The 115,343-nt window shown below is 33.8% G+C and carries 86 protein-coding genes and 1 tRNA gene (2 of these 87 only partly in view); 31 read left to right on the forward strand and 56 right to left on the reverse strand.

All coding sequences use genetic code 11. The features are described 5' to 3' along the window. The 8 genes from FGM02_RS02540 to FGM02_RS02575 all read right to left on the reverse strand — a co-directional run. Nucleotides 1–1,801, reverse strand: partial view of a metallophosphoesterase family protein gene (locus tag FGM02_RS02540; RefSeq protein ID WP_139956634.1) — the 5' portion only. It extends 65 nt beyond the left edge of the window; only the first 1,801 of its 1,866 coding nucleotides appear in the window; the start codon lies at nucleotides 1,799–1,801; the stop codon falls past the left edge of the window. A gap of 116 nt (nucleotides 1,802–1,917) precedes the next feature. Further along, complete coding sequence (locus FGM02_RS02545; RefSeq protein ID WP_139956636.1) at nucleotides 1,918–3,003, reverse strand: phosphatidylinositol-specific phospholipase C1-like protein; 1,086 nt, start codon at nucleotides 3,001–3,003, stop codon at nucleotides 1,918–1,920. Between the two features lie 15 nt (nucleotides 3,004–3,018). Further along, nucleotides 3,019–4,425 carry an alpha-L-fucosidase gene (locus FGM02_RS02550; RefSeq protein WP_139956638.1) on the reverse strand — a complete coding sequence of 469 codons (1,407 nt, stop codon included), beginning with the start codon at nucleotides 4,423–4,425 and terminating at the stop codon, nucleotides 3,019–3,021. A 7-nt stretch (nucleotides 4,426–4,432) separates the two neighbouring features. Continuing rightward, nucleotides 4,433–5,740, reverse strand: coding sequence for an alpha-L-fucosidase (locus tag FGM02_RS02555; protein WP_139956640.1), 1,308 nt, complete (start codon nucleotides 5,738–5,740; stop codon nucleotides 4,433–4,435). Nucleotides 5,741–5,746: 6 nt separating this feature from the next. Continuing rightward, on the reverse strand, nucleotides 5,747–8,059 hold the full coding sequence (locus tag FGM02_RS02560; RefSeq protein ID WP_139956642.1) for a GH92 family glycosyl hydrolase: 2,313 nt from the start codon (nucleotides 8,057–8,059) through the stop codon (nucleotides 5,747–5,749). Between the two features lie 9 nt (nucleotides 8,060–8,068). After that, on the reverse strand, nucleotides 8,069–10,126 hold the full coding sequence (locus tag FGM02_RS02565; RefSeq protein WP_139956644.1) for a glycosyl hydrolase 115 family protein: 2,058 nt from the start codon (nucleotides 10,124–10,126) through the stop codon (nucleotides 8,069–8,071). Nucleotides 10,127–10,316: 190 nt separating this feature from the next. Next, nucleotides 10,317–11,960 (reverse strand): RagB/SusD family nutrient uptake outer membrane protein, encoded by a 1,644-nt coding sequence (locus tag FGM02_RS02570; protein ID WP_139956646.1) that lies wholly within the window; start codon nucleotides 11,958–11,960, stop codon nucleotides 10,317–10,319. A gap of 20 nt (nucleotides 11,961–11,980) precedes the next feature. Further along, nucleotides 11,981–15,046 (reverse strand): SusC/RagA family TonB-linked outer membrane protein, encoded by a 3,066-nt coding sequence (locus FGM02_RS02575; RefSeq protein ID WP_139956648.1) that lies wholly within the window; start codon nucleotides 15,044–15,046, stop codon nucleotides 11,981–11,983. Between the two features lie 329 nt (nucleotides 15,047–15,375). Here FGM02_RS02575 and FGM02_RS02580 point away from each other — a divergent pair, with 329 nt between their 5' ends. Both FGM02_RS02580 and FGM02_RS02585 read left to right on the forward strand, forming a co-directional pair. Then, a complete protein-coding gene (locus tag FGM02_RS02580) occupies nucleotides 15,376–16,254 on the forward strand; it encodes an inositol oxygenase family protein (RefSeq protein ID WP_139956650.1) in 879 nt (292 codons plus the stop codon). A 32-nt stretch (nucleotides 16,255–16,286) separates the two neighbouring features. Then, nucleotides 16,287–17,861, forward strand: coding sequence for a solute:sodium symporter family transporter (locus FGM02_RS02585; RefSeq protein ID WP_139956652.1), 1,575 nt, complete (start codon nucleotides 16,287–16,289; stop codon nucleotides 17,859–17,861). 109 nt (nucleotides 17,862–17,970) lie between these two features. Here the strand turns inward: FGM02_RS02585 and FGM02_RS02590 are convergent, their stop codons facing one another. The 18 genes from FGM02_RS02590 to mraZ all read right to left on the reverse strand — a co-directional run bounded on the left by FGM02_RS02590 (nucleotide 17,971) and on the right by mraZ (nucleotide 39,763). After that, nucleotides 17,971–20,196: a family 78 glycoside hydrolase catalytic domain gene (locus FGM02_RS02590; protein ID WP_166461123.1), complete on the reverse strand. Its 2,226-nt coding sequence runs from the start codon at nucleotides 20,194–20,196 to the stop codon at nucleotides 17,971–17,973. A gap of 81 nt (nucleotides 20,197–20,277) precedes the next feature. Next, complete coding sequence (locus tag FGM02_RS02595; protein ID WP_139956657.1) at nucleotides 20,278–21,630, reverse strand: Gfo/Idh/MocA family oxidoreductase; 1,353 nt, start codon at nucleotides 21,628–21,630, stop codon at nucleotides 20,278–20,280. A gap of 1 nt (nucleotide 21,631) precedes the next feature. Then, nucleotides 21,632–23,011, reverse strand: a complete 1,380-nt coding sequence (locus FGM02_RS02600; RefSeq protein ID WP_139956659.1) for a 3-keto-disaccharide hydrolase — start codon at nucleotides 23,009–23,011, stop codon at nucleotides 21,632–21,634. 492 nt (nucleotides 23,012–23,503) lie between these two features. Continuing rightward, a tRNA-Arg gene (locus tag FGM02_RS02605) sits at nucleotides 23,504–23,577 on the reverse strand. A gap of 19 nt (nucleotides 23,578–23,596) precedes the next feature. Next, nucleotides 23,597–24,046, reverse strand: coding sequence for a GatB/YqeY domain-containing protein (locus tag FGM02_RS02610; protein ID WP_139956661.1), 450 nt, complete (start codon nucleotides 24,044–24,046; stop codon nucleotides 23,597–23,599). A gap of 117 nt (nucleotides 24,047–24,163) precedes the next feature. Then, on the reverse strand, nucleotides 24,164–26,239 hold the full coding sequence (ftsZ, locus tag FGM02_RS02615; protein WP_139956663.1) for a cell division protein FtsZ: 2,076 nt from the start codon (nucleotides 26,237–26,239) through the stop codon (nucleotides 24,164–24,166). 44 nt (nucleotides 26,240–26,283) lie between these two features. After that, entirely contained in the window at nucleotides 26,284–27,633 is a 1,350-nt protein-coding gene (ftsA, locus tag FGM02_RS02620) for a cell division protein FtsA (RefSeq protein ID WP_139956665.1), read from the reverse strand. Nucleotides 27,634–27,636: 3 nt separating this feature from the next. Beyond that, a complete protein-coding gene (locus tag FGM02_RS02625; protein WP_139956667.1) occupies nucleotides 27,637–28,359 on the reverse strand; it encodes a cell division protein FtsQ/DivIB in 723 nt (240 codons plus the stop codon). After that, on the reverse strand, nucleotides 28,356–29,711 hold the full coding sequence (murC, locus tag FGM02_RS02630) for a UDP-N-acetylmuramate--L-alanine ligase (protein ID WP_139956669.1): 1,356 nt from the start codon (nucleotides 29,709–29,711) through the stop codon (nucleotides 28,356–28,358). Before murC ends, FGM02_RS02625 begins: the two co-directional genes overlap by 4 nt. Beyond that, on the reverse strand, nucleotides 29,708–30,808 hold the full coding sequence (gene murG / locus FGM02_RS02635; RefSeq protein ID WP_139956671.1) for an undecaprenyldiphospho-muramoylpentapeptide beta-N-acetylglucosaminyltransferase: 1,101 nt from the start codon (nucleotides 30,806–30,808) through the stop codon (nucleotides 29,708–29,710). The genes murC and murG overlap by 4 nt, the downstream gene beginning before the upstream one ends. Before the next feature lie 11 nt (nucleotides 30,809–30,819). Next, nucleotides 30,820–32,019: an FtsW/RodA/SpoVE family cell cycle protein gene (locus FGM02_RS02640; RefSeq protein WP_139956673.1), complete on the reverse strand. Its 1,200-nt coding sequence runs from the start codon at nucleotides 32,017–32,019 to the stop codon at nucleotides 30,820–30,822. 24 nt (nucleotides 32,020–32,043) lie between these two features. Beyond that, nucleotides 32,044–33,378, reverse strand: coding sequence for a UDP-N-acetylmuramoyl-L-alanine--D-glutamate ligase (gene murD / locus FGM02_RS02645; protein WP_139956675.1), 1,335 nt, complete (start codon nucleotides 33,376–33,378; stop codon nucleotides 32,044–32,046). A 7-nt stretch (nucleotides 33,379–33,385) separates the two neighbouring features. Then, a complete protein-coding gene (mraY, locus tag FGM02_RS02650; RefSeq protein WP_139956677.1) occupies nucleotides 33,386–34,615 on the reverse strand; it encodes a phospho-N-acetylmuramoyl-pentapeptide-transferase in 1,230 nt (409 codons plus the stop codon). A 22-nt stretch (nucleotides 34,616–34,637) separates the two neighbouring features. Further along, on the reverse strand, nucleotides 34,638–36,101 hold the full coding sequence (locus FGM02_RS02655; protein ID WP_139956679.1) for a UDP-N-acetylmuramoyl-L-alanyl-D-glutamate--2,6-diaminopimelate ligase: 1,464 nt from the start codon (nucleotides 36,099–36,101) through the stop codon (nucleotides 34,638–34,640). Then, complete coding sequence (locus tag FGM02_RS02660; RefSeq protein ID WP_139957742.1) at nucleotides 36,101–38,020, reverse strand: penicillin-binding protein; 1,920 nt, start codon at nucleotides 38,018–38,020, stop codon at nucleotides 36,101–36,103. The genes FGM02_RS02655 and FGM02_RS02660 overlap by 1 nt, the downstream gene beginning before the upstream one ends. Nucleotides 38,021–38,075: 55 nt before the next feature. Then, on the reverse strand, nucleotides 38,076–38,390 hold the full coding sequence (locus FGM02_RS02665) for an FtsL-like putative cell division protein (protein ID WP_139956681.1): 315 nt from the start codon (nucleotides 38,388–38,390) through the stop codon (nucleotides 38,076–38,078). A 4-nt stretch (nucleotides 38,391–38,394) separates the two neighbouring features. Next, nucleotides 38,395–39,303 (reverse strand): 16S rRNA (cytosine(1402)-N(4))-methyltransferase RsmH, encoded by a 909-nt coding sequence (gene rsmH, locus FGM02_RS02670; RefSeq protein ID WP_139956683.1) that lies wholly within the window; start codon nucleotides 39,301–39,303, stop codon nucleotides 38,395–38,397. Beyond that, complete coding sequence (mraZ, locus tag FGM02_RS02675) at nucleotides 39,287–39,763, reverse strand: division/cell wall cluster transcriptional repressor MraZ (RefSeq protein WP_139956685.1); 477 nt, start codon at nucleotides 39,761–39,763, stop codon at nucleotides 39,287–39,289. The genes rsmH and mraZ overlap by 17 nt, the downstream gene beginning before the upstream one ends. 224 nt (nucleotides 39,764–39,987) lie before the next feature. Between mraZ and FGM02_RS02680 the strand changes: the two genes are divergently transcribed. The 3 genes from FGM02_RS02680 to FGM02_RS02690 all read left to right on the forward strand — a co-directional run bounded on the left by FGM02_RS02680 (nucleotide 39,988) and on the right by FGM02_RS02690 (nucleotide 42,378). Beyond that, on the forward strand, nucleotides 39,988–40,752 hold the full coding sequence (locus tag FGM02_RS02680) for an alpha/beta fold hydrolase (RefSeq protein ID WP_139956687.1): 765 nt from the start codon (nucleotides 39,988–39,990) through the stop codon (nucleotides 40,750–40,752). 68 nt (nucleotides 40,753–40,820) lie between these two features. After that, a complete protein-coding gene (yihA, locus tag FGM02_RS02685; RefSeq protein ID WP_139956689.1) occupies nucleotides 40,821–41,438 on the forward strand; it encodes a ribosome biogenesis GTP-binding protein YihA/YsxC in 618 nt (205 codons plus the stop codon). Between the two features lie 256 nt (nucleotides 41,439–41,694). Continuing rightward, the gene (locus FGM02_RS02690) at nucleotides 41,695–42,378 is read left to right on the forward strand and encodes an RluA family pseudouridine synthase (RefSeq protein ID WP_139956691.1); all 684 of its coding nucleotides are present in this window, start codon (nucleotides 41,695–41,697) and stop codon (nucleotides 42,376–42,378) included. On the opposite strand, the gene FGM02_RS02695 is transcribed toward FGM02_RS02690, so the two are convergent. The 7 genes from FGM02_RS02695 to ilvD all read right to left on the reverse strand — a co-directional run bounded on the left by FGM02_RS02695 (nucleotide 42,375) and on the right by ilvD (nucleotide 50,754). Continuing rightward, entirely contained in the window at nucleotides 42,375–43,073 is a 699-nt protein-coding gene (locus tag FGM02_RS02695) for a DUF2490 domain-containing protein (protein ID WP_139956693.1), read from the reverse strand. The two genes, FGM02_RS02690 and FGM02_RS02695, sit on opposite strands and share 4 nt — an antisense overlap. 323 nt (nucleotides 43,074–43,396) lie before the next feature. Beyond that, nucleotides 43,397–44,638, reverse strand: coding sequence for a threonine ammonia-lyase IlvA (gene ilvA / locus FGM02_RS02700; protein ID WP_139956695.1), 1,242 nt, complete (start codon nucleotides 44,636–44,638; stop codon nucleotides 43,397–43,399). After that, nucleotides 44,635–44,937 (reverse strand): DUF1330 domain-containing protein, encoded by a 303-nt coding sequence (locus FGM02_RS02705; protein WP_139956697.1) that lies wholly within the window; start codon nucleotides 44,935–44,937, stop codon nucleotides 44,635–44,637. Before FGM02_RS02705 ends, ilvA begins: the two co-directional genes overlap by 4 nt. A gap of 86 nt (nucleotides 44,938–45,023) precedes the next feature. Continuing rightward, nucleotides 45,024–46,496, reverse strand: coding sequence for a ketol-acid reductoisomerase (gene ilvC, locus FGM02_RS02710; RefSeq protein WP_139956699.1), 1,473 nt, complete (start codon nucleotides 46,494–46,496; stop codon nucleotides 45,024–45,026). 202 nt (nucleotides 46,497–46,698) lie between these two features. Then, nucleotides 46,699–47,214 carry an acetolactate synthase small subunit gene (gene ilvN, locus FGM02_RS02715; protein WP_139956701.1) on the reverse strand — a complete coding sequence of 172 codons (516 nt, stop codon included), beginning with the start codon at nucleotides 47,212–47,214 and terminating at the stop codon, nucleotides 46,699–46,701. 87 nt (nucleotides 47,215–47,301) lie between these two features. Continuing rightward, nucleotides 47,302–49,002 carry a biosynthetic-type acetolactate synthase large subunit gene (gene ilvB, locus FGM02_RS02720; RefSeq protein ID WP_139956703.1) on the reverse strand — a complete coding sequence of 567 codons (1,701 nt, stop codon included), beginning with the start codon at nucleotides 49,000–49,002 and terminating at the stop codon, nucleotides 47,302–47,304. A 72-nt stretch (nucleotides 49,003–49,074) separates the two neighbouring features. Then, entirely contained in the window at nucleotides 49,075–50,754 is a 1,680-nt protein-coding gene (gene ilvD / locus FGM02_RS02725; protein ID WP_139956705.1) for a dihydroxy-acid dehydratase, read from the reverse strand. A gap of 723 nt (nucleotides 50,755–51,477) precedes the next feature. Between ilvD and FGM02_RS02730 the strand changes: the two genes are divergently transcribed. Further along, nucleotides 51,478–52,239, forward strand: a complete 762-nt coding sequence (locus FGM02_RS02730; RefSeq protein ID WP_243739339.1) for an alkane 1-monooxygenase — start codon at nucleotides 51,478–51,480, stop codon at nucleotides 52,237–52,239. Here the strand turns inward: FGM02_RS02730 and truA are convergent. Then, complete coding sequence (gene truA / locus FGM02_RS02735) at nucleotides 52,236–53,015, reverse strand: tRNA pseudouridine(38-40) synthase TruA (protein ID WP_139956709.1); 780 nt, start codon at nucleotides 53,013–53,015, stop codon at nucleotides 52,236–52,238. The two genes, FGM02_RS02730 and truA, sit on opposite strands and share 4 nt — an antisense overlap. A gap of 73 nt (nucleotides 53,016–53,088) precedes the next feature. Continuing rightward, nucleotides 53,089–54,630: a hypothetical protein gene (locus FGM02_RS02740; protein WP_139956712.1), complete on the reverse strand. Its 1,542-nt coding sequence runs from the start codon at nucleotides 54,628–54,630 to the stop codon at nucleotides 53,089–53,091. 290 nt (nucleotides 54,631–54,920) lie between these two features. On the opposite strand from FGM02_RS02740, the gene FGM02_RS02745 reads away from it, so the two are divergent. From FGM02_RS02745 to cysM, 3 genes are all read left to right on the forward strand, one after another. Then, a complete protein-coding gene (locus FGM02_RS02745; RefSeq protein WP_139956714.1) occupies nucleotides 54,921–56,081 on the forward strand; it encodes a 2-isopropylmalate synthase in 1,161 nt (386 codons plus the stop codon). Between the two features lie 260 nt (nucleotides 56,082–56,341). Then, nucleotides 56,342–57,133 carry a serine O-acetyltransferase EpsC gene (gene epsC / locus FGM02_RS02750; protein ID WP_139956716.1) on the forward strand — a complete coding sequence of 264 codons (792 nt, stop codon included), beginning with the start codon at nucleotides 56,342–56,344 and terminating at the stop codon, nucleotides 57,131–57,133. Nucleotides 57,134–57,214: 81 nt separating this feature from the next. Further along, a complete protein-coding gene (gene cysM, locus FGM02_RS02755) occupies nucleotides 57,215–58,102 on the forward strand; it encodes a cysteine synthase CysM (RefSeq protein ID WP_139956718.1) in 888 nt (295 codons plus the stop codon). Nucleotides 58,103–58,461: 359 nt separating this feature from the next. Here the strand turns inward: cysM and FGM02_RS02760 are convergent, their stop codons facing one another. The 13 genes from FGM02_RS02760 to FGM02_RS02820 all read right to left on the reverse strand — a co-directional run bounded on the left by FGM02_RS02760 (nucleotide 58,462) and on the right by FGM02_RS02820 (nucleotide 81,411). Continuing rightward, a complete protein-coding gene (locus tag FGM02_RS02760; RefSeq protein ID WP_139956720.1) occupies nucleotides 58,462–59,898 on the reverse strand; it encodes an SGNH/GDSL hydrolase family protein in 1,437 nt (478 codons plus the stop codon). Nucleotides 59,899–59,908: 10 nt separating this feature from the next. Then, a complete protein-coding gene (locus tag FGM02_RS02765; protein ID WP_139956722.1) occupies nucleotides 59,909–62,179 on the reverse strand; it encodes a GH92 family glycosyl hydrolase in 2,271 nt (756 codons plus the stop codon). Between the two features lie 235 nt (nucleotides 62,180–62,414). After that, complete coding sequence (locus FGM02_RS02770) at nucleotides 62,415–64,202, reverse strand: hypothetical protein (protein WP_208021466.1); 1,788 nt, start codon at nucleotides 64,200–64,202, stop codon at nucleotides 62,415–62,417. A gap of 93 nt (nucleotides 64,203–64,295) precedes the next feature. Continuing rightward, a complete protein-coding gene (locus tag FGM02_RS02775) occupies nucleotides 64,296–65,744 on the reverse strand; it encodes an alpha-L-fucosidase (protein WP_139956724.1) in 1,449 nt (482 codons plus the stop codon). An 8-nt stretch (nucleotides 65,745–65,752) separates the two neighbouring features. Continuing rightward, complete coding sequence (locus tag FGM02_RS02780) at nucleotides 65,753–67,201, reverse strand: carbon starvation CstA family protein (protein ID WP_139956726.1); 1,449 nt, start codon at nucleotides 67,199–67,201, stop codon at nucleotides 65,753–65,755. A 214-nt stretch (nucleotides 67,202–67,415) separates the two neighbouring features. Continuing rightward, complete coding sequence (locus FGM02_RS02785; RefSeq protein ID WP_139956728.1) at nucleotides 67,416–69,890, reverse strand: discoidin domain-containing protein; 2,475 nt, start codon at nucleotides 69,888–69,890, stop codon at nucleotides 67,416–67,418. 63 nt (nucleotides 69,891–69,953) lie between these two features. After that, nucleotides 69,954–71,210 (reverse strand): polysaccharide pyruvyl transferase family protein, encoded by a 1,257-nt coding sequence (locus tag FGM02_RS02790; RefSeq protein WP_139956730.1) that lies wholly within the window; start codon nucleotides 71,208–71,210, stop codon nucleotides 69,954–69,956. Between the two features lie 232 nt (nucleotides 71,211–71,442). After that, entirely contained in the window at nucleotides 71,443–73,137 is a 1,695-nt protein-coding gene (locus FGM02_RS02795) for a RagB/SusD family nutrient uptake outer membrane protein (protein ID WP_139956732.1), read from the reverse strand. Between the two features lie 23 nt (nucleotides 73,138–73,160). Beyond that, the gene (locus FGM02_RS02800) at nucleotides 73,161–76,454 is read right to left on the reverse strand and encodes a SusC/RagA family TonB-linked outer membrane protein (RefSeq protein WP_139956734.1); all 3,294 of its coding nucleotides are present in this window, start codon (nucleotides 76,452–76,454) and stop codon (nucleotides 73,161–73,163) included. Nucleotides 76,455–76,609: 155 nt separating this feature from the next. Beyond that, a complete protein-coding gene (locus FGM02_RS02805) occupies nucleotides 76,610–77,785 on the reverse strand; it encodes a FecR family protein (RefSeq protein ID WP_139956736.1) in 1,176 nt (391 codons plus the stop codon). Between the two features lie 199 nt (nucleotides 77,786–77,984). Further along, entirely contained in the window at nucleotides 77,985–78,509 is a 525-nt protein-coding gene (locus tag FGM02_RS02810; protein WP_139956738.1) for a sigma-70 family RNA polymerase sigma factor, read from the reverse strand. Nucleotides 78,510–78,865: 356 nt separating this feature from the next. Beyond that, nucleotides 78,866–79,045, reverse strand: a complete 180-nt coding sequence (locus FGM02_RS18390) for a UxaA family hydrolase (protein ID WP_139957744.1) — start codon at nucleotides 79,043–79,045, stop codon at nucleotides 78,866–78,868. Next, nucleotides 79,009–81,411 (reverse strand): penicillin acylase family protein, encoded by a 2,403-nt coding sequence (locus FGM02_RS02820; RefSeq protein WP_139956740.1) that lies wholly within the window; start codon nucleotides 81,409–81,411, stop codon nucleotides 79,009–79,011. The genes FGM02_RS18390 and FGM02_RS02820 overlap by 37 nt, the downstream gene beginning before the upstream one ends. A gap of 119 nt (nucleotides 81,412–81,530) precedes the next feature. On the opposite strand from FGM02_RS02820, the gene FGM02_RS02825 reads away from it, so the two are divergent. Together FGM02_RS02825 and galE are read left to right on the forward strand one after the other, a co-directional pair. Continuing rightward, nucleotides 81,531–82,658, forward strand: a complete 1,128-nt coding sequence (locus FGM02_RS02825) for a DegT/DnrJ/EryC1/StrS family aminotransferase (protein WP_139956742.1) — start codon at nucleotides 81,531–81,533, stop codon at nucleotides 82,656–82,658. Nucleotides 82,659–82,662: 4 nt separating this feature from the next. Continuing rightward, nucleotides 82,663–83,673 (forward strand): UDP-glucose 4-epimerase GalE, encoded by a 1,011-nt coding sequence (gene galE / locus FGM02_RS02830; RefSeq protein WP_139956744.1) that lies wholly within the window; start codon nucleotides 82,663–82,665, stop codon nucleotides 83,671–83,673. 99 nt (nucleotides 83,674–83,772) lie between these two features. Here galE and fabD read toward each other — a convergent pair whose 3' ends face one another. The 4 genes from fabD to FGM02_RS02850 all read right to left on the reverse strand — a co-directional run bounded on the left by fabD (nucleotide 83,773) and on the right by FGM02_RS02850 (nucleotide 91,358). Further along, nucleotides 83,773–84,654, reverse strand: a complete 882-nt coding sequence (fabD, locus tag FGM02_RS02835) for an ACP S-malonyltransferase (protein ID WP_139956746.1) — start codon at nucleotides 84,652–84,654, stop codon at nucleotides 83,773–83,775. Between the two features lie 384 nt (nucleotides 84,655–85,038). After that, nucleotides 85,039–86,301 carry a T9SS type A sorting domain-containing protein gene (locus FGM02_RS02840; RefSeq protein WP_139956748.1) on the reverse strand — a complete coding sequence of 421 codons (1,263 nt, stop codon included), beginning with the start codon at nucleotides 86,299–86,301 and terminating at the stop codon, nucleotides 85,039–85,041. Nucleotides 86,302–86,311: 10 nt separating this feature from the next. Then, complete coding sequence (lnt, locus tag FGM02_RS02845) at nucleotides 86,312–87,880, reverse strand: apolipoprotein N-acyltransferase (protein ID WP_139956750.1); 1,569 nt, start codon at nucleotides 87,878–87,880, stop codon at nucleotides 86,312–86,314. A gap of 175 nt (nucleotides 87,881–88,055) precedes the next feature. Beyond that, nucleotides 88,056–91,358, reverse strand: coding sequence for a reprolysin-like metallopeptidase (locus tag FGM02_RS02850; RefSeq protein WP_139956752.1), 3,303 nt, complete (start codon nucleotides 91,356–91,358; stop codon nucleotides 88,056–88,058). Nucleotides 91,359–91,606: 248 nt separating this feature from the next. On the opposite strand from FGM02_RS02850, the gene FGM02_RS02855 reads away from it, so the two are divergent. The 11 genes from FGM02_RS02855 (at nucleotide 91,607) to arsM (ending at nucleotide 101,390) form a co-directional block, all read left to right on the forward strand. Further along, nucleotides 91,607–92,926 carry a 7TM diverse intracellular signaling domain-containing protein gene (locus FGM02_RS02855; protein WP_139956754.1) on the forward strand — a complete coding sequence of 440 codons (1,320 nt, stop codon included), beginning with the start codon at nucleotides 91,607–91,609 and terminating at the stop codon, nucleotides 92,924–92,926. Nucleotides 92,927–92,981: 55 nt separating this feature from the next. Continuing rightward, nucleotides 92,982–93,671: a queuosine precursor transporter gene (locus FGM02_RS02860; RefSeq protein ID WP_139956756.1), complete on the forward strand. Its 690-nt coding sequence runs from the start codon at nucleotides 92,982–92,984 to the stop codon at nucleotides 93,669–93,671. Between the two features lie 67 nt (nucleotides 93,672–93,738). Next, complete coding sequence (locus FGM02_RS02865) at nucleotides 93,739–94,446, forward strand: DUF547 domain-containing protein (protein ID WP_139956758.1); 708 nt, start codon at nucleotides 93,739–93,741, stop codon at nucleotides 94,444–94,446. Between the two features lie 65 nt (nucleotides 94,447–94,511). Further along, nucleotides 94,512–95,609: an arsenosugar biosynthesis radical SAM (seleno)protein ArsS gene (arsS, locus tag FGM02_RS02870; RefSeq protein WP_139956760.1), complete on the forward strand. Its 1,098-nt coding sequence runs from the start codon at nucleotides 94,512–94,514 to the stop codon at nucleotides 95,607–95,609. Nucleotides 95,610–95,612: 3 nt separating this feature from the next. Continuing rightward, nucleotides 95,613–96,947, forward strand: a complete 1,335-nt coding sequence (locus tag FGM02_RS02875) for a sodium:solute symporter family transporter (protein WP_139956762.1) — start codon at nucleotides 95,613–95,615, stop codon at nucleotides 96,945–96,947. Further along, nucleotides 96,932–97,759 (forward strand): metallophosphoesterase family protein, encoded by an 828-nt coding sequence (locus FGM02_RS02880; protein ID WP_139956764.1) that lies wholly within the window; start codon nucleotides 96,932–96,934, stop codon nucleotides 97,757–97,759. The genes FGM02_RS02875 and FGM02_RS02880 overlap by 16 nt, the downstream gene beginning before the upstream one ends. A 4-nt stretch (nucleotides 97,760–97,763) precedes the next feature. Then, the gene (locus FGM02_RS02885; protein ID WP_139956766.1) at nucleotides 97,764–98,267 is read left to right on the forward strand and encodes a rhodanese-like domain-containing protein; all 504 of its coding nucleotides are present in this window, start codon (nucleotides 97,764–97,766) and stop codon (nucleotides 98,265–98,267) included. Then, entirely contained in the window at nucleotides 98,257–98,862 is a 606-nt protein-coding gene (locus tag FGM02_RS02890; RefSeq protein WP_139956768.1) for a TIGR04282 family arsenosugar biosynthesis glycosyltransferase, read from the forward strand. Before FGM02_RS02885 ends, FGM02_RS02890 begins: the two co-directional genes overlap by 11 nt. Before the next feature lies 1 nt (nucleotide 98,863). Further along, nucleotides 98,864–99,562, forward strand: a complete 699-nt coding sequence (locus FGM02_RS02895) for a DM13 domain-containing protein (protein WP_139956770.1) — start codon at nucleotides 98,864–98,866, stop codon at nucleotides 99,560–99,562. A 2-nt stretch (nucleotides 99,563–99,564) separates the two neighbouring features. Further along, entirely contained in the window at nucleotides 99,565–100,377 is an 813-nt protein-coding gene (locus FGM02_RS02900) for a purine-nucleoside phosphorylase (protein ID WP_139956772.1), read from the forward strand. A 44-nt stretch (nucleotides 100,378–100,421) separates the two neighbouring features. Then, a complete protein-coding gene (gene arsM, locus FGM02_RS02905; protein ID WP_139956774.1) occupies nucleotides 100,422–101,390 on the forward strand; it encodes an arsenosugar biosynthesis arsenite methyltransferase ArsM in 969 nt (322 codons plus the stop codon). Here the strand turns inward: arsM and FGM02_RS02910 are convergent, their stop codons facing one another. From FGM02_RS02910 to FGM02_RS02920, 3 genes are read right to left on the reverse strand one after another with little or no spacing between them, the layout of a single operon-like run. Continuing rightward, nucleotides 101,391–102,668: a POTRA domain-containing protein gene (locus FGM02_RS02910; RefSeq protein WP_139956776.1), complete on the reverse strand. Its 1,278-nt coding sequence runs from the start codon at nucleotides 102,666–102,668 to the stop codon at nucleotides 101,391–101,393. 2 nt (nucleotides 102,669–102,670) lie between these two features. Next, complete coding sequence (locus tag FGM02_RS02915; RefSeq protein WP_243739340.1) at nucleotides 102,671–103,690, reverse strand: glycoside hydrolase family 113; 1,020 nt, start codon at nucleotides 103,688–103,690, stop codon at nucleotides 102,671–102,673. A gap of 11 nt (nucleotides 103,691–103,701) precedes the next feature. Then, complete coding sequence (locus FGM02_RS02920; RefSeq protein WP_139956778.1) at nucleotides 103,702–104,559, reverse strand: hypothetical protein; 858 nt, start codon at nucleotides 104,557–104,559, stop codon at nucleotides 103,702–103,704. Nucleotides 104,560–104,764: 205 nt separating this feature from the next. Between FGM02_RS02920 and FGM02_RS02925 the strand changes: the two genes are divergently transcribed. The 8 genes from FGM02_RS02925 (at nucleotide 104,765) to FGM02_RS02960 (ending at nucleotide 113,733) form a co-directional block, all read left to right on the forward strand. After that, nucleotides 104,765–106,096: an NAD(P)/FAD-dependent oxidoreductase gene (locus tag FGM02_RS02925; RefSeq protein WP_139956780.1), complete on the forward strand. Its 1,332-nt coding sequence runs from the start codon at nucleotides 104,765–104,767 to the stop codon at nucleotides 106,094–106,096. A gap of 9 nt (nucleotides 106,097–106,105) precedes the next feature. Then, nucleotides 106,106–107,809: a 4Fe-4S binding protein gene (locus FGM02_RS02930; RefSeq protein WP_139956782.1), complete on the forward strand. Its 1,704-nt coding sequence runs from the start codon at nucleotides 106,106–106,108 to the stop codon at nucleotides 107,807–107,809. Between the two features lie 3 nt (nucleotides 107,810–107,812). Next, nucleotides 107,813–108,295 carry a toxin-antitoxin system YwqK family antitoxin gene (locus tag FGM02_RS02935; RefSeq protein ID WP_139956784.1) on the forward strand — a complete coding sequence of 161 codons (483 nt, stop codon included), beginning with the start codon at nucleotides 107,813–107,815 and terminating at the stop codon, nucleotides 108,293–108,295. Further along, a complete protein-coding gene (locus FGM02_RS02940; RefSeq protein ID WP_139956786.1) occupies nucleotides 108,292–108,981 on the forward strand; it encodes a glycosyltransferase family 2 protein in 690 nt (229 codons plus the stop codon). The genes FGM02_RS02935 and FGM02_RS02940 overlap by 4 nt, the downstream gene beginning before the upstream one ends. Next, entirely contained in the window at nucleotides 108,981–110,531 is a 1,551-nt protein-coding gene (locus tag FGM02_RS02945; protein ID WP_139956788.1) for a cellulose synthase family protein, read from the forward strand. Before FGM02_RS02940 ends, FGM02_RS02945 begins: the two co-directional genes overlap by 1 nt. Further along, the gene (locus FGM02_RS02950; RefSeq protein WP_139956790.1) at nucleotides 110,531–111,877 is read left to right on the forward strand and encodes a glycosyltransferase 87 family protein; all 1,347 of its coding nucleotides are present in this window, start codon (nucleotides 110,531–110,533) and stop codon (nucleotides 111,875–111,877) included. Before FGM02_RS02945 ends, FGM02_RS02950 begins: the two co-directional genes overlap by 1 nt. A 146-nt stretch (nucleotides 111,878–112,023) precedes the next feature. Further along, complete coding sequence (locus tag FGM02_RS02955; protein WP_139956792.1) at nucleotides 112,024–113,067, forward strand: LacI family DNA-binding transcriptional regulator; 1,044 nt, start codon at nucleotides 112,024–112,026, stop codon at nucleotides 113,065–113,067. Between the two features lie 327 nt (nucleotides 113,068–113,394). Continuing rightward, nucleotides 113,395–113,733, forward strand: a complete 339-nt coding sequence (locus tag FGM02_RS02960) for a GIY-YIG nuclease family protein (protein WP_139956794.1) — start codon at nucleotides 113,395–113,397, stop codon at nucleotides 113,731–113,733. A 423-nt stretch (nucleotides 113,734–114,156) separates the two neighbouring features. Here FGM02_RS02960 and FGM02_RS02965 read toward each other — a convergent pair whose 3' ends face one another. Continuing rightward, the gene (locus FGM02_RS02965; RefSeq protein WP_139956796.1) at nucleotides 114,157–114,954 is read right to left on the reverse strand and encodes a DUF2797 domain-containing protein; all 798 of its coding nucleotides are present in this window, start codon (nucleotides 114,952–114,954) and stop codon (nucleotides 114,157–114,159) included. Nucleotides 114,955–115,113: 159 nt separating this feature from the next. Between FGM02_RS02965 and FGM02_RS02970 the strand changes: the two genes are divergently transcribed. Then, nucleotides 115,114–115,343 carry the beginning of a GH3 auxin-responsive promoter family protein gene (locus FGM02_RS02970; protein ID WP_139956798.1) on the forward strand. 1,282 nt of this gene lie beyond the right edge of the window, so only the first 230 of its 1,512 coding nucleotides appear in the window; it begins with the start codon at nucleotides 115,114–115,116; its stop codon lies beyond the right edge, outside the window.

Here is a 115,343-nt window from a genome sequence, read left to right on the forward strand (position 1 = left end):
AATGATTGGATGGCTGTCCGTTGGCCGTTTTAAAAAAAACAGTTCCCCACAACGACAAATTCAAGTCGGTAGCCATTTTTAATTGCTTGCACACAAAAAGGTATTCAGCCAAACGTTGCTCACCAATATCTGCAATAGCCAATTCATCGGCGCTTCTAAGTTTGTAAAAAGCAAGAATCATTTCTAAGCCTGTCCATTTTTCAAACATTTCCAAACTCAAATTTTCAGCAATTAGGGCTTCAGAAATTTCCTTCTTCTTCTTTTTCAGACTTTCATCTAAAAGTAATTCTTTTCCTGTTGAATTGCTTAATTTCTTAAGAAATTCAGGAGACCAATCATTAATCAAAAAACGTAATCTAACCAATTCGCTTAAATGCAATGCTGTAAAATCTTTATAATTCGTCGCTGTAAGAATTTCTTTATTCCATAAATATTTGGACTCAATTTCTTGCAAGTGTTTGTATTCCTTTTCATACAAAGAAAACAAACGGTTAAAATGAGCTACTGAATCTATGACAATTGTTTCCACCTCAAATTCAGTAGCAGACTGAATGGTCAGCAACTTATATGCCGGTACATAAGCGGCCAATGAAGGGGTTTGAATATTAAATAAAGTATGTTTTTTTTCGGTTGTTCTAACACCGGTATCATTGATATGCATATGACCGCCAAAATGAATTTTTAATCCTGCATCGGCAAAAGTTTTAGCAACATCCTCATTGGGTACACGATGCAATTGCAGCTTACCATCTCCAAAAAGTGTTTTTAATTCTTCGGAAGCATCGTCGTTAAAATCAACCATCGGATAATGACTAAACGCAATCAAAACCTTGCCTTTTTCTTGGGCTTTGCTTGCCACTTTTTTCACCCAATCAATCAAATGACTTTTTTGTAAAAGCACCTTATTGTAACCAATACTTGCTCCAGAAAAATCTTTCGGATTTTCAGAAAACTTCGAAATATTGTTTTGAGGCACATATACATTGGCATCTATGGCCAAAAGCCAAATTCCTTCAACAGGTTCAACCAAATAACTCACATCGGGCAAATGCAATTCTTTATTTTTTAAGGGATAGCTTCTTCTTTCTAAACCAGATTGTTCCAAGGCTTTTTTTAGGGAATAATGCTCATAAGAATAGTTTGAAAACGGTGTTTCCCAATACACATACTCGGCTTTTGGAAAAAAACCGAAATTGTGCATTTCATTTAGTATTTCTTTATAGCCCCAGTTTTTAATTTCTGAAGAAAAAATGGGTTTCAACTCGTATTGGTGACCGTCTTTCTTTAATGCTACAGAACTTAAAATAGCCTGTTCTTTACCTCCTTCTCCTAAAAAATCTGATTTCCCTCCTTCTTTAGAAAAGGGTCTGACAGGATCGTGATTTCCTGTTGTGGCAAAAAAAGACATCCCATGTTTCTTAGAATATGCTTCTAATATTTTTGTCAGACCTTTTACATGAATAGGCTGACCATCGTCACTAAAATCGCCAGGAAGCACCACGTGTTTTATGCCTTTTTTAGAAATATCTTCCAAGGCTGCTAGAAATGCAAAATAATTTTCATTAAAAATTCGTGTCGACTTTAACTGAGCTTTCATGGTCCTAATATTCACGAATTCTCCAGTTTCTTTATTCTTAACCCCTTTATAATTGGCATCCGAAAAAGAAGCATAGATATCCTGAAAATGTACATCTGCCAAAAATGCAATTCGAAAATTTGTCGGAATCGCCTCTTTCTTTTCTGTACAAGAAAACAAACTCGTCCAAATAAAAATAACTAATATGTTTTTTAAAAAATTCATTTTTACGATGGCACTTAACTAATTTTTCGTCCTGTTTCTTAGGAAAACACATTCCATTTCTTGCTTTCCCAAATCTATCAAAACTTAATTTAATAGCAAGCCTCGGAAACCGATGGCTACTTTTTTATTCGTTCAAACGAACCTTTTATGAAATTAACCTCATAGCTCGATGGAAAAAATTCAGAGGGTCTATAATAATCGGTTGAAATAACTTGTGCTCCCGATGCTTTTGCTTTTTCAAGTCTAGTATAAGAATTTATACGTGCTTCCTTGGTATCCGCATCAGCTCGAGTACGCACCATATAGCCTTTAGACACCAATGCTTTTATATAGTCGAAATCTTTTATGGGATTGTTCACAATTCTAAAAGCAGCCTCTGGATTCCCTTCTTTGCTATTCACAAAAAGCACTCGGTTTTGCAAACTTTTATGCCCCTCTAAATACCTATTTATTTTAGCTTCTTTTTCATCTAAAACAAATAAGAACCTACCTTTTACTTCTTTTAATTTTGGCCAACCTTTTGAAAGTATGGCTTCTTCCAGCGTTTTAAATTTACCCCTCACCAAATCTGGAGTGATCAATTTTTCTTCAGAAAAAACTTGTTTAATTTCAACATCAATACAATCCAATGCTTTTGCAGTAAAAGGAAAAGGGTCTCTTGTTCCTGCTACTTTTTGATCTTTGGCGTTGATTAGTATAAAAATGGGACTGTGATTTGGATGTGACATAGACCATTTTTTTAAAGCTTCTAAGCCTTCTTTAAAAAGCAAATAATGACTTCTAAAATCGATATCTTGCACATGAAACATTTTAAGCCCTGGCTGTTCTAGTTTTTTTTCTTTATCGAAAACTAAAGCTTCTTTACCCATATTTCTCACGATTTCCAAACCTTTCGGATTGGAAAAATATCCTCCTAACGGATCATAAAACACATCTAACTCTAAATTACGCAAGCCTAAATTTAATTGATCTTCTAGGGAAACATGACCATATTGCAAAGCTTTTGCTTTTTTTGGATCAACAATGGAGTTCAAATAATTCCAAAGTGGTTTTTCAATGGCAATTTTATACGAATTATGACTACCAATGACTTGGAGCGCATTCAATTTTTTGGATATGCTTTCTTTAACTTTAGTTTGAGCCGATATCCCTAAAGAAATCAGCGAAAAAATTAATACGATTCTAGCTCTCAAAATATTCATTCTCAATATTTGTAATTAGTATTCTATTTTAAAACCAGTTATTGGAATTTCTTTGTCGTGATACACAGGCATTTCAATTAGAATCCCTTCCTTGGTTTGCTTCCAAAGTACTTTTTTATTATTTCCAAGCTGAGTGATCTTTGTTATTTTTTCATCTTTTAAAGATTTTATTTTCACCTTAACTTCATGATAACTACACACATAAGCATAGACAAAATTATTTTTTGAAGTGAATCGTATTTCTGGAAAAACTGCTTTTGATGTTGCATCATTTTCGTTGTCCTTCATCGTATTTTCTTCTGAAGAGCTGTGCTTTTGTTTTGCTTGTTCTGGTCTTTTATCCAGCAGTTCTTTTTGAATTTTCCATGGCTTAGAACCATAAATTCCTTCCGAGTTTTTCTGGATCCAATTCCCCATTTTAGCCAAACGATCTTGTGCCAAATCTGTAATCTCTCCTTTTGCGGTGGGTCCATTATTTAATAATAAATTCCCGCCTTTACTTACAATTTCCAACAATTGTCTGCTCATTAATTCCGACGATTTATAAACGGTATCATATTCAATATAGCCCCAGTTTTTCCCCATAGTAATACAGGCTTCCCAAGGTTCCATTTCTAAACCTTCTACTATTTTTTGTTCAGTCACCTTATAATCACCAAAGCCATGTTTTATACGACTATTAATGATACAATTGGGCTGTATATTTAAAATCAACTCTCTTAATTCTTTACTTTCTTCAGGACTAATCAATTCAGGGGTATCAAACCAAATCACATCAATTTTTCCGTACTGAGTCAACAATTCTTTTAGCTGTGGTTTTACCTTTCTTTTAAAATAACGGCTATATACTTTTAGGTCTTCATTGGGGTAATCTACCAAATTACTTCGACCTCCTTTATAGGGCCAATCGGTGGCCACATCTGGATCTTCCCAGTCTCTACCTAAAGAATAATAAAACCCAAATTTCATATTGAATTTATGACAGGCAGCGACCAACTCCTTCATAGGATCTTTGCCATAAGGGGTTCTATCTACAATATTATAATCGTTTGAAGGAGAATTAAACATGGCAAAACCATCGTGGTGTTTAGCGGTAATAATGATGTATTTCATCCCTGCATTTTTTGCTGTAAGCACCCACTTTTCGGCATCAAAATTTACAGGATTAAAATCGTTGGCGATGGTTCCATATTCTTTTAATGAAATTTTTTCATGAATCATAAAATGTTCATTTCCTTTAGCCATATGTCCATTCCAATACCCAGCAGTTTGCGAATACAAGCCCCAATGCATAAACATTCCAAACTTGGCATCCTTCCACCAGTCCATTTTAGTAGAAGTTTGTGCAATTGTACTAGTTGTTAGCATCGTTCCTAAAAAGAAACAACAATAAAACGTTCTTTTAAAAATTAGATTTTTCATCCTGCTCTTATTTTTTAATAAATTCTACATCTGTAATTTTAACCACAATCGGATTTGGCCAAATTTTATCATTGTACAATCTATGCGCTCTACTTACAGAAATTTCTAACAATTCATCATGCTGTTTATACCTTGTGGTTGGCGTATTTTCTGGCCAATACTCCACCACTAAATCACTTTGCCCTAAAACCGAAACTTTTGTGTTTTTGGTCGCCTTCATGTTTTTCAATAAAAAATTGCGTCTAAAACCTTTAAACCAATTTATTTGCCCTGTTATAAAAATATAAACGGTATTGTCTTTTTTACTTTTTGTAAACCACATATCCCCGTCTTTAACAATCGTAGGAACGGTTCTTACATTTTTTACAGCTTCATTGTTGACAAACATCCAAAGAGCAACTTCTCGTAAGCGTTCTTCTTGTTCTATTGGAATTTCTCCATTTGGTTTGGGGCCAATATTTAACAGGAAATTTCCTCCTTTCGCGCGAATTTCAATCAACTTTTCTATGAGTTCAGTCCCGCTTTTGTAATTTTCATTTGTTGGTTTGTATTGCCACTGTGTTCCCATTGTCATACAAGTTTCCCAAGGCCCTGACAAGGCTCCACCTGGTATTTTTTGCTCAGGTGTTTTCATTTCTCCTCTAGTCACCACAATATTTGGGTCAATTGTATGCACAAATTGCGCCATCGGTTTTGCTTGAAAAGCATCAAAAAACATGACATCAATAGGTCCATAATTTTTTATAAGTTCTTTTACCTGAACTTTATCATAATCAAAAAGTTCTTCGTTTGCCGTAATTTGTGTCATTTTTCCTTTGCGAGAAATTACATGCCCTTGTTTGTGCAAAACGCTAAAATCTTCAGGCGAAAAATACAAACCCACTTTTAAGTTCTGTTTGCGTAAAGCTTTTACCAACTGCCCTACAATATCTTCCCCATAAGGTGTATTCATGATATTGAAATCCGTTGTTTTTGTATCCCACATACAAAAGCCATTGTGATGTTTTGCTGTAAAAACCACATATTCTGCACCGGCTACTTTAAAAAGCCTGGCCCACTCATCTGCATCAAATTTATTTGGGTAAAAGGTCTTTGGAAGTTCGTTGAAATAGCGATTTACATAATCGTCTGACGCTCCTACCAAAGAATGACTGATCACACTACCTAATTGAGAGTCTAAGCTCCAATGCACAAAAATTCCAAAGCCCATATCCATAAACGCTTCGTTCAGTTCGGGTTTGTTTTTTAATTGTGCAAACGCTGTAAAACCCACAGACAATGAAAAAGCGATGAGCAATTTTAATATAGATTTCATGTTTTTTTAATGATTTTCCTTATTGGACATTTCTAGCCATAAGACACCTCCGTTGATTATATCGCTATGAGATACGCTGTAATTCTGAATGGCTTTGTTATTCAGCTCCACTTTATTGACATACACATTGCTTGCACTATTGTTTTTGGTTTTTATGGTAAATGTTTTATTTCCGTAATAGTCTGGATGAAGTTTTATTGTAACCTCATCAAAAATAGGACTTCCGATTTGGTACACAGGATTTTCTTCCGTTCCTCCATTCATTTGAAACAATCCTATTTTCATTAAAACAGACAAACTCCCCATCAAACCCTGATCTTCATCGCCATTATATCCTGTTTTTGGAGTTAAACCACTAAAAGCACTTTGCACTACTTTTCTTGACCAATACTGACTTAAATGATAACTTTCCAAGTCATGAAAGGCAAAAGCCGTTTGTATAGAGGGTTGATTTCCATAATTGATTGGAATCCGTCGAAACTCTGGGTGTAATTCTTGTGAATGAGAATTCCCAGCTGTAAACCCTAATTTTTCCGCAGCTATAAACTGCTTATTTAATTTATCAATCGCCTTTTCTTTTCCTCCCATTAATTCTGCCAATCCTTTCAAATCATGAGGAACAAACCAAGTAGATTGTGCTCCGTTAGATTCTATAAATCCATTTTCTACTTGATACGGATCAAAATCTTTTTTCCAAACACCTTCCACATTTTTTGGACGCATCCAACCTGATATTTGGTCATACACATTTTTGTAGTTTTTGGAACGCTTTGCAAAATAGACATAATCTTCTGTGTGCTTTAACTTTTTAGCCAATTGCGCCAAAGTCCAGTCTTGATAAGCATATTCCATGGTCATACTAGCCCCATCTTGATGCCCACCAAACTTACCGTCTGGAATGGGATAAGGGACATAACCATTATTGATATAATACGACAAACCTCCTCCTAAGTTTGTGGTATGTTCATACCCCGCTTTCCCCATAATTCCTTGTAGCATGTGGTTCTTCTTTAAAGCTTGATAGGTATTTTCTAAATCTTCCTTTACAATTCCTTTTTGAATGGCACTTACTATAAAAGGGGTTGAAGACGCACCCGTCATTACATAAGTATAATTCCCTCCGGAAGGGCCTCTTGGCACCAAACCTCCATCTTTGTAATACTGCAATAATGACTGTACAAATTCTTCCATGATATCAGGATAAGCCAATCCCCACAGTGTATTTAAAGTCCATTGTGCACCCCAAAAAGAATCCGAATTGTACTGATTGAATTTTGGTTTTCCTTCTTCATTTAAGGGTAGCTGTCCTACTTTAAACTGATTTCCTGTATTGTCGGGATAGGCTCCAGAAACATCGCTAATAATTCTTCGTCCTTGCAAGGCATGCCATAAATCGGTGTAAAATCTTTGTTGTTCTTTTTCTGTTCCACCTTTTACTTCTATTCTCCCCAACAAATCGTTCCATTCTTTTTTCGAAGCTGATACCACTTCGTCAAAATTCCAATGTGCTGCTTCTTGCTTTATATTCAGACTTGCATTTTCTACTGATGTATAGGAAACACCAACTTTCATCAAAACTTTTCCATCTGTTTCTGCTAATTGCACCAAATAATTACCAGTAGTTTTATCCTGTTCTATAGCTGTAATTTCTGAATTAAATATCGCTTTAAAATAAACGGTTAGTGGTTTTGGTCTTCTATGTGTAGCTTCCATGACCAATTTTCCCGAAAGTTCTTTTGCTGCATTTTTCACTAAAACTCCTTCTGAATTTTTACAAGGTCCCAACAGGGTATTGACATTAAAAAGGATGGCTGCTTGTTTATTTTCAGGAAATGTATATTGATGAACACCTACACGTTTTGTACTTGTTAACTCTGCTTGAATTTGAAATTTATCTAAAAACAATGAATGGTATCCTGGTTTTATTTTTTCTGTTTGATGACTAAATTTTGAATAAAAATCGGAATACACCGTTTTTTGGTTTTCTTCTGAAACGGTAACAGGCATCACAGAAACTCCAGACATTTGCCATGCATGTATATGACTAAAACCTTTCACTGTATCTGTTTTGTAGCGGTATCCACTTCCCCAAGCACCTCCAATTTGCGTATCTGGACTTAAGTTTACCATTCCAAATGGACGACTAGCCGAGGAAAAGAAAAACCATCTCGAATTTTCAGTATCGAGCAAAGGGTATACTTTATCTACCAATTGTTTCTCTTTTACAGGAACCTTATTGTCAACGCTACAAGCCACCATAAAAACAAGTATAAAACCTATACTCATAATCCCGTTTTTTAGAATTTCTATTAGTTTCATATCTTTGTTTTAAAGTAACTTATTTAAATTTTTTCGTATTGTTTCTAGCATTTCTGGTGTAGGAAAACCATTATTCTGTCGCCGATTTTTTAGCGCATACCAATCTTTCCATTTCTCATCTACATCACCTATTTCTCTTCGTTCATATACAGTTTCCAATTGTTTAGAGGCAAGGGGTATTAGTTCTTTTGCCTCCTCTATAAATTTCTTATTTTTCGTTCTTTCAAATTCTCTCTTTAAAAGCGCCATTTTGTGTAGTGTTCTTTCAAACACTATTAAATCTGAATACAAAACCACAGGTAAATAAATATAGGCATGATAAAAATTATCTGTGGAATTCAGTTTTTCTAAGCCATGTTCTGCTTCCTGTAAAGCCTTGTTCAAATGAAATTCGACCTGTTTGGTGTTTTCTAAATCATTCTCAACACGTTCAAAACTAAAAGGAACAGGTGTTTTTCCTGGTCTTCTAATGGGCGCATTTGATAAATAAGCAATAGCTTCACGAATTTCCCATAAATGCTCTACATATCCCTTTCTGTTTTCTTGTGCTTTGTGTAGCCATTGCATTGATGAAACGGCATATTGAGAAACTTCTTCACCAAAATAGCGCTCCGTCCACGATTTATAAAAAGCAGTCCCGTTGTAGGTTTCAGGATTGTTACACACGGCACTATAGGCTTCAATATTCAACAAAAAAGGCTTAAAGGTTTGCCCATTTACCAAACAGTAGTTTGTTGCCTTATAGTCCTGAAACATTTTTTTCATTTCCGTTTCTACTTTTTCTGGATAGGGGTTATGCACCGTATGATTCAACCAATAACCAGCATGCATATAAGTCCCAAATGGATAGCCCTTTGTTTCCTTTGGCAGGTGTTTAAAATCGCCAAAACCATGATCTGACCAAACAACAATCCAATCTTTTGGAGGGTTAAAACCTTCGTTAAACATTTCCATTCCATCAGAATAACAAATAGCAACTTTGATTCCTTTTGGATTGTATGTAGCTACAAGTTTGCCAAATTCTTTATAAACATCGTTAAATACTTCTATCTTATCTTCTCCACATGAACTTTTATATTCCCAATCCCAAACCTGATTTCTAGGTCTCAAAACAAAAATATCTGTCTTTTTTAGGGGAGTTTCTTCTAAATAATACTTCCAATTGGCAATCCAATCTTCTTTGTAAGTAGACCAGCACTCTGCTTTTTCTTCTGCCATGGGATGAATTTGATAGCCTAGTTCAAAATCGATTTGAATTTTCATGCCTTTTAACTTGGCATAATCAATCATTTTATCCAAATAGGCTAAATCTATTTGATAATCGGGCTTCAACTTTTTATATTCAGGTCTGATAAAAAATTCAGGTCTGCCCAACATATCAAAAAATTGAATGGCATTGTATCGCAATCTTACCAAAGAATTAATTAACGCTGTATAACTCTCCCAATCATATTCTAAAAGTTTTCCTCTGTAATTCGCTAACTCATCTACATCATTTTCAAAATAGGCTAGAATTGGCACTTTGGGTGGGGCAATTGTTTTTTCATCAAAATGATAAACATCTTGTGTATTTTTTTGAGTCGGTAATTTGTTTGTCCAATAACTTAACGGATCTATTCCTAAAACCTCCTTTGAATAATCGTAAACAGCATATTGAAAGCCTTGTACGTCAGAACCCGCAATTACAATTTGTACTGTTCCTGTATTCGATTTTGTTTTTGCCCAAATACCACCTCGCGCTCCTGGTATTTTATTGGAAAGATGAATATTTTTAGTTGTTGCTAATTTTTTCAGGATAGAATTAGACTTTGTTGTTCCTAATATATAAACAATTCCATTTTTAGGAATATTTTCTTTTTCAGAAAGAATGGAAATTTTCATTTCTACAACTTTTTCCAAATCATTTTTTAAATCCTCTATGGTTGCTAGCTCAACATTTGTCGCATTTTCACCATGTATCAAATAAATTACAGCCGTATCTTTTTCTATCGACTTACACGAAAGTAGCAGCGAAAAACATAAAAAGAAGAAACAAACTACACTTGTTATTGGGCTATTATTTGACATTGTTATGGGTGCTATTTTTAATATATGTAAGACCTGCCTTTAACGAAAAGTCTAGAAAATTTAATGCTTACAAGTACTCCGGTTTTAGTTTCAGAGAACTTATTTTTTACTTTTTTAAATTGTTAAAATTATAGGTAGGCAATTAGTTGCCTACCTATACTACTAACTAAAAACTATGAACTACTTACTATTAATATTTAGGATTTTGTGTCATGGTTTCTGGAGATTGTTCCATCTCTTTGATTGGAATAGGACGCAATAAATGTTTTGTTGCATCAAAAGCTCCATGATCCACATAATGAGGGTTGTGTACAAGTCTTTCTTCTAATTTCCCCATACGCTTTAACACAGCCCATCTATTTTCTTCACCAACTAATTCTAGTGCACGTTCAACCAAAATCACATCCAAATCAATGGCAGCATAATGGTTTACAACACCGGTTGCTCTTTCTCTAACTCTATTTAAATGAAACAAAGCTTGTGTGGTATTATTCGCTCCAAGAAAAGCTTCTGCAGCAATTAAATGTGTTTCAGCAATTCTAAAAATAAAACTATCACGAGCACCACTTCCATTTTCTTCAAAAATCTCGTCATCAAATTTTTTCAAAATAGGAAAACTGATAAACTCTGGATTTAGTGAATACTTATAATTGACACCATCAACATCATCAGGTCTTCCAAATAAATATTGATCTGGTTGATACACCCAGTAACGATCTAACTTGTCTTTAAGTTCTGTTTCACCCAAAGCATATTTAGGGTAATAAATTACGGTATCTCCTGCCTTAATCACATCCGCACCCAATCCGCTATCTTCATCTGCAATAATTGTTCTATGAATAGTTACATTTTCTCTAGTATCATTATCTTCAAACAAAGAATAAAAATAGGGGGTTAGCATTGTATTGCTACTTTTTACCCCATATGGATTTTTTCTACTTACACCTGGTAAATTAAATACTTGGTACATAACAAAGGCATGCTTGTCATTTCCTCTATCTGAGGAAAAACCAGTATCTCCCCATTGCCCAGCAAAAAGAATTTCATCGTTTACTTGATTGTCGTAAGCAAAAACCTGCTCAAAAGATTGTGATCTAATATCATATCCATCAATGGCCGTAACAGCCAAGTCTGCTGCTGTTTGAAAATCTGTACTTTCACCATAACTTTTATAAGCTCTAGTTAAATACACTTCAGCTAGTACATGTTGTGCAGCACGTTTTGAAAAACGACCCGTTTCTGGTGCGTCTTTTAAATTAGGAATTGCCGCTTCTAATTCATTAATGATCAAGGTGAAAGTTTCTTCTTCTGTAGAACGTTTGTAATCATTACGAATACTTAATGGTTCTTCTAAATCTAAAACTACACCCCCATATTGCTGTACCAAATTGTAAAAAGCCAAAGCTCTTAACGCTCTTAATTGAGCAATTCCATAGGTCTTATCTGCCAATTTCCCAGGACTCCAACTTATCTGATTTTCAAATCTATTGATGGCTGTATTCGCTTTAGAAATAACCCCGTAATTTCCACTCCAAACACCATTGGTTTGTGGCGCATTAAACCCCACATAATCATTACTACTTGAGTTATTAAATAATTCTAACTGAGTCGTAAAAATATCTGTTCCTGAGAATTTATAATCACCGTTTTTAAATACACCTCTAACATCACCATACACACCGACTACCAATTGGTCGGCATTGCTTTCGTCAAGGAAGTTTTCACTAGCTAATTGATTATAAATTTCTTCTTCTATAAAATCATTACAGGCACTAAACAAAAGTGTAGCTCCTAGCAAGACTAGAATTTGATTTATATTTTTTATTTTTTTCATCTTTAATAAAATTTAAATATTTAGTATGATATCTTAAGTCCAAATAATACTGTTTTTGTCATATACCCAGCATTGTAAGAATTTTGCAAAGCTGTTTCCGGATCTGGACCTTCGTAATTAGTAAACGTAAATGGGTTCTGAATATCCAATGACAATCGTAAACTTGACATTTTAAATTTATCCAATAAAGCATCTGACAATTGATAGCCTACACCAATGTTTCCAACGCGTACAAAACTTAAATCTTCGTAATACCATTCACCAGGGTGACCATATTCTGGAGCTGGATATTTAGCATCTGGATTATTAGGCGTCCAGAAATCCAAATTAATACTGTTAAACTTTGCATCGTCTCCATTATAAGGAGCAAAGTGAGAATAAAACTCAGAGTGACCGAAAGATCCTTGTCTTGTATAAATTTGTACCGACAAATCTAAATTTTTATAAGTGAATGTATTTGTCATCCCTCCAATCCAATCTGGAGAAACTTGTCCTAATACCACTTTGTCTTCAGCTCCAAGAGTCCCGCTATTGTCTTGATCTTTGTATTTGTATTGACCAGGAAAACGACCATAAACAGCAGCTTCTGCAGCTTCATCAATTTGCCAAATACCTTCAACCTCATAGCTGTAAATTGCATCAACAGGTTGTCCTACTTGCAATACTCCATGTGTACCATAAGTTTCTTTATCTAAATCACCGTCTAGTCTTAAAATTTGATTTTTATTCTTTGCAAAATTCAAGCTTGTCGTCCATTTAAAATCATCTGTTTGAACATTTACCGTATTTAAAGTAATTTCAATACCTTTATTCTCAACAGAACCATAGTTACCTACAGCAGATCCATAACCTGTAATGTTTGATAAGGTTTTAGAAAGAATGGCATCTACTGTCTTTTTTCTATACAATTCTAAACCGAAGTTTATTCTATTGTTAAACACTCCAAAATCAACACCAAAGTTTACCTCTTTAGAACGTTCCCATGTCAAATCGAAATTAGCCAAGCCACCAACACGTACACCATTGGTATGTGTATTTCCGAATAAATAATCTGACCCACCTAAAAAAGCCAAAGATTGGTAAGGAGAAACAGGACTATCATTTCCAGATTCACCATAACTTAAACGTAATTTCAAATTCGTTAACCAGCTTGTATCTTGTAAAAAGTCTTCTTCACTAGCTTTCCAAGCAAATGCTGCAGATGGGAAAAATGCCCATTTATTATTTACAGCCAATTTAGACGAACCATCATACCTACCTGTAAAAGTGAACAAATACTTATCTAAAACACTGTAGTTTACACGTCCTGCAAATGAGGCCAATGTTTCTTTTCTATAATTTGTGCTATACGATCTTACATCCAATCCTGCGGATGTGTTGTAGTATAAATAGGCATCTGTATCAAAATTTCTTGTTTCAATATTACTCCATTCATCTTGTCTGTAATACACAGAAGAAATTAAGGTAGCTTTTAAATTTTGTGCTTCCGTGATATCAAAATCAAAATCTACTATATTATCCCAAGTATAGGTTGTTTTATAAGAAGAATCATAATGAGATTGTATTCTTGAAGCATCGTTTCTAGCCGCTTTTGTATACAAGCCTCTGTATTCACCAAATCGTGTATTTTTTAAATTCGGAGCAAACTGGGTTTTAAAACTTACCCATTCTGTTGGCTTATATTGTAAAAACACATTGGCAATTACATCCAATGATCTTGTATTTGTTCTCCAAGCACCCAATGCATCATAATAAGGATTTGTAAAACGACCATCTTGATCGTCCGGAAATAAAATTACATTACCATCAGGATCAAATGAATTGACTGTTGGTGCCAAACGAAGGGTACTTCTAAAAAGTTCTCTACTTCCTTCTTCTCTTTCAGACAATGCTAAATAGGCTTTGATTCCTACCGTAAATTGATCCGATACTTTTTTAGTTAATGAAGTGCTTAAATTGTAACGATCAAAAGCTTCAATCCCCATCACTCCTTCATCACTTAAATAACCAATAGAGGCGTTGTATACTAGTCCGTTTTGACCTCCAGACATGGACAAATTATGACTTGTCTGAATTCCTGCTTCTCTATAATCACCAGCCCAATCGGTATAACGTCCGTTAGCTACATTGTCTTCCTCTTCATTGGTGTTTTTAAATTCTCTTGATAAATCTACAGCAATTGTATTGTAATCTTCCACTGTTCCCACATAGCCATTTTTAAATAGGCCTTTCCAAGCAGAACTTCTTAATACTTTATCTACAAAACCAACATATTCTTCACCATTGTAAAAATCAGGAATATTTGTAGCAGTACGCACACCTAGTGTTGCCTCATAACTAAAAACTGTTTTTCCTTCAATACCATTTTTAGTGGTAATAATAACCACCCCGTTTGCACCTCTTGCACCATAAATTGCCGTTGCAGAAGCATCTTTTAAAACATCCATTTGCTGAATATCCGCAGGGTTTAAAATATTTATATCATCAAAAAACACTCCATCAACTACATATAAAGGTTTTGAAAGATCACTACCTACACTATCACTAATACCATCACGACCCGCTTCTGTATTTTTGATCACCGTGTTTCCTCTAATATCTATAGATAAAGGAGCACCGGGTTTATTACTCAAAGCTCTAACATCAACCCCAGCAATTCTACCTTGAATAGCCTGACCGATATTCGTTTTTTTCTGTTCGGTAATCGTCTCGGCGCTAATAGAAGCAACGGCACCTGTTAAATCGCTTCGCTTAACCGATCCATATCCAATAACTACGACTTCATCTAATTGTGATGAATCTTCAATTAATTGAACATCTAAAGAAGACTGACCTGTAAAAGTTACCTCCTTTGTTTGAAATCCAACAAATGAAAAGACAAGTACACTTCCCTTAGCTACATTCATTTGATACGCACCATCAAAATCTGTTGCTGTTCCTTTTGCGCTTCCTTTAACTAGGACATTTACACCTGGTACGGGAATGTTTTGAGCATCGGTTACCAGTCCTGATAGTTTATTCTGAGACCACATGGTACCGCTAAAGCCTATACATAAGGCAATCAATAAAAGTTTTAATTTCTCCATTCTGTTTTGTTTAGTTAAAATTTAGTTTTGATATTAAAGGTTATTAATATTATGTTAAAACTAGTAAATCAAACTATTGCCTAGATGGACATTTTATTCAAAAACATGGAAATACAAGCCTAAAGCCATAGGCACCTTTACTAGTTTGATTACATTTTAAATTTACCACATTAAAAAAAAACTGAAATCTGTCCATTAAAAAAATGAGGACGCGTCTCAAAAACCCAACTATTTCATCCATTCATTTGAGCGATTTATCCATCTAAAAAAAAACAGTATCTGCTATCTTGTATCAAGAATTTACAATTGAATAGTAAACAAAATACAAGATGCAAGACACAACAAATAAAAACCCAATGGAAAATATAGACGATTGGGAAGAAAACCTAAAGGAACGCTATCCAGAAGAAACAAAGGAAGGGCCAAAAGAAAAAACAGAAGAAGAATTTAGAAATTATATAGATTCGGAACGTTTGGAAACTGTGAGGGAGTTTTATAAAATAAATCATACCTACCAGACTTATGATTTTGTTTGTAAAAAAGAAGCGGAGTTTTTGAAATTCGACAAAAAAGAAATGTCGCTTTGGGAAGCTGTTGATTTTTTAAACACTTTGGTAGATGATAGCGACCCTGATATTGATTTAGATCAATTGCAACATTTACTTCAAACCTCTGAAGCTATCCGTGCTGATGGTCATCCTGACTGGTTTGTCCTTACCGGTTTTATACATGATATCGGCAAAGTTTTATGCTTGTTTGGCGAACCACAATGGGCTGTGGTTGGAGATACTTTTCCGGTGGGCTGTAAATATGCAGAAACAATTGTTTATCCTGACTTCTTTAAAGAAAATCCTGATTATTCAAACCCAAAATTCAATACCAAATACGGAGTTTATTCACCTAACTGTGGATTAGACAAGGTAAAAATGAGCTGGGGACACGACGAATATTTGTACCAAATATTAAAAAATTATTTACCAGAACCAGCCTTGTATATTATAAGGTATCATTCGTTTTATTCGCAACATCGCGAAGAATCATATACACATTTGATGAATGAAAAGGATATAGAAATGTTTGAATGGGTAAAGAAATTTAACCCTTATGATTTGTACACAAAAGCGCCTGTAAAACCTGATGTAAAAGCACTAAAACCCTATTATGAAGATTTGGTGAAAAAATACTTACCAGACACCTTAAAATTTTAAGCTAACACCTACCAACCAAACCAACTTTTGCCATGTTTTATACTTATTTAGGCTTTTTCGGATTTACATTATTCGTCATATTTTACACGACTTATAAACTCCGTAAAGATAGATTTACAACCTCGAAAGGTTATTTTTTAGCGGGTAAAAGTTTAACCGGACCTATTATAGCTGGGTCCATGATTTTAACCAATATTTCTACAGAACATTTAATTGGAATGAACGGTAGTTCCTATAAAAATGGAATTATTGTCATTGCTTGGGAAGTCACCTCCGCAATAGCACTGGTTATTGCGGCCATTTACTTTATTCCTAAATTCATGAAAATGGGTTTGACTACCATTCCTGAATTTTTAGAAAGACGTTTTGATGGTGCCATACGTTCTATAGTAGCCCTTTTACTCATGTCTTCGTTTGTTATTACTTTGCTTCCCATAGTATTGTATACTGGGGCCATTAATATTGAAAGTGTTTTCGATTTCTCGAAAATGTTTCACATTACAAAAGAACAATCACTCATTTATACAGTTTTAGTTATTGGAATTATGGGCTCTTTGTATGCTATATTTGGCGGCTTAAAAGCCGTTGCTTATTCCGATTCTATCAACGGAATTGGACTGATGTTAGGTGGTTTATTAATTCCTGCAATCGCACTTTATCAAATAGGAAATGGAAATATGTTTGAAGGATTAAGCACGGTCTATGATTTTGCTCCTGATAAATTTGACATTATCGGAAAACCAGATTCTGTATTGCCTTTCTCTGTATTATTTACTGGATTAATGATCAACCAATTGTATTTTTGGGGAATGAACCAAGCCATTATACAACGTGCTTTTGGTGCTGAAAATTTAGTTGAAGCACAAAAAGGACTTATTTATACAGGTATCTTAAAATTATTTGTCCCTGCTATTATTGTACTCCCTGGTTTAATTGCCTTCTATTATTTTCAAGATCAATTTTATGAAACGCCTGATTTGATATATCCTATGTTGGTGAAAAAAGTATTGCCAACTTATCTTTATGGTTTCTTTGCGGCCATTATTTTAGGGGCTGTTTTAAGCACATTTAACAGTGTTCTAAACTCGGCAAGTACCATTTTTTGTTTAGACATTTACAAAAAACTCATTGATAGAAATGCTTCTGATAAAAAACTTGTAAAATACGGTAAAATGTCTTCTGTCGTTTTAGCCATCATTGCTATTGCCGTGGCTCCTTTAGTAGCTTATGCACCTGAAGGACTCTACCAATTGTTACAACAATTAAACGGTATCTTTTTTATTCCAATTTCATCCATCATTATTGCAGGTATCTTTTTTAAACAAATTACAACGAAAGGCGCCAAAGCAGGACTTTTCTTCGGTTTTACCTTTTACATTTTAGCGACATTTATTTTAGATATAGACATTCATTTTGTGCATTTATGGGGAATTGAATTTGTGCTCAACTTTATCATTATGTTTTTAGTTTCTAAATATGCCGGACGAGATAGACATCTAAATCCGTATGTTGAAAAAGACATTGAAGAAAAATCTTGGTCGAAAGTAAATATAGCAGGTGCTATACTGGTATTTTTAACCATTTTAATTTACATATTACTGTCCTAGCACAGAAGGAACAAATTGATGTAAGCAGCTAGTTTATATAAAAAAGGTTGCCAATGATTCGATATCATTGGCAACCTTTTTTATGTACTAACCTTTTTCGTTAAAAAAATTAATAGCTCACTTCCAAAATACTTTCACCAGAATTTAATTGAATAATTCCTGAAGTCAACACAACTTCTTGACCATTTAAAAGGACTTTCTTTGCCTTTACGACTTCAAATTCTGCCGTCATATTGGCTGGGATTTCAATAGTATACTTTTCACTTTTAGAATTCTGCAAAACAAAATCCGCCTTGATAGCCCCTTTAATTGTTGGCACCTTTACGCTACTTGTTTTTAAGGTTCCCATTTGAGGTTTGATTGAAGCAATAGAAAAACCTGCTGCTTTCGGCTGTATTCCCCACAAGCCACGTGGAATTGCATTGGCAGGCACCGCACCCCAAGCATGATTCCAATCTGAATTTGGTTTGTATTTCATGTCCCAAGCTTCAAGTGTCATGGTAGATCCTATTCGAATCATATTGTACCAACTTCTGTTTTCTGTGGAAGTCATTAATTGCAAAGCATATGTACTTTCATTTGCATTGTACAAGGCCTCTAGCAAATATTGTGAACCATAAACACTGCAAGCCATACCTCTTGATTTTATAAAATCAGCTACAGATTTCACTTGTGCTTCAGGAACAATGTTAAAGGCTAAGGCCATCATATTGGAATGCAACGAGGCATGCGCTGTAGTTTCTCCATCTGTATAAAAACCTCTGTCAACATCCAGTAGTTTTTCATTGATTGCTTTTTTTACTTTTATAGCCAATTCTTTATAAAACTGTTCATCTTCAGGTTCATTAAGCAGCTGGGCAAAGACTTGCATGATTTCAACATTTCGGTAATACAGGCAGTTGATCACCGTATTGATAGGCGTAAAAACAAAACCATCACGTTCTCCTTCCGCTGTTGCTAATTTCCAACCCGTATCCTTTTGCGCGGGCGGCCAATCTACTATGTCTTTTAATTTAGCTTTCGAACTCTTAAATCCTAATTTTTTCATGAATTCGGGCGTTGCGTTTAGAGAACTTACCAAGCCATCTTCACGTCGTAATTCTACTAGAGTTTTATGTTTTAAATCATCATAATACCGTTCTATCAATTCTGTATTTCCAGTATACATATAATCCGCATAAAACATAAGCGCTACATGCAATTGCCACTCGGTAGGCCATGTAGGATGCTCCATAAAATATTCAATTGTTTGCCGTGCCATCGCATACTCTCTATCGGTTGTATAATGACTTAATTGATTTAAATACGCATCAGCTTCGTAAGGAATTCGCTCTCGATCTCCGTCAACATAAACCCCTGCAAAAGTGGTGGCTTTGATAGAATATTTACACAAATCCCAGACTTGATTTAAAACTGTATCTGAACTTTTAAAATGACTTTCCTCTTCTTCCCAATAACTATGAAAAGCTAACTGTGTAAAATCGCTCTTGTTTATTGAAGTTTTTAAACCTTCCATTTCTACATAGCGAAAAGGCATGAGCACAGGAAACGTATTTGGCAAAAGTACAGCCCCCTTTTTTGTATTCCTTTTATCTGGCTTTATGGCTAAGTTATACACATATTTATCAGGACTTACAGGAACTTTTACTTGTTGGTATCGAATAGTTCCTTGGGGTTTTCTATTTATTTTACCCCCTATTAATTCCTCCCCGATATGAATAATCAGCGTATCCCTAACTTTTGATTTATATTCAAATTGAAGATTTGCAAAAGCAGCTTTTCCTAAATCTACAAAATAAGCACCTTCACCAGTTTTGGCGAGCTTAAGAGGCTTGATACTGTCGGTTTGAAAACTATTTGCTGACGTAATTGTATGTGCAGCTCTTCCCATTTGAAAGGATTGCCTTGCAGAAAAGCCAGTTTCTTCTCCTTTTTGACCCCATATCTTAACCTTCCAAAAATAGGTTTTACCCATTTCTAAAGCCTTACCTGAATAAGATACATTGCTCGAATTATTTGTTAGTACTTTTTTTGAATCCCAAACATCTCCTTTGTTCTTTTTTAGCAATTCTTCAGAAGAAGCCACTATAATTTGATAGGCCGTTTGGGAAATTGCCACACTTGGAACAAGCCAACCGAACTCTGGCTTCTCATCTACAATAAAAACTTTGGAGGGCTCTCGAATGTATTCAACAGTCAATCCACTCGGACAATTTTTAGTCGATTCGATGTTTTCTTTTTTTATTTCACAGCTTGAAAAGCCTAAAATTAAAATCGTAAAAAACGCAAAACGCGCTTTATTAAAAAATAAAACGCGTTGTTGTAAATAGTTCATATTCATATTATAAGCTCTACTATTGATTTTAGTATTCTTTTTTGAGTTGATTTTTTTTTAAGATTCTTGATTCTTAAAAAATTAAACCGGCTTAATTTCCCAACCTGGCTCGTACGACCTAGACCATAAATTCATGGCCTCTCTATTAAAAATTCGTCCAGTTTGCTCATCTACTTCAAAAGCACTATCTGTTCTTGAGGCAATATTTGCATAGTGCGTTAGCATCTGACTTACAACCCCTTGTTCAATTGGAGAAGTTAAAGGTGCTTTTCCTCGTATGGCATCAAAAAAGTTCAAGGTGTGTGCTGTTGAAAGTTTCCCTCCACCTCCAAGCGTATTACCTGATTCTATTCCTTTCACTATATTTTCTTTTAACACTTCTCCTTTTTGGTTAAATAATTTATACCCATCACGGTCTATAAATACACAACCTTTTGATCCATAAATAATGGTCCCTCTTCCTGCTCCAAATTTTCGGTAACCATTTCTACTTTGTCCATCCCATTTAATTCTTCTATTTCCAGAAAACTCAAAATTAGCCTCCATCGTATCATACATCTCCCAGCCATCATCTTTAAAATGAAATTTACCAGAATTTACACTCACACGTTCAGGATATTTTACATCCAAAGCCCAACGTGCAATATCTAATTCATGTGTCGCATTATTTCCCATTTCGGCAGTACCATAATCCCAACCATACCAATGCCAATTGTAATTCCAAGTATCATGCGCATAGGCTTTTCTTGGTGCAGGCCCTTGAAAAAGCTCCCAATCCAATCCTTCTGGTGGGTTTGCAGGTACTGGATTTGGAACACGTCCTCTTTTACTTGTATAAAAAGCTGTTGCTTCAAATACATCCCCAATAATTCCGTTATGAATATCGTTAATTATTTCTTGAGACTGCATAGAAGAACGTTGTTGGTTCCCCATTTGCACCATCTTATTGTATTTTTGTTGATAAGCCACTAACAACTCCCCTTCTTTTGGATTATGACTACATGGTTTTTCTAAATACACATGTTTGCCTGCCTGCATAGCCATACAAGCTCCGGGTGCGTGCCAATGATCTGGTGTTGCCATAAAAATAGCATCCACATCTTTATCATTAATTATTTTGCGAATGTCGTTTTCTAAAACAGGTTTGTTTTTTAAAACTTTAGAAACTACACCTGCTGCATTGTCTCGCTGTTTTTTCATTACATCACACAAATACAACAATTCAACATTGCTTTCTTTTGCCGCTATAGCACCTAAATACGCATTGTACCGTCTTCCTAAACCTTGAATGGCTACATGAATACGATCGTTAGAACCAATAATTTTGGAATAACTTTTTGCACTCATGGCGTTTGTTGAACTTGTTGCACCACCTAAAGCTACTCCAACGGCACCTACGGCTGCTTTTTTAATAAAATGTCTTCTACTGCTCATATTATTCGTTATAAGTTTTAATTTTTATGTTCTTGTAAGAAACTCTATCCCCATGATCTTGTAATAAAATCTGCCCTTTTTCTAGGAGTCCGAAATTTTTCCATTTTTTATATTTACTTTCAGAAACCAATTTCAAAAATTCTTTGCTACCACGCTCGTATTCTAAAACTTTCATGCCATTTAACCAATGTTCAACATGCTTATTTTTCGAAATAATATGTGCAGAATTCCATTCACCAATAGCATTCATGTGTTTCTTAGGATCTGCTTTTATTAAATCATATAAAGAAGAAACAGTTCTACTTCCTTCATGGTTTCCTAATTTGGCATCAGGATGAAGTGCATCGTCTAAGATTTGAAATTCTAAACCAATAGAAGAGCCTGGACCTTTGTTAATTTCAGTATCCACATAATATTTAATTCCACTATTAGCACCAGGGGTTAATTTAAAATCTAATTTCAATTCAAAATCGCCATACAAAGCTTCAGTAACGATATCTCCACCAGCACTAGATTCTGCACCTCCTGACGGCAATACTGTCAATTCTCCATTTTCAATCTCCCAACCTTTTTCAGGAAAATCTTCTAATTTAGCTCCACGCCATCCTTTCGTTGTTTTTCCATCCCAAAGTAATTCCCATCTCTGTTTTTTATCATCGATCGTCAAATTATTTTTTGTGACAATTGGTTCAACAGTAGATTTTATCGAATATTTTGCCAAATCACTCGTAAGAATTTTAACATTCTTCCATTTTATTTCTGTCCCTTCTTTTTGATGTTCTTTGATGCTATGCACCTGTAAACCTATAAATCCTTTTGCTGTTTTATCATCAATTAAATGTGCAGCGGCTACTCCATTTACCCATGTTTTTATCGTATCGCCAATAGCCTCAATGCGGTAATGATTCCATTCATTTTGTTTGAAGGCTTTTTGCGCATTTGGATTATCTGTTAATGGATTTAACCACCCACGTCTACTTTCATCATAAATACCACCACTCCAAGCACGCGCTGAAGGATCTATCTCTACTTGATAACCATGTACACGACCCTTTCTATAATTTGGAAAACTATTGGTCCTTATTTGAATACCAGAATTCATGGTAGGATCTACTTTATAATCTAATTCTAAAATAAAATCGCCATACAATGCATCTGATCTTAAAAAAGTATTGGGAGTATTTCGAACGGTTTCCCCAATGATAGTTGCATCTTCTACTTTGTATTTTGCATCACCTCCAATAATAGACCAACCATTCAATGTCTTCCCGTCAAACATACTAATCCAAGGTGTCTCATCTTTTTTGGTATTAGAACAACTAGACAAAACAATCATAACGAAAAGTAAAACTGCGTTTACTCCTACTAACTTTTTATTCATAATCAGGTATTTATTAATTTATTATTTCATAAAACTAAAACTATTCTCGTTTTACAACATGGACATATTCTTCTAAAACATAGATTTTAGGATTTTTTTTCAGCTCAGCCCTATTTCTAATAGCTTTAAATAAAATCCTGAAAATTTGGATTTAAAGATAGCTTTTTTTCGTTGAATTAGTTGGACCTCCCTCTTTGCAGAGCAAAAACATCAGCGCTTGATTTAGTCCTTGTTTGAAGAAAAATAATATTAGACTGAACTACCATCATTCGGGAATGAATTCAACCTTGAAAACAGGATTGGCTGCGCCTTTCCTGATAAAGCTCCGCTTTGAAAAAACAGGATTGGCTACGCCTTTCCTGAGAAAGCTCCGCTTTGGAAAAACAGGATTGGCTGCGCCTTTCCTGATAAAGCTCCGCTTTTAAAAAGCAAACACTCTATGAAATCAATGAAGCGAGCTTCTTGATTTCATAGAGTGTTTGCTTTTATTCGTGACCCCGACAGGATTCAAACCTGTAACCCTCAGAGCCGAAATCTGATATTCTATTCAGTTGAACTACGGGGCCTTTTGAACTAATTTTAAACTTAGCTCAATAATTGTTTTACGATATTTGATATTGTTTTTCCATCAGCTTTACCTGCCAATTGTTGAGAAGCCAATCCCATTACTTTTCCCATATCTTTCATTCCAGCAGCTCCTACCTGAGCAATAATACTTGAAATAATATCCTTGATCGCTTCTTCGCTCATTTGTTCTGGCAAAAATTGTGCAATCACTTTTGCCTGCGCCAATTCTGGTGCTGCTAAATCCTCTCTTCCTTGTTCTGTAAATAAAACAGCGCTGTCTTTACGTTGCTTTACTAATTTTTGTAAAATTTTTAATTCTTGATCTTCAGAAATTTCTTCTTTTGCTCCAGTTTCTGTTTGTGCTAATAATATAGCCGACTTTACAGCTCTTAACGATTCTAACGCTACAGTATCTTTTGCTTTCATTGCAGCTTTTAACTGCTCCATAATATCTTTCTGTAAACTCATCTTCTAAATTTTAAGAAGCAAATATAATAAAATAGCCCGCTAAAATTTTAATTTAATTGCATAAAAAAATCCCTACCATTACAGCAAGGATTTTCTAAATCAATAGGGGTAAATTCCTTAATCTACGTTATCGTGTAAAAACGAATTGTTAGATCGTAACTGAATTTCATCATTATCATCTACGCTCAATGTTGTTCTAGATTGAGTCGCATCTGAAGCTGGTGCATCTTGTAAATCTATTCCCATTCTTTTATAAGCCGGTTGCTTCTCAATGTCGTCTACATTTTGACTGGCATTGTTCATAAACTTATAGTTGAATTTTTTCATTTTTTCTCTTCGAGAATTTGTTCTTTGTTGCAATTCCGAAATTGTCAGGTCTAATGGAGAAACTTCTTTTGCTTCAAAAACTTCCATATCTTCAACTTTCGTTGCTTTTTTAGTTTTTAATTCAAATGTCATTTCTTCTTTCTCTGCCCTTACCACTTTATGGTCTACTACATTAATTTCATTGATATCAATGGTAGATGCATTTTTAATAGTAGGCTCAACATTTTCAAAATCAGCTAAACTATAACGGATTACTTTCGGAGCTTCTTTTGTCACTTCAATAGCATCCTTTACTTCCATTTCATTAACAGCAACTGTATCTTCTTCTAAAGTGTATCTTGTTATTTTTTCTACTTCAGGAACTTCTTGCTTTACTTCAACAGGATCGACAACCTCAATTGAATTCACAAATTCATCTGCATTGTCTTCCAGGTTAAAATATACTGGTTCTTCTTGTTTTACTTCTGTATGGTCTACTACAGGCATATCAAACAACAAATCCATTTGAACTTGTTCTTCTATTTTCTCTTCTTCTGTAGGCGTCTTTTTTACCGCATCATGAATGACAAAATCATCTTCTAAATCTAAAGAAACTGTTTCTTTCAAAGTAATTTCTTCCGCTTTAACCTCAGGAAGTACTTCTTCGTAAACCACATCTAAATTTTGAATAAAACTAGTTGTCTTTACAATTGCGTTTGGTACTTCTTCTTCTTCATCACCTAACAAGTGTACTATTTTCTTTGGCTCTTTAGGAGCTTCAGGTGTACGCTCTTGAATGACTTGCTGCAATGAATTCTTTTCACCAAAATTATAAGTCGCTTTTTGCTCGTCTTCTAACGTATGAATAATTCGTTTTACTTCTGTATTTGTAATATCACATTGTTGATCGGCAGCAAATCCTGTTGCTACAACAGTTACGGCAATAGCGTCTCCTAGCGATTCATCTTCACCAACACCCATAATAATGTTTGCATCGTAACCTGCTTCAATCTGAATAAAATCATTGATTTCTCCAATTTCATCCAAGGTAACTTCAACTTCACCAGAAACTATTAAAAGCAACACATTTTTAGCTCCTGTAATTTTATTATCGTTTAACAATGGAGAATCTAAAGCCTTTACAATCGCATTTTTAGCTCTATTGGCACCTGCTTCTTTTGAAGATCCCATAATAGCTGTTCCACTGTTAGACAATACCGTTTTGGCATCGTGCAAGTCAATATTTTGCTTGTAGTGATGTGTAATAACTTCTGCAATTCCTCTTGAAGCTGTCGAGAGCACTTCGTCAGCTTTTGAGAATCCTGCTTTAAAACCTAGGTTTCCGTATACTTCTCTTAATTTATTGTTATTGATCACAATTAAAGAATCTACATTTTGCCTTAGCTCATCAATTCCTTTTTGAGCTTGTTGCGTGCGTCTTCTTCCTTCAAACTGAAAAGGCATGGTAACAATACCAACTGTTAAGATATCTAAATCTTTTGCAATTTTTGCAATAATTGGGGCCGCTCCGGTTCCTGTTCCACCTCCCATACCTGCGGTAATAAACACCATTTTGGTTTGAGTGGTCAACATTTCCTGAATTTCTTTTAAACTCTCTTTGGCTGCTTCTTCTCCAATTTCTGGATTGGCACCTGCTCCTAAACCTGAAGTTAAGGAAACACCTAATTGAATTTTGTTTGGGATAGGACTGTTGTCTAATGCTTGTGCATCTGTATTACAGATGACGAAATCTACACCTTTTGTGTTTTGCTGAAACATGTGGTTTACGGCATTGCTACCGCCACCACCAACTCCAATTACTTTTATGGTATTGGATTGTGTTTTAGGCATATCAAATGAAATGTTATCAAACTCTGTGCTGCTCATAATAACTGTATCTTTTTGACTATTTATATTTTTTATTATTTACTTTATTCTGCATTATCTAAAAACTCTCTGAATCGTTCTGAAAACTTTTCAAATATGGATTTTTTAGATACTATTTTCTTTGGCGCTTCTTCCACTACAGGTTCTGGTGTTTCAATAGGGTCAGCATTATCTACCTCTTCTATTATTTCCTCTTCTTGAACCTCTGTAGATTCCAACTTTTCTAACTTCTCTTGCTTCGCCAAACCTTCCATTAACAAACCAACTGCGGTTGCAAAAGAGGGACTGCTTAAACTTTCATCAGAACCACCTGCTAAATGTTCATTTGGATAGCCAATTCGGGTATCCATACCTGTAATATATTCTACCAATTGTTTTAAATGTTTTACCTGAGCTCCTCCTCCGGTTAAAACAATTCCTGCAATTAATTTTCCTTTTTGTGTTTCGTGACCGTAATTTTTAATTTCCAAATAAACTTGCTCTACAATTTCTGTTATTCTGGCATGAATAATTTTAGACAAGTTTTTTAAGGTAATTTCTTTCGGTTCTCTACCTCTTAATCCTGGTATAGAAACAATTTCATTTTCTTTATTTTCTCCTGGCCAAGCCGAACCAAATTTTACTTTTAACAACTCTGCTTGTTTTTCTATAATAGAACAACCTTCTTTGATATCTTCTGTAATGACATTTCCTCCAAAAGGAATTACCGCTGTATGGCGAATAATTCCATCTTTAAAAATGGCCAAATCAGTTGTTCCACCACCAATATCTAACAAAGCAACTCCGGCTTCTTTTTCTTCCTGACTTAAAACCGCAGAAGCAGAAGCTAAAGGTTCCAAAGTGATTTCAGACAAATCTAACCCCGCACTTTTTACGCAACGTCCAATATTTTTAATAGAAGAAACCTGACCTACCACCACATGAAAATTCGCCTCTAAACGACCTCCATACATTCCGATGGTTTCTTTGATGTGTTCTTGACTGTCTACTTTAAAATCTTGTGGCAATACATGAATAATCTCTTCACCAGGCAACATCACTAATTTGTGTACTTGGTTGATCAAATTGTCAATGTCTCCTTCATCAATAACTTTATCAGCATCTTCCCTAGTGATATAATCGCTGTGGTGCAAACTTCTTATATGCTGACCTGCAATTCCTACAACAACCTCTTTAATTTCAAAGCCAGAAACACTTTCGGCTTCTTCTACAGCTTGTTGAATGGATTGTATGGTTTGGGTAATATTATTTACAACTCCGCGCTTAACTCCTAAGCTTTTCGCTTTCCCAATTCCTAAAACTTCAATTTTACCATACTCATTTTTACAACCAATCATGGCTACGATTTTCGTCGTTCCGATGTCTAATCCAACTGAGATATTCCTTGTTTCCATAAGTTAATCCTTTGTGCACACAACTTGGTTGTTGTATTTTAAATTAATCGTTTTATAATTTTCTATATCCTTGTCTTGAATTGCCTTATTATAAAAAGCCTCCAATTTTTTAAATTTTGTATTCAAATCAACAATTTTACCCAATTGTATGTGTTGATCGAACAATCTTGTCTGCAAAACATACTCGCTCGTGGAATATTTATGAATTCCAACAATCAAATTTGTTAAGAACTCATTTCCATTTATTTTTTTCACCAAAGAAAAAACAGCAGGTATATCTTGTTCGGTAACGGCACCAGAAACCAGTAAAACTCTAGCGGAATAATTAGTTGACAAAGGCATTTTAAGTCCTTGCTTGTCAATATAATAAACCTCCGACCCAGTGTTTACTCTAGCTACAGGTGTTCGTTGTGTAATTAGGGCTTTGATAGAACCATCAATAGTCATATAAACCTTGGTATGTTCTACTAGTGAATTTTCATTCACCCTATTTTCAAATTCATGTAAATTTATTAAGGATTTCGGCTCGTTTTCCACACGACCCACTTTTTGTATTAACAATTTATTAACCATTTCATGAGACAAGAATAAATTGTCGCCATTCGAAAATTCGACGATAGGCGCAAGTACTTTTCGCTGATCATTTCGCTTTGTTGTAAATCCATACAAAAAAACGACCAACAGCAGTAAAACGATACTTTTCATAAAGACAATATTCTCTTTCATACCTTATTTTCTACTTTTAGTAATTCTTTAGAAACCTCTTCAATTAAAACACCAATATCACCTGCACCCAGCATTACCACAACTTTCGATTCCGTAGTTTTCACAGCAGCTAACACCTCTTCCTTTAGCAACAATTGTTTCTTTTTAATGGTAATTTTACCGAGTAACCATTCAGAATTCACTCCTGGAATTGGCAATTCTCGTGCGGGATAGATATCCAACAAGAGCACTTCATCAAAACGCGACAAACTGCTTGCAAAATCTTCTATAAAATCTTTTGTCCGACTAAATAAATGGGGTTGAAAAACGACTAATACTTTTTCATTCGGATACATTTCATGCACTGCATCGGCAACTGCATTTATTTCTGTTGGATGATGTGCATAATCATCAATCAATACAAAATTTTCTGATTTAATTTTATATGAAAAACGTCGTTTCACCCCTTTAAAAGTGGCCAATGCATTTCCTATTTCTAGCAAAGAAGCTCCATACTGATCGGCCATTGCAACAGCTGCCAAAGCATTGGCTAAATTATGTTTCCCTGGTAAGTTAAAACGAACACCACTTAATGTTTCTGTAGGTGTTTTTATATCAAACACATAAGCTCCCTTCTGTATTGTAACATTTGAAATTTGATAATCTGCTTCCTCTCCAACCGCATAGGTCAACCCTCTTAACGGAAGTCCTTTAGCTACAATCAAAGTACCTGACACGAGACCTGCAAACTCTTTAAAAGTCGACTCTAAAGCTTCTTTTTCGCCATAAATATCCAAATGATCCGCATCCATAGAAGTCACACACGCAATGTTTGGTGAAAGCCTTAAAAAAGAGCGATCAAACTCATCTGCTTCTACTACGGTAACTTTATCTTCTCCTAAAATCAGATTGGAATTGTAATTTTCTGTAATCCCACCTAAAAAAGAAGTCGCCCCCGTTCCGCACTCCTTCATAATATGCCCTAAAATTGAAGAAGTGGTTGTTTTTCCATGCGTACCTGCAACTCCTAAACAAAAGGTATTGCGTGTAATTTCACCTAAAACCTGTGCTCTTTTTAAGGTTAGAATTTGATTGTCAAAAAAGAAATTTAATTCCTGATGATCTTTAGGAACTGCAGGAGTATACACCACTAAAGTATGCGCTTCCTCTTTAAAAGTAGAAGGAATTTTTGCTACAGAATCTTCAAAATGAATACTTGCTCCTAAAAGAGAAAGCTCCTTGGTAATTTCCGTCGGAACTTTATCATACCCAGCAACTTCTTTTCCATTCTCACAAAAGTAGCGTGCAATAGCAGACATACCGATTCCTCCGATACCAATAAAATAAACCCTATGTATATCCTTTAAATTCAAATCTTCTCTTTTAATAAATTCTCTATTTGGTCCACAATATCTTTAGTTGCATTTGGAAGTGCTAATTTTTTAATATTTTCCGACAACAAACTTTGCTGCTCTTTATCTTTAAGTAAATTCGACATCACCTGATCAAATCCGTCCAATTCCGATTCTTTAAGTAAAACAGCGGCCTTTTCTTTTACAATAGACAAGGCGTTTTTTGTTTGATGATCTTCAGAAACATTTGGCGAAGGAATAAAAACAGTCGGCTTACCAACAATACACAATTCAGAAATTGAACTAGCTCCAGCACGACTGATAATAATATCAGCAGCTGCATAAGCCAAGTCCATTCTGTTAAGATATTCATGCACTTGAACCCCTGCTTCCTGATCAAACTTTTGATACGTATCTATATAGAATTTACCACATTGCCAAACGACTTGTACATTTTGCGATTTTAAAAAATCCAATTCCTTTTCTATCAATTGATTTATTGACCTTGCTCCTAAACTACCACCTAAAACCAAAATTGTTTTCTTGGCACTATCCAAACCAAAAAACTCAAGTGCTTCTACTCTTTTGGAAGCCACATTTAACAAATCTTGACGAACAGGATTTCCTGTTTTTATAATTTTCTCTTTTGGAAAAAACCGTTCCAAATGATCGTAAGCCACACAAATAGCATTTGCTTTTTTTGACAATAATTTGTTGGTAATACCAGGATACGAATTTTGTTCTTGTATAAGGGTAGGAATATTTTTTTGACCTGCGATGTATAAAACCGGACCACTTGCAAATCCACCTGTTCCAATAACAATGTCAGGTTTAAATTCCTTAACGATTTTTCTAGATTTCCAAAGACTGCTTATCAGCTTAAAAGGAAATGACAAATTATCTAAGGTCAATTTTCTTTGCACACCAGAAATCCAAAGTCCGATTATGCGATAGCCAGCACTGGGCACTTTTTCCATTTCCATACGACCTTTTGCCCCCACAAAAAGAAAATTCGCATTTGGAAAACGCGCTTTCAATTCATTAGCTACAGATAAGGCTGGATAGATATGACCACCTGTTCCACCTCCACTTAATAATATGTTTAGTTCCTTTTTGATAATTTAATTTTCTATTCGTTAATTGTTTCGTGTAAAATCGATAATGGATCTTCACTTTCCACTTCTAATTCTTCTTCTGTAACATCATTGGCTGAAGAAACGCTTAACACAATTCCCAAAGCAAAACACGTCATCCATATAGAGGTACCTCCACTACTTATTAAGGGAAGTGTTTGTCCTGTAACAGGCAATATATTGGTGGCAACCGCCATATTTATCAAAGCTTGACAAATAATTGGCAAGCCCACACCTATGACTAATAAAGTCCCGAAAACGGTCCCTGCTTTTTTTGCTGCGACTAAAATTCGGAATAATAACAAGAAATAGAACGACAAGACCACTGAAGCCCCTACCAAACCATACTCCTCTATAATAATGGCAAAAATAAAATCGGAAGACGACTGCGGCAAGAAATTTTTCTGGTTACTTTTTCCAGGACCTCTACCTGTAAGTCCGCCCGTTGCAATGGCTATTTTTGCTTTTTCAACCTGATAACCTTCTTCGGCATCCTTATCAGAAAAGCTTTCAATTCTGCTTTGCCAAGTATTTACCCTATTAGGCATGGCATCAGGAAAGGCTTTCACCATCAATACAAAAATTCCTAAAATCACAATTCCGGAACCTATAATAACGAGGATGTACTTCCAAGGATACCCCCCTATAAAAGTCAGAATTAGAATCATTAAAAAAATCAGGGCAGTGGTAGAAAAGTTAGCAGGCAAAATCAACATTAAGGTAATTGCTATAGGCAACCACAACTGAATCAAACTTTCCTTAAATACAATTACCTGATCTTTTTTACGAGCCAAATACCTAGCAACATAAACCATTAAAACTAAGGAAGCCAAGGTGGACGTTTGAAAACCAACACCTAGCACAGGTACTCGAATCCATCTACTTGCATTTGCACCGCCAATAGTTGAACCTTGAGACAAAGTAAATACCAGCAATACCAACACCACAGGAAACAACAACACCGAACCTCCACTAAAATAGCGGTAAGGAATTTTATGAATCCCAAACATTATGGCAAACCCCATAGCTAACAACACAGCATGCTTCACCAAATGCCCCATTGTAGAACCATTTCCTACAACATACACCAAATTTGTACTTGCGCTATACACAGGCATAAATGAAAACACAGCCAAAATTGCCACGAGGGCCCAAATAGCTCTATCTCCTTGAATATGTTTAAATAGTTCGTTCATTTACTTACTCTAATTTATTGGTGCTTACAAATGTCTAACTGCATTTTTAAACTGTCTACCTCTATCTTCGTAGCTTTCAAACAAATCGAAACTTGCACAGGCTGGCGACAACAGTACTGTATCTCCTTTTGATGATAACTTATAGGCCACTTTAACAGCTTCCTCTGCACCTTGTGTTTCAATAATCGTATCCACAACACCTCCAAAAGATTGAATAATTTTTGAATTATCAACTCCCAAACAAATAATTGCTTTCACTTTCTCTCTAACCAATGGCATTAAATCCAAATAGTCATTTCCTTTATCTACCCCTCCTAAAATCCACACCGTTGGTGCTTCCATACATTCCAAAGCATAAAAAGTTGCATTTACATTGGTTGCCTTTGAATCATTGATATAATCAACACCATTGATGCGCAATACTTTTTCCAAACGATGTTCAGCTCCTTCAAAATCCTCCAAACTTTCTTTAATCACCTGCCTTCTCGCTTTCATCATCTGGGCTGCCAAAGAAGAAGCCATTGCGTTTTTGGTATTGTGCTTTCCTTTTATAGAGATTTTAGAAATATCCATAGTTACAGTTTCTTTATTTAGTTTCATTTGTATTTTATCTTTTACAACACAGGCTCCTTGTTCTATTTCTTTTTCTAAAGAAAAAGGAATCAATTGTGCTTTTACTTTGTTTTTATTTAACCAATTTGTTATTGCGCTATCATCAGCGTCATAAATCAAATAGTCCTTTTCTGTTTGATTTTTTGTAATCAAAAATTTTGATTCAATATAGTTTTCGAATTGATACTCATATCGATCCAAATGATCGGGTGTTATATTCGTAATCATTGCAATATGTGGGGCAAAATTTTCAATTCCATCTAACTGAAAACTACTCAACTCCAACACATAACTATCGTGATTTTCTGTTGCCACTTGTTGCGCAAAACTCTGCCCAATATTCCCTGCCATACTGACGTTAAACCCCGCCTTTTTTAAAATATGATGCGTTAACATTGTGGTCGTGGTCTTGCCATTGGACCCTGTAATTCCAATAATTGTCGCTTTTGTATACGCCGCTGCAAATTCAATTTCTGAAACCACAGAAACCCCTTGTTCTCTTAACTGAACCACCAAAGGCACCGTATCGGGAATACCCGGACTTTTCATCACCACATCGGCATTCAGAATTTTCTCAGCCGTATGTTTGGCAGACTCAAATTGAATGGCATTATTTTCAAGAACTCTTTGGTACTCTTTTTTAATCAATCCTTTATCTGACACAAAAACATCAAAGCCTTGCTGCTTTCCTAAAATGGCCGTACCCACACCACTTTCTCCTCCGCCAAGTATCACTAATCTTTTCATTTGACAACTATCTTAATTTCAATGTAATTACAGATATGGCTGCTAGTAAAATTCCCACAATTAAAAACCTTGCTACAATTTTACTTTCATGGTAACCAGATTTTTGATAATGGTGATGCAAAGGCGCCATTTTAAAAATTCTTCTTCCTTCTCCATACCTTTTGCGGGTATATTTAAAATAAAACACTTGTAACACAACTGATAAATTCTCAATCATAAAAATCCCAGCCAAAACAGGAATCAATAATTCCTTACGTGTAGCCACCGCAATTACAGCTATAATTCCACCAATAGTTAAACTCCCCGTATCTCCCATAAAAACCTGTGCTGGAAATGTATTGTACCATAAAAAACCGACCAAGGCACCCGCAAAAGCACTGATATAGATTACCATTTCACCAGAATTAGGAATATACATGACATCCAAATAATCTGCAAAAATGATATTCCCAGAAACCCAAGCAAAAACACCGAGGGTAGCAACAATAATTACGGAACTACCAGCTGCCAAGCCATCAATTCCGTCGGTAAGATTGGCACCATTTGAAACCGCTGTAACAATAAAAACAACAACCGGAATAAAGATCAACCAAGCCCAACTTCTATAATCTTCACCCAACCAACTAATAGCCTTGAAGTAATCAAATTCATTATTTTTTATAAATGGCATCGTAGTTTTCACTGTTTTATGCGCTTCCCCAAAAAGCTTAGGCACTCCATTTTCCGTATTTCTTTCCACTTGATGCGTAGGCAATTGTTCCTTCATGGTAACCTCAGGATGAAAAAACAACATTCCCCCTACAATTACCCCCAAACCAACTTGACCTAAGACTTTAAATTTCCCTTTTAGTCCCGCCTTGTCTTTTTTAAATACTTTTATATAATCATCAATAAAACCGACGGTTCCCATCCACAGCGTGGTAATCAACAAAATAACGATGTAAATATTATCAAGCTTTGCCAATAACAAAACCGGCAACAAAGTAGCTCCAATAATAATCAGACCTCCCATGGTTGGTGTCCCTTGTTTTTGCACTTGCCCTTCTAATCCCAAATCACGAACTGACTCACCAATTTGCATGCTTCTTAAATAATCGATAATTCTTTTTCCAAAAACTGTAGAAATAGCCAATGCCATAATAAAAGCAACAGATGAGCGAAACGAGATGTATTGAAACAAACCTGCTCCTGCCAAATTGTATTGATTTTCTAAGTAATCAAATAAATAGTACAACATTGTATTCGTTATTATTTTGGGGTTATTTTTCTAATTCTTTTAATACTTCTTCCAACACTTCTTTATCATCAAAGTGTGTTTTTACTCCTTTTGTGTCTTGATAGGTTTCATGCCCTTTTCCAGCAACTAATAAAATATCTCCTGACTCTGCCATTCGACAAGCCGTTTTTATCGCCTGTTTTCTATCAAGAATTGACAAGGTTTTTTTTAAATGCTCTTTTGAAACACCTGATTCTATTTGGTCTATTATAGATTGAGGATCTTCAAATCGTGGATTGTCAGACGTAAAAATCACCTGATCACTCAACGTAGAAGCCACTTGCCCCATTTTAGAACGCTTTACCTTATCTCGATCTCCACCACAACCCATAACAGTAATTACTTTTTCTTTCCCAGTACGAACTCCTTCAATCGTTTCCAAAACATTTTTTATAGCGTCTGGTGTATGCGCATAATCAACTATGGTAACAATTCCTTCGCTAGAGATTTTATATTCAAAACGACCATTTACACTCTCTAACTGACTCATTAGCAACAAAGCCTCATTAGACTCCATTCCTAACAATTCCGCTACTCCAAAAATGGCCAACAAATTATAGGCATTAAAATCACCAATCAATCGACACCAAACTTCTTGAGAATTGATATTTAACAACATTCCCGACAAGCCTTTTTCCAAAATACGCGCTTTATAGTCGGCCATGGTTTTTAAGGCATAGGTCACTTTTTTTGCTTTTGTATTCTGAAGCATAATGCGTCCATTTTTATCATCGCTATTTACCAGGGCAAAAGCCTCTTTTGAAAGCGAATCGAAAAACAGTTTTTTCACATCTCTATACTCTGCAAATGTCTTGTGATAATCTAAATGATCATGTGTTAAATTGGTAAACACACCCCCATCAAAATCTAAGCCTTCTGTCCTTTTTTGATGAATTCCATGCGAACTCACTTCCATAAAACAGTGTGTTACATCTTCTGCTAGCATTTTAGCTAAATAACTATTTATCGTAACTGAATCTGGGGTGGTATGCGTAGCAGGAAAATCATTAGTTCCTACTTTTATTTTAACTGTCGACAACAAGCCCGATTTTAACCCAGATTTCTGAAACAAATCGTATAACAAAGTAGCAACCGTAGTTTTTCCATTGGTTCCGGTTACTCCAACTAATTTTAATTTTGAAGAAGGATTGTCGTAATAATTAGAAGCCATTAAAGCCAAAGCCAAATCGCTATCTACCACTTGCACATAAGCAATTTCTTCCTTTAGTACAGAAGGTAATTCTTGGCAAACAATAACAACAGCACCTAATTCAATTGCTTTTTCAATAAAAGCATGCCCATCAAAAGACACTCCTTTTTGAGCCACAAAAAGACTTCCTTCAGAAATTTTCCTAGAGTCAAAAATAATATCTTTCACCCATTCAGAAGTCCCGTCGCTTAAACTAAGGATGGCTACATTTTTTAGTATGTCTTTTAATTTCTTCATTAGCTCAGCTTCAAAATAATGGTAGCACCTTTTGTAATTCTTTCTCCTTTCCGGATTGATTGTGACTTTACAGTTCCAATTCCTTCATACTGCACTTTCAATCCTAAATTTTCCAAAACAGAAATGGCATCCATACCGGCCATACCTCTAACATTCGGCATAGTTTTAATTTCTGAATTCACTACTTTATAATACTCCTCAACATCTTCGTTTAACAATTTTATTTGCGGTAAGGAATTTGTCACTTGTCTTTTTATCGCCGCCGAAGCATACATTTTTTCCGCAATGGTTTTAAACACCGGTGCCGCCACTGTAGCCCCATAATAGCCTTTCTTTTTATCAGGATTATGCACAACAACTAAACAAGAATATTTCGGTTCATCTGCCGGAAAAAAACCTGCAAAAGAAGCCACATAAGCCTGATTCGAATACACACCATTCACCACCTTTTTAGCCGTTCCTGTTTTTCCTGCCATAGAAAAATTAGGAGTATAAATATTATCTGCAGTTCCTTTGATTACTACATTTTCCAACACTCTTCTTAATTTCTTTATTGTTTCTTGAGAAGCAATTCTTTCTTTTAAAACAACCGGCTCAAAAACTTGATCAATTTTCCCTTCTGTTCGCAAAGCTTTTACAAACTGAGGTTTTACCATTTTCCCATCGTTCGCAATGGCGTTGTAAAAAGTAATAATCTGTAAGGGCGTTAAAGACACTCCATAACCCCAGGCCATCCATTCTAATGAAATACCGTTCCAACGTTTTTTATCTTTTGGGCTAGGTATATAAGGCAAACCTTCTCCTTTTATTCTCAAGCCCAATTTAGAACCTAGTCCCAAATTATTAATTGCATCCACAAACTTTTGCGGATTCTTATCGTAGTGCTCTTGAATTATTTTCACAATTCCAACGTTTGAAGAAACCTCAATTACACGAGCTGCAGAAATTTTCCCATAGCCACCATGATGAGAATCTTCTACTTTTTTTCTATGAATAAAAATTCGACCTTTTTCAGTATCTACAATAGTTCCTGTATCAATCACTTTATCTTCTAAAGCCACTAATAAGCTAGCCACTTTAAAGGTAGAACCAGGCTCATGCGATTCTCCAACCGCATAATTCAACCTTTCGTAATATTTACCGCTTGAAGTGCGACCCAAATTTGAAATCGCTTTTACAGCACCCGTTTTTGTTTCCATAACAATAACACAACCATGATCAGCATCAAAATCTTCTAATTGTTTTAAAAGTGCATGATGTGCAATATCCTGAACATTTATATCCAATGTTGTAATTACATCACTTCCATCCCTTGGCTCAACTTCATTATTATCATTAATAGGTTTCCATTGATTGTTGGCTATTTTCTGCTTCATTCGCCAACCCAAACTCCCTTTCAAATAATCAGCATACGCACCTTCAATCCCAACATTTCCATGCCCTATAGTTCGCTCCGCAATTTTACCTATCGGATGCGCTCTTACAGTTCTTTGCTCCGTAATAAACCCACCTCTATTTGCTCCTAATCTAAAAATTGGAAAACTTTTCACTTTCAAATAATCCATATACCCTAGATTTCTAGCAATAAGAAGGTACCTGTTTTTATTTCGTCGAGCTTTTCTAAAGTAAGCTTGGTATTCAGAGACAGGCTTGCCAAACATTTTTGACATCTCTTCGGAAAGTGCTCGGATATTTTTTTCGAACACCGCATTCTTCACAGTAACAACATCCATACGAATGGTGTATTTTGACATAGAAGTGGCTAATAAATTTCCATCTTCAGAAACCACATTTCCTCGATTAGAAAAAATAGTATCGTTTCTAACGGTTCGGTTTTCAGAAAGACTTCGATATTTCTCTCCTTCTATATATTGAATACGGGTAATTTTAATAAAAATAACTAGCAGAAAAAGCGTCATCAAACCGACAACTACTGACAGTCTGTTTAATATGCTTTTTTGTTCTGTTTTCAATTTAGTTATATTTTGAAGTTACTTTTATTTTTGTTGGTGGTGTTTTTGACGAACCTAAACCCTCACCTTTTACTTTTTCTCTAACACTAGATTCCATTTTCATACGAGTTAAAATAGTACCAGAGTCTATATACAATGCCTTGAGCATCTTCATTTCTTTATTCATTTTTGCTATTTGCATGACTTTCTGATCGGCATTATGCGAACTCGTTATCATACACAACAACAGAAAAACAACGAACAAAATAATCCGCCAGTTTTTAAACGCCCCTTCATCGGTTAAAAAACCACCTTTTAAAAGTTTGTAAAACTTCATTTTTCTATTTTTTCACTTTTAATGTCGCAATTCGAAGCTTTGCACTTCTTGCTCGGTTATTTAATTTTATTTCCTCTCTTGTTGGAATAATCATTTTACCAACACTTTTAAGAGGAACATCTATATTTCCATAAAAATCTTTCTCTGGCTCCCCTTCAAACAATCCATTTTTAATAAATCGCTTCACCAATCTGTCTTCAAGCGAATGGTAAGAAATGACACTTAACCTACCATCCACATCCAACAACTCAGGGGTTTGTAGCAAAAATTCTTTCAAAACCTCGAGCTCTTGATTCACCTCGATTCTTACTGCTTGAAAAATCTGCGCTAATATTTTATGTTCTTTCGCTTTCGGCAAAAACTGCTGCAACACTTCTTTCAACCTAAAACTAGTCACTATCTTTTCTATTTTTCTTTCTTCCCCTATTTTAGCAGCAAGTGCACGAGCATTTCTTAATTCACCATAATGAAACAAAATATCACTCAAACGCTCTTCACTGTAGGTATTTATAACTTGGTAGGCAGACAACTCATCCTTCTTATTCATTCTCATATCCAAGTCTGCATCAAAACGAGTAGAAAAACCACGTTCAGCTTCATTGAATTGATGAGAAGACACCCCTAGATCTCCAAGAATACCATTCACTTTTTTCACACCATAAAAACGTAAAAAACGTGAGATATATCTAAAATTTTCTTGAATCAAAGTAAATCTAGAATCATCAATAATATTTCTTTGCGCATCAGGGTCTTGATCGAAAGCAAACAACCTTCCATTTTCTCCAAGTCGACTCAAAATCTCTTTTGAATGACCTCCACCTCCGAAAGTCACATCTACATACACTCCATCAGGAATGATATTTAATGCATCCACACTTTCTTTTAATAACACCGGATTATGATACTCCTCCATCGCCTTCAATATTTATTGTTCCCATTACCTCTTCAGCCAAATCAGCAAAATCAACTGTAGCTTCATCAATCGCCGCTTCATACTTCTCTTTATCCCAAATTTCCAAAATATTTACCGAAGAAGACAAAACAACCTCCTTGGTAATTCCTGAAAATGCTAGCAAATCTTTAGGAATTAACAAGCGACCGGACGCATCCAACTCGACTAATTTAACTCCAGCAGTAAATCTCCTTATAAAATCATTGTTCTTTTTTACAAATCGATTTAAGCTATTTACTTGCTTCATCATTGCATTCCACTCTTTCATGGGATACAGCTCTAAACACGGTTGAAAAACAGCACGTTTTAAAACGAAACCTTCATGCAGAACAGGATCCAACTGCTTTTTTAAAGCAGATGAAAGCATCATTCTACCTTTAGAATCTGCTTTGCACTCATATGTTCCAATTAATCCTTCCAACTTCTAAACCTGTATTTAAGGGTCAAAAATACTATTTTTTAGCCACTTTTTACCACTTTACCCCACATTGTTGATAAGTTTCACACAATCCCACATAAAACCTAGAGAACTCAAAATCCGACAATTAAAAAAGCTCCTTAACATTATTTTATCTAAATCCTTAGAAATGGTTTTTTACAAAAAAAAGATTACATTTGTCAATTGTTAAAAAACTGATTTTTAAAATGGTCGAAAACCTAATTACTAAAGGAGAATTCACATACAAAGAGGGCGGAGAAGGAAAACCAATGATCTTATTGCATGGATTAATGGGGACTGCTAGTATGTTTGATGACGTCTTTACCTATTTCTCAAGTAACGGATACAAAGTATTTGTACCTGAGTTACCTATATATAGCTTACCATTACTTAAAACTAATGTGAAGCACTTTTCGTTATTTATAAAAAAATTCATAGCGCATAATAACTTAGACAGTGTTGTTTTGATTGGAAATTCACTAGGCGGTCACATCGCTTTGTATTTAGCCAAACACCATCCTGAACTAATAGACTCTTTAGTACTTACCGGAAGTTCTGGTTTGTATGAAAACGCAATGGGTGACAGTTATCCAAAACGTGGCGATAGAGAATATTTACGTCAAAAAACAGAATCTGTGTTTTACGACCCTAAGCACGCAACTCCAGAAATGCTTGACAACTTATACGATATTGTTAACGACAGAGGAAGCGTACTAAGAATTTTATCTCTTGCCAAAAGTGCGATTAGACATAATATGGCGAAGGACCTTCCTGAAATTAACATACCTACTTGTTTGGTATGGGGAAGACAAGACAGTGTTACACCACCCGAGGTTGCTGTTGATTTTGATCGACTAATGCCTAATTCAGAATTATTTTGGATTGAAAAATGCGGTCACTCTCCAATGAAAGAACATCCGGAAACCTTCAACGAAATTGTTCATACTTGGTTTAAAAAGAACAATATTTAAAAACATACCTAACAGGATTTAGATTTTCTAAATCCTGTTGTTTTATAACCTTATTTACACTCAAAATCATGCAAATAAAAAGAGCAGTTTTTGAAATCAGCAATTCAGACGTAAGCAAATGTCCTAAAGAACGTATTCCAGAATATGCCTTTATCGGAAGATCTAACGTCGGAAAATCGTCATTGATTAACATGCTGACCAATCAAAAAAAATTGGCAAAAACCTCGGGAACCCCAGGAAAAACCCAATTAATAAATCATTTTAGAATCAATGACAATTGGTTTTTAGTAGATTTACCTGGTTATGGTTATGCACGAGTTTCGAAAAAAGTAAAACGAACTTTCCAATCGTTTATAAAAAATTATTTCTCACAACGCGAACAACTAATTTGCTCCTTTGTTTTGATTGATTCTCGCCATGAGCCACAAAGAATAGATATGGATTTCATGCAATTTCTAGGAGAGAATCAAATTCCGTTTTGCATTATTTTCACAAAAGCAGACAAACTCTCACCTACTGTTTTAAAAAGAAACATAGCCACTTATAAAGAAAAGTTATTGGCAGATTCATGGGATATTTTCCCTGATTATTTTGTGACTTCTTCTACATCACATGAAGGAAGAGACCAACTACTAGCTTTTATTGGAAAGATAAACGAAGATTTGAGAAAATCAAGTAATGAGTAATTAAATATACTGTTGGAAAAGTGAAAAATGAAAACTGAAAAGTGTAAAGTGAAAAGTGAAAAGTGAAAAGTGAAAAGTGAATATTAAAGAAAATAACAAATAATCTACACCAACACAATTCACGACAAAATACTAGCTACCAAATTATGAAATTCACTGCTAACAAACTGTTCTCGATACATTTTTGTTTCATTGCATTTCACAAAAACACTCGAACTGATATAAATACTCGATACCCGACACCAACTACCATACTATGAGATCCACAGCTAAAAACCTAGACATTCTTTTTGAAGACAATCACCTGATTATCGTCAACAAAAGAACTGGAGATTTGGTTCAAGGAGACAAGACAGGGGATGCGCCTTTAAGCGATTTATTAAAAGCATACATCAAAGAAAAATACAACAAGCCCGGCAATGTTTATTTAGGCGTAGTTCATCGTTTAGACAGACCTACTACCGGCATTGTAATTTTTGCCAAGACATCAAAAGCTCTTGAAAGATTGAACAAAATGCTTCGAGAGAAAACCATTGACAAAACCTACTGGGCTGTGGTTAAAAACAAACCTTCACAAACCGAAGGAACGCTTATTAATTATCTTAGAAAAAACCCTAAAAACAACAAGGCGACCGTTTTTAATAAGGAAACAAACGATACTAAAAAAGCCATATTACATTACAAAACCCTTAAAACTCTAGACAATTATTACTTACTTGAAATAGATTTAGAAACAGGTAGACATCATCAAATTAGAGCACAACTCTCCAACATAAACTGCCCAATTAAAGGCGATTTAAAATACGGATTCAATCGCAGCAACAAAGATGCAGGAATTCATTTACACGCACGTAAAATTAGCTTTATTCATCCTGTTTTAAAAGAAAAATTGACCATTGAAGCTCCTACACCAAAAGATCCTATTTGGGACGCGTGCTAGAAGTTTTGATGTAGACTCACTTGCCATTGACTCTTCGTCCAAGTATTGGTTCTCTGCTTCATAACTCCCAATTGAATTTTCATCCCTTCTCTTAACACATAACCCACTGCGGAATATAGACGATTTCTATCAAAAAATTCTACTGTATATCCATTACCCGTATTTCGTTGCGCATTGATAAATAGCTCATTATAAAAAGATAAATACAGCGTCTTCTCCTCTATTTTAGTTGTATTCAACGGAATATTTAAAAACAAATTGTAGCGATAACGGCTTCTAAAATCCTGTCCTTCTACAAATCTTTGTTCGTATCGAAAACGATGATTCGTATACATGCGATTTCCGAATTTCACTGGAAACAATACTTCCTGATAGATTCTACTTTCTGAACTCTTCGCATTGGAATCTCCATAAGTACCCGATGTTATATTACCATAGCCCAATGTCAACTTCACATTTGCATTTTTAGGTCTGTATGTTACTCCACTTCGAATCAATAATTGTTCTAAATCTCCTCCAAGATCCCAATTACGATATTGAACATCTCCTTGCACCCCCCAGCGACTATCTTCAAACTTAGCATCAAAAAAATACATATACCATGCTCCTAACTTATCCTGATTGACTTGAGCACTTGTTAGCTTTGACCCTACTAAAAAAAACGTACATACTAGTAAAAAAAGACTTCTTTTCATTTATTATTATTTTTGATTGGCTTACAAATTAACGGTTTATGATTCAATTTTCCAACACAAAAAAAAGAAGTTCTGAGTAATACGAGCATCAAATCTTTAGACAACTACCATTTGCCAGAAAAAAATTTAAAAACTGTCAACCTTCACTAAATTAGAGCATAAATAACTCAATAAATGGAAAATTAAAATACGGTTTTAACAGTTGTAATAAAGAAAATGGAATACATTTACACACACGTAATATTAGCTATTCATCCTGTTTTAAAAGAAAACTTGACGATTCAAGCCCCTACAACTAAAGACCTTATTTAGAATACTTGCCACTAAACCAAAAACTGAAACAATTCAGGTTTGTCATTCAAATACTCTCCCAAAAACCCCTTTTCTTTCATTCGCGTAAGCAAAGGCTGAAAATCATTTTTATCTTTTAACTCCACACCAACTACGGCTGGACCTTTATCTCTATTGTTTTTCTTCGTGTATTCGAAATAAGCAATATCATCGTTTGGACCTAAAACATCTACTACAAATTCTTTTAACGCTCCTGCTCTTTGAGGAAAACGGATGATAAAATAATGCTTCAATCCTTCATACAATAAAGAACGCTCCTTCATTTCTTCCATTCGGGTAATATCATTATTACCACCACTAATCACACAAACAACATTTTTCCCTTTAACCTCTTCCTTATACAAATCTAAAGCTGCAACAGACAAGGCACCGGCAGGCTCCACCACCAAAGCATTCTCATTGTACACTTTTAAAATAGTAGAACAAACAGCCCCCTCAGACACCGTATTCGCCGCATAGAGCAACTCTTTGCAAATTTTAAAGGAAGTCTCACCCATTTTCTTAACAGCAGCCCCGTCTACAAATTTTTCAATATGGTCTAAAGCCGTATTAACACCATTTTTTAAAGAAGTATTTAAAGAAGGCGCACCTTCAGGCTCAATTCCTATGATTTTTGTATTGGGACTCAAAACTTGAAAAACACTGGTAACACCTGCTGCCAAACCACCACCACCTACAGGAATAAACAAATAATCTATCGCTTCTTTTGACTGATCGATAATTTCCAAACCAACCGTCCCTTGCCCTGCCATCACATCTAAATCATCAAAAGGATGCACAAAGGTTGCTTTTTTTTCTTGACAGTACAAAGCCGCAGCCTCATAACTAGCATCATACGTATCACCAACCAATACAATTTCAATATATTCTTGACCAAACATACGAACCTGTCCGATTTTTTGTTGCGGTGTTGTTGTTGGCATATAAACCACACCTTTCACCTTTAATTTCTGACAAGCCAAAGCTACTCCTTGAGCGTGATTTCCTGCACTAGCACAAACCACACCATTCTCAAGTTCTTTTTTATTCAGATTTTTAATTCTGTTATAAGCACCTCTTATTTTATAAGAACGAACTACTTGTAGATCTTCACGCTTAAAAGAAATTGTCGCTTGGTATTCCTTCGAATAATTCTCCATAAAATCCAAAGGTGTATTTAAAACCACTCCCTGGATATTCTTTTGTGCTTTTAACACATTTTCTATTTTTATCATAACTGCGTTTCTTTTACCAAAAAGCTTGTTTTTATAGCTTGTATTTTTAACTGCTCGAATGATTTTCTTTCCTCATCATTTACATAGTTTTTAAAATCTATATCTGACGGAAAAGTTAACAAATGAATTTCATAGGGTTTTTCATCGTTACTAAAAATATAGGCTTCCGATTTTGGTCTAACTCTATAAATCAACTCCCCGTTATACTTTTTCAACAATGGCAATACAAGGTTTTCATATTCTTGAAATATATGTTCTTTCCCTTCTTTTACAAATAAAAATGCGGTTATATAAAGCATAGCATACTATTTAATGAATCTAAAACAAAAAAAAGCCTGACAAACGAAAGAGTCTGTCAGGCTTTACTATGTAAAATGTATAAAACTTAAACGATTTTTTTCATTGCAGTCATTGACTCTCTTAAGAATTCACCAATTTCTTCAACTGGATGATTTCTAATTTCAGCATTGATTTCAATCAATTCTTTGTTGTCAACACCATTGTCACCATCGTTAAATGGACGACCTACTAAATTACTTGGTGCGTTTTTCACGTACTCAGCAATTAAAGGTTTTGCAGCATGGTCAAACAAATAACATCCGTACTCAGCAGTATCAGAAATTACTCTGTTCATTTCAAATAATTTCTTTCTTGCAATTGTATTTGCAATAAGTGGAGTTTCGTGTAAAGACTCGTAGTAAGCAGACTCATCAATAATTCCAGAATCAGTCATTGCTTCGAAAGCTAACTCAACACCAGCTTTTACCATAGCAACCATTAACACTCCATTATCAAAGTATTCTTGCTCAGAAATCTCAACATCTCCAGCAGGAGTTTTCTCGAAATTAGTTTCTCCAGTTGCAGCTCTCCAAGTCAATAAGTTTACATCATCATTTGCCCAGTCAGCCATCATTGTAGAAGAAAACTCTCCAGAAATGATATCATCCATATGCTTTTGAAACAAAGGACGCATGATATCTTTTAAATCTTCAGATGCTTTGAATGCAGCAACTTTAGCAGGATTAGACAATCTGTCCATCATGTTTGTGATACCACCATGCTTTAAAGCTTCAGTGATTGTTTCCCATCCGTATTGGATTAATTTAGAAGCATATCCAGCATCAACACCTTCAGCAACCATTTTATCGAAACATAAGATAGAACCTGTTTGTAACAATCCACAAAGAATTGTTTGCTCTCCCATTAAATCAGACTTTACTTCAGCAACAAAAGAAGAACGTAAAACACCAGCAGTATGACCACCAGTACCTACAGCATAAGCCTTTGCGTAATCCCATCCTTTTCCTTCTGGATCATTCTCAGGGTGAACAGCGATTAATGTAGGAACTCCAAATCCTCTTTTGAATTCTTCTCTAACCTCAGAACCCGGAGATTTAGGAGCCACCATAATTACAGTGATATCTTTTCTTACTTGCATTCCTTCTTCAACAATGTTGAATCCATGAGAATAAGACAAAGTAGCACCTTGTTTCATTAATGGCATAACTGCAGTTACAACAGCGGTGTGTTGTTTATCTGGAGTTAAGTTGATTAACAAATCAGCTGCAGGAATCATTTCTTCGTAAGTTCCAACTGCAAATCCATTTTCAACAGCATTTAAATAAGATTGTCTTTTTTCAGTAATTGCAGCTGGTCTTAATGTATAAGACACATCCAATCCTGAATCTTTCATGTTTAACCCTTGGTTTAACCCTTGAGCTCCACATCCAATAATAACTATTTTTTTACCTTTCAATGCTTCTACACCTCCATTGAATTCTGAACTATCCATGAATTCACATTGTCCCAATTGCTCTAATTGCTCACGTAAAGAAAGTGTGTTAAAATAATTTGCCATTTTTCTATTGTTTGTTAATTTATTTTTAAACTGATTTATTTAGTTAACAAGCCTTTAGCTAGACCAAACGCATCAATTCTCTTATTATTTTTTATTGCGTCTGCAAAAATATAAAATCCTTAGCTTATATCTTAATAATCTAAGGATTATCTCATAAAAAAAGCTAACAAGATGCAATATCTGTTAGCTTTTTTAATTGTTTTTACAAATTCTTAAGCTGTTCAGAAATTCTCATTTCTGTTTTAGAAACTGAAATTCTACCTGTTCTTACAAACTGCATAATTCCATAAGGCGCTAGCTCATCATACAATGCTTCTGTTTCTTTTCTAAAGCCTGTTTTTTCAATTACGAAAAACTTTGGGTTTACCGTAACAATTGTTGCATGACTCTTTTTGATAATATTTTGAATCTCTCTTTTCTCAAACAACAAACTTGATGCTATTTTATACAAAGCTGTTTCATGAAAAATAATCTCATCATCTCTATGATAATAGGCTTTAATAACTTCGATTTGTTTTTCAATTTGCCCTACCAATTTCTTTACAGAAACTTCGGTCATTCTAGCTACGATTGTAAATCTATGGACATTTTCAATTTCAGATTTTGAAACATTCAAACTCTCAATATTGATATGTCTTTTTAAGAAAATAGTCGCAATTCTATTCAACAACCCTGGGTTGTTTTCTGTATATACTGATATTGTAAATAATTCTTCCATTCTTTTCTGTTTAATCGTTGAATTGTGTAATTATTGAATTGTTTTATTTTAACTTAAAATTCAATATTAAAAAACTCAAAACCTATACTAGCTTAATCTAACATCTGAAACACTTGCTCCAGTTGGCACCATTGGAAACACATTGTCTTCTTTTTCAATCATTACTTCTAAAAAGTAAGATTTATCTGAAGCTATCATTTCTTTTACAGCACCGGCCAAGTCTTCTCTTTTAGAAACTTTTGTTGCTTGAATATCATAGGCCTCTGCCAGTTTTATAAAATCTGGATTTGTCATAACTGTGGACGCATAACGTTTATCGAAAAACAATTGCTGCCATTGACGTACCATTCCTAAAAACTCGTTATTCAATACCACGATTTTAACCGCAGCACCCGTCTGTAAAATTGTTCCTAGTTCTTGACAAGTCATTTGGTATCCACCATCTCCTATAAAAGCAACTACTTCACGTTTAGGCGCACCCATTTTTGCTCCAATAGCCGCTGGCAATGCAAACCCCATTGTTCCTAAACCACCAGAAGTTACATTACTTCTAGTTGTTGTAAAATCGGCGTAACGCACGGTAAACATTTGGTGTTGACCAACATCAGATACAATAATAGCATCTCCTTTGGTTTCCTTGTTTACTTGATTGATAACTTCTCCCATAGTTAACCCTTCTTTGGTAGGTTTTAACTGTGGATTGATCACCGCTTCGTTTTCAATTTCTCTATATCTCTTAAATTCATTGTGCCATTCTTCATGTTTATTTTCATTAATGAATGGTAAAATTTTTCCAAGCGTATCTTTAGAATCTCCTAAAACAGCTACATCCGTTTTTACATTTTTATCAATCTCAGCTGGATCAATATCAAAATGAATCACTTTTGCTTGTTTTGCATAGGTTTCCAAAGTTCCCGTCACACGGTCGTCAAAACGCATTCCAATTGCAATTAACACATCACATTCGTTGGTTAATTTATTCGGACCGTAATGCCCGTGCATTCCAACCATACCAACATTTAAATAATGATTTGTAGGCAATGCTGACAAACCTAAAACTGTCCAAGCAGAAGGAATTCCTGCTTTTTCAATCAATGCTTTTAATTCTGCTTCCGCTTCCCCTAAAATAACTCCTTGTCCAAAAACAATAAAAGGTTTTTTAGCTCCATTTATCAATTCAGCAGCAGCTTTTAATTGCTCCACATTCGTATCTGGAATTGGCTTATAACTTCTTACAGAAGTACACTTCTCATAAGAATAATCCAATTCTCCTAATTGTGCATCTTTTGTAATATCAATTAAAACAGGTCCTGGTCTACCAGACTTAGCTATAAAAAATGCTTTTGCAATGGCAGCAGGAATATCTTGTGACTTTGTTACTTGCACATTCCATTTTGTTACAGGAGCAGAAATGCTAATTACATCTGTTTCTTGAAAGGCATCTGTACCTAATAAATGAGAAGCAACTTGACCAGTAATACACACTAATGGTGTAGAATCAATTTGTGCATCTGCAATACCTGTAATTAAATTTGTAGCTCCAGGTCCAGAAGTTGCTAAACAAACCCCTACTTTACCTGTAACTCTTGCAAAACCTTGTGCAGCATGTATCGCGCCTTGTTCATGGCGAGTTAATACATGGTGTAATTTGTCTTGGTATTTATATAATTCATCATAGATTGGCATAATAGCACCACCTGGGTAACCATAAGCCAAATCTGCACCTTCTGCCAATAGTGATCTTACTACTGCTTCCGATCCTGAGATTCTTTCTGTTTTTAAGCTCATTTTATTCGCTTGCTTTTGGCTTTTAGCTTTTTGCCTTTAGCTAATGGCTAATGACTAATGGCTAAAAGTTAATTAATATTTATCTGTTACACATCCTTCTGAAGCAGAAGCTACAGATCTTGCGTATTTAAATAAGATTCCTTTATTATGTTTCAATGCTGGTTGTACCCAATTTGATTTACGATTTGCGATTTCTTCTTCAGAAACTTTTAAGGTAATTGAGTTGTCTTCTGCACTAATAGCGATGGTATCTCCAGTTTCTACCAAACCAATTAAACCACCTTCTTGTGCTTCTGGCGTTATGTGACCAACAACAAAACCATGCGTTCCTCCAGAAAAACGTCCGTCAGTAATTAAAGCTACTGATTTCCCTAAACCAGCTCCCATAATTAACGAGGTTGGCTTTAACATTTCTGGCATTCCTGGTCCACCTTTTGGCCCAACATAACGAATGACGACGACATCTCCTCTTTCGACCTCTCCATTAGAAATTCCAGTATTTGCTGCTTGCTCTCCATCATAAACAACTGCTTTTCCTTCAAAAACCAATCCTTCATTACCAGAAATTTTAGCTACCGCTCCTTGTTCTGCAAGGTTACCATATAAAATCTGAAGGTTACCTGATGATTTTAATGCTTTATCCGTTGGGAAAATCACATCTTGATCTTCAAATTCCATTGCTTCTACATCTGCCAAATTCTCTGCCAATGTTTTCCCTGTAATTGTCATACAATCTCCATGTAAATAACCATTCTCTAGCAAATATTTCATAATTGCAGGAGTTCCTCCTACACCATGAACATCTTCCATTAAATATTTACCAGAAGGTTTTAAATCTGCAATCAAAGGTGTTTTATCAGAAACTCTTTGAAAATCTTCTAAAGTAAATTCAATATCAGCAGCATAAGCAATAGCTAAATAATGCAATACTGCATTTGTAGAACCACCCAATGCATTGACCAAAGCAATTGCATTTTCAATCGATTTTTTAGTTACAATATCTTTTGGCTTTAAATCCAATTCTAATAAATTTTTCATGGCTGCAGCAGTACGCTCAGACTCAGATAATTTATTTGGATTTTCAGCAGGAATAGAAGAGTTATATGGCAAAGCCATTCCCATACACTCTATAGAAGAAGCCATTGTGTTTGCAGTATACATACCACCACATGCACCAGCTCCAGGAATAGAAGCTTTGATAATTTCTCTGTATTCTTTTTCATCAATTTCACCTGCTACTTTTTGCCCTAAAGCCTCAAATGCAGATACAATATTTAATTTTCTTCCTTTGTATTTTCCTGAGGCAATACTTCCACCATACACCATAATAGATGGACGATTTAAACGCAACATAGCGATAATTGCTCCCGGCATATTTTTATCACATCCAACTACACCAATCAAACCGTCATAACTTTGAGCATTAACTACAGTCTCCATAGAATCTGCAATAATATCTCTAGAAGCTAATGAATAGTTCATTCCTGATGTTCCCATAGAAATTCCATCACTGACACCAATAGTATTAAAGACTAACCCAACTTGACCTGCTTTGTTTGCTTCTTTCTTAATTTCAGCTGCTAAAGTATTCAAATGCATGTTACATGGATTTCCATCATAACCTGTACTTGCAATACCGATTTGAGGCTTATTCATGTCATCATCAGAAAAACCAACGGCATATAACATTGCCTGTGATGCTGGTTGAGACTCATCTTGTGTTAATCTACTACTGTGTTTATTTAATGCCATTTCTCTTATTTTTTTTATTTTCTAAAACTGCTTACAACTTTACGTCTTGCTATTTCACTAGCAAATGTATTATACTAAGTGGTTTTTTAATTATTAAACTCTATTTGTTCTACGCTATCCAATCACAAAAAAAGAACCTTTAACCACTGAAAAACAAGTTTTTAACTTTTATTTTCTACAATGATAAAGCTCAAAAAAAAACCTTCCAAAACTAGGAAGGAACTTATTTTATTTTCTCAATAATACCTAGCTGACATTTAATTACCACTTGACGAAAATGACAAGGTATTTGCAGAGGATACTATTTTGATTGTTGATTTTCATTTTTTACGCATGCAAAGATGAAATTTATTTTATCAAATTCAAACATAAAAGTCTGTTTTTTAGTCAAAAACTTAATTTTACAACAGAATATTTCCTAATTTTAAAAGCTTAAATTAATTTCAACTACAATTCTATAAAATGAAAAGATTGCGATATTTCACCGTTTACCTCCTTCCTATAGTTGTACACTTGTCTTTTAACCAAAGTTCTTATCAAACTTTTTTAGCACTTTTTATATTCTTTGGAGCTCTACCTTTTATTGAATTATTCCTAAAACCCAATTCTAAAAACTTCAATAGAACTAAAAGCCTACAAGAGAAGAAGAAAGTTATTTACAGCTGGCCTTTATATTTGGCAGTGCCTATTCAATACCTATTATTGTTTTATTTTTTAACAATTATGAAAACTACCGAATTTTTAAGCCTGGCCTATTTTGGAAAAATAACAGCTATGGGACTTTCATGCGGAATAATAGGTTTGAATATAGGTCATGAATTAGGCCACAAAAACAACCGCTTTTACCAACTACTTGGAGAGTTATTATTATTAAGTTCTTTAAACTCACATTTTCTTCCTTACCATAATGCAGGGCATCATTATTTAGTTGCCACACCCGAAGATCCTGCTACCGCAAGAAAAAACGAATCTGTATATCAATTTTGGGTTCGTTCACATTTTTCTAGCTACCTGTTAGCTTGGCAACTTGAAATAAAACGTGTAAGACGTCTTGGCAAAAAAAGCTTATGCCCAGGAAATAGAATGATTTTTTACAGCATAAGCAATATCATTCTTTTGAATGCCATTTACCTCTATTTTGGATTTGAATCTTTTATCGCTTTTTTAGGAGCTGCGCTGTTTGGTATATTGCTTTTGGAAACGGTAAACTACATAGAGCATTACGGCTTACTTCGAAAAAAAATAGGTGAAAATTACGAAAGACCCAACGTGATGCATTCCTGGAATTCAGATCATCCAAGTGGTCAATTATTATTATTTAATTTATCTCGCCATTCCGACCATCATAAAAATGGGAGTAAAAAATACCAAATTTTAAATTCTCATCCTGAAAGTCCACAATTACCTACAGGATACCCTGGCATGATGCTACTGGCCTTAATTCCTCCTTTATGGTTTCGTTACATGAACAAAAAACTTTCTTAAAATTGCAATTTATACAACTGCAAGCCTGAAGATGGTGCTAGTTCTTTTAAAGTCGCTGAAGATGGATTGTTTAAGGTATGTTTTACAAAATCTAAATCTACCTCGCCTTTTCCTAATTGCAATAAAACCCCCATCATTAATCGGACTTGGTAGCGCATAAAACCGTTGCCGTTCACTTTAAATAAATATGTTTTTTTTGGAAAAAAATTCGCCGATAAAATATCATTTTCAACAATTTGACTTGAAAATATTTCTCGTTCGAAAATAGTTTTTTCTGAAGGTCGGTAAGCATATCTCTGAAAATTATGGACTCCTTCAAATAATCTCGCCCCTTCCTTCATCAATGAAATATCTAATTCTTCATGAACACCTAACATAAAAGGAGCGCAAAAAGGATGTGGTTTTTCACCTGAAGAAAACAAATAATGATACTCTTTCTCTTTAGAATCATGGATGATATTAAAATTTGCATCCACTATTTCACAACTTAAAACCCGGATATCATTTGGTAGACTTTTATTCAATTTAAAAAACAACTCCTGAGGATCCACTTCTTCTTTTAAAAACAACTCAAATGCCGATTCGTTTGCAGACACCATCATATCTGTACGACTTGCCCCCAAGACTTTGAAATAGGTCTCTTGCCCCAAAACAAAGGCCACTGTTTTCTCTACCATTTTTTGGACTGTCTTTACCTGTGGTTGTACTTGCCAACCATGGTATCGAAATCCTAAATATTGGATTTTAATAAGGTAATAGTATTTTTTAGGCTTCATTTGAACGGCTAATTTGCATGCTTCTTAATAGAATTCCATTTGGCAATCGGAGCCAAGTAGAAATTTATAAAATTTACATTTTCAATCTCATTTTTCTCTTGACCACCTCTTCCACAGGAACCCCGTCAATATTAGATTCTAGCCAAGAAATAATATCTAAATACAAGAAAGCTCTTTTTTCGTAAGGATGGTGTTCAAATTCTTTTAAATCTGCATACAATTTTTTAAAGGCATCTTTCAATTCATGAGGATATAAGGAGGTCAGGTTTCTTAAAAATTTGATCATTTTTCGCTGTACATCGTACAGGTTATCCATTTTCAATAAAAACTTATAGGTCGATTTGATCAACTCGTCAATATCTTCATCTAAACCAGATTCATAATGCGCCACCAAGTTTAAAACTCGGGTATAACATAGTAAATCTTCTCTTGTTTTTAAATCTTTGTTTTCAATAATTTTATTCAAATAAAGAATGCAATTTTTATAATCTCCAGCCCCAAAATACATACAGCCAATTTTATAATAAAATAGCATGACATGGTGTTGGTCAATTTTTTTCCCAAAGGCTTTGATTTGACCCAATACTTCAGAAACAAACTCCGTTCCCTTGGTAAATTCTCCTTCTAAATAATACAGGTTTATTTTATGTTGGTACAAATAAAGATTTGAAAGCAACTGCGTATTCTCATTTACAAAAAAACGTTGGTACTCAATAGAGTCTTCCAAAGAGATTAAAGTCTCATTGAATTTATAGGTCTGTTGTAAATAAAATAAAGATTCCAATGAATAATTTACAGCCTTTAAATAAAATACCGGATGCAATTGCTTCATGTCTGAATACTCGTCAAACAAGGCTACCAATTTTTGAGAATAACGATAGCAAGACAAAAAATCTTGGGTAATAAAACCATACCAAAGTTTTGCTTGGTACAAAAACATTTTCCCTGTAAACCCTAAAGTAGCATATTCATATTTTGGCAACCGTGCCTCATAATAATCGTTTACGGTATTAAAATCACTATCATTACGAACATAACCATATTTTAAAAACCAACTATACAACTGCAAAGAAAGGTTTGACAATTTACTAACGGTTACGTTTTTCAAACTGATATTTTTAGCTTCCACCGCCAAAACATCAGCCCGATCACTCATACTCCTTGTTATATACTGAGACTCAATCACCTTTTCTAACTCCACCAATTCGTGCGCCAAGGTAAATTCTTCTTTACTAACAGCCAGATTTTTAGCTTTTTCTAAAATTTTTAAACTTTGTTTATAGAGCCCTTTATTATAGAGAATAGTAGCAAAATCAAATTGCTCTCTAATTTGAGTTCGTGTATTTTGATGAATAGGACTTAAGCGCAAACTCACCAAAATTTGTTTATACAAATGTGCTTTTGTATTTGATATTTGCTGCTTCTTTATATGCGTTTTTTTCAAAACAAGCTCATCATTATAAGACGTCGCTTTATCTAATAAATTGAAAAGTGACATAAAATTAGCGTCTGCATTCCCCCCTAATCTTCCCACATATAATTTAAATTGTCTCTTTTCAGATTTTGAAAGAGATTTGATCAAAGTAAATAGAGAATCTTTTTGTTCTATTGCCATTTTATAGTTTCTTAAAAAAAGTACAATTAGCAATTGTACACGTTTTGCCAATCTCAATACAATATTAAACTAATTGATTTAAATAGGCTATTTCCCAATAGAAGAATCTGCAATAAAAAATTAAAAAAACCAAATAGCCATCGTAACCAAGAACTCTATAAAAACCTAAACCACAACAAATTACAACACGCATCCAATAGTTTGGTATAGTAAACGAATCATTTTATTCATGCATTTATTCTAGTCAATAGTATATTTTTGATTTCCTAATACAATAAATACCACCGAAAATGAGTGATAATAAAGTTCAAATTTTTGATACAACCTTAAGAGACGGAGAACAAGTCCCTGGTTGTAAACTAAATACAGGTCAAAAATTAATCATTGCTGAAAGGCTTGATCTTTTAGGTGTTGATATTATTGAAGCTGGTTTTCCGGTTTCAAGCCCAGGAGATTTCAAATCTGTTGAAGAAATTTCTAAATTGGTAAAAAACGCAACCGTTTGTGGATTGACAAGAGCTCATGAAAATGATATTAAGGTTGCTGCCGAGGCATTAAAATTCGCTAAAAGACCAAGAATCCATACAGGTATTGGAACTTCTGATTCTCATATTAAATTTAAATTCAATTCTACACCAGAAAAAATTATTGAACGTGCGCAAGCAGCTGTTAAATATGCCAAAGGTTTTGTAGAAGATATTGAATTTTACGCAGAAGATGCTGGAAGAACTGACAATGAGTACTTAGCACGTGTGTGTGAAGCCGTTATCAAATCTGGAGCTACTGTTTTAAACATTCCTGATACAACGGGCTATTGTTTACCTGAAGAATACGGAGCAAAAATTAAATACCTTAAAGAAAATGTAAAAGGTATTGAAAATGTAATTTTATCTTGTCACTGTCACAATGATTTAGGTTTAGCAACTGCCAATGCCGTTTCTGGAGCTATTAATGGGGCTAGACAAATTGAATGTACAATTAACGGAATTGGAGAACGTGCTGGAAATACTGCTTTGGAAGAAGTGGTGATGATTTTCAAACAACATCCTGATTTAAACTTGTACACGAACGTAAATAGCAAATTGTTATTTAGTACAAGTCAGTTGGTACAAGAACATATGGGTATGGTAGTTCAACCAAACAAAGCTGTCGTTGGAGACAATGCATTTGCACATAGTTCTGGAATACACCAAGATGGAGTTATTAAAAACAGAGAAACTTATGAGATTATGGATCCAGCAGACGTTGGAGTTACAGAATCTTCAATTGTTTTAACAGCAAGAAGTGGACGTGCGGCATTAGCTTATAGATTAAAAAATAACGGATACGAATTGACCAAAATAGAATTGGACGCAACATACCCTGAGTTTTTAAAATTTGCAGACACGAAAAAAGAAATTAACGACGAAGACTTACACATCTTAATGGAGAGATGTAATATCAAAGCTTAATTTTTCGCAATAAAATCACACAAAGCCTCATTATTTTAATGAGGCTTTTTTTGTAAGAAAAACCAAAGCCTTGCGACTTGAATAGTAGTTTTACTTTAGTACCTTTGCTTCAATATTTTAGACGAATTTTATGTTTTCTAACAAACAACAAAATACTTTTCACGCCTTATTGCAATATTCTTTATTGCGTTGTTGTTGCTGTTTCTAAAAATAACTTACATTTAAACTTTTCATTTTAACAATACAATCTCAGCGTAATCATGACAAAAGATCTGATTATTAAAAATATTGGTTTATTAAAAAACCACACTTCCATTAATTACGGAATTAAGACAAAAACAGAAAAATTTACAGAAAAATTATTCTACACACTTTTTGATACCAATGCACCTTTGAGTGAAAGTATTGATGAGTTAGAAATATTATTCAAGGAAATTTCTGTAATTGCTTGTAAAAAACCAGAGGAGTTATGCACTTCAATCTGGGATAAATTTTTAGCAAAATTACCAGAAGTCTTGTTAAAGCTTAATCAAGATGCCTCGTTTATATTAGATAACGACCCTGCTTCTAATGATATTGAAGAAGTTTATTTGGCTTACCCAGGCTTTTACGCTATTGCCATTTATCGCTTAAGTCATGAATTATACGAATTAGACATGCTCTTATTTTCTCGTTTAATGAGTGAATACGCGCATAGAATTACGGGTACGGATATTCATGCCGGTGCAAAAATAGATTCTCCTTTTTTTATCGATCACGCTACTGGAATTGTGATTGGAGAAACGGCAGAAATTGCCAAGTATGTAAAAATATACCAAGGAGTTACTTTAGGTGCCCTTAGTGTAAGTAAAGACATGAAAGATGCCAAACGTCATCCTACTGTAGAAGAACATGTTTGCATTTATGCCAACGCTACTATTTTAGGAGGAGAAACCGTGATTGGAAAAAATAGTATTGTAGGAGGAAACGCGTGGGTAACTCGTACTATTCCCGAAGAGTCGGTCGTATTAAACACAACCACAACCGATGTAAAAATTAAAGAAAAGAAGTAAAATTAGTTGTGAGTCTTAAATCTTTAGTTGTGAGTTATATTAACTAAAAATTTAAAACCAAAAACTAAAAACTAAAAAAACATGAAACCTAAAAAATTAGTTGACTTAATAGGAAATACGCCTCTAGTTATCAGTCAAAATTTAGTAGAAAATAAAAACGTGCAACTTCTATTAAAATTAGAAGGAAACAACCCTGGAGGAAGTGTAAAAGACAGAGCAGCCTATAATATGATTGCTACAGCACTTGAAAAAGGCGTTATCAAAAAAGGAGATGTTTTAATTGAAGCTACGAGTGGAAACACAGGAATTGCTCTGGCTATGATTGCACAAATACTAGGAATAGAAATTGAACTTGTATTACCTGAAAATTCTACCAAAGAAAGAACGCAAACCATGCGTGCTTATGGTGCTAAAGTTACTTTGACACCTGCTGCTGAAGGAATTATTGGCTCAAGAGATTATGCAGACAAAAAAGTAGCTGAAGGTGGTTATATTATGCTAAATCAATTTGCTAATAAAGACAATTGGAAAGCACATTACAAAACTACAGGACCTGAAATTTGGAGAGACACCAAAGGAAGTGTGACGCATTTTGTATCGGCTATGGGAACTACAGGCACCATTATGGGAACCTCTACCTATTTAAAAGAACAAAACCCAGACATTCAAATTATTGGGGCAGAACCGAGTGAAGGTTCTAAAATTCCTGGAATTAGAAAATGGCCAAAAGAATACTTGCCTAAAATATTTAACGCCAAAAAAGTAGACCGAATTATTGAGGTTAGCGAAGCAGAAGCAAGAGCTATGACAAAACGTTTGGCGCAAGAAGAAGGAATTTTTGCTGGAATGAGCAGTGGAGGATCTGTGGCCACCGCTATTAAAGTGGCCAACGAATTAGAATCTGGCGTAGTCGTTGCCATTATTTGCGACCGAGGAGATCGTTATTTATCTTCTGATTTATTTGATTAAAGAAAATCACTTTTAAATTTCAAACCGAACAGATTTTAAAAATCTGTTCGGTTTTTTTATACTTATACAAGAAGCTTTTCATTGCTTCCAGAAGTCTTTTTAGTTTGATTTTAAAATTAATAAATCTACAGATTTTTGCTAAATCCTCAGCTTTCAGATACTCTTTTATAAGTTCTACGGTTTCAAAAGACCTATTTATATCAAGATTATTAACTACCGAAAACGCAATGTATTTTGTTTACAAGAACGCAAAACAAATAACACAACGAAAAATGAAACATACTTATTTTTAAATTGTAGCAGTTAAATGCAAAAAATAATTTTGCATAAAATCAGCAATACTGCTTTATAGTTTTTACTTATTCGGTTTTACTTTTTTTAATCATGAAAACGTGATTAACAGGTTTAGCTAAATCAAAACTTTTCGCTCTTAACTTATTAAGGCTTGCTTTAATTTCTAATTCGTTTGGCTTATACTCTAAATAATCCTGAAGCTTTCTATGATGATAAGAACTTGTATACTTTTTTGAAAACACCGATTCCAAATAAGGCTTTAATTTAGTAAGGTTTTCTTTATTTGGACAATCTTTATAATACTTATTATATTCGATAAACTTTATGTCTCGCAATTTAGCCTCCTGCTTCCATAACTCTTCGAGTACTTCACGTACTTTCAATGCTTGTTTGTATTGTGGTGTTAATGGGTAATTAGCAAGGTTAATTCCTTTATTCAACTGAACTTCCGAAAATATATCAATCAAAACACCATCAATTGTTAATTCATATGATCCGGATGATAAATTAACAACTTGTAACAATTCAATATTCAATTCCTCATTAAAAGGAACTAAGTCTAGTCCTTCTTTCTGAGATGGTACTGATGGAAAAGGCAGAGCATTTTCCTTAACCGAAAACACAATATCATTTTTGCTTTTCTTTACATAGTTAATCTCACAATTGGTACTTTTAGTTTTACTAATTTGCTTATTATCTTCAATAACAACTTTTGATACATATTTTGGAGCATTTTCAGCCTTTAAAAACTGGTATGCCATAACAAGGTGCCCTGTAGAACGAGGATGAACACGATCTTTACTTGTAATAGTAGCAGATGGATTTTTTGCTTGCATCTCATTATTTAATTTATTCATAATAGTCCAATAATCTACCACCGAAAGCTCGTATTCCTTTGCAACCTCATCAATAAAGTTAGCACAAGTTTTAAGTGCATCATTTACTCCAAAATGATTAAGTGTTTCCAAATTTGCTGTTTGATCATAAATTGTAGGTCTTTCCAATATCACTTTAATGTTTTTCGATAAAAATAAATTTACAATTTCAATAAAATTATTTTTATACAAGGTAATAGCCGCTTCCATACGCTTTTTTCTGTTTTCACTTGCTTCCTCTAAGCCATACAAAGAGCGATTAACATCGTTCATACCCAACATGATTACTACTACTGTTGGATTATTTATTAAAATATCATCCTCCATTCGTGCTAGAACTCCACCAGTTTTGTCTCCAGATATCCCACAATTAAAAAAGGCTAACTCTTGCTCAGGGTATCGCGTAAGGTGGTATAAGAATATATTATGATGGAACTCACCATTATTAGTTATACTATTTCCTACAAAGCATACTCGATCCCCTGTTTTAAAGTAAGATATATCGTTTTGGTGTATTTTTTGTGAACTACTAAGTTCTGACTGGGCAATTACATCAATAGATGTAAAAAAGCAAATTACAATCCCTAGTAAAAAGTAATAGAATCTATTTATTATTTTATCTGTCATAGTTATTTTATTAATTAGTCATTACAAAAAGAAGTTCTCCACCTTCCAAAACTTCAGAAAAAGTAATTTGGTTTCTATTCAGTTTTATATTATTTAAATATACCTCTTTAACATATTTATTATCCTCTGATAGATTCATAGCTTTAATTACAAACTTTTTCCCAGAAGGTAATTTTATAGTTGTTTCATCAAATAAAGGAGCTCCTAGCTCATACTTTCCAGATACAGGGTCCATTGGATAAAAACCCATGGAACTAAAAATGTACCAAGCACTCATTTGTCCTGTGTCTTCATTGCCACAAATCCCGTCCGGTGTATTGTCATAAAGGGTGGTAAGAATCTCATTAACATACTGCTGTGTCTTCCTTGGTTTTCCTAAATGATTGTATATATAAGCAATATGATGACTAGGCTCATTACCATGTGCGTATTGCCCAATTAATCCTGTAATATCACCTGATATATCTTTACCATGTATATTGGAATCTATAGTAAAAAGTGAATCTAAACGTGATAATAGCACATCTTTTCCTCCAAATACTCCCCCAAGACCTTTAAAATCATGAGGAACAAAAAACGTCCATTGCCATGCATTACCCTCACAATAATCATCTCTTCTATGCTCAGATTGTAAGGGATTAAATGGTGTTTTCCAATCTCCACTTGCGGTCTTACCTCTAGCAAACTTAGATTCAGGATCTATAATATTTTTATAACTTAAAGATCTATTTTTAAAGTAAACATAATCCTGTTTATTCCCTGTTTGTTTAGCAAACTCAGCAATTGCCTTATCAGCAAATGAATATTCTAATGTTCTTGCAACAGATTCCATTTCTAAATCACAGGGAACATATCCTAATTTCTTGTAATTTTCCAAACCAACAAAATATCCCATAGAATAACCAATTGTGTCTTTCATTGCCGATGCTCTCATAGCTTCCATAGCGTAATTTATATCGAAACCTCTTACTTCATTTAAATACGCATTTGTAATTACTGGCATTGCAGGTAATCCTATCATTTGATATGTTTCCGTTCCTGCCAAAGTCCAAATAGGCAATTGTCCCGAAACTTTGTAGTGATCAAGACTCGTTTTTATATAATCTTCCATTATTTCTGGATGCAAAACACTTTGAAGAGGGCAAGCAGCTCGAAAAGTATCCCATAACCCCATAACTCCACTATAATTTGAATATCCATTAGTATTCCTAATGACTCTATCTGGTCCTCTGTATCGATTATCGGTATCAGAATATAGCATAGGATAGAGCATTGTATTAAATAGGGCGGTATAAAATAATTCTTTCTTTTTAGTGTCTTTGGTTTTGATATTTATCATATTCAAAATCTTACTCCATGCATCAGATGAATTAGATTTAACTTTATCAAAGCTTAAATTAGATATTTCTTTGTTTAAGTTTCTTTTTGCTCCCGTTATATCTACAGGTGAAATGCCTGTTTTTATTTCTAAGTCGCCGATATTATCATCAAAAGTTATAATTGCTTTTATGTTGTTTCCAGATACTTTCGATGTGTCTTTAATTTTTGTGTCATTGTTATAAATTTTAACACTTTTAATTGGATGAGAAAAAGTAGTATAAAAATAAACGTGTTGTTCCGGAGACCATCCACTCGAAATTCGACTTCCCGCAACAGTAAACTTATCTATAATTTTAATTGAAGAAATTTGAACGGTATCTACATCCTGTTCTTTCACAATTGAACATCCATTATCTGAACCATGCTCCAAATCAATTAGAACTGACTTATTTCCTTTGCTTTTATATTTATATTTTTGATAGCCACATCTCAATGAAGCTGTTAACTTAACTTTTACCTGATTCTCATAAAGATTTATTTCATAATACCCAGGCTTAGCAAATTCATCTTCGTGTCTCATTGGAGCTATTAATTGCCCCCTCTTTAAAGTAAGCAAGTCATCAGTTTTAACCGATAAATCAATTGGTAGAAAGAGAATATCTTGAAAATCATTACATCCACCACCACTTTTATGTACGTGACTAAATCCTAATATAGTTTTATCATTATAGTGATAACCAGAACCATTTGTTCTTGTATCTGGGCCAAGTTGTACCATACCAAAAGGCATCGAGGCAACTGGTGTAACTCCACCATTACCACCAGACCCTATAAATCTATTTACATAAGATGAAGAATTCTCTTTATTTACAATATTACTATTGACTTCTGAATTACATGATGTTACAATAAATACGATTGTACCTAAAATTATTATATTTCTAAAAAATGTTTTTATCATATTAATAATATGTTTTTTTATTGTTTTACACTTAGCACCTTTAATTTGGCTTCAGTGATGTTTCAGGGTTTTATTTACATATAAAATAGATGTATTTTTATATAAACTATCTCTATAAGATTTGGATAGCCATTCATAAGAGTTCCAAATTCATATAATAACATAAGACATTACCATTTTTATTTATTAAAAATCTATAACAAACGTATCAATCCAACTTTTGTATTGTATCCGGTTAACGGTGATTTAAAAGTAATTCCCAATGCCCACCAAAATATGCTTTATCTATTTTTTCAATCGCTAAACTGCTGTTTTCCCCCATAGCTTTATGGATTAAATCCTTATAGATATAAAACTGCAACCAGTATCCATATTGATATTTCTGATTTTCTGATTTTGGTTTTTTCATAAAAGCGTACCATGAGGTATTCAATCCATAATTTTCTGCTACATCAATGGCTTTTTGTGCTTGTTTCCATATGTTGCTAGACATTTTAGTGTGTAATTTTCTATAATCATCATAAGTCATTTTTGAGGAGTTTATAATGTCACATTTATCATCAATTCCTAAATCTTTAAGCAAAACAGTTTTTTCGAATACTGTGTCTCCATCAATATCCATTTCAATTTTATCTAAAAAACCATTATTGTCTGTATCTTCATATCTGATAGTACTAAAAGGAGAAAATTCCTTTTGTAAGCGATCCATGTGGGGTGTATACCCATCATAAAGCCCACCCCAACTTTGGTACGAATAAGCCAATTGATCAATACGCCAGCAACCCCATTCTGCACCATACAAATGAAGTCTACCGTCAAATTTTGAGAGATACAAATTAGCTTTTCCGCTGTTATCTATATCCCATTCGCCTCGATCACCAATGGCATCTGCTTGTGGATTATTATCTAATCCTCCATTTCTACTACCTATTTTAAAAGGGTCTAAAGGATCATAAAGTTCTACCCGTTCCCAGCGTTCACAATCATCATCTTCATCAAACACAAAGTGTATCTGATCCCATTTACCTCTATTATAGATTAAATCCATTACCGAATCATGGTCTGGGTAAATCAATTCAGTAACCTTTCTCCAACGAGAATCTATAAAAAAGGAATCAGCTTCACTAACTCTCTTATTTGTAAATTTATGAACCTGATCCATATAGTTAAATCCTTTACCTAAAAAACGAAAAGACATATCGAAATCAAATTCATTTCCTGGTGAATTATCATTGTCCATATCATAAGTTAAAGTAATTAGGCTAGCACTCCCGGATAAATTTAAACCCTCAGCTCTTGGTTTTCCTTCGTCAATAAATTCATCAACAACTCGCACAGCCATATCAGATAAGCCATCGGCATCTTTATCAAAAAATAAAAATGGGGTTTCCCAATTTAAACGTACATCGTTAACGTAATAAGCTGGCGCGTGTATTTTTAAAAAAGCACTTTGACCATTGTAATCTTCTAAAAAATTTGAATTTCCTTCATGAAGCCAACCACGAATTTTAAAGGTATTCCAATCTATATAATTAAAAACATTATCCTTATCTGTATCTAAAGACCACATATAATGTCCTGGTCCAAACATCTTTTCTTGGTCAAGATTCGAATTCTCTACTAATACCTGCATATCTGCTTTTCCATCATCATTGGTATCTATCCAATCCACTGCCATGTCTTCGCGATCGCCGTATTTACCATCTTTATTTACATCAATCATCACGCAATCACTATCTGTATCACCTTCTAAATCTCCTACTTTCATATCATCATCATCATCAATCCATTGAACAGGTGTATTACGAAGAGTAATGGTTCGTAAAATATCTGGATCTCCATCCTTATCTAAATCGATATAAGTTGGTTTATAACCTATTGGAGCAGGCGGTAAACGATAAGATACCAAAGGCGTATTATTGTTCCAGTAATCTTTTTTTTGTTTTAAAGTATTTTTATGTTGTGCCCAAGAGATATTGAACACTAATACCGAAATGACTGTTGCTATGAATAGCTTTTTCATGTGTCTTTATTTAAATTAAGTGTGTCGTTAAATGACAAGGCTCTGTGCTATTTATCATTTTAAAGCACTGATATATTGAAATTCATTTTTTTTTTAAAAACCAGATCTTTCTTCTCCTTTTATTTTAAGAGTATATGCATAGGTTTCTCCAACGGCTTTAAAAACTTCTTTATCGATCTTTATATTAAGTCCGTTTTTTTCAGTAAAACTGTATGTTAGTGGCTCATCAAAACCTAACAAATAAATCTTACTACCTTGTATTGGTTTTACGTATTTTAAGTTGATTAAATTATGCTTAGGCTTCTCTAATGAAACAGCATAAATTGTAGCGCTATTCTTTTTCTTGATATAACGAATTGATTCGCCTTGTTTAAAATGATGCTTTAGTTTTTCTGTATGATAAATAGCTTCTCCATTAACATGTATCCATTTTCCTATTTCAGAAAGTCTTTCAATACTTGCTTTTGGAATTTCGCCATTTGCATTAGGCCCTACATTTAAAAGATAATTACCACCTTTAGCAACAACATCTATTAGGTTATGCACTAATGTTTTAGTTGATTTCCAATTATGATCGTTAATTTTAAATCCCCAAGTATCATTCATAGTCATACAAGACTCCCAGTCTACATCTGGTGAACTTTCTAATATTTCTTGTTCTGGCGTACCAAAATCCCCTATATACTTGCCTTCTGAACTGTTCATTCCTTGCATACCTTGTCTTCCTTTATCTACTCTATTATTTATAATAATACTAGGTTTTAGTTCTCTTAAATATTGATAGAGTTCTAAGCCCATTTCATGTGTGTAACTAGGAATCCACTCACCATCAAACCAAATAATTTCTGGATCATAGTTTTCTATAAGTTCTTTAAGTTGAGCTTTAAGATAATTTTCATAGTATTTTGGAAACTCTGGATTTATTCTTAGGCTATCTCTTTCATCATAATTAGGATAATTTTTACCCTGTGCCATAGGATGATGCCAATCCATTATAGAATGATACAAACCAAATTTAATACCTTCTTCTTTACAAGCTTTGGAAAGCGCTTTTAATAAATCCTTTCCGTAAACTGAATGATCTACGATATCATAATTAGAAATTTTCGAATCCCAAAGCGCAAAACCATCATGATGTTTTGATGTAATGACAACGTACTTCATACCTGCATCCTTCATTATTTTAGCCCATTTTTTTGCATCAAATTCTTTAGGATTGAATTGCTTAGCATACGCTTCATATTCTGAAATCGGAATTTGTAAATCGTTCATTATCCATTCTCCAATATGATCGGTTTCTTTTCCATTATGTATCCCAGCAGGAACTGCATAAGGCCCCCAATGAATAAACATGCCAAAACTCGCGTCTCTCCACCACGCCATCCTATCGTCAAATATTTTCTCAGATTCAGCTAAATAATCAACCTTTATTTCATCAGCTATTTGCTGTACATTTTTTGGTTGTTCTTTACAAGATATAGTGGCTACTAAAAAAAGTAGTCCTAATAATTTTTTAATTTTACAAAATTTAAAAATTTCCATTTTTTTATTTAAATATTTATATTAATACGATTCCTTCTAGAACGAAGTAACTTTTTGTAGTAAAAAAAGCAGCAAACAACTATAGAGACTGTGACTCCTATTTCGATAGACAATGTTAATGGTAAACTAAATCCTTCTGGAGCAAAAAGTAAATAAGAAGTCGTAACAGCAGTCATAAATAATGCTGGAATGAGTGTTATCCAATAAAACTTTCTTTCATTTGACAAATAAACCGTAATAGCCCAAAGTACAATCATTGCAAGTGTTTGGTTTGACCAAGCGAAATACCTCCAAACAATAGCAAAATCAATAGTTGTCAAGAAGTAACCTATTACAAATAATGGCACACTAATTAATAATCTATTTTGGATTGGTTCTTGCTTAAAATTAAGAAAGTCAGCTACAATTAACCTAGCACTACGAAAGGCTGTATCACCAGAGGTAATTGGAGCAGCAACTACACCTAGCAACGCTAAAAAACCTCCAAAAGTTCCGAGCAAAGAGTTTGATACTTCATTCACAACCCATGCTGCATTGCCTCCATGTACATTCATTATATCATTTAATTCTCTTGCACCTCCAAAAATACTCATACTAATTGCTGCCCAAATTAAGGCTACAACCCCTTCGGTTATCATAGCTCCATAAAATACGCCTCTACCTTGCTTTTCATTAGTTAAACAACGAGCCATAATTGGTGATTGCGTAGCATGAAAACCAGAAATTGCTCCACAGGCAATGGTAATAAACATCATTGGAAAGATGGGAAATTTTTTGGGCTGTGCGTGGTAGTTGGTTAAGTTATTAAAAGTGAGTTCTGGAACATGATAACCTTTAACAAAAAGAGCTATGATTAAGCCTGCTGCCATAAATAAAAGAGCGAAACCAAATAGTGGGTAAATTTTTCCAATAATTTGATCTACAGGTAACATCGTCGCAAAAACGTAATAAACAAACACCACAAATATCCAAAAAGACATTGATAAGCTTTCTGGAGTTAGACTTTCCAGTATTTTAGCAGGTCCCATAATAAATACGGCTCCTACAATAATCATAAGCAAGACTGTAAACAAGCTCATAAATTGTTTAATATTAAAACCTAAATAAATACCCACAATTTCAGCAATACTTAAGCCTTTATGTTTAACAGATAGCATTCCGGAAAAATAATCGTGTACAGCTCCCGCAAATATAGACCCAAAAACAATCCATAAAAAAGCTACAGGTCCCCACATAGCTCCTGCAACTGCTCCAAAAATAGGACCCAATCCTGCAATGTTTAAGAATTGAATCAAGAATGTTTTCCATTTAGGTAACGGCATATAATCTACACCGTCATTCATATATAGAGCTGGAGTTTCCTTTTCTTTGTCAATTACAAAAATTCGTTCCACTAGCTTGCCGTAGAATATATACCCCAATATGAGTGCTACTACTGAAATAAAAAAAGTAATCATAATTTATCTATTTTAATTTATTATTCTCTTTAATACCAGTGATTTCAAATAGTATGTGGTATAAATAATTTTCTGATAATACTTTTGTGTTCAATTAATGTTTTTCTGCAATAATTATAATTTCTTCTAGCTAAAAACTTCCTTAAATTATTTCCTATTAAAAAGTCTAGTTATTTCGATAACCAAATCAAAGCAACTAGACTTTTTTTAAAACTTATTTCTTTATAAACTTAGCTACATTCTTTCCGTCTCCAATTATAGTTCCACTAATAAAGTATACTCCAGAGTTAAGTTTACTAATATCAATACCTCTTAAAAGCTCACTAGAAGAAATGGTTTTAAGCACACGGCCATTCATATTTGATATTGTTAAATTACCAATATAAAAGGTTGGTTTTTTTAAGTAAAGAATACTATCACAAGGGTTAGGATAAATGTTCATTTGCATTTTATTCGCTATATCTTTAATTGATGCAGTTGGCACTGACTCTCCATATACCTCAAGTTCATATAATCTAGTCGGTTGATTGGTTCCTTGTGTTGCAAGAATAGATAAACGAACCTTTGACACTCTAACATCGTCAAATGCACTTTTATAATTTGGTTCTGTATTTTCTGAAGCCGAAGTTATAACTATCCAATCTCCATTTTCATCCTCGTATTCAAAACGATAACTTTCAATTGGATTAGCATAATTTCCACCTGTTCCAGTTCTCATTCCAAACCCGTTTATAAGGTGATCTTCGCCTAAATCAACCACAATCCATTGCTCATTAGATTCTGTAACCGGATCTGATATCCAACGACTTGCATTAGTATCTTCGCCATCTACTGCTTTTTCTCCATTATAATTTGCATATGGAGTTGCACTAACCTCTACAGGTTTATTTAAGGCTACGTTTGGTTTTAAAACGGGTTTAACAGGAGCTATTTCTCCATATAACTCAAGTTCATACAACCTAACGGGTTGGTCAGAGCCATTTTCTGCTGTTCGTGCATTTGTAACAGTTAAACGAACCATTGATGTTGTAAATTCAGAAAATGAATGTTTAAAATTTGAATTTGTATTTTCTGTTTCACTATAGAAACTTTCCCAAGTGCCATCGTCTTTTAAGTATTCTATAGTATAATCTCTAATAGGATTACTATAATTACCAGAATTACCTGTTCTAACTCCAAACGCACCTATAATATAATCAGCTTCTAAATCAACTGTAATTGTTTGAGGTGTGGTAGCCGTAACAGTCTGTGAAACCCATCTACTTGCACTACTGTCAGGCAAACCATCTACTGCTTTATCTCCTGTGTATACCTCATTAAAATTAGAAGAAGTTGTAACCGACTTTCCTACTGCTATATTTGGTCTTAAAAAATCTTTATAAATTGTAAAAATGCTACTTCTTTTATAGTCATCAAATTTCCCATGGTACCGAAAGTTACCTGTTTGCTTAAAATATTCTCTATCTATTCCTCCTTGTTGTCCAAAAACACCACCTGGTAATGGTCCAGCTAGTTGTTCCCATTCAACACCATCAGATGAGTAATCAATAGTTTTACCATTATACCAGGCTGTATAACCTTCTTTACCACTCATAAATACTTTAGCTTTATTTGGTGGAGTAATTTCGACCCATTCTGTACCGTCCCACTTTCTAGTGTAACTATTACCTCCTCTTAATTGGTAACTAACAATTGGAGTGCTAGGACCAAAGGCTCCAACTTCTCCATCTCCTCCATTTATATCTGTCTGTGATGTTCTGTCTACCACTATTGAAGCATTATCTACAGTTAATGGTAAACTTGTAATTGGCTCACCACCTGCTTTATGCCAAGTTGTACCTAAATCGTCTGAATACGCATATATAACATGAGTATTTACAGCATATGGCACATTTGGTTCACCCGGGCCTGGTTTAGCAACACAGACATCTATTAAACTAGCAGTTAAGTGCATCCTATTAGTATCATCAAAATGGATTTTAATACCTGTTTTATTATACCAACAATCATCTGCACCATTTCCATTACTCCAAACCAATGTGTTTGGAGTATTTGTACCGCCATCGTCATAAGAATTTGAACCTAAACTTGTATATGTCTTAGCATCTGCATCATAACGAATTACACCACCCCTATGGTTCCCAGGTGTTTCAACTGAGCCTCTTTGCCTAAATGCTATAAACATCTCTCGGTTGCTACCGTAAAATATGGTAGGATAAGTAATACTATTACCTTCCAAAACCCCTGTATCTGTAACCACACCTTGGTCATTTTTAACAGCTCCTTTATAATCCCATGATGTAATACTTTCTGGTTCTGTACTAACAAAGTATTTCCAACCTTGATTATGCATGTCTCCTATAATGTGTACATAACCATTTTTATCTACTCCAATGGTTGGGCAGATATGCCATCTCTCAATTGGCGGATTCTCTAAAGTGTACGCAGCACTCCTCTCAACAACATCTCCTGTCTTTTTTGCTACAACCATTTCTCTATCCTTATTTACGTAAATAAAGTATATAGAAGAAATACCGTCTTTATTAACGTAAGTTGTTACACTTGTAGGATCTTGAGAAGTACCAGGATCGGTTACCTGGTCTGATTCTGAAACCCATCTGGCAATGGATTGCCCAGATACAGATATTGTAATTAAAAAAACGGTTATAAATAAATGTAATTTTTTCATTTTTTATTTTTAATGGTTAATTATTCTTGTTTTTCTATTTTAGTTTAACAACAACAACTATGTTTATTTATTGATGACATTCTTTAGTATTTCCATAGTTTCAGCTTGCCTTTTTTCAACAAACTCTTTGGCTTTTTGTGTCTTCTTATGAGCTAATTCCTTCTCTTGTATTAATGATAAAACTGTTGGAGTTAAACCATCCATAAGTTCTTTATTATCACTATCGAAAAACCATTCTTTCAGACCAATATTATGCCACATATAACCTTTACTTGATTGTTCTTTGAAACGACCAACCAGTGCAGGAATCCCGTTTCCAATACACATAATTGGTGAATGTTGTTCAAGCCCAAACAAACCTGCCGATCTAGTGTAAACACTCAAGGCTTCGTCTGTAAGCCAAAAACGGTTGCGCCAAACCACTTTTTCTTTGACATCTTCCGGAAGTGGATCATATAACATTTCTTTACCCAATGCTACCTGAGTCATATCTTCAGGGCAAATAAGTATTTTCATGGATGTTTCTCTTGCAACGGCTATAATAGCATCTCGATAGGGTTTTAAATCATGTTCTTTCATTTCCTGATTTCTTCTATCAATTATTGCGTTAAAAGGAGCATCTCTACCTGGTATTTTCCAATAAGGTGTACGACGATATTTTGGAATAACGCATAAAAATTTTCCTTCTTCCAAGTTGTTTTCCGCCATAAACTTTAGTGCCGCAGAATCGTTTCTTAAGTCGCAAGCAAAAGCTCCATCAGGTCCAAATTCCATAATTGGAGATTTAACACCTTTTCTTTTTGCCAATTGTAATGAAACAGTATCCCTGAAAAACACAAACTCTGCCTGATTTAGGATTTTTTCAATATTTGTTGGTACTTTAGATAGTGTTATTCCATAAACTCCAAATGGTTTCCCGGTTTCTTGAATCCATTGTTCAACATCTTTATCTTCTACTAAATATGGCCCTGAACCATGCAATAGAAAATCACATTCTTTAAAAGCTTTTTGTAATGCTACAGTATCGGAACTAAGAAAAATTTCTAGATTAGGAAATCGTTTTTCCAACATTTGCTTTACACCATTGTCGACATCGCTAGCCCAAAGACGAATTTCAACATCTGGCATGTACTGTTCACATAATGCCAAAACACCAGGAGTGTGAGCTATATCTCCAATATTGACTGTTTGCCAACTTGAACGTAATAATATTTTCTTTACTTCTAAATTTTGTTTCTTATTTTCAACATTTTTGCAACCAACAAGTTGTACCAATAGAAAAAGAAATAAACTTTTGTATAATATTTTATTAAAAATCATATTTTTATAATCTGCCTTTAAATTTTACAATCCGTATTGAGTTATTGAAACATAAAAAAAACCATAAAGCATTAAGCTTTAGTTAAATAAACGTTACTTACCCAGTTTTTAAAACTTTAGAAGCTAGATTAAAAAAAGCACAAAGGAGTTCTTATTTAAATAAGATATCTTATAAAAACTCCTTATACTTTTAAAAAAAACTAAACTACTAAAACAATTAAATGTATTTATTTTACTGTGGATACCCGGGGTTCTGAGTAAATTCTGCCCCTGTGTTTGCATCAATCACCTTTTGTGGTATTGGCCAAAACTGATTAAAATCCTGTATGGTATTACCTGCCGAAATACCTCCAATAGCTGATGGTGCAGAATTATAAGTTCTAACTCTATCTACCAATCGGCCCATTCTAATAAGTGTTCTTAATCTAGGCTCTTCGACAAGTAATTCTCTAGCTCTTTCATCTAAGATAAAATCCTCGGTAACATCTGTAGCCGATATTGTAATTGCATTTGCTCTATTACGTACTATATTAATGTCTATTGCAGCTTGAGCGTTATTGCCTTTTCTAAAATAAGCTTCGGCTCTTAATAAATATGTTTCTGCAACTCTTATTCTAGATAAATCTTTAGACGTTCTTCCACTTGTTACATCATCATTAAAAGGAGTTCCATCAATTTTACGAATCCATGGATAGTATCTTGATAATGTATCTAATTTTAGATCGGTAAAAGTACCATCTAACCTTTTTGTATATAATTCGCCATCTGATTTTCGGTCTACTATAATTGGTTTACCATAATATTCGGGATCAGCGCCATTATAATAAAATTGACGTCTAATATTATATTTAGAATTACGCATGTCATTCCAGTCTAATTTCCAAATATCATACTTAACATAGTTTGTTGGTGAATTCACACCAATACCCCTATTTAAACTATCTGCTGGTACATTAGTAACGTTATTAGGGCTGGTTACTCTATCAATAAAAGGAGCCCAATAACGTGGACCGTTATTTCCTAGATTACGAACAGTAGCACCACCCAAAGTAAATGATTCATATTGATGCGCCCAAATAACTTCTTTATTACCAGATGATTTATTGATTTGACCATGTGCAAACACATCTGAAAAAACATCTCCAGGCATGGAACTCGCTGGACCAAATCGACTAGTCATTATCTCATAATCCCCACCTTCTTTATTAATTACAGAACTGGCTGCTGCAATAGATTTATCGTAAAACGAGTCATCATTTGTAACCATACCTAACGAAATATATACCTCGCTAAGTACATGAAAAGCGGCAGCTCTTGGCACTCTACCATCTGCAACTTCTAGTGCCAATAACTTAGAAGCTTCATCCAAATCATTTGCGGCGAACATTAAAACTTCTTCTCTTGAATTTCTTGTAAAATCAAACTTTGGTACTTTTAAACGTTCTCCAACAATTGGCACACCTCCATAAATATTAGCTAAAAAATTATAGGTATATCCTCTAAAAAATAATGCTTGACCTTTTATATTTGCTCTTGAAGCATCAGAAATATCTATATTTGGGTCATCTATAGTCTCTAAAACTAAATTGGCTCTAGCTATCATTAGTTTATATGCCCAATCCCAATAAACTATTGATGCATTTAAGTTACCATCTAACAGTCTATAGTCTTTATTACCTCTAGGATCATTTCTTCCCCACTCTGCCAAATCAGTACTAACCGTCATATATTCAAAAATATTAGAAGCGACTACATACTCTTCTCTTGCTCCTTGATATAGACCAATTATTGCTGCATCAAAACCAGCTTCATTTGTTAATAAATTCTCAGGGCTAAGCCTATCTAAAGGCACTTCATTAAGATAATTATCATTACAAGAAATTAGTAATATTGATAATAAACTTAATATAATTATATTATTCTTCATAATCTTAAATTTTTATCTGTTTGTTATAATGAAACGTTTATACCGAAAGTGTAAGTTTTAAGTAATGGCCCATTACTTCCTGGGTTTCTTAAACCTGAGCCAAACTCTGGATCCCAACCTTTCCAATCTGTCCATGTTACTAAGTTCTTACCACTTGCATAAATTTGCAACCTTGAAAAACCTATTTTTTCAAGAATTTCAGATGAAAAATCGTATGAAAGAGATACATCTTGTAGTCTAACAAAACTTCTATCTTGATAAAAACCATATCCTAAAGGGTTTTTATAATTAATCCTAGCAGCTGTATTTATTGGATTATCAGGAGTCCAATATGGTACGTTTAAAAAATTTGCTTGGTCGTAAAAATTAGTTCCTGGATTAAGCGTTGCGTTAGGACTCTTTCCTCCTTGTGATGTATAAAATGTTGAAGACAAACTAAAACCTTTATATCTAAAAACGTTAGTAAGACCCATTATAAAATCTGGCTGACTACTACCTAATACTTTTCTATCATTAGAATCTATAACACCGTCTGGTTCTCCATTAGCACCTCCACCAATATCTTTAAATCTAATATCTCCAGGTTGTCCAGAAGGATTTAATGTAAAATCATCACCTTCTTGATATATACCATCAAATACATAATCGAAATTAGAACCTAATGGTTCTCCAATAAACCAACCACTTGCAATATCATCATCTTCAATACCATCTTCATTTAAATCTCTACCAGAAAGCTTAACAATTTTATTTCTGTTGAATGAAAATGCTATGCCTGTATCCCAAGAGAAATTATCTGTTTTAATGTTTGTAGTTTGTAAATCTAACTCAAATCCTTTGTTTTCCGTTTCACCAATATTTGTTAAGAATATTTCAAACCCATTTGTGTTAGGAATTGTTTGATTTAATAATAAATCTGTAGTTTTACTCACATAATAGTTTAAACTAGCGGAGATACGATTGTTAAAAAACTTAGCATCTACACCTAAATTTAAACTCTCTGTAGTCTCCCACCCTAAACTAGGGTTAGCAAAAGATGTTGCATAAGATCCGACATATGAAGAACTACCGTCTCCAAAAACATAATTAGTGGTTGCAATACTACTTAAAGACGAGTATTCTCTAACACCTCGATTACCATTTTTACCCCAAGATGTACGAAGCTTAAGAAAATCTATAAAATCGGAATTGCTTAAAAATTCTTCATCAGAAATATTCCAACTAAAACCTAAAGCAGGAAAATTACCAAATTTATTTCCTTCTCCAAACGCTGAATAACCATCTCTTCTTATACTAAGATCTATAAAATATTTACTACTATAGTTATAACTTAATCTAGCCATGCTAGAATTTTGTTTGTTCTCCGCAGCATCTGAATTAATTTGATAATTCTCTCCTAATTCAAGAGCATTATAACTTAACACATCGTTAAAAATATTGCTACTAGAAAATGAAGAACCTTGATCTCTTATTTCGTAAATACCATAAAGTAATGTTAAACCTAGATTATGAACATCTTTGAAAGTTTTCTTATAATTTATGATATTCTCTAAGGTTATATTTTGTCTTTCTGTATGTCTTTTATAACCTGAACCAAGTCTTCCTACTGGTTCATATGAAGGACTGTAAGTAAAGAGTTTAGAATCGCTTCTAGTATAACCTACGTTTAATTTATAAGACAGTCCCTTAAGAATATTAGCTTCAACAAAAGTATTAGCAAATAATGTATTATTTATAGACAATCTATCATCTAAGTCATGATCAAATATTGGATTTGCCACAAGCCCAATATCCATTGGCTGTTGTTTTGGAGAAACCCCATCTTCTAAATATAAACTACCATAAGGCGATAAATAAGTTGCTGCTTGTAAATCTGCTCGAACACCAGAATCATCTCTAGATGTATAACCAGAGTTTATACCAAACTTAAGCCAATCGGTTGCATTAACTGTCAAATTTAATCTACTAGAAATTCTTTTGAAATTATCTCCTTTTACAGGTGATTTCACATTAGAATAAGCTCCAGAAAAGAAGTAACTTACTTTATCTTCCCTACCGGAAACACTTACTTCATAATTTGAAATAGGTGCACTTTGTTTAATCTCATCAAAAGGATTAATAGTTCTTCCTGCTGCAATATTAGCTTCTTCTACAGGCTGAAAAGGCAACGTACTACCGTCTGCTATCTCTCCATCAAGTCTCGCAGCTAAATATTGTTTAGCATTTAAATAGGTTGGAATGTTTGCAAAATCAGAAAAACCAGCATAAGTATTAAATGTTACTTTTGGTTTTTGTGTTTTACCCTTTTTTGTAGTAACTTCTATAACTCCATTTGCAGCTAAAGAACCATAAATTGCGGTTGAACTGGCATCTTTTAAAATACTTATAGATTCAATATCGCCAGGGTTTATATCTGAAAGCCCTCCAGAATAAATAATCCCATCTAAAACAATAAGAGGATAATTACTTGCCGAAATTGAATTAGTTCCACGTATTACTATATTTCCTGATTGACCAGGTCTACCATTATCTCGAACTTGAACTCCAGCTTTAGTTCCTCTTAACATTTGAGATGCATTAGCATTAGGTTGTAAACTAGCACCTTCAACATCAACACTAGCAATAGCTCCAGTTAAATCTGATTTCTTAGCGGTTCCATAACCTATTACAACAATTTCATCTAAACTAGCAGCATTTTCAACTAAAGCAACATTAATATTTGTTTGACTTCCTACTTCAATTTCTTTAGTAACAAAACCTAGATAAGAAATAACTAGTACGGCATTCTTATTAGAAATAGTTAGCGAAAATTTTCCATCAAAATCGGATTGCACTCCATTTGTGGTGTTCTTTTCTAAAACACTAGCTCCTGGTAAAGGTTCTCCATTAGCATCTGTTATTAAGCCTGATACCTGTTGCTGTTGATTGGATTCCTTAATATTTTCTAATGCTTTCTCTTTTATTAAAACCCCATTGTTATTAGTAACTGTGATAATGAAATTTCCTTGAGATAAGCTTTTATTAAGTAAATCATTCGTATTAATGAGTCCTTTTTTTACTTTTACTTTGGAAAAATCCTTAAATAAATTCTTTTCATAAAAGAAGTTATAATCAGTTTGCTTTTTAATAATTTGAAAGACTTCATCTACTGTTAATGATTTGTCTTTATTTATTAAAACTTTAGAATTTTGGGATACAATGTTATGAGAATTGAATGCAAAAAATGTTGCGCAAAATAAAAATATAAATGCTCTCATAATATCTCGTAATATACTCTTTCCCCATAAAAAATAGGAGTTTATTAATTTATTTTTCATAAATTTGTGTATTATTTAATTGGTTAAAAAATTTAATTGATTGGTAATGGTCTTGGGATAAAGGTTTGTACTTTAGCGGGTTAAACTTTATCCCTTTTTTATTTCATAGGCTTTCAGTTGTTTAATTAGTTTTTTTTATAAGACCTAACAGTCATTTATTCAAGTATTATTGTATCGTTAGTTATTTCGTAATTTTCTATAGTAGTCGATTTTAAAATAGACAAAACTTCTTCAATACTTTGCTGCTTATCTAAAACGCCAATAAATTCTGCAGTCTCAAGTTCTTTTGTTTTAAAAACTACATCTACATCATACCATCTTGATATTATTTTCATAATATCTTTTAAAGATTCATTGTTAAAGCTTAATTTCCCATCTCTCCAAGAAATTTCATCTTTGACATCAACCTCAGAAACTACAAAATTATTATCTTGAGTATTTAATTTTAGTTGTTGATTTGGCTCTAGATTTTGTTTTAAAACACCATTATCAATAACGACTTTCCCCTCTACTAATGTCGTATAGATATTCGTTTCATCTCTATATGCTTTGATATTAAATTCTGTTCCTAAAACTTCCACTTCTTGAGAATTGTTTAACACTTTAAAACTTGAACCATTATGCTCGGTACTTGGTGATACATCAAAATAAGCTTCTCCATAGACTAAATCAACTTGACGAGTTTCTCCATCATTAAATGCAACTGGGTATTTTAGTTGAGATTCAGAATTCAACCAAACTTTTGTTCCGTCTGATAGTATGATGTAAAATTGACCTCCTCTAGGAATTGTTAGATAATTATATACAACCTTTTCTGATTTTGTTTTGCCTGGATTATAGACAATATGTTCTCCATTACTATTAGCATTAGATGTTTGAAATGTAATATTTTTTTCTAAAATTATAACCGAACCATCTTCTAGAGTTAATGTTGCTTTATTAGTACCAGGTAAAATAACATTACTATTCTCCTTAACAATTATTGAGTCTTTTTCAAAACTAGAATTAACAACATCATTATTAAAAAAATAAACTGTAGCTAAAAGCCCAACAAATATTGCTGCCGCACTAACGTTCCTCCAAGGTCTTTTAAACAGTTCAAAAACAGGTCTGTTTTTTCTCTTCTGAACCTTTACCTCTATTAATTTCCAAGCTTTTTCCTTATCAACTAAAGGGTATGACTCTATAGTATCTATTAATTCTTTAATTGTAATTTCTTTTAAAAAAAGATGTTTTTTTAAATAAACCTCCAATTCAAGGCTTTCGGAATCATTCAAAGTTTTTAATCTTTTTTTAATTATCAACTTTGATATATGAAAAATTTCGTTCATCGATTTACATTTCTTATATATAAAACAACTAAACTTTCATAAAGTACTACTGAAAAGTTCCTTTTTTTTAAAAAAAATAAAAAAAAGCTCAAAATTTAAAAACAACACTACAACAAGATTGACTTAACAAACAGCATAACAAGCTTATATTCAATTAATTAAACGTCGTTTTAAAACAAAAACACTTATTTAATTTTAATTATGCTAATAAAAAATAAATAAGTGTTTTTAATTCGCTGAATTGCTCCCTTAAAATCTTATAAGACTGAGATTTTAATGTTTTAACAGTTTGAATTTTTATATCTAATTCTTCAGCTATCTCCAAATTCTTATAGCCCCTAAGACTCAATTTAATGATTTCCTTTTTCCTTTTGGGAAGTATTTCAATAGCATTATATAATTGATAAACAATTTCTTGTTCAACCATTTGCTTTAAAAACAAATTGTCATCTTCTATTAAATGAATAGCATTTTCAGCATATTTAGTCTTTACTTTATTGTGCTTAATAACATTTAAGCACTTATTGCGTACAATTTTATATAGGTATACCTTTAATGATATGTCGTTAGGAAAGGTTTTTTCCATTTCCAACAGATTAACAAAAACATCTTGAACCAAATCCTCACATTCGTCTTTTAAAAACAAAAATCGGTTGGCATACAATACTAGTGATTGGTAGTGCTTATTAAATACTTGTTTTAAATTATTATCTTTAATTACCATTATCTAGTTATACTTTCTTTTACTAAAACCAAAATCTTCAAAAAAAAATTACAATAGGAGGTTATTACAATTCATGCATTAATCTCCACTCTTTATACCGTTTTAGTTTATTATGTATTGAAGATAGTTATTCATTTAGTATATAGAAAATACTTTACTTATATATAAAAATAAAAGCGCAACAACTAAACCCTCAAAATTAATTTCTTGGGATAAATTTAGTTTTTTTTTTTTAGTATTAAAAATATACCATGATGGCTACTTTATTATAGACATCATAAATATATGTACTTATTACAAATGATACTGTTTTTCAATACTTTTAAACTAAATTTTGTCATCTATAATTATTTTTTTTATAATGACATTCCTCGTTTCCATGGAATAAAATCATCTTGATTTAATTTCCTTGCTTTTGCATGTATCCCTCCACTAGCTACTTTATTTACCAGATCTAGTAAGTCTCCACCTGTTTTTTCAATGCTAGAAGCCCCCTCTATTAAAGCTCCTGTATTAAAATCAATAAATCTTCCGATTTTTTTATTTCCTTTTCATTCAGCAACATTTTTACAAAATCTCCATTGACAAATTTTTCCGCTTGATCTTTGTAATGTTTGCTAAACGGATTTCCAGACTGACCTGTGGGTAAAATCTCCCAGCTATTCTCTAGGTCCGAAAAATCAATTACCCTTCTTGTAGAAGGTCCTGCTTTTACTTTATAAACTCCAGTAGAATCAATATTGTACTGCAAGTTATTTAACACTTCATTTCCACCATCAGCATCAAAAGGCCCAACATTAAAAAAACTTCTCAATAAGGCCACTTCTCCAATTGGGTGCTTATGCTCTAATGTATGTACACGCCTCCATTTCCAATCAGTAATATCATCTCCCAATTGATGCTCCAAATCCAAAATTGTTTGTACCAAAGTCTCCATCAAAATATCCTCTCTAGTTTCAATAATTGAAGTTGTCAGTACATTGTCCCACCAAACAGAATATTCATTTGCAATTAAATAATTACTTGTTCTTTTTTGAATATGCGTATTTAAAAATTGTTTGAACAAATGACCACCCATTTCATCTTCCATTGTTTTCTTTAAAAAAGTATAATACAATTTCATATAAATTGTTGCACCAACCGACTCCTTGGTAAACTTTCCGTCCCAAGCCACTAAAATTGCAATGGCCTCTGAAAGATTTGAACTTAAACGCTCCTTTCTAAGATTTTCTAAATTAAAATAACTTAAAAATTCTAGCGCAGCAGTTGACCTAACATCTAAGGTCATTTCCTTTACATCCTCCATAGAAAATTTCTCTTTTTCATCCAATAAATCAACAATTCTCTTAGCCCGATCTTCAGGCAAATAATAGCCCTGATACCCATTTTTTTTCAGAACTCCCTCGTCATAAAAAGTCGCAAAAGATTGGTTATTGGCAGAATACACGTAGTTGGACTCAGGATTTTTTGATTGTGGATTTTTTGTAAAATCTACAAAACTCAATTGGTCGTCTTCACCTTCGGCTCCGTTTAAAACAAACTTCGGGTTGGCATTGTTTTTTCTTTTATACAATTTTGCAGAAGCCCACCAACCAATATTTCCTTTTGCATCTCCATACATTAAATTTAAACCCGGAGCATGAATCATACTTGCGGCCTTTTCAAAATCTGACATCGAATGGGCATGAGACATTTGATAAGAAGCTTCTAATAATTTGTTTTCTTGCTGTGTATAAATCCAACTCATAGCAATTGGTGTTTCGAAAGTTATTCCTTCTAACAAACTATTTATTACAGGCCCATGAATTGTGTTTTTTACTAAAATTTTAACAGGCGCTACCTCCTTTACTTTTATAGTTTTTTCAACAACTGAATAAGGCAAATATGTTTCTTTATATCGATACAAGCTGCTATCTGTAGGATGAACTTCTTCTTGATAAAAATCAATATCATCATTTTCAAACATCGTCATTCCAAAAGCATACTCCCTATTATGACCTAACATAGGAAAAGGAATTAAGCCCAAATGAAAACCATAACATTCATAATTTGGCGTTTTTATATGCGCCTGATACCAAACACTAGGTTGGGAAAAACCAATATGCGGGTCATTTTCAAAAATCACTTTTCCATTCACTGTTTTTTCTGGACCTAGCACCCATGAATTGCTTCCTACAAAACTTGAGACAGGCAATTTTTCTAAAACGGAATTCAATGAATTCGAAATGGAGGCTACATTTTTGAAATTAGGTGTTCCTATTATAGCCGTTTTTGAACTATCGATTTCGATAGGTAATTCGTTCAAATAAACGGCACCCAATTTATGTTTCAACTCAGAAAGTAAAGGATCCGTTTTATGCGCCATTGCAAAACTAAAAGCCATATAGCCATACACATTGTACACATCCTTCAATTCAAAAAATTCTTTTTCAACACCCACCAAATGATATTCTATGGGAGTTACGCCTTCTTTTATAAACTGATTAAGTCCTTCTAAATAAGCTTCCGTTAACTGATATGTTTCTGAATCTTTTTTTAAGTTTTCTATCGTTTCTTTGGAAGCTTCTTCTATTCCTAAACCCGTAAAAAACTGATCTACTTTTAGTGTTTTTTCACCAAACATTTCCGAAAGTCTACCCGCAGCTATTCTTCTTAACAGCTCCATTTGCCACAACCTATCTTGTGCATGTACATAGCCCAAAGCCTTGTAGGCATCCAAATTATTTTCGGCATAAATATGCGGAACACCGGTTTCGTCAAAATAAACTTCTACCTTATTTTGAAGTCCTGAAACCGCAATTTCTCCTTTATAAGTAGGCTTTTGATAGTTTAGAAACGAGAATGCAAGAATAATAAGTGTAATTATTACACTTAATAAGATTTTTATTTTTATCTTTGCCATAGATATCAGAATTTTAGTTCTTTAAAGATACTCGAATATTCTCTTAAATTGTTCTCATACTTCTGATTTCCGGCATAATTAATTTGTATTTTTGTTCTCCTAAGAAAAACAATGACAATATGAAAAAACTTCAAATGGTTGACTTAAAAAGTCAATATGAAAAAATTCAAACTCAAGTTAATGAAGCCGTAATCAATGTTATTCAATCTACTGCTTTTATTAACGGTCCAGAAGTTAAGGGATTGCAAGAAGACATGGAATCCTATTTAGATGTAAAACATGTAATTCCTTGTGCCAATGGTACAGATGCTTTGCAAATTGCCATGATGGGTCTTGGACTTGAGCAAGGGGATGAAGTAATTACCGTTGATTTTACCTTTGCAGCAACCGTTGAAGTCATTGCTTTATTAAAACTAACACCTGTTTTAGTAGATGTAGATGCTGATACATTCAACATCAATATTGAGGCTTTAAAAAAGGCAATTACTCCTAAAACAAAAGCCATTGTACCTGTGCATTTATTTGGACAATGTGCCAATATGGAGGCTGTTTTAGAAGTAGCCAAAGAACACAATTTATTTGTTATCGAAGATACTGCACAAGCAATTGGAGCAGATTATACCTTTAAAGACGGAAGCACTAAAAAAGCAGGTACTATTGGAAACATAGGAACCACTTCTTTTTTCCCTTCAAAAAATTTAGGCTGTTACGGAGACGGTGGTGCCATCTTTACCAATGACGACGACTTAGCACATATTATTAGAGGAATTGTAAACCACGGAATGTACAAAAGATACTATCATGATGTGGTAGGTGTTAACTCTAGATTAGACAGTGTTCAAGCTGCCATTTTAAGAATTAAATTGCCATTATTAGATGGATACTGTGATGCTCGTAGAAAAGCTGCGGCTTATTATTCTGCAGGTTTTTCAGCTTCTGATAAAATTATTACACCAATAACAGCTGATTATACAACCCATGTTTTTCATCAATATACCTTACAAATTGTAGGAGCTGATAGAGATGCCTTACACGCGCATTTGAATGAGAACAACATTCCAAATGCTATCTACTACCCAGTACCCTTGCACAGTCAAAAAGCCTATGCAGATGAGCGTTACAACGAAGGAGACTTTGCCGTAACCAACCAATTAATTAAAACAGTTATTTCTTTACCAATGCATACCGAATTGGAAGAGGAGCAACAAGATTATATAATAAATACAATACTTAACTTTATAAAATAAAACAATGGCAAAAATACTTGTAACAGGAGGATTAGGATTTATCGGATCACACACAGTTGTGGAATTACAAAACAAAGGTTTTGATGTAGTTATCATTGATGACTTGTCAAATACAACCATTGATGTTTTAGATAATATCACTGCTATTACGGGTATCAAACCTGAGTTTGCTCAAGTGGACTTAAGAATTAAAAATGACGTAAAAGCATTTTTTGACGAGTACTCTGTAGATGGAATTATTCATTTTGCTGCTTTTAAAGCTGTGGGTGAAAGCATGCACAAACCTTTAGATTATTACGAAAACAACCTAGGTTCTCTTGTATATATCTTACAAGAAATGAGAGATAGAAATTTAGATAATTTTATTTTCTCTTCTTCATGTACGGTTTATGGCCAAGCAGATGAATTGCCTATTACAGAAAAAGCACCTGTAAAAGCTGCTGAATCTGTTTACGGGAACACCAAGCAAATTGGTGAAGAAATTATCAAAGATGCAAGTACGGCCCATGGCTTGAATACTATTGCTTTACGATATTTCAATCCAGTAGGAGCACATCCATCAATTAAAATTGGTGAATTACCCTTAGGAGTTCCTCAAAATTTAATTCCTTTTATTACACAAACGGCTGCTGGTATGCGTGCGGAATTATCTGTTTTTGGAGATGATTACGATACGGTAGATGGAACTGCTGTAAGAGATTATATTCACGTTGTAGATTTAGCGAAAGCACATATTGCAGCATTACAAAGATTGATCAACGGAAATAACAAAGAAAAATTTGAATACTTTAATGTAGGAACTGGAAAAGGTAGCTCTGTTTTAGAAATCATAAAAGCTTTTGAAAAAGTAAATGAATTAAAACTAAACTATAAAATTGTAGAAAGAAGAGCGGGAGATATTACTGCTGCTTTTGCTGACACAACCATTGCGAACAAAGAATTGAATTGGAAAACTGAATTGTCTTTAGAAGATGCTTTAAGCTCTGCTTGGAAATGGCAACAAGCTCAAAAGTAATTTTGAGTTCTTAGTAAAAACTTTATAAAAAAAGGGATACATTTAAAAATGCATCCCTTTTTTATTGCGTTTAACTTTTCAATAAAGTTAGAAAAGAATTTAAATAGCAGCACTACTCCTTGCTACAGATCTATCTATTTTTGCAAATAACCCTTGTAAAACTTTTCCTGGGCCTACTTCAATAACTTCCGTAGCTCCATCAGCAATCATGGCTTGTGCACATTGCGTCCATTTAACCGCTCCTGTTAATTGAGCTATTAAATTTTCTTTAATCTCATCCGCATTTGTCACTGCTTTTGCAACTACATTTTGATATACCGGACAAGAAGGCTCATTGAATTGCGTTGCTTCAATAGCTGCTGCCAACTCCTCTCTGGCAGGTGCCATTAACGGAGAATGAAATGCTCCTCCAACTGGTAACAACAAAGCTCTTCTCGCTCCTTTTTCAGTAGCCAATTCACAAGCTGCTTTTACAGCTTCTAATTCTCCTGAAATGACCAACTGACCTGGACAGTTATAATTTGCGGCAACAACATCTCCTTCAATAGCTGCACAAATTTCTTCCACTACAGCATCTTCTAATCCTAAAATAGCTGCCATGGTTCCCGCTTGTAACTCACAAGCTTTCTGCATTGCATCTGCACGTTTAGCTACTAATTTTAAACCATCTTCAAAAGATAAAGTTCCGTTAGCAACCAAAGCTGACAATTCTCCTAATGAATGTCCTGCTACCATGTCTGGTTTAAATTCTTCACCCAACACTTTTGCCAAGATCACAGAATGTAAAAACACAGCTGGCTGAGTTACATTGGTTTGTTTTAAATCTTCCGCCGTTCCTTCAAACATAATTTTAGTGATTTCAAATCCTAAAATTTCATTGGCTTGTTGAAATAATTCTTTTGCTAATTCAGAATTTTCATACAAATCAAGACCCATTCCTGAGAACTGTGCACCTTGACCTGGAAAAACATATGCTTTCATATTTATTGTTTTCAAATTTGACTGCAAAAGTAAGCATTGTTTAAAGAGTAGCAAAGTTTAAGAAGCGCAGAGGGATAGAGATTGGCTTTTGTTTTAAAATATTTACCCCTAAAAATTCGTCAAAGTTCACCTCAACTTTCCCCCTCTTTGCCTTACAAACCTAACTGCCTTTGTTTTCTTATTCTTATAACTTTTTTAAAAACGGTGTAAATATATTTCTCATGACAATTTTCACATTGATACAGTTTTGTACCTATAAGAACTTTAAGAAAACTAGATCTTTTCATTCTTCGTCTGTACTTAGATTGACAATATGGGCAAATTTTCATAAGATTTTACTTACTGTTTTTATTTTGAATAGTTTATTATTTGTGATTAACACTTTTACAAAACTTGGATTTTCCCTGTCTTCACCCTACTCCCTTTTTCGTTATGAACCTGGTAGAAATAGATTCCACCTGCCAACGTTTCTGGTACTTTTATTTTATATTGCTGACTAGAATTTCCGTCTAACAAAGAAAATGTTTGTATTTTTTGACCTTGAATTGTATACAACTCGACAACATAAGAACTCAATGCTATATTTGATTGAATCGTTAAAATTTCTCCTGAAACAATTGGGTTTGGAAATATTTTTACTTCATTTAAATCCACAGTTCCAATACTCGCCGTTTTTCCTTGAACTTTTTGATAATTGATATCGTTTAAAGTAACCAAACCTTCACTATTCCAAGGGTTATTTATACCAGCTCTAACGTAATGTCCTTCTTTACTATAAATAATAATTTCATCTCTAGTTTCGAATAAAACAACTTCACCGTCTTTATATTCACGTGTTTCTTCTGTGTAGATTAACTTAATAGCCTCTGCATCTCCATCATCAAAAGTTTTTAAAGTACCTTGCCCAACAACATAATATATATCTCTGTATTGTATAGAGTCTAGCTCTTCACCTTCAGGTTCCTCATTTATAAATGTAACAATACCTTCATAACCTTCGCCTAATTTTAATGGGACTGGAGATTTGGTTCCATAATAATCCACCGAAATTCTTTCTGTTGTATCTCCATCATCATCATAATCTTCCTCATCAATTTCACCATAACCATATAAAAACAAATCAAATTCATTAAGACTATAAATTTCATATAAATCTTCTGATTCACTATAAACTGCATGTGTTGCATCATCAGGAAAATCTTCTAAAACGCCAGATTCCTCTGGGGCTACGTGATTAAAATTTATTGAAACTGCATTTAAGTTGGTTAAATTTGGCAACTCCCAAATTTCATTTTCGCCACTATCTATATAACCAATATCCATGGTAAAAGAATTATCATAAACCAAAGCGTTCCTTGTTTTAGCCAAAGAAAGATGGTCTAAAAAATCGTTATATGTAATTTCAATAGTATTCTGTCGCTTTAAAGCTCGATTTCTATTCTTAAAGTTTTTCCGCGCCAAAGCAGAACTGTTTTTATTCGAATCAGATTTTTTTGAACGACAAGCTCCAAAGGTTCTACTAAATCTTTGATTTATTTTAGCACTGGTCCTTGTGTCAAAACATTGTTGTGAGTGACCTGCCGAAGCATTTTGAGAGCTTGAAAAAGCACAAATTAGTGCAAATATTAAAATGTAGTTATTTTTCATAATAGTATGTTTATTTTAAAAGTTTATAGAATATGTTATTATAGAATTGAAAAAACAAAAGGAGTAAAAAGCTTGCTAGTATTAATAGCGGAAAATAATTGGGTTTGTCTGCATATATCGTTACCTCATCAGAAGATTTTAAATTAGAAGTCTTAATTTGAATTGAACCATTATCAGCTACATCATGCAATCTGCCAAGTTGATCTATAAAACCAGACAAACCTACATTGGCTGCTCGCACAGTTTGTTTCCGATTTTCTATGCTTCGCATTCTCGTAACATTGGTCATAAAATTCATAAAACCAGTCTTACCATACCAACCTTCACCTGCTAAATGAGCATAGAAATTAGCTCCATTTCTAGACATGGCTGCCCAATGATTTGGATACCACTGTTCATAGCACAATGAAATTCCCAATAGAAAATCTTCGTTATTTTTAGTGGTTAATAATAAAGGTTCAGAATTTTCTCCTTTTTTAAAATACCTAGGGTCTGTTGTTTTTATTGGAAATTTCGGAATTTTAGCCAATAATGAATGATAGGGTATTGCTTCTTGTCCGGGAGTTAATACTGTTTTATGATGGTATTTTGGTTGTGTATTTTTATGTGAAATTAAAACTCCAGAAACATAAGTTCGTTGATCCTCTGTTTTTGTACGATCTAAAATTCCTTTTCCTCCGGTAAGTAAAGCCGCTTCCCAATCAGTTGCCGCTTCAAAAAGTAACGAACTTAAATTGGTTTGCTGCATTGTAAATGGCAACCCTGTTTCTGGCCATACATATAGATCGCTAGTTTTCCCTTTTTCTTTTCTTATAAATGCTATTTCATCTGTTCTATGAAGCGTTTCTTCTACTAAGCGAAAATTATTTTCAGGATTGTTTAAAAACCTTGCAGAATACTGTGTTGGAACAATTGTTACTTCAATTGACCTTCCTTTTAAAGTAGCATACTTTGAATAGGAAATAGCTGAATAAATTAATGGAATTCCTAACATAATTGTAGATAAGAATGCTACTTTTTTATAAAACAGAATATTATTTAAAGTAGAACCTGCAGCTTTATAAGCTTTAAAAATAAGTACGTTAAATAAGAGCAACCAAAAAGAAACACCCCACATACCTGTCATATCTATATATTGAATGAGCCAAATATTATTACTTTGCGAATAGGCTGATACATGTGTACCCATTGTAAATTCTAAATCAAGATAGATCCATTCCCAAAGCATCCAAATAAAAGGAAATAACCATAATGCTTTATCCGTTCCTAATTTTTTCTGTATAAAAAAGTAGATAAAAAAAGGAATAAAAAACCAAAGTTCTTCTAAGAAAAAGATAGTTGCTATTTGTAGTTTTGCTTCCGAAAAATTAAAAAGCCAACCCGCAGAAAAACAGCCAAAAACAACCATAGCCGCATAACTACCTACCATGCTTTTTAAAAATTCATTTTTATTCTTCTCTAAAAAAACAAACAAAGGCACAAAAGCAAACCAAGCTAAAAAAGATAGATTGATGTCTTGAAAAATAGGCCATGACAACCCATATAACAAACCCGTAATTAACCAAAGTGGAAACTTCATTTTTTAATTTATTTGAAGCAAAACTATTGAAATGCTTAGTGTATTAGCCCACCCCAAAGAGGTGGTTTTTAATAAAAGGGCCTTTTATTTCGAAAAGACGCCCCTTTACGCAATCATTTCCACTTCATTTAAAAACCTTTTTCATTTTTAGTAAAAAGCATAGGAATTGCGCTTCTTATTTAAAGATTAATTTTTTGTTGATTTGATATTCTCCATGCTGAACGCGCAACACATATAAACCCGGCGGAACATTAGCAAATAATAATTCTTTAGAAAAGATAGAAGTTGTATTGATAAAATTTTTCACTTCAATTTGTCTCCCCGCCATATCAAACAATTTTACAGAAATGGGATTTCCACTTTGGGTTTCAAAAGTTAAACTCACTTTTCCGTCTGTAGGATTAGGATACAAACTGAATTGATTCGGAACAACTATATCTTCCGTATTTAAAAGACTAGTAGGTTCAACAATAATTCTATAGTCTTCCGTTTCTCCCCATTCTGTTTTGTGAGTTGCATCACAAGCACTTTCTCCATAAGTATTCGTTGGATCATCATATTCTATAACAACTCTCATTCTTGTATTTCCTACCAAGGCATCATCGGGTACTTTTATGTCAAACGTCGTTGTAGTATCACTTTTGTTACCAGAACCTAAATCAAATCTTTCGGTAGCTACATCAAACTCAAAATCTTGATTCCAGTCGACAAACACAAAACAATGATCCTGAAAACCGGCAGTATCATACGCAACACTTATAGGATAAGTAGCTCCCTTTTGGACTATTGTATTCAAGGTTGTAAAATCCTGATACCCGTCTACAATGTCATTTCCTGAATCATTATTTATGGTGTTAAAAGTAACATTGGTAATATGTTCTGCACCCGTTGCTTCTTTTGTAAAAGTAGAAGTACAGTAAGAGGGATGAGAAGTGGTAAAGTTTTTAATAGATGAATAAGCACTTTCGCCGCAATTATTTATGGCTTTCACTCTCCAATAATAGGTTGTATTCTCCTTTAATATTGTTGAAAACACATATGAATTCGTGAAAGAATTAGTTTCTAAAACAAGAGAATTAAAAGCGCTATCTAAAGCAACTTGCACTTCATAAGCTGTGGCTTCTGAAATTATATCCCAAAATAAAATAGGCGCTAAATTAGTATTGATGCTATTATCTTCGGGTTTTGTTGTCGTCACTTCTGAAAGAAAAGTATCTAAAAAAGCTAGACTTACAAAGGAATTTTGGGTAAATGATGCGGAAGTGCTGACTACAGTAATTTCTTTATTTTGAGCCGCTACTTTAGCTAAATTATTAATAGTCATGAGTACGGTACCGTCTTTATTAGTAGTTGTGGGCACAAAAGAAACAGCTGCTCCGTTTGGTACATTTGTAGCATTGAAAGAAATAGTCTCATTAAAATCATCCATAAAATGAACGGATAATTCATAAGTCACGGAATCTTCTACAGTAACACAAACAGATTTACGATCTGTAATTGCAGTGACCATAAAACCACTTTCGTTAGCCTTAATCGTAAAGTTTGTATTGTTTACATTATAGAAAACATTGTCAACAGCCGCTACGAGTATTCTAGCTTTTGTGCTTGGATAATTAGGTATTGTAAAATTAAAAGAACCATTATTAGGAGTGCTTTCAGTTAATGTAATTGGAAATGTAACTCCGCCGTCTATTGATAATTTCACCTTTACATATTGACAGTTTATAGGAAATTCATTTGTAGTTGACACCTCCCAAGTAATACTTTGTGAAGCACCTACAGTCCAGTCAATAGTATTAGGATTTGCTACCGTAAATGGCTCCGCTTCTGTTACTGTTATTTTAAGCTCATCACTTGCTACTGCTCCTCCTTCAAAAAAATTATCTCTAACCGTTAAAGCAAAATTCAATTCTCTTGCTACCGAAGGCAACACCTCCCAGGTATTAAAACTCCCGTTTACAACGCTTTCCAAAGTAGGAAAAAACCGTTCTGGAGATGTTGTTGAAGGTAAAGATCTAAATAACGGCCCACCAATATTTGTTGAAACTGGTGGCATTACGGCAATTTCATTATCTATTTGCTCCCAATTATAAGTCAACATTTTTTTACTATCAGCATCTATGGCAACTCCTTTTAAAATAAAAGGAGTTGCTTTAGGAATACTAACATCAAAACCGGCATTTACCTGAGGGACTTTGTTATTTGTTTCTAGAATCATTGCACAAGTAGCACTCTTTTCAAGCGTCGAATTCATCTGTAAAATGCTAACTGCATGAAAGTAAGCATCGCTATTTTTTTGAATATCTATTTCAATAGTATCTTCCGAATCTGAATCACAAATACCTGCATAGCCCATAATGGTAGAAGCGCTTCCTGGCTCTACTGCCGTTGCATTGGTTCTATTACAACTACTATTTTGAGTATGCGTAGCACCAAACTGATGTCCCATTTCATGTGCAACATAATCTATAGTGTATGCATCTCCAATAGGATCTAACCTTCCTGTAACTCCCATAGCTTTTAAGCCATTAACACAAACACTTTCTAAAACTGCAACGCCATCACCTTGTGTACTAAAAAGATGTCCTATATCGTAATTTTCATTTCCTATATACGTATCACAAATATCTTGTATTTCTTTAAGCATTTTAGCGGGTGTTCCTTCTGTAATTCCGTCGGTTTCACTATCTAAAAAAACTACGGAATCGTTATGCGCTACTAATAGCATCCTAACAGATACATCTCTTTCAAAAACCGCATTGATTCTTGTGACAGAAGTATTCATTGCCGACAAAACAACTTCTTTCTTGATTTTCTCTGCAGCAGACTCAGCAATGCCTTGCCTTTCTAAATGAAATTGAGCATATTCACCACTACAAGCCAAAGCCAATCTAAAAACTCTTAATTTTCCTTCTTTACCATTTGTTACCACACTTTTATTTACATACAAACTTTCGCTATTTCCTTGTACTACTTTACATTCAAAATTATTTAGACCTTCAACCAAGTCTTCGCGTTTATAAGCTACATAAGTTGTGTTGTCTTTTGTGTTTGGATCTATATAAAATAATCCATTGCCTACCGAAAGAAGCATGATATGAATTCCATCGCTACCCATACTTATTTTTGCGGTTAACGTAGGATCGTCCATACTTTTGGCCATATATGATTTAACATCGGCATACTTTTTTGCCAAACCTCCTTCAAAAACAACCGTTTCTTTTATCATAAATCTTGAAATTCCACCTGTAGTATTGGGTAGAGAGATAATAGCTTTCTTTTTTTTTGAAGCCCCTTTTAACTCTATTTTAAAACGCTCTAAATCGAGGGCATATAATTGTTCATTTTTAGATATCTTTTTTCTCTTATAATGCGCTGTTTTATTTTTAGGATCATTAACCTCTATTTTTTTCCAATGATTTTGCGCATAGGAAAAAGTGGTTAACAAGAAAAACAACAAAAGGAAATTCTTTTTCATTCTCTATTCTAAATAAATGTAATTGACAAACCTTTGCAAACATAGGCTCCTTCAATACTTTTCTTCCCACCCACAAGGGGTAGTTTTAGTCAAAACCGTTAAACTAATACCTAAATCAAGTAAATTAAAAAGAGTAGCTTTGCTCAATCTCAAAACAATAAAACTCATTCTTCATATTGAAAAAGGCTATTCTATATTTTTCATCCATCTTTCTAATAATTTCTTTTTATTCTTGTGCGGATGCAAAAATGGAAGCAGATTTAGATTTTTCAATTTCTTATTCGAAGGACTTTTCCAATACAGAAACAATTCATTCTATTTCAGAGAAAAAACTAAAACCATTAGAAAGTCCAAATATTGGATTTGAAAATGGGCTTTATTGGTTCAAAGTAATTTTAAATGAAGATGTTCTAAATAAACTTATTGTTTTCGATTTGTTAGGAAGTAATATTACTAAAATTACTGTCTTTCAAAATTCCAAAATCGTTCCGTATAAAGAATTAGACAAAACCCATTTCTCTTTGTTAGTAAATTCTAAATTTGAAAATCCAGTTTATTATTTAAGAGTGCAATTTGACAATGAAGTTTATTTCCCATTGCAACTGAAAACCTATGAGCAAGGGCAACTAGAAGCTAAATATAGCTATTTTATAAATGGCGCCTATTATGGATTTGTATTGATGGTCTTTATCGTAAACCTCTTCTTCTACATTTCCTTAAAAGACAAAACTTTTCTGTATTACTGTTTTTTTTTAATTGTAATTACAATCATTATTTTAGATTATGATGGATTATTAAACACGATAATACCTAACTTTTTTTCGAGGTATGGCAGAGTTTTAACACACTTTTTCGTAAGCTTTTCTGGGGCTTTATTTGCAAATCAATTTTTGAATATCAATTATTATTTACCTAAAAGCAATAAAACAGGAGTCTTCTTACTTTTTATTACAATGTGTAGTTATCTGCTATTTTTTCCCACAAATAAATTTTTATTTGTCGCCATAGGAGACACTTTCTCAATGCTAGTACTACTCCATTATTGGGGAATTGGTATCATCATCTCCAAGAAATACAAATTCTCAAGATTCTTTGTCGTTGGATATTCTTTAATCTTATTTTCATCTGTCCTATTTATTGTACCACTTAATTGGGGCTTAAATACATTCACTGTTTCTTTAAAAACCGTAAAATTTGGTGCGCTGTTTGAAATGCTGATTTTAACCTATGCTATTACCTACAGAGTAAAAATATTACAAAAAGAAAATCACCAATTTAAAACAGCAATACAGGAATATTTACATAAAATAAATTTTTTAGAAAGTAACAGTAGTAACCCTAGTGAAACGAATATAGAAGTTTTAGTTTCTGAAAATAATTTATCTGAAAGAGAGGCAGATGTACTTCTCTTAATTTTTAAAGGGTATACCAATAAAAGAATAGGAGACGAACTGTTTATTTCATTAAATACCGTAAAATACCATATTCGTAATATTTACCAGAAGCTAAATATCAAAAGCAAAAATGAAGCAATTGATATTCTTTCTAAAATCAAAGAAGAGGTTTAAAAAACAGCTATAATCGTCTTACCTTTTTATTTACCTTCGTAACAACAATAGAACCATGAATTTAAAAGACCAATTACTAGCCTCTAAAATTTATTTAATTCTAGCGTCGCTGTTTATCACTTCCTTGGTTGTCTCTAATTTAATTTTTCAGAAATTTTTTCTTTGGAATCCTTTCGGGTGGTTTCCTTTTGAAATATCTGTAGGCTTACTTCCTTACCCAATTACCTTTTTAATTACCGATTTAATTTCAGAAATCTACGGAAAGAAAAAAGCCAACCAAGTGGTGATTACCGGAATATTTGCTTCCTTTTTCTCTATTCTCATTGTCCTCATAGGAAATTACACCAATGCTACTTCTTGGTCGCCTGTAAATAATGACCTTTACACCAAAGTATTTGGTTTCTCACCTGTTGCGGTTTTAGCCTCCATGCTCGCTTATTTATTTGCTCAATTTATTGACATAAAAATTTACCACTTTTGGAAACAAAAAACAGCTGGTAAACACCTGTGGTTGCGAAATAATTTTTCAACCTTTACTTCTCAATTTATAGATACTTTAACCGTTGTAACTTTATTATGTGTTTTTGAAATTCTATCTTGGGATGTATTTGGAAGTTTACTTTTAAGCGGATTTTTATTTAAAATATTGGTTGCTGCCCTAGACACTCCTTTCCTGTATTTAGGCGTTTTTATTTTAAGAAAAAGATTCCATTTACAAGCGCATGAAGAAATAACAATGAATTAATTTCGTTCTTCTGTAATCAATTTATCCCTTCTTCGTCCAACTAGTTATATTTTAAAAACACCTTACAATGAAGCTTCACCTATACGCTATAATCCTCCTATTATTTACGAGTCAACTTTCTGCTCAAGTAGCACATTTTGATTCTTTGTTAAAAGAAAACATTAGCAACGAAGGTGTTGTTAATTACCAAGGAATTATTAAAAACAAACATCACTTAGCGCATTATATTGATTACCTAAAAAAAACAACGCCTGCTAAAAGTTGGTCAGACAATGCAGTAAAAGCCTTTTGGATCAACGCCTACAATGCGTATACCATCAAATTAATTACGGATCATTACCCTGTAAAAAGTATCATGGACATCCGTTTAAAAGGAAAAGATGCCTGGCATGCTCCTATTGCGACTGTTGGTGGAAAAACATTGACTTTAAATGAAATTGAACACGAAATTTTACGTAAAAACTATAAAGATCCAAGAATTCATGTGGGTGTAAATTGTGCTTCGTTTTCGTGTCCCCCAATTGCAAATTTTGCTTTTACAGAAAAAAACATTGAAGCCACTTTAGAAAAATTAATGGTGTCTTTTGTAAACGATCCTCAGAGAAATAATATCACCGAAAAGAAAATTACCTTATCCAAAATATTTGAATGGTACCAAGCTGATTTTACTCAAAACGGAAACCTTGTTTCTTATATCAGTAAATATTCTAAAACTCCAATCAGTAAAAAAGCAAAAGTACGTTACCTAGACTACAATTGGAATTTAAATGAATAAATCGAAAATGTTTCCTTTTATAATTACATAATAAATTCCCCTAAAAAAACAAAAACTCATCCTTAATGAGCACCTATACAGAAGAAGATCAAATTACACTTTACAATAAAGTACAAGCCACTTTAGCCAAAGCAAAAAGAAGTCCGGTGACGGAAGTGAAAAGAAAAAAAGCTTTAGAGGAAATAAAATATTTAGAAAATGTAGCTATCGAAAGTTTTACCGACAAACTACAGAAATACAATTTCACCCCATTAAAACCTACAGGATTAGATATTTTACAAATTAATGTAGGTTATTTGTGCAATCAAATTTGCAACCACTGTCATGTAAATGCAGGTCCTGCTAGAAAAGAATTGATGACCTTAGAAACCATGAATGCTTGTTTGGCTGCTTTGGATGAAGGTAATTTTCATACGGTAGATTTAACAGGAGGTGCACCAGAAATCCATCCTGATTTTAAGTGGTTTGTCGAAGAAATCTCTAAGAGAAATGTAAAAATAATTGTTCGTAGCAACTTAACTATTTTAACTTTCCACGAAGACTATGCTTATCTTCCAGAATTTTTCAAAAAACATAAAATAGAAGTCATTGCTTCCATGCCTTGCTACACGATAGAAAATGTAGACAAACAACGTGGTGAAGGTGTTTTTGAAGCTTCTATTAAAGGACTACAAATTTTAAATACCTTAGGATATGGTGTTGAAAGTGATTTAACATTACACTTGGTTTACAATCCTGGTGGTGCCTCTTTACCTGGCGACCAAATGGGCTTAGAAAGAGATTACAAAGAAATGTTGAAAAAGAATTTCGATGTTGTTTTTAACAATTTGTACACCATTACCAACATGCCAATCAGTCGTTTTTTAACCGACTTAAAAAATCAGGACAAAGTAGAGCACTATATGCATTTGTTGGTTGACAATTTCAACCTAGCCGCTGTAGAAAATGTGATGTGTAGAAATACGATTTCTGTTCGTTTTGATGGGACTATCTTTGATTGTGATTTCAATCAAATGTTGCATTTACCAATTTCAGGAAAAGGTTCAAAAAACATCAAAGATTTTAATTTAGAAGAGTTGGCAACAAGAACTATCGTTTTAAAAAATCACTGTTATGGCTGTACAGCCGGTGCCGGTTCAAGCTGCCAAGGAGTTGTTGCTTAAGGTATGAAAATTGAAATTTGGCAATGGGGATTGGTATTGCTATCTAGTCTAGCTTTCTTTTTTTTAGCACCCCTTGTAAAAACAACCGATGCTTTTTACAAGGCTTCTAGTAAAAACAAAGCACCCAATATATTTGTCTTAACAGGTAGCTTGGTCATTTCTTGGATCTTTGCCAAAAGTATTACCAATGCCGCCAATTTAGGATTGGAATTCGGAATTGTGGGTGGAGTTGCCTATGCGGGTTATTACCTTTCTTTTACTGTGGCAGGAATTATCATTTATAAAATGAGAACCCAAGCAGGTATTAAAAGTATTCACCAATTTATAAGTCAGAAATTCGGAAAATATGCCATGCTCTTATTTTCTGTTTTAATTGCCATTCGTCTGTTTAATGAAGTTTGGAGCAATACCATGGTTATTGGTTCGTATTTTGGAGCTCAAGGAAGTCCCACTTACTATTGGGCTATAGTTATTTTTACAAGCCTAACACTAGCTTACACCTTAAAAGGTGGTTTGAGCAGTTCTATTTTTACAGATGCCATTCAAATGATTTTGTTTTCTGTTTTGTTAACGGTTATTTTGTGGAATTTATTTTCTGCTGACAATTTTTCTACAAAAGAAGTGCTGTATTCAGGGACTTGGAGTTTTGATTTAGGGCTGAATTTATTTTTTGCTGCGATATTACAATCGTTTAGTTATCCTTTTCACGATCCCGTTTTAACCGATAGAGCTTTTATCAGCTCTCCAAAAGTCACACTAAAAAGTTTTTTGTGGGCTAGTCTTTTAGGCGGCCTTTGCATTGTGCTATTTAGTATTGTAGGAATTTATGCACAACAAAACGGGTTGACAGGTCAGGCTGCCGTGGAAGTAGGAAAACTATTTGGACTCGTAATTTTATTGGTCATCAATTTTATCATGATTACCTCAGCTGCTTCAACTTTAGATTCTACATTTTCTTCTTTTTCTAAATTAATTGCTATCGATTTAAAAATTCATAAAAGCATTTCTTTTGGAAGAATATCCATGCTTATCATTGCTGTTTTAGGAACACTTCCCATTTTTTTTAATGCTGAAATTTTATCGGCAACCACTATTTCTGGAACCATGGTTATTGGATTGGCTCCTGTTTTTTTATTTTGGAACGACAAAACAACAAGCAGCAGTTTCTATTTAAGTGTGCTTACCGGAATCATCTTTGGCTTCTTACTCGTTTTCAATTATTTTCCGGAATCCTTCATTTTCACCAAAGGAAAATACGCTTCTTTATTATGGATTAATATTTGGGGCAGCTTATGTTGCATCCTTATTTACAAATTACCGCTATGGATAAAAAGATAAAAAACCTAGGCACCCAAAGCAACAAACTGCTCCTTTTTGGCGGAGTGTACAGCAACCTGCAAGCTTTAGAAGCATTGATTGAAACGGCTCATATTTTAAACATTCCTGCAGAAAATTGTATTTGTACTGGAGATTTGATTGGCTATTGTGCACAGCCAGAAGAAACCGTTCAACTATTAAAAAAATGGGGAGCACATAGTATTTTAGGAAATGTTGAAATTCAATTAAATGAAGGTCAAGAAAATTGCGGCTGTAATTTTACAGAAGGCTCTCGTTGTGATGTTTTTTCTTCGCAGTGGTATCCTTACGCTCAAAAAAAACTGTCTACAAATTCTTTAGCATTTTTAAGAACACTGCCAAACAATCTTCAATTTAAATATGCAAATAAAAACATAAGCGTTGTACATGGAGCTTATGATCAGGTTTCGGAATTTATATTTAAATCGACTCCCTGGTCTGTTAAATCTAAAAATTTTAAGGCTAGTAAAAGTGATTTTATTATTGCTGGCCATTGCGGATTGCCTTTTTCAGAAACACACAAAGATAAAACTTGGCTCAACCCTGGCGCTATAGGTATGCCTGCCAATGATGGATCTCCAAAAGTTTGGTATGCAACTCTTGAAATTAAAGAAAAAAAGATCCAAATTTCACAGCATAATTTAGATTACAATTATAAATTAGCTATTGCCTTAATGAAAGAAGCCCAATTACCTTTAACCTATGCAAACACTTTGCAAACCGGTATTTGGGACAATATGGAAATTTTACCAGCAGCAGAAAAACTTCTGCAAGGAAAAACAATAAAATTCTAGAATTATGAACATAAAACTTATCTTTTTATTCCTTTTTTTATCCAGCCTATCCACTAAGGCTCAAAACGGATTAAAGGAATTACTACAAAAACACAATAGTGAAAGTATTCCATATATAAGTGTTGAAGAATTGGCCAAAGAAGACAAAAATAATTTTCTTCTTTTAGATGCAAGAGAAAAAAAAGAATTTGACACAAGCCATATAGAACAAGCTATTTTTGTAGGCTATGATTATTTCAAGCTAAGAAAAACAAAGAAACTACTTAAAGACAAGGATCAAAAAATTGTTGTGTATTGTTCTTTAGGCATACGTTCTGAAGACATTGCCGAAAAATTAAAAAAAGCAGGTTATACCAATGTTTACAATTTATACGGTGGTATTTTTGAATGGAAAAATCAATCCAAAAAAGTAATAGATTCAGAAAACCAAGCTACAAACAAAGTCCATACTTTTTCAAAAGAATGGAGTCAGTGGTTATTGAAAGGAGAAAAAATTTATGAGCACTAAAAATTTACTAATTTTATTTACTCGAAATCCAGAACTCGGAAAAGTAAAAAGCAGACTGGCAAAAGATATTGGTGAAGAAAAAGCACTGAAAATTTACATTGAATTGCTGCTACACACTAAAAAAATATCAGAAAATATTCCCGTTAGCAAATGGGTTTTTTATTCAGAAGAAATTCCGAAAAACGATATTTGGACTGCAGCTAATTTTCAAAAAAAAATACAACAAGGAACGGATTTAGGTTTCCGAATGAAAGCTGCTTTTCAGGAAGGTTTTGCTAATGGTTTTGAAAAAATCATTGTTATTGGAAGTGACATCTACGATTTGCAACAACAACATATTGAACAAGCATTTGAAAAACTTAACGATTACACTTCTGTTTTAGGTCCTTCGGAAGACGGCGGCTATTATTTACTAGGTCTAAAAAGTATGATTCCTGAAGTTTTTGAAAATAAAAATTGGGGTACAGAAACCGTTCTAAGTGCTACTTCTAAAGATTTAAAAAACAATGGCAGCCTCTATTATTTAGAGGAGCTCAATGATATTGATGTAATTTCTGACATAAAAAGCGACTCATGGTTAAACAACCTGTTGTAACATGAAATTCTTTACCAAACTTTTTCTCTTTTTTGCCTTTAGCTATCAATTAAGCTTTGCGCAGTGTTTTCGTGAAGCGCCATTTCAAGACGGCCCCGATTATACCTTAGACGGAACTGCTTCCTTAACTTTTTTACTAAACGGAACAAAAACCTTGTCCTTCGACAGTAATTTTAGTACTCCTGCAGGTCCCGACTTGCATGTATATCTATCAGAATCGGCAACGGTGAATACTCCTGGTGGCGTGCTTCAAACCCCAAACACTCTAGATCTTGGCTTGCTAAAAAGTGCTAACGGAACGCAAACTTACGATCTAACAAACCTGAATCCAGCAGTAACTTTAGCCAGCTACACTTATGTTATTATTCATTGCAAAGAATTTAACCATTATTGGGGTACAGGAACTTTTGGAACAAACCAAGGAGCAGATTGCAGTAATTTGTCTGTTAAAGAAGAAATCTTTCAAAATCTTCGCATTTACCCAACCATTGCAAATAAAAAAGAACTTTTCATTGAGCTTCCTAACGCTCAAAACACCTTGGTAAATATCCTTTCCATAACGGGGCAAAACATTAAAAAACCCGTAATTTTAACCGAAATAAAAAACAGAATAGACCTAGCCACTTTAGGCACAGGAATTTATTTTATTCAAATAAGTCAAAACAAAAACACAATTACAAAAAAAATAATCATCCCATAAAAATGATTGAAAAAATTAAAGAAACAGTTGCTTTTCTTAGATCAAAAAACATCACAGAACCAATTGTAGGAATTGTACTTGGCACAGGCTTGGGACAATTAGCAGGTCATATTAAAACAGAAGTTAGCATTGATTATGCCGATATTCCAAACTTTCCTTTAGCTACTGTAGAATCCCATTCTGGAAAATTAATTTATGGTGAATTGGGTTCTAAAAAAGTTCTTGCACTCCAAGGAAGATTTCATTTGTACGAAGGTTATAATTTTTCTGAAATTACTTTTCCAATTCGAATTTTAAAAGAACTAGGCGTTCAGAATTTATTAATTTCAAATGCTGCTGGTGCCATTAATTTGAATTATACCAAAGGAGATTTATTTTTAATTGATGATCATATTAATTTGCAAGGAGGTTCGCCTTTGGCGGAAAAAGGAATAGAAAAATTAGGGCCTCGTTTTGTGGATATGTCCGCTCCTTATTCCAAAGAATTAAACACAAAATTAAAAGAAATAGCAGCCACGAAAAATATCACTTTAAATGAAGGGGTTTATGCTGCCGTTGTGGGACCTCAATTAGAAACCCGAGCAGAATATAGATACCTAAAAATTATTGGAGCAGACGCTGTAGGAATGTCTACAGTACCTGAGGTTATTGTCGCCAACCAATTAGAATTACCCTGTGTTGCTATTTCTGTATTAACAGATGCATGCGATCCTGATAATTTACTTCCAATAAATATTCCTGAAATCATGGAATTGGCCGGCAAAGCAGAACCCAAATTAAATATTCTTTTTACAGAATTAATAAAAAGCCTATAAATTAGTACCTATCGACAAGTTCGGGGTAACAAATACAAAAAATTATGAGTTATTTAGATACAACACACAACCTTTACAAAGAAGCAGCACTCACGCCAGATGTTGGATTATGCTGCACCACCAATCCTATTTGGGAGTTACCTGGATTAAAAATTCCAAAAATAATGCAAGAAATGAATTACGGCTGCGGAAGTACCGTCAATTCTAGAGACTTGAGCAACAATCCTAAAATATTATATGTTGGTGTTGGTGGCGGTATGGAATTGTTACAATTTGCTTATTTCTCTCGTCAAAAAGGAGGTGTTATAGGTGTTGATGTTGTAGATGAAATGCTGGAAGCCTCAAGAAAAAACTTCAAAGTTGCTGAAGAACAAAACTCTTGGTTTAAAAGTGATTTTGTAGAGCTTGTAAAAGGAGATGCTTTGAATTTAAATGTAGCAGATAACAGTATTGATGTAGCAGCTCAAAATTGCTTGTTCAATATTTTTAAGGCAGAAGACTTAAAAAAAGCCATCGAAGAGATGTATCGTGTACTAAAACCACACGGACGTTTGGTGATGAGTGACCCTACCTGTGAACAGCCAATGAATGAAACCTTAAGAAATGACGACCGATTGCGTGCCTTGTGTTTGAGTGGAAGTTTACCAATTGCAGAATATGTAAAAGCCTTAACAGATGCTGGTTTTGGAACCATAGAAATTAGAGCTAGAAAACCGTACAGAATTTTAGATCCTAAAAATTATCCTACGGACGAATTGATTTATATAGAATCTATTGAAGTGGCGGCTATAAAAGATCCAATGCCAGAAGATGGACCGTGTATTTTTACAGGAAAAGCTGCTATATATTATGGTGACGAAGATTATTTTGATGACGGCTTAGGTCATACCCTATTAAAAAATCAACCTTTAGCCATTTGCGATAAAACCGCAGCAGCACTTAAGGCTTTAGGAAGAGATGATATCTATTTTAGTGAATCTACCTATCATTATGATGGCGGTGGCTGTTGCTAATTAAAAATACTGTCCGATACCAAAAACCATTCCTTGTGTGTTTTCAGTAAGTCCAAATCCGTAATCTATTCTAAATACAGCATTGAATATTTTTTTATGGATAAATCGCAAACCGACTCCTGAAAACACACGAATGTTTTCTGACTGGCTAAAGTCTCCTAAATCGCCTCCTGGATTTCTCCATGAACCAGAATCTACAAAAGCATTTCCTTGCAGACTAAAAGAATTCCTCTCAAATAAAGTTTGACGATATTCTGTGTTTAATACCACCACGCCTGTTCCTCTATCAATGGTATTTCCAACACCTCTAATATTTACATTATTATCCAATGAAAAAGGCGCAAAGGGAGAATTGTTATTTGTTGCCAAGCCTAAACGCAAACGACAGGCTAAATTCCCACTAACACCATAGCGTTTGTAATACAAGAAATCATTCCAAGCAATTGAAAATTTAGGAGAAGCGGTTTCGTCATTTGTTGTTACATATTGGTAATTAAAAATATTTTTAAAACCTGAAACATATTGATAATCATAGCTGACATTATTATACTCATAAACAAATTTATACAACTGTTTGTCCGTAATTAATTCAGTTATTGGAGGATCCGGTCTTTCATCTCCTTCTGTTCGTTTGAATTCGTAATCTTCTGTAAATAAATTTACCCCTATTTCAAATTTGTTTTTTATATCCAGTTCATAGGACAGCATGGCTTCATAGGAAACATTGTTGTATTTAAAATCTACAGGATTTCTAGGTTCAAAAAAAACAGGTTCTTGCGTGGTAAAATCTTTGTAAGCTAAGGACAAGCCCATTTTTTTCGAAAACAAATAAGGGGCTTTAAAATGAATTCCATAAGAATTGTAAATATCCTTTTGAAAAAAACCACCAAAGACCATATTCTTTCCAAACAAATTAAATTCTGAAAGTCCAATTCTATAGGCAAACTCGCCATTATTAGACGTGTACACATTAAATGAAGGAATAATGGTGAAGTTTTCTACCAATTGATAAACGACCCGATATTGCCCATTTTGTTTTTTCTCTATGGTATAACTTGCATTAGCAACCGATGGCAATCGTTTTAAAAACCGAATATCTCGCTCTACAACTGCTGAATCCAAGACACTTCCTTCCTGTAAGTTGATGACTCTTTTAAGAAAAGCCATTTTTATTTTTTTATTTCCAGAAATTTCAAAATTTTCAATAGTATTATTTTGAGAAAAGCCTATCATTCCTGAAAAAACAAACAATAGAGAGAGTGTAATAATTTTATGCATAGTTAGTTTCTTTCAAATTGCTGTTTGACTAACAATTCTGATTTTTTATTTTGTATCGTATATCCTGTATGGCCTTCTCCTCCAGCCTTCTCGTAAGTATCAAACCATTTCCATAAGAAACCTCCTTCAAACCACGATTCTTGCCAAAAGGTTTCGAAAATTGCTTGCAAGGCATTTTCTTGCGCTTCTACATTGTAAGCTCCTGCTGTGTTTGATTCCCATGGTTCTTTCGCTGTAAAATCAACACTTCGATATCCAAATTCCGTAAACAAAATTGATTTTTTAAGTGTTTTGCTATAGCTAGCTATTTCACGTTTTATAGGTTCCCACGCTTTTGTCAATTCGTTAACTGTTGCCGTTTTATTTATATGCAATGGAAAATAGGCGTCAATACCAATACAATCTAAATCTTTCCAAAAAGTTGGGTTTTGATAACTGTCCCAATTGGCTGCATAGGTTAGTTTGCCTGAATATACTTTTTTTATTTTCACAATTATTTGTTTCCAAAAATTTGGTCGTGCTACCACAAAAGCATTCAATTCTGTACCGATACAAAAAAGTTCAAAATTTTCTGATGCTGCAACTTCGGCGTAGGCCAAAATAAACGCTTCGTAGTTTTTTTCAAAGGCCTGCCAGTCATTTTCCGAGTTCATTTGAATTGTTCCTGTAAAAGTACCACCACGAATCCATATTTGAGGTTTCAGCATTCTTTTTATACCCTTCGCCTGAAAAACTTTTCCAGCTTGTTTTACTCCTTCTTTCTTTTCTCCCCACCATTGTCGTTCATGATCAAAAGTTAAAGAAGCACTATTGGCATTGGGCATAAAACCAAAAGGCATTAAAGTCACCCAGTTGGCATTCAAATTTACAACAGGAATAATCGTTTCAGCAACCACATGATTTCTAGAAGCCACAAAACTAAGACCATTAATTTTTTGGCTAAAAACAACTATATCTCGTGAAGTATCGCTACCCGCACAAGATATAATGATGAGTAAAAAAAGGAAACTGTTTCGAATCAAAAATTTCTAATTTAGTTAGATAAAAATCGCAACCCAAAGTTAATGGTTTCTCCGAGACCAGAATCTGAACCACGAACAAAATTTGTATACGAGGTTTCTAAATTAATTTTTGAGCTTATTTGATATTTAGCACCAATTCCCAATTGCGTAAATTCTTGTCCAAAATCATTCCCCAAATCAATTAAAAAATATTGCTGTGCTTGAAAATATATAGTCGACTTGTTTGTTGGAAAATAACTCAAAAAAGCGCTTACAGGAAGCCCTAAACTATTGTTGGCAAAACCTTCTTCTTTATCCCCAAAATTTAACTGCGTATCAATTTCAGTAAAAATTTGAAAATCACCACTAGGTAAGGTATAATCGTAAAAGAACTTGGTGTCCCAAACAAAACTATTTTTATCTAAAAAAACATTATTTTCAGTTTCATTGGCGACCAACGGAATAAATATAGAAGAGCGAATAGAAAAATTTCCAATATTTTTAAAAGGCTGAAAACTCACACTCGGTGCAATAGAGGTCAAACCGACTCTAGAAACTCCAGTTTCATTTTTTAATTCCAAAGGAGAAAACCAACTTTTATCTCCAATATTATTGGACTTTACATTAAATACCAAACCAAAATTTAAACGTGAATTTTCTGAAAACCCTCTAAAAATCTCAAACGTAGAGGTGAAATAATTTTCACGATCATTGTTATTTCTAAAAGGATTTTCTGTTTCGCTGTAAAAATTATTGAACCATTTTACATCCCACTGCCCTTGCTTCAATAATTTTGAAGGTGTATAGGTTCTTATATTGCTCTCTTGCGCTGTTGCGCTAAAGCTAATTACTATCGCTACTAAAAGTGCAAATACATAGTTATTTTTCATTGTTTAAATTTAAAGTAGGTGTCTAGAATACCCAAAAGTTTTACCCCTATAGAGTACCTTTCTAAAAACATTCCTTACAAAGCTTATTTATTTATATTTATTCTAAATTAAATATTCAGGGAAATTTCAAGCGTATTCTTCCGACTGAAATGCCAGCACATAGAATTTGCTTACATTTAATCAACTTCAATTACAAAATCGCAACATGAAACACATTTTAATTATTGGCAACGGTGTTTCTGGTATTACAGCTGCAAGGCATATCAGAAAATTAAGTCAACATAAAATCACCGTTATTTCTGCAGAATCTGATTATTTCTTTTCAAGAACTGCTTTGATGTATGTTTTTATGGGACATATGAAATTTGAAAACACCCAACCTTATGAAAATTGGTTTTGGAAAAAAAACAATATCGACTTGCTTAATGGGTATGTTTCTTCTGTAGATGCCGCCAATAATAAAGTGCTTTTAAGTGATGGTACAGAAATTACATATGATGATTTAATTATTGCCACCGGATCTAAACCCAATAAATTTGGTTGGCCAGGTCAAGATTTAAAAGGTGTACAAGGAATGTATTCGAAACAAGACCTTGAAAAACTTGAAGAAAACAGCAAAAACTGCAAACGTGCCGTTATAGTTGGTGGTGGATTGATTGGAATTGAAATGGCTGAAATGCTACATTCAAGAAATATTCCCGTTACTTTTTTAGTGAGAGAATCTAGTTTTTGGAACGGTGTGTTGCCTGGGGAAGAATCGGCAATGATTAATAAAGAAATTTTAGAAAACCACATAGACTTGCGACTAGAAACCAATTTGGTCGAAATTCTTTCGGATGAAAATGGACATGCCAAAGCCATTGTTACCGACAAAGGCGAAACCATTGAATGTTCTGTTGTTGGTTTAACAGCAGGTGTAAGTCCTAATATAGATTTTTTAAAAAATAGCGCTGTTGAATTGGGTAGAGGAATTTTGGTAGACAGACTTTTACAAACCAATATTAAAAATATTTATGCCATTGGCGATTGCGCTCAGCAGCATGAAGGTATTGGACAAAGAAGACCTATTGAAGCTGTTTGGTACACCGGCAGAATGATGGGAGAAACCGTTGCAAGAACTATTTGCGGCACTCCTCAAGAATACAATCCAGGGCATTGGTTCAACTCTGCTAAATTTATAGATTTAGAATACCAAACCTACGGCTGGGTATGGGCACAGCCCAAAGAAAATGAAAATCGGTTTTATTGGGAACATGCGTCAGGAAAAAAATGTATTCATATAAATTACGACAAAAACACTCATGAATTTATAGGCATCAACACTTTTGGTATCCGATTGCGACATGAACGTTTTGATACTTGGCTAAATAATAAGGCTACCGTTGAAGAAGTATTGCTGCATTTAAAAGACGCCAACTTTGATCCTGAATTTTTTGCAAGTCATGAAGAAGAAATTTTAGAAAAATTCAATTCAGAAAACAACACACAACTAAAAGTAAAAGCGAAAAGCTGGAAACGTATTTTTTTAAAAGCATAATCCCATCACATGAAAACAATTAAAAACATAGGATTACTCATCTCATTAACTGGGTTTATCATCTTTACTTCAAGTATATTTACTGGAACCAACAAAGTCTCACAAGAAATTTTTGATACTTGGTCGTCTCAAAAAATTAAAAGTGCTTTTTTTGTAGAGAAAGCACAACAAGAAATTGTAAACAAAGAATTAAGCGCGTCTGAGTTATCGAACAAAATAACGCAAATTGCCGCAGCTTCAAATCAGCATACCTACGATTTACAAGCAGAACTTCAACAAAAAATTGAACAAACTAAAAAAACAAAAATTGCACAGCAAGTCATTGACAAACGCGTGCAAGCTTACCAAGCTCAAATCAATGATTTATGGAATGAAATTATTTGGATGAAATGGAACAAAACCTCTAAAGATTTAATTTACCCATTGGCAAGAGCCTCTGCTACAGGATGGCCGCAACAAAATCAAGGTTTGTTTTTTTGGTTGACATTTGGATTGGCCATATTAGGGGGTGTTATTGCATTTGGTTCCGACTATAAATTATTAGGACCAGCAGGAATAAAAAATAACGGAATTATGCAGCATGCTGCTACCAATAGAGGCTGGATTGGAATGATTGCCTTTGCCTATTTTGTTGGCTTTTATGTATTACTATACTTCTTTCCAAATTATTTGGTAAACCCAATTTTAGCCGTAAACAAAGTGAGTTTAGGTTTGAGCGGAAATCCTTCAAGTCAGTGGTTTTTATATGGCTTTATGTATTGCTCAGTCATGTCTGTTTTTGCGGTAAGAATGTTTATTAAATACAGACACAATGCCTACCAATTGGTTAGAACAGCAGTCGTGTTATTTTTCCAAATTGCCTTTGCCTTTTTAATTCCTGAAATATTAGTTGCATTTAACAAACCTTGGTTCGACTTTAAAAATGCGTGGCCCTTAGATTATGATTTGTTTTTCGATTTAAACAAAGACTGGGGACTTTTAGGTCAAGGACAGATTGGGCTATTTATGTTGGTTTGGGGAATTGTATTGACCTTAGTAATTGTTCCCGTAATGGTCTACTTTTTTGGTAAAAGATGGTACTGTTCATGGGTTTGCGGTTGTGGTGGATTGGCGGAAACTTTGGGAGATCCTTACCGACAATTATCGAGTAAATCTTTATTTTCATGGAAAATAGAACGTTGGTTAATTCATGGAGTTTTAGTTTTTGCAGTGGGAATGACTGGTCTTACTTTATATACCTATTTTGCTGAAATTGAAAGTTGGCAAGAAATTGCTTTTGGTTTTTCTGCCTACGACATTCAAAGTTCGTATGGATTTTTAATTGGCTCTATATTTTCTGGAGTTATTGGAACCGGTTTTTATCCAATATTAGGAAATAGAGTTTGGTGTCGTTTTGGTTGTCCGTTAGCAGCATATATGGGCTTGGTACAAAAATTCAAATCGCGATTTAGAATTACTACAAATGGTGGACAATGCATTTCTTGTGGAAACTGTTCTACTTATTGCGAACAAGGAATTGATGTACGTTCCTATGCACAAAAAGGCCAAAATATTGTTCGATCCTCATGTGTAGGATGTGGTGTTTGTTCTGCAGTTTGCCCTAGAGGTGTTTTAAAATTAGAAAATGGTCCCGAAGAAAACAGATTGGATCAAAACCCAACCTTGTTAGGAAATGATGTGGATTTATTAGAATTAATAAAAAACAATAAATAAATCATGAAGCCGTCCTTTTTCTTTTTCCTAGTTTTTATTAGCCTTGCAAGCTATGGTCAAGGGATCAAAACGTACCATAAAGCCTATTACAAAAATGGTATTTTAAAAGAAGAAGGATGGCTGTTGAAAAACACTAAAAATAATTATTGGAAGTTTTATTTTTCTGATGGCACTTTAAGTTCGAAAGGCCATTTTAAAAACAATAATCCTAATAAATATTGGTACTTTTACAGCCCAAATGGCAGCCTAAAAGAAGAAGGTCATTTTAACAACGGACAAAGAGAAAACTGGTGGGTATTTTACAAAAAGAAAGAAACCCTTGAAGCAAAAAAACAGTTCAAAAAAAATAAGATAGACGGCTTTTGTCTTTTCTATAAAAACAACAAAATTTTCAAAATCGAAAAATATGTTCAAAACACCAAAATAAAGGAGTGGACAGATTTAAAAGAATTTGAAAAAGAACATAATTTATCGGATCTTTTATGACCCATATAAAAGTTATTATTCCTGCTTATAATGAAGCAGAGGCTATTGCAAATGTTGTCAAAGACATTCCAAACTTGGTAACAGAAATAATTGTTGTCAATAACAATTCAACAGATGCTACCGTAAAAAACGCCCAAGAAGCGGGTGCTACGGTTTTAAACGAGCCCCGAAAAGGCTATGGCTATGCCTGCTTAAAAGGCATGGAATATATTAGCCAACAAAAAGAACTGCCAGAAATTATTGTTTTTTTAGATGGTGATTACTCTGACTACCCTGAAGAATTGACAAAACTAATAGCTCCTATTGTAAACGATGGAGTTGATTTAGTCATTGGAGCACGTACAGCTGCCTATAGACAAAATGGAGCTATGACTCCACAACAAGTTTTTGGAAACTGGTTGGCAACTTTTTTAATGAAATTATTTTTCAAAGCCAATTTTACCGACTTAGGTCCGTTTAGAGCTATTAAATACGATAAATTGTTGGCCATGAATATGGAAGATAAAACCTATGGTTGGACGGTTGAAATGCAATTAAAAGCTTTGAAACAAAAAATGACTTATGTAGAAATTCCTGTGCAATACAGAAATAGAATTGGTGTTTCAAAAGTATCCGGTACGGTTAAAGGTACTTTTATGGCGGGCTATAAAATTTTAAGTTGGATTTTTAAATACAGTCTCAAATAATGATCTCACTCATTACAACAAATCAAATTATATTTTCAATTGGCTATGGACTTCTATTGGTTTATATAGCCTCACTTATTTTGATTTTTCTTTTTTCATTGGCGCAATTAAATTTACTTCTCAACTTAAAAAAATCTAAAAAAGAAAACAAAACAGCTCCGAAATACGATCTTTCTAACAGTTCTGAAATCCCCTATGTTACTATTCAGTTACCGGTATACAATGAATTGTATGTAATGGAACGCTTGTTAGACAATATTGTCAAACTCGACTATCCCAAAAACAGATTAGAATTTCAAGTACTAGATGATTCTACGGATGAAAGTGTAGCGAGTACCGCTCAACAAATTCAAAAACTACAAGCATTAGGACACAACATTCAACATATAAGAAGAACCGACCGAACAGGTTTTAAGGCAGGTGCTTTAAAAGAAGGTTTAACAATTGCCAAAGGAGAAATCATTGCCATTTTTGATGCTGATTTTTTACCAGAAGAAGATTGGCTGCAAAAAACAGTTCCTTATTTTAAGGATCAAAAAATAGGAGTGGTACAAACACGCTGGGGACATATCAACAGAGATTATTCTTTATTAACTCAAATTCAAGCTTTTGCCCTAGATGCACATTTTACCCTAGAACAAGTAGGAAGAAATAGCAGAGGTCATTTTATTAATTTTAATGGAACGGCCGGTTTGTGGAGAAAAACGTGTATTCTGGATGCCGGCAACTGGGAAGGCGACACCTTAACAGAAGACTTAGACTTGAGTTATAGAGCACAATTAAAAGATTGGAAATTTAAATATTTAGTAGATATAGTTGCTCCAGCTGAACTACCTGTGGCTATTAGTGCTGCAAGATCTCAGCAATTTAGATGGAATAAAGGTGGTGCTGAGAATTTCCAAAAAATGATCAAGCGAATTTTATCCTCAAAAAAAATACCCATTAGAACAAAACTTCATGCCGCTTTGCATTTATTAAACAGCACCATGTTTTTAAATGTGTTAATTGTCGGAGTTTTAAGTGTTCCGATGCTTTACCTAAAAAATTATTTTGACGATTTAAAAATCTATTTTATTGCTATGAGTTTCTTTGGTCTAAGTACCTTAATCTTTTTTATCTGTTACTGGCATATGTACAAAGAAGTGAAACAAGGCGGTGTAAAAGGTTTTGCCAATTATTTTGTTTTGTTCTTTAAGTTTTTCTCTGTAGCTATGGGATTTTCATTACACAATAGCATTGCCGTTGCTGAAGGGCATTTGGGTAAAAAAAGTGAATTTGTTAGAACTCCCAAATTCAACATGCTCAACTTAAAAGACAAGTGGCAAAAAAATAAATACATTCAAAAAAAATTAGAAAAAAGCGTTTTTGTTGAAGGCTTCCTTACTTTATACTTTGCTTTCGGAGCGCTAAGCTCTGTACTCGTTGCATACATTGGCAAACCCAATGCAATACCTTCTGAAAATTATGATTTTGGTTTACTTCCTTTTCATTTAATGTTGGTATTTGGCTTTGGTTATGTGTTTTTTAAATCTGTATTTTCAAAAAACTAATGGATTTAGGGCTTCAACATATAAAAAAAACGACTTGGTTATTCCTTTTCGTATCCATCATTTTTTATACCGTTTTTGCTTACGACTTGCATCGTTCTGAATTTGTAAAATTACTTTTTCTGTATAGCATTTTATTTACTGCCTTTATAAAATTGGTGGTTGATAATAAAAAAAACACGTCCTTTTTATTAGGAGCGGCTATTTTATTCCGACTTATTTTATTAGTTGCTACGCCTAATTTATCTGATGATTTTTATCGTTTTATTTGGGATGGCCGTATGATTTGGGAAGGACTAAATCCGTATTTGTATTTACCTGAATCCAATACACGTTTGGTTCCTGAAGGACAAGAGTTATATAAAGGAATGGGAAGTATGAATGGGAGTCATTATACCTGCTACCCACCTATCAATCAATTGACTTTTTTGGTTCCGGCTATTGTGTTTTCTAAAAATTTAGTAGGAAGTACAATTGTTATGCGCCTACTCATTATAGCAGCAGATATTGGGACTTTTTATTTCGGAAAAAAATTACTGCGGCATTTTAAGCAATCTGAACATCAAATATTTTTCTATTTATTAAACCCTTTCGTTATTTTGGAACTGACAGGGAATTTACATTTTGAAGGAGTCATGCTATTTTTCTTGGCAGCTTCATTGTATTATCTGTTTACCAACAAATGGGTGTTATCCGCTCTATTATTTGCGCTTTCCGTTTCGGTCAAACTAATTCCCTTATTGTTCTTGCCGGTATTCTTAAAGAAATTAGGCTTTAAAAAAGCAGTATTTTATTATGTGCTTGTGGGTGGCTTGAATCTCTTATTTTTTATTCCTTTTTTAAGCCAAGCCTTAGTTGATAATTTTATGTCGAGTATTCATTTGTACTTTCAAAACTTCGAATTTAATGCTAGTATTTATTATATAATTAGAGAAATTGGCTACCAAGTAACAGGCTATAATATCATTCAATCTGTAGGGAAAATCACCCCTATCCTAGTCATACTAGCAACGCTTCTAATTAGCTTTTTCAGAAAGAATCAACACCCTACAATATTATTTAGTTCTTTGCTATTCACCATACTTATTTATTATTCTTTGGCATCCATCGTACATCCTTGGTACATCGCCATTCCATTATTTTTAAGTCTATTTACCCGATATAAATTCCCTTTGGTTTGGAGCTTCTTTATTATTTTAAGCTACTCGGCCTATACAGATAGCAGTTACCATGAAAACTTAACATTGGTGGCTGTGGAATATTTAGTTGTTTTTGGTTTTATGATTTACGAACTATTTTTTAACAAGCCCCAAAAAGCAGATTTGAAAGAAGAATTGGCAATTAAATAAAATCGTTTTTTTATGCTATGCTAAAAAATTGTACTTTTAAGTTTACTAAAAAGAAAACGATACTATTTCAGTCTATTTTTGGATAAAATAAAGCTATTTTTGTAATTATGAAGAAAGTCCTTAAAACTGATTTACCCCAGCAGTCCATGAAAAAAATCACTATTAAAGATATTGCAAGTAAATTTAATGTGTCAATCTCAACGGTATCCAAAGCCTTAAACGACAGTTATGAGATTAGTGATAAGACCAAGGATAAAATTCAAAAATACGCCAAGAAAAAGAACTACAAGCCCAACTTTAATGCTATTAGCTTAAAGAAAAGACGGACTAAAACTATAGGAATTGTTATTCCAAATATGTTGAGTTATTTCTTTGCACAAATTTTTAAAGGTGTTGAAAAAGTTGCCAACGACAATGGTTATAAAATTATTACCTGTATTTCTAATGAATCGTATAAGAAGGAGGTAGAAACCATGGAAATGCTTTCTAACGGTAGTATTGATGGCTTTATTATTTCTATTGCCAAAGAAACAGAACTAAAAAAAGATTATTCACATTTTGAAATGTCTATTAGAGAAGGAACACCAATTGTAATGTTTGATAGAATTGCCACCAGTGTAGGTTGTGACAAAGTTGTTGTTGACGATTACAAAGCTGCTAAAAAAACAGTAAAACACTTGGTAAATACCGGTTGTAAAAACATTGCATTTATCTCCACTATTAGTGATATGAATGTTGGAAAATTACGTTACAATGGGTATGTAAAAGGACTAGAAAAACAAAATATTCCATTTAACAAAAATTTGGTTTTAAACATAGAAGAAGAAGACTACAAAAAATACGAAGACATTATCAAACCATTATTCGACAATAATGAAATTGACAGTGTTATTACTACCAATGAAAAAATAGCAGTAACTGTTTTAAAAATAGCACAAGAAAAAGGTTTTAAAGTACCTGAGAACTTTTCTGTGATCGGTTTTTCTAATGGAATTTTAGCACGTCACTCTTCACCAACACTTACCACGGTGAGTCAACATGGTGAAATAATGGGCGAAGCGGCTGCACAAATGCTGATTGACAAATTAGAGAACAAAAATTTAAACAAGGAAGTGACAACACAAATTATAAAAACCGATTTGGTAGAAAGAAATTCTACCAAACGTTTTGTAGAGTTGTCAAAAGCCTAGGTCTCGACTCCGCTCGACCTGACATAAATCGACTCCGCTAAACCTGATCTAAAATAATTTCTATCAAAACCTAATTTTCTTAAACTAAGAGAGATTTTTAATATTTGTCACCTCGAATGAAGTCGAGAGGCACGCTAGCTTAACTGAAAATATCCTTTAAATACCTGTCACTTCGAGCGCGGTCGAGAGGCATTCATGATCACCCAAGAATAAACTTTAAATACTTGTCTCCTCGAGCGAAGTCGAGAGGCATGCAAGCTTAACCAAAAACAAAATTTAAACACTTGTCACCTCGAGCGCAGTCGAGAGGCAACACCTATTATTGCTATGAAACAATATTATGTATACATATTAAAATGTAGAGATGAATTTCTATATGTAGGAGTTACAAATAATCTTTTTAGAAGATTCACTGAACATAATGAAGGTATTAACAAAAACTGCTTTACCTTCAAGAGAAGACCTGTTGAGCTAATCTTTTATCAAGAATTCAATAGTATTGAACAGGCAATCTTTTATGAGAAAAAAATCAAAAAATGGAGTAGGAAAAAGAAAGTAGCTTTAGCCGAAGGAGACTTTACTCTTTTAAAATTGTTATCCGAATGTCAAAATGAAACACACTCCAAAAATCTAGGTCTCGACTCCGCTCGACCTGACATTAATTGAGTCCACTCGACTTGAATTGACACCAATCAGGCTAACATAAATTAAATTCTATCGAAATCTAAATTTTATTCAACTACGAGCAACCTTTAAATACTTGTCACCTCGAGCCGAGTCGAGAGGCACTCATGATCAACCAAGAACAAACTCTAAATACTTGTCTCCTCGAGCGAAGTCGGGAGGCACTCATGATCAACCAAGAACAACCTTTAAATTCTTGTCTCCTCGAGCGAAGTCGGGAGGCACTCATGATCAACCAAGAACAACCTTTAAATTCTTGTCTCCTCGAGCGGAGTCGAGAGGTATTCAGCTTAACCAAGAACAAACTCTAAATACTTGTCACCTCGAGCGGAGTCGAGAGGCACTCATGATCAACCAAGAACAAACTCTAAATACTTGTCTCCTCGAGCGAAGTCGAGAGGTAGGCTAGCTTACTTGAAGCGAAACCACCAAGCCTTCGTTGTTACGAATATTAAAAACCGTACCATCCTCAAACAATAAATATTGTCCTTTTACACCTTTTAAAACCCCTTGATACGAATGCGCTTTTACCAGGTTTAAACTTTTTATTTTTTCAGGATACTGTAAAACAGGATAATTTAAATCATAAACATCCGAATTATCTTCCAAGAAGTAAGGCAAAACTTCTTCGGGGAGATGTGCCTTCAATTCATTTCTCTTCTCCTGTAAATCGCCAGCTGTAACCACATTTTTCAGCATTTTTTGCCAACTAGTTTTATCGGTTACAAAATCTTTCAATGCAACTTCAGCAATACCCGCTAAATATCTATTTGGGACTTCCAAAATAGCCAAAGCCTTACTTGCTCCTTGATCTATCCAACGTGTAGGCACTTGTGTTTTTCTGGTTACCCCTACTTTTATTTCACTTGAAAGCGCTAAGTACACAATATGCGGCTGTAACTGCACCGCCTTTTCATAGGTCAAATCCCGATCTTCAATTCCTAAATGTGCCTTGCTCAATTCAGGTTTCATAATCCAATCTCCGGCCTGTGCTTGTTCGTAAAAACATTCGTAGCAAAAACCCTGTCTAAATATTTTCTTTTGTTTAGAACAGCACATACATTGGTAGCTTTCAAACTGTAATTCTATAGTTCTATCTAGCAACTGATTTAAATTTAAAAAATCATTCTCCATTTCTAAATAATAAGAAATCGTATCAGAAAACTCTGTCTTCATTTTTTTTAAAACGCCTTTGTACTGCATGCTTTTCGTTTGATATATTCCTTCACATAAATTAATAACTTTTAAATAACACAAGTACACACGATACAATTGCTTCTTAAAAGAATTTCACTAAATTGAACTCGCTAAAGGAATAGCTGTTTTACAAAAACAAATATACCCTAAAATTAACTGAGTGCTATGGCTTTTTTATTTGTTAATTCTATAATTTCATGGTTTCTAAAAAAAAGAAAACATCAAATTGATTTATTCATTAAGTATCCCAATGAAGTTCAAGAAGAGCTACTTCAAGACCTATTAAAAATTGCTCGAAATACCGAAATAGGCAAGCAATACAATTTTAGAAACATCACTTCGTATGAAGATTTTAGCAACAGTGTTCCCATACAGAAATACGAGAGTATTGAAGC

It is taken from the genome of Flavicella sediminum (genome assembly GCF_006381105.1).
Taxonomy (GTDB): Bacteria; Bacteroidota; Bacteroidia; order Flavobacteriales; family Flavobacteriaceae; genus Flavicella; species Flavicella sediminum.

Excerpts from the sequence above, each read along its gene's own strand:
- FGM02_RS02625 (WP_139956667.1), bottom strand. The coding sequence starts at position 28,359 with ATGAAAGAGAATATTGTCTTTATGAAAAGTATCGTTTTACTGCTGTTG.
- murD (WP_139956675.1), bottom strand. The coding sequence starts at position 33,378 with ATGAAAAGATTAGTGATACTTGGCGGAGGAGAAAGTGGTGTGGGTACG.
- FGM02_RS02775 (WP_139956724.1), bottom strand. The coding sequence starts at position 65,744 with ATGGAAATTTTTAAATTTTGTAAAATTAAAAAATTATTAGGACTACTT.
- FGM02_RS02665 (WP_139956681.1), bottom strand. The coding sequence starts at position 38,390 with ATGAAGTTTTACAAACTTTTAAAAGGTGGTTTTTTAACCGATGAAGGG.
- ilvN (WP_139956701.1), bottom strand. The coding sequence starts at position 47,214 with ATGGAAGAATTATTTACAATATCAGTATATACAGAAAACAACCCAGGG.
- yihA (WP_139956689.1), top strand. The coding sequence starts at position 40,821 with ATGCAAATAAAAAGAGCAGTTTTTGAAATCAGCAATTCAGACGTAAGC.
- FGM02_RS02745 (WP_139956714.1), top strand. The coding sequence starts at position 54,921 with ATGAGTGATAATAAAGTTCAAATTTTTGATACAACCTTAAGAGACGGA.
- cysM (WP_139956718.1), top strand. The coding sequence starts at position 57,215 with ATGAAACCTAAAAAATTAGTTGACTTAATAGGAAATACGCCTCTAGTT.
- fabD (WP_139956746.1), bottom strand. The coding sequence starts at position 84,654 with ATGAAAGCATATGTTTTTCCAGGTCAAGGTGCACAGTTCTCAGGAATG.
- FGM02_RS02930 (WP_139956782.1), top strand. The coding sequence starts at position 106,106 with ATGAAAACAATTAAAAACATAGGATTACTCATCTCATTAACTGGGTTT.
- FGM02_RS02820 (WP_139956740.1), bottom strand. The coding sequence starts at position 81,411 with ATGGCAAAGATAAAAATAAAAATCTTATTAAGTGTAATAATTACACTT.
- FGM02_RS02640 (WP_139956673.1), bottom strand. The coding sequence starts at position 32,019 with ATGAACGAACTATTTAAACATATTCAAGGAGATAGAGCTATTTGGGCC.
- FGM02_RS02840 (WP_139956748.1), bottom strand. The coding sequence starts at position 86,301 with ATGAAAAATAACTACATTTTAATATTTGCACTAATTTGTGCTTTTTCA.
- FGM02_RS02880 (WP_139956764.1), top strand. The coding sequence starts at position 96,932 with ATGGATAAAAAGATAAAAAACCTAGGCACCCAAAGCAACAAACTGCTC.
- ilvD (WP_139956705.1), bottom strand. The coding sequence starts at position 50,754 with ATGGCATTAAATAAACACAGTAGTAGATTAACACAAGATGAGTCTCAA.
- FGM02_RS02580 (WP_139956650.1), top strand. The coding sequence starts at position 15,376 with ATGCAAGACACAACAAATAAAAACCCAATGGAAAATATAGACGATTGG.
- FGM02_RS02790 (WP_139956730.1), bottom strand. The coding sequence starts at position 71,210 with ATGATTTTTAATAAAATATTATACAAAAGTTTATTTCTTTTTCTATTG.
- FGM02_RS02585 (WP_139956652.1), top strand. The coding sequence starts at position 16,287 with ATGTTTTATACTTATTTAGGCTTTTTCGGATTTACATTATTCGTCATA.
- arsS (WP_139956760.1), top strand. The coding sequence starts at position 94,512 with ATGAGCACCTATACAGAAGAAGATCAAATTACACTTTACAATAAAGTA.
- mraY (WP_139956677.1), bottom strand. The coding sequence starts at position 34,615 with ATGTTGTACTATTTATTTGATTACTTAGAAAATCAATACAATTTGGCA.
- ftsA (WP_139956665.1), bottom strand. The coding sequence starts at position 27,633 with ATGGAAACAAGGAATATCTCAGTTGGATTAGACATCGGAACGACGAAA.
- FGM02_RS02920 (WP_139956778.1), bottom strand. The coding sequence starts at position 104,559 with ATGAAAAATAACTATGTATTTGCACTTTTAGTAGCGATAGTAATTAGC.
- FGM02_RS02740 (WP_139956712.1), bottom strand. The coding sequence starts at position 54,630 with ATGGCAATAGAACAAAAAGATTCTCTATTTACTTTGATCAAATCTCTT.
- FGM02_RS02695 (WP_139956693.1), bottom strand. The coding sequence starts at position 43,073 with ATGAAAAGAAGTCTTTTTTTACTAGTATGTACGTTTTTTTTAGTAGGG.
- FGM02_RS02895 (WP_139956770.1), top strand. The coding sequence starts at position 98,864 with ATGAAATTCTTTACCAAACTTTTTCTCTTTTTTGCCTTTAGCTATCAA.
- ilvC (WP_139956699.1), bottom strand. The coding sequence starts at position 46,496 with ATGGCAAATTATTTTAACACACTTTCTTTACGTGAGCAATTAGAGCAA.
- FGM02_RS02760 (WP_139956720.1), bottom strand. The coding sequence starts at position 59,898 with ATGACAGATAAAATAATAAATAGATTCTATTACTTTTTACTAGGGATT.
- FGM02_RS02680 (WP_139956687.1), top strand. The coding sequence starts at position 39,988 with ATGGTCGAAAACCTAATTACTAAAGGAGAATTCACATACAAAGAGGGC.
- FGM02_RS02690 (WP_139956691.1), top strand. The coding sequence starts at position 41,695 with ATGAGATCCACAGCTAAAAACCTAGACATTCTTTTTGAAGACAATCAC.
- galE (WP_139956744.1), top strand. The coding sequence starts at position 82,663 with ATGGCAAAAATACTTGTAACAGGAGGATTAGGATTTATCGGATCACAC.
- FGM02_RS02565 (WP_139956644.1), bottom strand. The coding sequence starts at position 10,126 with ATGTCAAATAATAGCCCAATAACAAGTGTAGTTTGTTTCTTCTTTTTA.
- FGM02_RS02550 (WP_139956638.1), bottom strand. The coding sequence starts at position 4,425 with ATGAAAAATCTAATTTTTAAAAGAACGTTTTATTGTTGTTTCTTTTTA.
- FGM02_RS02935 (WP_139956784.1), top strand. The coding sequence starts at position 107,813 with ATGAAGCCGTCCTTTTTCTTTTTCCTAGTTTTTATTAGCCTTGCAAGC.
- FGM02_RS02960 (WP_139956794.1), top strand. The coding sequence starts at position 113,395 with ATGAAACAATATTATGTATACATATTAAAATGTAGAGATGAATTTCTA.
- FGM02_RS02805 (WP_139956736.1), bottom strand. The coding sequence starts at position 77,785 with ATGAACGAAATTTTTCATATATCAAAGTTGATAATTAAAAAAAGATTA.
- ilvB (WP_139956703.1), bottom strand. The coding sequence starts at position 49,002 with ATGAGCTTAAAAACAGAAAGAATCTCAGGATCGGAAGCAGTAGTAAGA.
- FGM02_RS02800 (WP_139956734.1), bottom strand. The coding sequence starts at position 76,454 with ATGAAAAATAAATTAATAAACTCCTATTTTTTATGGGGAAAGAGTATA.
- FGM02_RS02590 (WP_166461123.1), bottom strand. The coding sequence starts at position 20,196 with ATGAACTATTTACAACAACGCGTTTTATTTTTTAATAAAGCGCGTTTT.
- FGM02_RS02610 (WP_139956661.1), bottom strand. The coding sequence starts at position 24,046 with ATGAGTTTACAGAAAGATATTATGGAGCAGTTAAAAGCTGCAATGAAA.
- FGM02_RS02850 (WP_139956752.1), bottom strand. The coding sequence starts at position 91,358 with ATGAAAAAGAATTTCCTTTTGTTGTTTTTCTTGTTAACCACTTTTTCC.
- FGM02_RS02885 (WP_139956766.1), top strand. The coding sequence starts at position 97,764 with ATGAACATAAAACTTATCTTTTTATTCCTTTTTTTATCCAGCCTATCC.
- FGM02_RS02900 (WP_139956772.1), top strand. The coding sequence starts at position 99,565 with ATGATTGAAAAAATTAAAGAAACAGTTGCTTTTCTTAGATCAAAAAAC.
- arsM (WP_139956774.1), top strand. The coding sequence starts at position 100,422 with ATGAGTTATTTAGATACAACACACAACCTTTACAAAGAAGCAGCACTC.
- FGM02_RS02730 (WP_243739339.1), top strand. The coding sequence starts at position 51,478 with ATGAAAACTACCGAATTTTTAAGCCTGGCCTATTTTGGAAAAATAACA.
- FGM02_RS02765 (WP_139956722.1), bottom strand. The coding sequence starts at position 62,179 with ATGATAAAAACATTTTTTAGAAATATAATAATTTTAGGTACAATCGTA.
- FGM02_RS02925 (WP_139956780.1), top strand. The coding sequence starts at position 104,765 with ATGAAACACATTTTAATTATTGGCAACGGTGTTTCTGGTATTACAGCT.
- FGM02_RS02855 (WP_139956754.1), top strand. The coding sequence starts at position 91,607 with ATGGAAGCAGATTTAGATTTTTCAATTTCTTATTCGAAGGACTTTTCC.
- FGM02_RS02595 (WP_139956657.1), bottom strand. The coding sequence starts at position 21,630 with ATGAGCAGTAGAAGACATTTTATTAAAAAAGCAGCCGTAGGTGCCGTT.
- FGM02_RS02950 (WP_139956790.1), top strand. The coding sequence starts at position 110,531 with ATGGATTTAGGGCTTCAACATATAAAAAAAACGACTTGGTTATTCCTT.
- FGM02_RS02940 (WP_139956786.1), top strand. The coding sequence starts at position 108,292 with ATGACCCATATAAAAGTTATTATTCCTGCTTATAATGAAGCAGAGGCT.
- FGM02_RS02600 (WP_139956659.1), bottom strand. The coding sequence starts at position 23,011 with ATGAATAAAAAGTTAGTAGGAGTAAACGCAGTTTTACTTTTCGTTATG.
- FGM02_RS02810 (WP_139956738.1), bottom strand. The coding sequence starts at position 78,509 with ATGGTAATTAAAGATAATAATTTAAAACAAGTATTTAATAAGCACTAC.
- truA (WP_139956709.1), bottom strand. The coding sequence starts at position 53,015 with ATGAAGCCTAAAAAATACTATTACCTTATTAAAATCCAATATTTAGGA.
- FGM02_RS02910 (WP_139956776.1), bottom strand. The coding sequence starts at position 102,668 with ATGCATAAAATTATTACACTCTCTCTATTGTTTGTTTTTTCAGGAATG.
- FGM02_RS02555 (WP_139956640.1), bottom strand. The coding sequence starts at position 5,740 with ATGAAATCTATATTAAAATTGCTCATCGCTTTTTCATTGTCTGTGGGT.
- FGM02_RS02860 (WP_139956756.1), top strand. The coding sequence starts at position 92,982 with ATGAATTTAAAAGACCAATTACTAGCCTCTAAAATTTATTTAATTCTA.
- ilvA (WP_139956695.1), bottom strand. The coding sequence starts at position 44,638 with ATGATAAAAATAGAAAATGTGTTAAAAGCACAAAAGAATATCCAGGGA.
- ftsZ (WP_139956663.1), bottom strand. The coding sequence starts at position 26,239 with ATGAGCAGCACAGAGTTTGATAACATTTCATTTGATATGCCTAAAACA.
- FGM02_RS02560 (WP_139956642.1), bottom strand. The coding sequence starts at position 8,059 with ATGAAACTAATAGAAATTCTAAAAAACGGGATTATGAGTATAGGTTTT.
- FGM02_RS02865 (WP_139956758.1), top strand. The coding sequence starts at position 93,739 with ATGAAGCTTCACCTATACGCTATAATCCTCCTATTATTTACGAGTCAA.
- FGM02_RS02825 (WP_139956742.1), top strand. The coding sequence starts at position 81,531 with ATGAAAAAACTTCAAATGGTTGACTTAAAAAGTCAATATGAAAAAATT.
- FGM02_RS02780 (WP_139956726.1), bottom strand. The coding sequence starts at position 67,201 with ATGATTACTTTTTTTATTTCAGTAGTAGCACTCATATTGGGGTATATA.
- FGM02_RS02575 (WP_139956648.1), bottom strand. The coding sequence starts at position 15,046 with ATGGAGAAATTAAAACTTTTATTGATTGCCTTATGTATAGGCTTTAGC.
- FGM02_RS02890 (WP_139956768.1), top strand. The coding sequence starts at position 98,257 with ATGAGCACTAAAAATTTACTAATTTTATTTACTCGAAATCCAGAACTC.
- lnt (WP_139956750.1), bottom strand. The coding sequence starts at position 87,880 with ATGAAGTTTCCACTTTGGTTAATTACGGGTTTGTTATATGGGTTGTCA.
- FGM02_RS02770 (WP_208021466.1), bottom strand. The coding sequence starts at position 64,202 with ATGAAAAAGCTATTCATAGCAACAGTCATTTCGGTATTAGTGTTCAAT.
- FGM02_RS02705 (WP_139956697.1), bottom strand. The coding sequence starts at position 44,937 with ATGCTTTATATAACCGCATTTTTATTTGTAAAAGAAGGGAAAGAACAT.
- FGM02_RS02795 (WP_139956732.1), bottom strand. The coding sequence starts at position 73,137 with ATGAAGAATAATATAATTATATTAAGTTTATTATCAATATTACTAATT.
- FGM02_RS02945 (WP_139956788.1), top strand. The coding sequence starts at position 108,981 with ATGATCTCACTCATTACAACAAATCAAATTATATTTTCAATTGGCTAT.
- FGM02_RS02655 (WP_139956679.1), bottom strand. The coding sequence starts at position 36,101 with ATGAAGAAATTAAAAGACATACTAAAAAATGTAGCCATCCTTAGTTTA.
- FGM02_RS02570 (WP_139956646.1), bottom strand. The coding sequence starts at position 11,960 with ATGAAAAAAATAAAAAATATAAATCAAATTCTAGTCTTGCTAGGAGCT.
- epsC (WP_139956716.1), top strand. The coding sequence starts at position 56,342 with ATGACAAAAGATCTGATTATTAAAAATATTGGTTTATTAAAAAACCAC.
- FGM02_RS02545 (WP_139956636.1), bottom strand. The coding sequence starts at position 3,003 with ATGAATATTTTGAGAGCTAGAATCGTATTAATTTTTTCGCTGATTTCT.
- FGM02_RS02955 (WP_139956792.1), top strand. The coding sequence starts at position 112,024 with ATGAAAAAAATCACTATTAAAGATATTGCAAGTAAATTTAATGTGTCA.
- FGM02_RS02785 (WP_139956728.1), bottom strand. The coding sequence starts at position 69,890 with ATGAAAAAATTACATTTATTTATAACCGTTTTTTTAATTACAATATCT.
- FGM02_RS02965 (WP_139956796.1), bottom strand. The coding sequence starts at position 114,954 with ATGCAGTACAAAGGCGTTTTAAAAAAAATGAAGACAGAGTTTTCTGAT.
- FGM02_RS02660 (WP_139957742.1), bottom strand. The coding sequence starts at position 38,020 with ATGACGCTTTTTCTGCTAGTTATTTTTATTAAAATTACCCGTATTCAA.
- rsmH (WP_139956683.1), bottom strand. The coding sequence starts at position 39,303 with ATGGAGGAGTATCATAATCCGGTGTTATTAAAAGAAAGTGTGGATGCA.
- FGM02_RS02875 (WP_139956762.1), top strand. The coding sequence starts at position 95,613 with ATGAAAATTGAAATTTGGCAATGGGGATTGGTATTGCTATCTAGTCTA.